Origin of the sequence: Amycolatopsis sp., assembly GCF_025464955.1 — a bacterium.
Lineage (GTDB): Bacteria > Actinomycetota > Actinomycetes > Mycobacteriales > Pseudonocardiaceae > Amycolatopsis.
In genome coordinates this window covers 1-89116 of record NZ_JAODNM010000062.1, presented here as the reverse complement: position 1 = coordinate 89116, position 89116 = coordinate 1, and the positions used below count along the sequence as shown (strand labels likewise).

The 89116-nt window shown below is 65.8% G+C and carries 79 protein-coding genes, 1 tRNA gene and 4 pseudogenes; 36 read left to right on the top strand and 48 right to left on the bottom strand.

Annotation, left to right across the window (positions count from 1 at the left end; all coding sequences use genetic code 11):
• Nucleotides 1-251: 251 nt before the first annotated feature.
• Nucleotides 252-1175, bottom strand: a complete 924-nt coding sequence (locus JWQ81_RS14020; RefSeq protein WP_297541446.1) for a LysR family transcriptional regulator — start codon at nt 1173-1175, stop codon at nt 252-254.
• Nucleotides 1176-1258: 83 nt separating this feature from the next.
• Here JWQ81_RS14020 and JWQ81_RS14015 point away from each other — a divergent pair, with 83 nt between their 5' ends.
• Genes JWQ81_RS14015 through JWQ81_RS14005 form a run of 3 tightly spaced genes read left to right on the top strand, consistent with a single transcriptional unit; the run spans nt 1259 to nt 4654 of the window.
• Entirely contained in the window at nt 1259-1978 is a 720-nt protein-coding gene (locus JWQ81_RS14015) for a succinate dehydrogenase cytochrome b subunit (RefSeq protein ID WP_297541444.1), read from the top strand.
• A 1-nt stretch (nt 1979) separates the two neighbouring features.
• Nucleotides 1980-3911 carry a fumarate reductase/succinate dehydrogenase flavoprotein subunit gene (locus JWQ81_RS14010; RefSeq protein ID WP_297541442.1) on the top strand — a complete coding sequence of 644 codons (1932 nt, stop codon included), beginning with the start codon at nt 1980-1982 and terminating at the stop codon, nt 3909-3911.
• Nucleotides 3908-4654 (top strand): succinate dehydrogenase/fumarate reductase iron-sulfur subunit, encoded by a 747-nt coding sequence (locus JWQ81_RS14005; protein ID WP_297541440.1) that lies wholly within the window; start codon nt 3908-3910, stop codon nt 4652-4654. The genes JWQ81_RS14010 and JWQ81_RS14005 overlap by 4 nt, the downstream gene beginning before the upstream one ends.
• Here the strand turns inward: JWQ81_RS14005 and JWQ81_RS14000 are convergent.
• Nucleotides 4651-7284 carry a fibronectin type III domain-containing protein gene (locus tag JWQ81_RS14000; RefSeq protein WP_297541438.1) on the bottom strand — a complete coding sequence of 878 codons (2634 nt, stop codon included), beginning with the start codon at nt 7282-7284 and terminating at the stop codon, nt 4651-4653. The genes JWQ81_RS14005 and JWQ81_RS14000 overlap by 4 nt on opposite strands.
• Nucleotides 7285-7496: 212 nt before the next feature.
• Here JWQ81_RS14000 and JWQ81_RS13995 point away from each other — a divergent pair, with 212 nt between their 5' ends.
• On the top strand, nt 7497-8258 hold the full coding sequence (locus JWQ81_RS13995) for an alpha/beta fold hydrolase (RefSeq protein WP_297541436.1): 762 nt from the start codon (nt 7497-7499) through the stop codon (nt 8256-8258).
• 30 nt (nt 8259-8288) lie between these two features.
• On the opposite strand, the gene JWQ81_RS13990 is transcribed toward JWQ81_RS13995, so the two are convergent.
• The 4 genes from JWQ81_RS13990 to JWQ81_RS13975 all read right to left on the bottom strand — a co-directional run bounded on the left by JWQ81_RS13990 (nt 8289) and on the right by JWQ81_RS13975 (nt 11656).
• Nucleotides 8289-9512, bottom strand: coding sequence for an Ig-like domain-containing protein (locus JWQ81_RS13990; RefSeq protein WP_297541434.1), 1224 nt, complete (start codon nt 9510-9512; stop codon nt 8289-8291).
• A 216-nt stretch (nt 9513-9728) separates the two neighbouring features.
• Complete coding sequence (locus JWQ81_RS13985) at nt 9729-10160, bottom strand: cupin domain-containing protein (protein ID WP_297541432.1); 432 nt, start codon at nt 10158-10160, stop codon at nt 9729-9731.
• 176 nt (nt 10161-10336) lie between these two features.
• Nucleotides 10337-11161 carry an SAM-dependent methyltransferase gene (locus tag JWQ81_RS13980; RefSeq protein ID WP_297541430.1) on the bottom strand — a complete coding sequence of 275 codons (825 nt, stop codon included), beginning with the start codon at nt 11159-11161 and terminating at the stop codon, nt 10337-10339.
• Between the two features lie 69 nt (nt 11162-11230).
• Nucleotides 11231-11656, bottom strand: a complete 426-nt coding sequence (locus tag JWQ81_RS13975; RefSeq protein ID WP_297541429.1) for a TIGR03667 family PPOX class F420-dependent oxidoreductase — start codon at nt 11654-11656, stop codon at nt 11231-11233.
• A gap of 370 nt (nt 11657-12026) precedes the next feature.
• Between JWQ81_RS13975 and JWQ81_RS13970 the strand changes: the two genes are divergently transcribed.
• Nucleotides 12027-12542 (top strand): DUF4232 domain-containing protein, encoded by a 516-nt coding sequence (locus tag JWQ81_RS13970; RefSeq protein ID WP_297541427.1) that lies wholly within the window; start codon nt 12027-12029, stop codon nt 12540-12542.
• A 106-nt stretch (nt 12543-12648) separates the two neighbouring features.
• Here JWQ81_RS13970 and JWQ81_RS13965 read toward each other — a convergent pair whose 3' ends face one another.
• Complete coding sequence (locus JWQ81_RS13965) at nt 12649-14610, bottom strand: AarF/UbiB family protein (RefSeq protein ID WP_297541453.1); 1962 nt, start codon at nt 14608-14610, stop codon at nt 12649-12651.
• Nucleotides 14611-14991: 381 nt separating this feature from the next.
• Between JWQ81_RS13965 and JWQ81_RS13960 the strand changes: the two genes are divergently transcribed.
• From JWQ81_RS13960 to JWQ81_RS13950, 3 genes are all read left to right on the top strand, one after another.
• The gene (locus JWQ81_RS13960; protein WP_297541425.1) at nt 14992-18288 is read left to right on the top strand and encodes a lectin; all 3297 of its coding nucleotides are present in this window, start codon (nt 14992-14994) and stop codon (nt 18286-18288) included.
• A 122-nt stretch (nt 18289-18410) separates the two neighbouring features.
• Nucleotides 18411-18965, top strand: a complete 555-nt coding sequence (locus JWQ81_RS13955) for a hypothetical protein (RefSeq protein WP_297541423.1) — start codon at nt 18411-18413, stop codon at nt 18963-18965.
• A gap of 153 nt (nt 18966-19118) precedes the next feature.
• Nucleotides 19119-20270, top strand: a complete 1152-nt coding sequence (locus JWQ81_RS13950) for an epoxide hydrolase family protein (protein ID WP_297541421.1) — start codon at nt 19119-19121, stop codon at nt 20268-20270.
• 10 nt (nt 20271-20280) lie between these two features.
• Here JWQ81_RS13950 and JWQ81_RS13945 read toward each other — a convergent pair whose 3' ends face one another.
• The 12 genes from JWQ81_RS13945 to JWQ81_RS13890 form a co-directional block, all read right to left on the bottom strand.
• On the bottom strand, nt 20281-20616 hold the full coding sequence (locus JWQ81_RS13945) for an ATP-dependent Clp protease proteolytic subunit (protein WP_297541419.1): 336 nt from the start codon (nt 20614-20616) through the stop codon (nt 20281-20283).
• On the bottom strand, nt 20570-21013 hold the full coding sequence (locus JWQ81_RS13940; protein WP_297541417.1) for a M67 family metallopeptidase: 444 nt from the start codon (nt 21011-21013) through the stop codon (nt 20570-20572). The genes JWQ81_RS13945 and JWQ81_RS13940 overlap by 47 nt, the downstream gene beginning before the upstream one ends.
• Before the next feature lie 139 nt (nt 21014-21152).
• The gene (locus tag JWQ81_RS13935) at nt 21153-21512 is read right to left on the bottom strand and encodes a nuclear transport factor 2 family protein (RefSeq protein ID WP_297541415.1); all 360 of its coding nucleotides are present in this window, start codon (nt 21510-21512) and stop codon (nt 21153-21155) included.
• A gap of 253 nt (nt 21513-21765) precedes the next feature.
• Nucleotides 21766-22821, bottom strand: a complete 1056-nt coding sequence (locus JWQ81_RS13930; RefSeq protein WP_297541413.1) for a class I SAM-dependent methyltransferase — start codon at nt 22819-22821, stop codon at nt 21766-21768.
• A 107-nt stretch (nt 22822-22928) separates the two neighbouring features.
• Nucleotides 22929-23915, bottom strand: a complete 987-nt coding sequence (locus JWQ81_RS13925; protein WP_297541411.1) for a hypothetical protein — start codon at nt 23913-23915, stop codon at nt 22929-22931.
• Between the two features lie 136 nt (nt 23916-24051).
• Entirely contained in the window at nt 24052-24978 is a 927-nt protein-coding gene (locus tag JWQ81_RS13920) for an SGNH/GDSL hydrolase family protein (RefSeq protein ID WP_297541408.1), read from the bottom strand.
• Complete coding sequence (locus JWQ81_RS13915; RefSeq protein WP_297541405.1) at nt 24975-25823, bottom strand: SDR family oxidoreductase; 849 nt, start codon at nt 25821-25823, stop codon at nt 24975-24977. The genes JWQ81_RS13920 and JWQ81_RS13915 overlap by 4 nt, the downstream gene beginning before the upstream one ends.
• Nucleotides 25824-25839: 16 nt before the next feature.
• On the bottom strand, nt 25840-27087 hold the full coding sequence (locus JWQ81_RS13910; RefSeq protein WP_297541403.1) for an MFS transporter: 1248 nt from the start codon (nt 27085-27087) through the stop codon (nt 25840-25842).
• Nucleotides 27088-27167: 80 nt separating this feature from the next.
• Nucleotides 27168-28067 (bottom strand): aromatic prenyltransferase, encoded by a 900-nt coding sequence (locus tag JWQ81_RS13905; protein WP_297541401.1) that lies wholly within the window; start codon nt 28065-28067, stop codon nt 27168-27170.
• Between the two features lie 201 nt (nt 28068-28268).
• Entirely contained in the window at nt 28269-28919 is a 651-nt protein-coding gene (locus JWQ81_RS13900) for a flavin reductase family protein (RefSeq protein WP_297541400.1), read from the bottom strand.
• 28 nt (nt 28920-28947) lie between these two features.
• Nucleotides 28948-29127, bottom strand: coding sequence for a hypothetical protein (locus tag JWQ81_RS13895; RefSeq protein ID WP_297541398.1), 180 nt, complete (start codon nt 29125-29127; stop codon nt 28948-28950).
• The gene (locus tag JWQ81_RS13890) at nt 29115-29945 is read right to left on the bottom strand and encodes an NAD(P)/FAD-dependent oxidoreductase (RefSeq protein ID WP_297541396.1); all 831 of its coding nucleotides are present in this window, start codon (nt 29943-29945) and stop codon (nt 29115-29117) included. The genes JWQ81_RS13895 and JWQ81_RS13890 overlap by 13 nt, the downstream gene beginning before the upstream one ends.
• Here JWQ81_RS13890 and JWQ81_RS13885 point away from each other — a divergent pair.
• The 3 genes from JWQ81_RS13885 to JWQ81_RS13875 all read left to right on the top strand — a co-directional run bounded on the left by JWQ81_RS13885 (nt 29920) and on the right by JWQ81_RS13875 (nt 31839).
• Nucleotides 29920-30270 carry a hypothetical protein gene (locus JWQ81_RS13885; protein WP_297541394.1) on the top strand — a complete coding sequence of 117 codons (351 nt, stop codon included), beginning with the start codon at nt 29920-29922 and terminating at the stop codon, nt 30268-30270. The two genes, JWQ81_RS13890 and JWQ81_RS13885, sit on opposite strands and share 26 nt — an antisense overlap.
• A 67-nt stretch (nt 30271-30337) precedes the next feature.
• Nucleotides 30338-30952: a helix-turn-helix domain-containing protein gene (locus tag JWQ81_RS13880; RefSeq protein ID WP_297541451.1), complete on the top strand. Its 615-nt coding sequence runs from the start codon at nt 30338-30340 to the stop codon at nt 30950-30952.
• On the top strand, nt 30949-31839 hold the full coding sequence (locus JWQ81_RS13875; protein WP_297541392.1) for an SRPBCC domain-containing protein: 891 nt from the start codon (nt 30949-30951) through the stop codon (nt 31837-31839). The genes JWQ81_RS13880 and JWQ81_RS13875 overlap by 4 nt, the downstream gene beginning before the upstream one ends.
• 229 nt (nt 31840-32068) lie before the next feature.
• On the opposite strand, the gene JWQ81_RS13870 is transcribed toward JWQ81_RS13875, so the two are convergent.
• From JWQ81_RS13870 to JWQ81_RS13855, 4 genes are all read right to left on the bottom strand, one after another.
• On the bottom strand, nt 32069-33451 hold the full coding sequence (locus JWQ81_RS13870; RefSeq protein ID WP_297541389.1) for an amylo-alpha-1,6-glucosidase: 1383 nt from the start codon (nt 33449-33451) through the stop codon (nt 32069-32071).
• A gap of 19 nt (nt 33452-33470) precedes the next feature.
• Nucleotides 33471-34166 (bottom strand): ATP-grasp domain-containing protein, encoded by a 696-nt coding sequence (locus JWQ81_RS13865; RefSeq protein WP_297541387.1) that lies wholly within the window; start codon nt 34164-34166, stop codon nt 33471-33473.
• Nucleotides 34167-34187: 21 nt separating this feature from the next.
• Complete coding sequence (locus tag JWQ81_RS13860; protein ID WP_297541385.1) at nt 34188-34325, bottom strand: hypothetical protein; 138 nt, start codon at nt 34323-34325, stop codon at nt 34188-34190.
• 75 nt (nt 34326-34400) lie between these two features.
• A complete protein-coding gene (locus JWQ81_RS13855) occupies nt 34401-34742 on the bottom strand; it encodes a cupin domain-containing protein (protein ID WP_297541383.1) in 342 nt (113 codons plus the stop codon).
• A gap of 184 nt (nt 34743-34926) precedes the next feature.
• Between JWQ81_RS13855 and efeU the strand changes: the two genes are divergently transcribed.
• The 5 genes from efeU to JWQ81_RS13825 all read left to right on the top strand — a co-directional run bounded on the left by efeU (nt 34927) and on the right by JWQ81_RS13825 (nt 42285).
• Nucleotides 34927-36969, top strand: a complete 2043-nt coding sequence (efeU, locus tag JWQ81_RS44925; RefSeq protein WP_366942287.1) for an iron uptake transporter permease EfeU — start codon at nt 34927-34929, stop codon at nt 36967-36969.
• Between the two features lie 33 nt (nt 36970-37002).
• Nucleotides 37003-38238 carry an iron uptake transporter deferrochelatase/peroxidase subunit gene (gene efeB / locus JWQ81_RS13840; protein ID WP_297541381.1) on the top strand — a complete coding sequence of 412 codons (1236 nt, stop codon included), beginning with the start codon at nt 37003-37005 and terminating at the stop codon, nt 38236-38238.
• An 883-nt stretch (nt 38239-39121) separates the two neighbouring features.
• Nucleotides 39122-40321, top strand: a complete 1200-nt coding sequence (locus tag JWQ81_RS13835) for a peptidase S8 (protein ID WP_297541379.1) — start codon at nt 39122-39124, stop codon at nt 40319-40321.
• A 111-nt stretch (nt 40322-40432) separates the two neighbouring features.
• Entirely contained in the window at nt 40433-41158 is a 726-nt protein-coding gene (locus JWQ81_RS13830; RefSeq protein WP_297541377.1) for a spermidine synthase, read from the top strand.
• A gap of 65 nt (nt 41159-41223) precedes the next feature.
• Nucleotides 41224-42285 (top strand): DUF4190 domain-containing protein, encoded by a 1062-nt coding sequence (locus tag JWQ81_RS13825; RefSeq protein ID WP_297541375.1) that lies wholly within the window; start codon nt 41224-41226, stop codon nt 42283-42285.
• 99 nt (nt 42286-42384) lie between these two features.
• Here JWQ81_RS13825 and JWQ81_RS13820 read toward each other — a convergent pair whose 3' ends face one another.
• Nucleotides 42385-43293, bottom strand: a complete 909-nt coding sequence (locus JWQ81_RS13820) for a hypothetical protein (protein WP_297541373.1) — start codon at nt 43291-43293, stop codon at nt 42385-42387.
• Nucleotides 43294-43556: 263 nt separating this feature from the next.
• Nucleotides 43557-43964: a PGPGW domain-containing protein gene (locus JWQ81_RS13815; protein WP_297541371.1), complete on the bottom strand. Its 408-nt coding sequence runs from the start codon at nt 43962-43964 to the stop codon at nt 43557-43559.
• Between the two features lie 460 nt (nt 43965-44424).
• Here JWQ81_RS13815 and JWQ81_RS13810 point away from each other — a divergent pair, with 460 nt between their 5' ends.
• The 3 genes from JWQ81_RS13810 (at nt 44425) to JWQ81_RS13800 (ending at nt 47446) form a co-directional block, all read left to right on the top strand.
• A complete protein-coding gene (locus JWQ81_RS13810; protein WP_297541369.1) occupies nt 44425-44826 on the top strand; it encodes a hypothetical protein in 402 nt (133 codons plus the stop codon).
• A 237-nt stretch (nt 44827-45063) separates the two neighbouring features.
• Nucleotides 45064-46497, top strand: a complete 1434-nt coding sequence (locus JWQ81_RS13805; protein WP_297541367.1) for an AMP-binding protein — start codon at nt 45064-45066, stop codon at nt 46495-46497.
• A 1-nt stretch (nt 46498) separates the two neighbouring features.
• Nucleotides 46499-47446 carry a hypothetical protein gene (locus tag JWQ81_RS13800; protein WP_297541365.1) on the top strand — a complete coding sequence of 316 codons (948 nt, stop codon included), beginning with the start codon at nt 46499-46501 and terminating at the stop codon, nt 47444-47446.
• On the opposite strand, the gene shbA is transcribed toward JWQ81_RS13800, so the two are convergent.
• The gene (gene shbA / locus JWQ81_RS13795) at nt 47443-48045 is read right to left on the bottom strand and encodes an RNA polymerase sigma factor ShbA (protein ID WP_366942289.1); all 603 of its coding nucleotides are present in this window, start codon (nt 48043-48045) and stop codon (nt 47443-47445) included. The two genes, JWQ81_RS13800 and shbA, sit on opposite strands and share 4 nt — an antisense overlap.
• A gap of 134 nt (nt 48046-48179) precedes the next feature.
• Nucleotides 48180-48680: an RNA polymerase sigma factor gene (locus JWQ81_RS13790; RefSeq protein WP_297541360.1), complete on the bottom strand. Its 501-nt coding sequence runs from the start codon at nt 48678-48680 to the stop codon at nt 48180-48182.
• 310 nt (nt 48681-48990) lie between these two features.
• On the opposite strand from JWQ81_RS13790, the gene JWQ81_RS13785 reads away from it, so the two are divergent.
• The 5 genes from JWQ81_RS13785 (at nt 48991) to JWQ81_RS13765 (ending at nt 55042) form a co-directional block, all read left to right on the top strand.
• Nucleotides 48991-49063, top strand: a tRNA-Ala gene (locus JWQ81_RS13785).
• A 1531-nt stretch (nt 49064-50594) separates the two neighbouring features.
• Nucleotides 50595-51818 (top strand): ABC-three component system protein, encoded by a 1224-nt coding sequence (locus tag JWQ81_RS13780; RefSeq protein WP_297541358.1) that lies wholly within the window; start codon nt 50595-50597, stop codon nt 51816-51818.
• A 70-nt stretch (nt 51819-51888) separates the two neighbouring features.
• Nucleotides 51889-52380, top strand: coding sequence for a three component ABC system middle component (locus JWQ81_RS13775; protein WP_297541357.1), 492 nt, complete (start codon nt 51889-51891; stop codon nt 52378-52380).
• Between the two features lie 4 nt (nt 52381-52384).
• On the top strand, nt 52385-54352 hold the full coding sequence (locus JWQ81_RS13770) for a DUF3732 domain-containing protein (protein WP_297541355.1): 1968 nt from the start codon (nt 52385-52387) through the stop codon (nt 54350-54352).
• A gap of 180 nt (nt 54353-54532) precedes the next feature.
• A complete protein-coding gene (locus JWQ81_RS13765) occupies nt 54533-55042 on the top strand; it encodes a hypothetical protein (RefSeq protein ID WP_297541353.1) in 510 nt (169 codons plus the stop codon).
• A gap of 168 nt (nt 55043-55210) precedes the next feature.
• Here the strand turns inward: JWQ81_RS13765 and JWQ81_RS13760 are convergent, their stop codons facing one another.
• The 6 genes and pseudogenes from JWQ81_RS13760 to JWQ81_RS13735 all read right to left on the bottom strand — a co-directional run bounded on the left by JWQ81_RS13760 (nt 55211) and on the right by JWQ81_RS13735 (nt 60347).
• The gene (locus tag JWQ81_RS13760; protein WP_297541351.1) at nt 55211-56800 is read right to left on the bottom strand and encodes a hypothetical protein; all 1590 of its coding nucleotides are present in this window, start codon (nt 56798-56800) and stop codon (nt 55211-55213) included.
• 466 nt (nt 56801-57266) lie between these two features.
• Complete coding sequence (locus JWQ81_RS13755) at nt 57267-57902, bottom strand: SMI1/KNR4 family protein (RefSeq protein WP_297541349.1); 636 nt, start codon at nt 57900-57902, stop codon at nt 57267-57269.
• The gene (locus JWQ81_RS13750; protein WP_297541347.1) at nt 57899-58669 is read right to left on the bottom strand and encodes a hypothetical protein; all 771 of its coding nucleotides are present in this window, start codon (nt 58667-58669) and stop codon (nt 57899-57901) included. The genes JWQ81_RS13755 and JWQ81_RS13750 overlap by 4 nt, the downstream gene beginning before the upstream one ends.
• Nucleotides 58670-58690: 21 nt before the next feature.
• A complete protein-coding gene (locus JWQ81_RS44920) occupies nt 58691-59044 on the bottom strand; it encodes a NucA/NucB deoxyribonuclease domain-containing protein (protein WP_366942288.1) in 354 nt (117 codons plus the stop codon).
• A gap of 471 nt (nt 59045-59515) precedes the next feature.
• Nucleotides 59516-60016: pseudogene (locus JWQ81_RS44915) on the bottom strand (putative T7SS-secreted protein); the annotation flags it as partial.
• Nucleotides 60006-60347: a hypothetical protein gene (locus JWQ81_RS13735; RefSeq protein ID WP_297541341.1), complete on the bottom strand. Its 342-nt coding sequence runs from the start codon at nt 60345-60347 to the stop codon at nt 60006-60008. The gene JWQ81_RS13735 and the pseudogene JWQ81_RS44915, both read right to left, overlap by 11 nt.
• A gap of 382 nt (nt 60348-60729) precedes the next feature.
• Here JWQ81_RS13735 and JWQ81_RS13730 point away from each other — a divergent pair, with 382 nt between their 5' ends.
• Nucleotides 60730-61233: a hypothetical protein gene (locus JWQ81_RS13730; protein WP_297541339.1), complete on the top strand. Its 504-nt coding sequence runs from the start codon at nt 60730-60732 to the stop codon at nt 61231-61233.
• Nucleotides 61234-61829: 596 nt separating this feature from the next.
• Entirely contained in the window at nt 61830-62852 is a 1023-nt protein-coding gene (locus tag JWQ81_RS13725) for an NADP-dependent oxidoreductase (protein WP_297541337.1), read from the top strand.
• A 145-nt stretch (nt 62853-62997) separates the two neighbouring features.
• Here JWQ81_RS13725 and JWQ81_RS13720 read toward each other — a convergent pair whose 3' ends face one another.
• Complete coding sequence (locus JWQ81_RS13720; RefSeq protein WP_297541335.1) at nt 62998-63618, bottom strand: TetR/AcrR family transcriptional regulator; 621 nt, start codon at nt 63616-63618, stop codon at nt 62998-63000.
• 150 nt (nt 63619-63768) lie between these two features.
• Here JWQ81_RS13720 and JWQ81_RS13715 point away from each other — a divergent pair, with 150 nt between their 5' ends.
• The 6 genes and pseudogenes from JWQ81_RS13715 to JWQ81_RS44910 form a co-directional block, all read left to right on the top strand.
• Nucleotides 63769-64497: a glucose 1-dehydrogenase gene (locus JWQ81_RS13715; protein ID WP_297541333.1), complete on the top strand. Its 729-nt coding sequence runs from the start codon at nt 63769-63771 to the stop codon at nt 64495-64497.
• Between the two features lie 14 nt (nt 64498-64511).
• Entirely contained in the window at nt 64512-65303 is a 792-nt protein-coding gene (locus JWQ81_RS13710) for an enoyl-CoA hydratase/isomerase family protein (protein WP_297541330.1), read from the top strand.
• 41 nt (nt 65304-65344) lie between these two features.
• Nucleotides 65345-66328, top strand: coding sequence for an LLM class flavin-dependent oxidoreductase (locus tag JWQ81_RS13705; RefSeq protein WP_297541328.1), 984 nt, complete (start codon nt 65345-65347; stop codon nt 66326-66328).
• On the top strand, nt 66325-67056 hold the full coding sequence (locus JWQ81_RS13700) for an alpha/beta hydrolase (RefSeq protein WP_297541326.1): 732 nt from the start codon (nt 66325-66327) through the stop codon (nt 67054-67056). The genes JWQ81_RS13705 and JWQ81_RS13700 overlap by 4 nt, the downstream gene beginning before the upstream one ends.
• Before the next feature lie 184 nt (nt 67057-67240).
• Nucleotides 67241-68992: a CocE/NonD family hydrolase gene (locus JWQ81_RS13695; protein WP_297541324.1), complete on the top strand. Its 1752-nt coding sequence runs from the start codon at nt 67241-67243 to the stop codon at nt 68990-68992.
• Between the two features lie 101 nt (nt 68993-69093).
• Nucleotides 69094-69260: pseudogene (locus JWQ81_RS44910) on the top strand (VOC family protein); the annotation flags it as partial.
• 225 nt (nt 69261-69485) lie between these two features.
• Here the strand turns inward: JWQ81_RS44910 and JWQ81_RS13685 are convergent.
• From JWQ81_RS13685 to JWQ81_RS13660, 6 genes and pseudogenes are all read right to left on the bottom strand, one after another.
• Nucleotides 69486-70232 carry a hypothetical protein gene (locus JWQ81_RS13685; protein ID WP_297541320.1) on the bottom strand — a complete coding sequence of 249 codons (747 nt, stop codon included), beginning with the start codon at nt 70230-70232 and terminating at the stop codon, nt 69486-69488.
• A complete protein-coding gene (locus JWQ81_RS13680) occupies nt 70229-70813 on the bottom strand; it encodes a hypothetical protein (protein ID WP_297541318.1) in 585 nt (194 codons plus the stop codon). Before JWQ81_RS13680 ends, JWQ81_RS13685 begins: the two co-directional genes overlap by 4 nt.
• A gap of 73 nt (nt 70814-70886) precedes the next feature.
• Nucleotides 70887-71237 carry a hypothetical protein gene (locus tag JWQ81_RS13675; RefSeq protein ID WP_297541316.1) on the bottom strand — a complete coding sequence of 117 codons (351 nt, stop codon included), beginning with the start codon at nt 71235-71237 and terminating at the stop codon, nt 70887-70889.
• A 199-nt stretch (nt 71238-71436) separates the two neighbouring features.
• Nucleotides 71437-71610: a methyltransferase domain-containing protein gene (locus JWQ81_RS13670; protein ID WP_297541448.1), complete on the bottom strand. Its 174-nt coding sequence runs from the start codon at nt 71608-71610 to the stop codon at nt 71437-71439.
• Between the two features lie 349 nt (nt 71611-71959).
• Nucleotides 71960-74344, bottom strand: a pseudogene (locus tag JWQ81_RS13665) (error-prone DNA polymerase); the annotation flags it as partial.
• Between the two features lie 461 nt (nt 74345-74805).
• Entirely contained in the window at nt 74806-75873 is a 1068-nt protein-coding gene (locus JWQ81_RS13660; protein WP_297541314.1) for a serine hydrolase, read from the bottom strand.
• A gap of 226 nt (nt 75874-76099) precedes the next feature.
• On the opposite strand from JWQ81_RS13660, the gene JWQ81_RS13655 reads away from it, so the two are divergent.
• Nucleotides 76100-76531: a hypothetical protein gene (locus JWQ81_RS13655; protein ID WP_297541312.1), complete on the top strand. Its 432-nt coding sequence runs from the start codon at nt 76100-76102 to the stop codon at nt 76529-76531.
• A 217-nt stretch (nt 76532-76748) separates the two neighbouring features.
• Here JWQ81_RS13655 and JWQ81_RS13650 read toward each other — a convergent pair whose 3' ends face one another.
• Nucleotides 76749-78020: a diguanylate cyclase gene (locus JWQ81_RS13650; protein WP_297541311.1), complete on the bottom strand. Its 1272-nt coding sequence runs from the start codon at nt 78018-78020 to the stop codon at nt 76749-76751.
• A 266-nt stretch (nt 78021-78286) separates the two neighbouring features.
• Nucleotides 78287-79531, bottom strand: a complete 1245-nt coding sequence (locus JWQ81_RS13645) for an MFS transporter (protein WP_297541309.1) — start codon at nt 79529-79531, stop codon at nt 78287-78289.
• Between the two features lie 481 nt (nt 79532-80012).
• Here JWQ81_RS13645 and JWQ81_RS13640 point away from each other — a divergent pair, with 481 nt between their 5' ends.
• Nucleotides 80013-80273 (top strand): hypothetical protein, encoded by a 261-nt coding sequence (locus JWQ81_RS13640; protein ID WP_297541308.1) that lies wholly within the window; start codon nt 80013-80015, stop codon nt 80271-80273.
• Here the strand turns inward: JWQ81_RS13640 and JWQ81_RS13635 are convergent.
• The 3 genes from JWQ81_RS13635 to JWQ81_RS13625 all read right to left on the bottom strand — a co-directional run bounded on the left by JWQ81_RS13635 (nt 80233) and on the right by JWQ81_RS13625 (nt 82944).
• On the bottom strand, nt 80233-80646 hold the full coding sequence (locus tag JWQ81_RS13635; protein WP_297541306.1) for a hypothetical protein: 414 nt from the start codon (nt 80644-80646) through the stop codon (nt 80233-80235). The two genes, JWQ81_RS13640 and JWQ81_RS13635, sit on opposite strands and share 41 nt — an antisense overlap.
• Before the next feature lie 598 nt (nt 80647-81244).
• Nucleotides 81245-82258: an NADPH:quinone reductase gene (locus JWQ81_RS13630; protein ID WP_297541304.1), complete on the bottom strand. Its 1014-nt coding sequence runs from the start codon at nt 82256-82258 to the stop codon at nt 81245-81247.
• Between the two features lie 14 nt (nt 82259-82272).
• Nucleotides 82273-82944, bottom strand: coding sequence for an enoyl-CoA hydratase/isomerase family protein (locus JWQ81_RS13625; RefSeq protein ID WP_297541302.1), 672 nt, complete (start codon nt 82942-82944; stop codon nt 82273-82275).
• Nucleotides 82945-83481: 537 nt separating this feature from the next.
• Here JWQ81_RS13625 and JWQ81_RS13620 point away from each other — a divergent pair.
• Complete coding sequence (locus tag JWQ81_RS13620) at nt 83482-84135, top strand: TetR family transcriptional regulator (RefSeq protein WP_297541300.1); 654 nt, start codon at nt 83482-83484, stop codon at nt 84133-84135.
• A 94-nt stretch (nt 84136-84229) separates the two neighbouring features.
• On the opposite strand, the pseudogene JWQ81_RS13615 reads toward JWQ81_RS13620, so the two are convergent.
• A pseudogene (locus tag JWQ81_RS13615) lies at nt 84230-86007 on the bottom strand (IS481 family transposase).
• 284 nt (nt 86008-86291) lie between these two features.
• Nucleotides 86292-87164 (bottom strand): helix-turn-helix transcriptional regulator, encoded by an 873-nt coding sequence (locus JWQ81_RS13610; protein ID WP_297541298.1) that lies wholly within the window; start codon nt 87162-87164, stop codon nt 86292-86294.
• Nucleotides 87165-87324: 160 nt separating this feature from the next.
• Here JWQ81_RS13610 and JWQ81_RS13605 point away from each other — a divergent pair, with 160 nt between their 5' ends.
• Complete coding sequence (locus tag JWQ81_RS13605; protein WP_297541296.1) at nt 87325-88131, top strand: alpha/beta hydrolase; 807 nt, start codon at nt 87325-87327, stop codon at nt 88129-88131.
• 126 nt (nt 88132-88257) lie between these two features.
• On the opposite strand, the gene JWQ81_RS13600 is transcribed toward JWQ81_RS13605, so the two are convergent.
• Entirely contained in the window at nt 88258-88857 is a 600-nt protein-coding gene (locus JWQ81_RS13600; protein WP_297541294.1) for a recombinase family protein, read from the bottom strand.
• Nucleotides 88858-89116 lie beyond the last annotated feature (259 nt).

The following is an 89116-nucleotide window of genomic DNA, read 5'->3' as shown; positions in this document are numbered from 1 at the left end:
ACCTGTAACAGAACAACCCGCCCCAGGGCTCGTGAGTGCCGCGACCGGATCATCCGGCCGCGACACTAACGAGCCCTGACTGCATTCCCCGGCTTTCGCAACTCGCCGTCGAGTTGCGGTAGTTGATGTCCCCAACGATCGCAACTCCCCGTCGAGTTGCGATCGCTCCACATCGCGGACATGGCGCTCGGACCGGCTCGGCATCCCCAGCCGCCCTGCCTTGCTTCAGTGGACCGGAACCGATGGGACGGTCACGGTTGAGCGATCAGGGCTTGGGTGCCTGGCGGCAGGGCGGCGTGGGCCAGGTAGCGCGTGATTGCCTGGCGTAGGGCGCGCACGGCGCGGGACGGTTCCAGGTCCAGGCGGTAGGCGAGTTGCACGGTGCGGGTCAGGCCGGGTGCGCTGAACTGCGTCCTGCGAAACCGGTCACCGACGACCGTGCTCGGCACCACGGCCAAGCCGATGCCGGCTTTGACGAACTCCAGCACAGCGTCCATCTCGCCCCCCTCGATCGCGAACGCCGGCTCGAACCCCTCGGCACGGCAGGCGGCGACGGTCGCTTCGCGGAGGTCGTACCCGCGACGGAACATCACCAGCGGGCGGCCTTCGAGCTGGCTGATCCGCATCCGCTGGCCGCGTACGGGCGGCGGCGCGTCCTTCGGGGAGATCACCACGAGTTCCTCGACGAACAGTGGCAGCATCGACAGCCGCGGGTCGTCCTGCACGCGAGAGTCGACGATCATCGCCAGATCGAGTGCCCCTTCCGACAGTTCCGACTGCAGATCCCGCGACCCGCCTTCGTGCAGCTGCAGCTCGATGCCCGGGTAGTCGCGGCAGAACGTCGCCAGCATCGTCGGCAGCAGGCCGGTGCACAGGCTCGGCGTCGCACCCAAGCGGACTCGCCCGCGCCCGAGCTCGTCGAGCTCACGGATCGCGCGGTACGCCGTGTCGGTGTCGGCCAGGATGCGCCGTGCGATCGGCAGCAGGGTCTCCCCCGCCTCGGTCAGCGACACGTTGCCACGGATGCGGTGGAACAAGCTCGCGCCGAGATCCTTCTCCAGCGCGCGCACCTGCTGGGACAGCGACGGCTGCGCGACCTGCATCTGCTCCGCGGCCTGGGTGAAGTGCCGAGTCTCGGCAACGGCGACGAAGTACGCGAGCTGTTGGAATTGCATACACTCATCATAGCCAAAACCTCTGCTTACCAGAGTTAGCATCTGTTTGCCCTCTGGCGAATCGCGGCCTAACGTCGGTTGGCGTGGTAAGTCACCTAGCCGCGGCCAAGCCCGCACAGCGCAAGCCCTCGGGGATCCGGGCGTTCTGGGATTCGACGATCGGCAAGAAGATCATCATGGCCCTGACCGGCCTGATGTTCGTCGCTTTCCTGCTCGTGCACATGGCAGGCAACCTGAAGATCTTCTTCGGCCCAGACGACTTCAACCACTATGCGAACTGGCTGCGCACGATCGGCGAACCCGTGCTGCACAGTTCGTGGTTCCTCTGGATCCAGCGCACGGCACTGATCGTCGGACTCGTGCTGCACATCACCACGGCCGTCCAGCTGTCCCGGCGCGACCGCAGAGCCCGCCCGGTGCGGTACGTACACAGCCAACGTCCACAAGCGACCTTCGCCACCCGGACCATGCGCTGGGGCGGCGCGACGCTCGCCGTGTTCATCGTCTGGCACATCCTCGACCTGACGTTGGGGGTGACCAACCAGGACTTCCGCGTCGACCAGCCTTACCACAACATCACCGCAGACTTCCAAGTCTGGTGGGTCAACGTGATCTACATCGTGGCGCTGCTCATGCTCGGGCTGCACATCAACCACGGCTTCTGGAGCGCGGCGCGGACACTCGGCATCGCCAGCCCCGCGCGGGACAAGGCACTCAAAGCCATCGGGTCGATCCTCGCCGTCGTCATCACGGCCGGGTTCATCATCGTGCCCGTCGGCGTGATGACAGGATTGGTGGGCTGACATGCTCGAATACTCCGTCGGCGCACCGATCGCCGACACCAGGGCGCCGGCGGGCGAGATCGCGAACCGCTGGGGCGACCGGAAGTTCGGTGCCAAGCTGGTGAACCCGGCGAACCGGCGCAAGCACCGCGTCATCGTGGTGGGCACCGGCCTCGCCGGTGGTGCCGCCGGCGCAACGCTCGCCGAGCAGGGCTACCACGTGATCCAGTTCTGCTTCCAGGACTCGCCTCGGCGCGCGCATTCCGTCGCCGCGCAGGGCGGGATCAACGCCGCGAAGAACTACCGCAACGACGGCGACTCGGTGTACCGGTTGTTCTACGACACGGTGAAGGGCGGTGACTTCCGCTCGCGGGAGTCCAATGTGTACCGGCTGGCGGAGATCTCCAACCAGATCATCGACCAGTGTGTCGCGCAGGGAGTGCCGTTCGCCCGCGAATACGGCGGTCTCCTGGACACCCGGTCGTTCGGCGGGGTCCAGGTGCAGCGGACGTTCTACGCGCGCGGCCAAACGGGCCAGCAGCTGCTGATCGGCGCATACCAGGCGCTGTCGCGGCAGATCGACGCCGGCAGCGTCGAAATGCACGCCCGCACGGAAATGCTCGACCTCGTCGTCATCGACGGCAAGGCCCGCGGTATCGTCGCGCGCGATCTGGTCACCGGCCAGGTCCAGACCCACCTCGCCGACGCCGTCGTACTGGCGACCGGCGGCTACGGGAACCTGTTCTACCTCTCGACCAACGCCAAGGGCTCCAACGCGAGCGCGATCTGGCGCGCCCACAAACGCGGCGCGTACCTGGCGAACCCGTGCTTCACCCAGATCCATCCGACCTGCATCCCGCGGTCGGGTGAGCACCAGTCGAAGCTGACGTTGATGAGCGAGTCGCTGCGCAACGACGGCCGTATCTGGGTGCCGAAGGAAAAGGGCGACAGCCGTCCGCCGAACCAGATCCCCGAAGACGAACGGGACTATTACCTGGAGAGGATCTATCCCAGCTTCGGCAACCTGGTCCCCCGCGACATCGCGTCGCGCGCGGCGAAGAACCAGTGCGACGCCGGCTTCGGGGTTGGGCCGGGCGGGCTCGGTGTCTACCTCGATTTCGCCGACGCCCTCGAGCGCATGGGACGTCCCGCGATCGAGGAGAAGTACGGCAACCTGTTCGACATGTACGCCCAGATCACCGCGGAAAACCCTTACGAGACACCGATGCGGATCTACCCGGCGATCCACTACACGATGGGCGGGCTCTGGGTCGACTACGACCTGCAGACCACGATTCCCGGCCTGTTCGCGATCGGCGAGGCCAACTTCTCCGACCACGGCGCCAATCGGCTCGGCGCGTCCGCGCTGATGCAGGGCTTGGCAGACGGGTACTTCGTGCTGCCCCCGGCCATCAACGACTACCTCGCGCGCGGCGGCTTCGACGAGGTCAAGCCGGACCACCCGGCCGTCACCCAGGTCGAGTCCGAAGTGGAGGAACGGCTGACACGGCTGCTGTCGATCGACGGCACCCGGACCGTCGACTCCTTCCATCGCGAGCTCGGCATGCTGATGTGGGACCATTGCGGAATGTCCCGCAACGAGGCCGGCCTACGCAAGGCACTCGAACGTATTCCGGCGCTGCGTGACGAGTTCTGGCGCTCGGTCAAGGTTCCGGGTACGGGCGAACAGTTGAACCAGGAACTCGAAAAGGCCAACCGGGTGGCGGACTTCCTGGAGTTCGGTGAACTGCTGCTGCTCGACGCGTGGGCGCGCGAAGAATCCTGCGGTGGCCATTTCCGCGAGGAGCACCAGACTCCCGACGGCGAAGCGCAACGTGATGACGAGAACTTCAGCTACGTCGCTGCCTGGGAGTACGGCGGCAAGAACCCGGTGCTGCACAAGGAAGACCTCGAGTTCACCTACGTCCATCCCACCCAGCGGAGTTACACATGAAACTCACGGTCCGCATCTGGCGCCAGCCCGGTCCCGAAGCCAAGGGCGGCATGGTCGACTACCCGGTCGACGACATCAGTCCGGACATGTCGTTCCTCGAAATGCTCGACGTGCTCAACGAGCAACTCATCCTCGCCGGCGAAGAGCCGGTCGCGTTCGACCATGACTGCCGCGAGGGCATCTGCGGCTCGTGCGGGGTCGTGATCAACGGCCGGGCACACGGCCCGCAGCAGACCACCACCTGCCAGCTGCACATGCGCACGTTCCAGGACGGCGACGTGATCGACGTCGAACCATGGCGCTCCAAAGCCTTCCCGATCATCAAGGACCTGGTCGTCGACCGCTCGGCCTTCGACCGGATCGTCGGCTCCGGCGGTTACATCACCGCCCCGACCGGCAGCGCACCCGACGCGCACGCGACGCCGGTGCCCAAGAAGGACGCCGACCTCGCGTTCGACAACGCCACCTGCATCGGTTGCGGTGCCTGCGTCGCCGCCTGCCCGAACGGTTCGGCAATGCTGTTCACCTCGGCCAAGGTGACGCACCTCAACCTGCTGCCGCAGGGGCAGCCGGAGCGGGAACAGCGCGTGCTCGACATGGTCGGCACCATGGACGACGAAGGGTTCGGCGGCTGCACCAATAGCGGTGAATGCGTCGGATCGTGCCCGAAGGGCATCCCGTTCGCCAGCATCAGCAACCTGAACCGAGAATTCCTCCACGCTTCCCGCTCCGGCCGGGACTAGGCCGCGGTGGTCACCGTGATCGTGCCGGTGGCGCCGACACCGGAGCCGGTGATGGCGGCGACGGTGAAGGTGTAGCTCGTGCCGGGTTTCAAGTCTGGGATCACGCGGGTCATGGCCTTGGCGGTGGGCTGGCTGACGACCGCGTCTCGGCCCGTTTCGGTGATCGTCCGCGGAGAGCCGGAACCGGTGGTGACGGTGACGCGGTAGCCGATGACAGGGGTGTCGCCGGTGTCCGACGGCGGTGTCCAATGCAGACTCGTGGCGGTGGACGACGGCAGGGCCTTGAGGCCGGCGGGTGCCGCGGCGAGCTTTCCGGCCTGCTTGCCGGGGGTGACGGGCGCTGCGGGCAGGGACGGCGTGCCCGTGCCGAGTGCGTTGGTGGCCGCGACGGTGACGGTGTACGCCGTGCCGTCGGCCAGTCCGTCCAGCTCGGCGTAACCCTGACGCTGGAACGTGGCGGCGCCGATGGTGACGTGGGCGGCATGCGTCCCGGCGGTGGCCGTCACGACGTATCCGGTCACCGGCGACCCGTTGTCGGCGAACGTCGGATTCCAAGTGGTGTAAAGCTTCTTGTCGGCGGCGAAGGTACCGATCCGCGATGGCGGCTCGGGTGCGGCCGACCCGCCGACCTGCTGGTCGAGCAGCGAGCGATACGCGGGTTGCAGGCCGGCGTTGGCGGTGATCGCCGCGGGTGCGGCAGAAGGCGTCGACAGCAGGTGGTTGCCGGTCGTGACCACCCCCTTGTTATTGCCGTCCTTGTCACCCTGTTCCCAGTAGTTGCCCTCGATCAGGGTCGGATCGTTGTTCCCCAGTTTGTCGCGGTAGTCCACATGGGTCGATCCGACGTTGCTGTACGCGGTCGCGTACAGCACGTTGCCCTGCACCGTTTCGTAGGTGTTCCCGTTGTCGGTGTAGATGCTCTTCCCGAGCCCCCACTGGTCGTGGATGACGTTGCCGGTCACTTTTTCGCCGTCTGCCAGCGAAGTACCGGTGATGCCCTGGGTGTAGATGCCGCCACCGTCGTCGAGCAGGTTCATGTAGTCGAAGATCAGGTTGTCGGAAACGGCATTGTCGTGGGAGATGTTCGGCGTCGCCGGCTGCTTGATCTTGTCCGGCCAGCCGCCCCAGCCGACCGAGATCGCCGAATACGCGACATGGTCGATCTGGTTGTGCGCGAGGGTGTCGTGCTGGCTGTACCCGTTGACGATCGCCACCCCGCCGTGGAACTCCCTGGGCAGGTCGTACAGGTGGTTGTTCGTCACCTGGACACCGCGGGTGACGGCGTTGCCACTGGAGGACATCGGCGCGTCCACACCGCCGACCTCGACGCCGTTTCCGGAGATGTCGGTGAAGATGTCGCCGTTCACCGTGGAATCCTGGCTGCCGCCGCCGAGGTCGAGCCCGGCCGCGCCGAGGTGGTCGAACACGCTGCCGGTGAACTCCATCCGCTGTCCATAAGAGACGGACACGTTGCCGGGTTCCTTCGTCCACGACGCGTACGGGCAGGTGCCGCCGGCCACGAACTGGCAGAGGCCCTGGGTCGCGTATCCGGTGGGACCGGTGACCGTGTACCCGGCTTGGATCTCGGAGAACCCCTCCGAAGTGGACGGTGTCAGCCAAGTGGCGTAGGCGAACTCCAAGCCACGGAACGAAACGTCGTGGATCGGCGCCTGCGCGGTGCCCTGTGCGTCGACGAGTTTCTGCAGTACTGGCACCTCGACGTCCGCGTGTGCCAGGTTCTCACCGGGCTTCGGCAGGTAGTAGACCTTGTGCGCGGAGCGGTCCAGATACCACTCTCCGGGCGTGTCGAGCAGTTCGAAGGCGTTCTCGGCGTACGCGGGCTGCCTGCCGTTGGTGAGGTCCGCCGGGCCGACCATGTTCACACTGCGGCCGGGGATGTCCGGGAACAGCACACGTTTGGTGGAGTTGTCCCAGCACGGCTGCGCCATGGTGATAGTCGTCCCGTCGATCGACGCGAGCGGGCACCGGGGTTCGGTCCATTGCCCGAGGCCGTAGCGCTGAACGTTCCACAACGCTTCCCCGGCGGTGTAGACCAGTTCGATGTCGCCAGGGTTCTGCCAGCTCGCGAGCGCGGACGAAGACGCCGTGTACCCGGCGGAGGTGGCATTCAGGGTGACCGGCAGCGCACCGCGGGCACGTTGCTCGCGGACACCGTTGACGTACAGCTGCCGCGTGTTGTCCAGACCAGCCGGCGCCGGCGCGGCGAACAGGCCCGGCCGTCCGGCGACCGGCTGCCAGCCGGTGACCTGCTCGCCCCCGTTGAGCTGCGTCGTACCGGTGCCTTGCCAGCTGACGGGGTGCCCGTTGCTGCCGGAATCGCGGGCGTCGAGCGTCAACGCCGACGGCAGCCGGAAGACACCCGACGCGAGATGCACGGTCAGGTCCGCGGTGAGCCCCTTCGCGGTGCGGGCGCGGACGAGGTCACGCGCGTGCTGCAGGCTGCGGACCGGTTGCGCCGCGGTACCCGGTGCGCTGTCGGAACCCTGGGGAGAGACGTAGACGTCTTGGTTGCCGGTCTGGGCGACGGCTGTCCCGCCTCCCGCCAGCGCGAAAGCCAGCAGCACAGCGGCGGCCAGCCCTCGGACACGATGAACAACAGAACCCGTCACAAGACACTCCCAGCGAATCGTCGTCGATACACGGTCGTTTCTGGCGGCGGACCAGCAGCGCTGAACATAGGATCTTTCAAGCCAGTTGTCGACACTTTTGGCCGACAGTCCGGCAAAATCCACCCATTCATCCGATGACAGCGCTAGTTACCGGGGATCAAACGGAGAAAACTGGGGTGGGATCACCAGTAGGAAGCCCGTACGTTCGAGTCATGACCACCTCCACAGCCGCCCAGCTCTGGGTCCGGCGATTCCATCCGGTACCGGAAGCACCCGTGCGGTTGGTGTGCTTCCCGCACGCGGGTGGGTCCGCCAGCTACTTCCACCCGGTGTCCGCGAGGCTTTCCCCGGCCGCCGAGGTACTGGCCGTGCAGTACCCGGGCCGTCAGGACCGGCACCGCGAGCCGATGATCGACGACCTCGCGGCGCTCGCCGACACCCTGGCCGACGTCTTCGACGACGGGGACGGCAGGCCGACGGCGTTCTTCGGCCACAGCATGGGCGCGACTCTCGCGTTCGAAGTCGGCCGGCGACTGGAGGCCCGCGGTACCGAACTGGGCGGCCTGTTCGTGTCCGGGCGCCGAGCACCGATCACGCGTCGCGACGAACGTGAGCACCTGAAGGACGACCGCGGTCTGCTGGACGCGATGAAGAGCCTCAACGGCACCGAAGCGGGCCTGCTCGACGACGAGGACATCGTGCGGATGGTGCTGCCCGCGGTCCGCAACGACTACAAGGCGGCCGAGACCTACCGCTACGTGCCCGGGCCCGACGTCAGCTGCCCGGTGGTCGCGCTGATCGGCGACGAAGACCCCAAGGTCACCGTCGCCGAAGCCGAGCGGTGGCGCGAGCACACCTCCGGCGCTTTCGAACTGAAGACGTTCCGCGGCGGGCATTTTTATCTGAACGTCCACCACGCCGAGGTGAACCGGCTGCTCGCCGAGTCACTCGCCGTAATCGCCACCGGGGGCTAGTCGAACAACCTCGCCCAACCCCCGTGCAGGTCAGCTGTGCAGGGCGCTTCCGGCCTGCCAGTCGGCCCAGTTGAGCTCCCAGTCGCCGTAGGTGTCGTACACCGGCAGCGCCGGACCGCCCGAGTTGACGACCTCGACGACATCGCCGAGGTTGAACTCGTTGAAGAACGCCTGCGCGTTCGCCGGGCTGAGGTTGATGCAGCCGTGCGACACGTTCGAGCTGCCCTGCGCACCGACGGTGTTCGCGTTCTGGTGGACGAACTCGCCGTCGTTGGAGATCCGCTCGGCCCAGTGCTCGATCGCGTCGTAGGCGCCGGCGGCCGGCGGGCACAGGCCGTAGCTGCAGGAGTTCATCTCGACCTGTTCTTTCTTGTCGGAGATGACGTGTGGGCCGATGTGCGTCGGTGTCGCGTCCTTGCCGAGGCTGATCGGCATGGTGCCGACGACGGCGCCGTTGTGCACGATCTGCATCTGCTCGGTGTTGCCGTCGGCCTTCGCGATCCAGGAGTCGTGGATCTTGTACGTCGCGGTGCGGTCGGTCTTGCCGTAAACGCCGCCGCCGAGGTTGACGCCGTAGAGGTTCACGTCGACCTTGACGGTGGTGTTGGCCTGCCAGTAGACCTGCGGCCGGTAGTGCACGGTCTTGTTGTCGATCCAGTGCCAGCTGCCAGCCTGCGACGGGGTCGACGTCACCTTCAGCGCCTTCTCAGCCGCTGCCTTGTCGGTGACGGCGTGGTCGAAGTTGACGCCGATGACCTGGCCGACGCCGAACGTGGTGCCCGCCGCGGGCGGCGCCGGGAGCATCGCCGGGAACACCTGCGCGGCCGGGGTCACCGTGGTCATGCTGCTCTTCTGCTCAACCTGCTTGCCACCGCCGTCGATCGCTTCGGCCACGACGTTGTACGTGGCGCCGTAACCGAGCTGCTCACCGGACGTCCAGCTCAACCCGTCCGCGGCGAGCGCGCCCTGCACCGCCTTACCCTTCGCGGCATTGGTGACCGTGACGGCGGTGAGCTTGCCGTCGGTCACCTTGACCACGATCGGCGTGTTCGGGTTGAGATCGCCGCCGCCGGGGCTGATCGTCACCTTCGCCGCCGACACCACGGCCAAGGCATTGCTACTCGGCGCACCGGGCACGCTCGCGGTGCCGGCGTCGGCCGACGAACAGGCGCTGAGCACCAGCGCGGCCACGGCAAGACCGGCGACGCCGGCCGACCGACGACGCCACTGGTTCACGCTTGATCGGACGCGCATGGAGATCCTCTTCGCTCGTGGCCGTGTACAGCCGCTTCGTGACCGGCCTCACTCCGCGCGGAAGGCGGGCGGCGGTCTTACGGTTGTTAGGACGCGGCACGGCGTCGGACGTTGCTTCGCACCACGCGACTTCCCGAGTTTTTCAGCGCGGGAAAACGACAATTAACCGGCCGAGGGTAACGGCCGGTTAATTGTCCTTAAAGGACTTCCCAAGTTCTACTGAAAGGAGCAGCCGGGGTTGGGCTCGTCCTCGGACAGCGGGCTGCCGGCCGGGTCGATGTAGAGGACGTCGAGAACCATCGGCGTGGTACCGAGGTTGCGCCCGATGTGGACGTGGTCGGCACCGCTGGGCTCGATGAACGTGGCACCGGCGTGGTAGACGCCGTCGACCTGGCAGTCGGCTTCGTCATGGGTCAGCGTGCCGCTCTTGACCAGCGCGAACAGCGTGCCGTCGTGGTGGTGCCAGCCGGTGCTCCCGCCGGGCGCGATGGTGATCTCCCGCAGGATGAAGTCCTTGCCGCCCACCGTGTGCTGGCTGAGGATCGTGGCCGTGACGCCCGACGACGGCGTGGCCTCGGCGGTTCCCGGTAGCAGGGACAGTCCGAGAACGGCCACCCCGGCGAGCGCGGCCCGGTACCCATTACGCATTTTCTTCCCCTCCGAAACCCCAGGCTGAGTCCTCGCGCTCACCATGAGGAGTGCGATTCGCGCTCATGATCAAGGCAGCGGTCAGTGCCTGTCAACGGCTCGACCCGTTCGGACGGCCGTTTCCTCCCTTTCGGACGCCCAGACGTGCCCTTGCGCTCTTGGCGTTGCGGATCCTGTTAGGGCTTCCGGCCGACGACAGCGAGGATGCTCGCGCGCTCCGGGTTGCTGCCGACGTCTTCGGGGTTCTCGGGGCGCCATTCGGGGGTGAAGACGACCCCTGGCTCCACAATCTCGAAGCCGTCCATCAGCGCGCGGAGCTCGTCACCGCTGCGCAGGAACAGCGGGCGGGTGGTGTTCTCGTAGAGCGCTACGGCTCGCGTCATCTCGTCGTCCGCGAGATCGCTGGTGTCCGATGACAAGGCGAGGTAACTGCCCGGCGCGAGGGCGTCTCGGTACTCGGCGATCAGGGCGGCGGGGTCGCGCGAGTCCGGGATGAAGTGGACGAAGCAGGCGAAGAACACCATCACCGGCTTGCTGAAGTCCAGCAGGTTCTGGGTGACCGGGTGGTCGAGGACGTCTTCGGGCTGTTCGCCGTCGGCGTTGATCATCGCCGCCAGGTCGTTGCCTTCGAGGACGATCTCGCTGTGCGCCACCGCGATGGCCTCGTTGTCCACGTAGACCACCCGCGATTCCGGCGCGAGCTCCTGGGCGACCTCGTGGACGTGCCCCTCGGTGGGCATGCCGGACCCGATGTCGAGGAACTGCCGGATGCCCTGTGAGATCCCGAACTTGACCGCGCGGCGCAGCCAGCCGCGGTTCATCATGGCCATCTCGCGGGCGCGCGGAAGCTGCTCGATCACCTTGTCGGCGAACGCGCGGTCCATCGCGTAGTTGAGCTTGCCGCCGATGAGGTAGTCGTACACCCGCGCCGGGTTGGGGATGTCCAGCTGCAGGTCCTGACCCGCTCGCTCGGGCTGCTGCTCGTTCGTTACTCCGGCCATGTTCGGCACCCGTTCTGCTCGCGACTCGCTCCTGCCGCAGATCCTAGAGTGCGGCTGAGAACCGACGGTTCAGCTGTGCAGCTTCGTCGGTGTGATGACGAGCGCGGCGGAGAAGAGTTCCGCGAACCGTTCGGGAGTGCCGAACATGGCTCCGATGCGCTCGGTGTATTTGGCCAGATACTCGAGCTGGTTGTTTGCGGACGGCTGGTCTTCGGCCAGCCTGGCGACGCCTTCGACGCGCACGATGTCCCGGCCGATGTCGGTGACGTCGAGGGTCAGGCTCACCTTCGGGTTGTCGACGAGATTGCGCAGCTTCGCCTTCCCCGGCTGGGTGTAGAGCAGGATCGTCTCGTCCTCGAGCAGCAGGAACCAGACCGGGACGCTGACCGGCTGCCCGTCCGGCCGCACGGTGGTCAACCAGGCCATCAGGTTGCGCCGCAGCCGAGCCTCGACCCGCTCGCGGTCACTCGCCGACAGGTGCGACGTGAGTTCCATGATGTGGTGCCGTCCCCTCAGTGTTTTTCCCGGTGTTTCGCCGGTGTTTTCCCCAGTGTTTTTTCCCCGGAGCCTCCCCGGCGATCTTGAGCAAAAGCTACCCGAGGGGTACGACAGTTCCGGCCGAGCCGGTACTCAACTCGACAAGTCGACTTCCACCATTGCACGTTGATCTTGACGCATGAACGGACTCAGGGTTGCTTTTCTGTCGTCAGCAACACTTTTGTGCCACCCGAACAGGTGGTGAACGTCTTACCTCATGACAGCGAGTTCCAAGATTTTCCCACACAAATGCCGTCAGGCCTGAGGGGATATCGAGGACTCGAGGGACGAGAACGGCGCGGGTGCGCCGAAGACAAGAGGAGTCGACATGAACAGGACCATCGTTCGCACCGGGATCGCGGCAGCCGCGGCACTGGGCGTTTCGCTGGCCGGCGCGAGCCTGTGGGCCGGCACGGCGTCCGCGATGCCGGCCGAGGGCTGCAACGCGGACCAGCTCGTCACCACCGTCGTCCACGGAAGCCCGGGCGCCGGGCAGCGTTACGCCGAGGTGCAGTTCACCGCCAAGGCGCACCAGTACTGCCAGCTCAAGGGCAACCTGCCGGTGACGATCACCGGTGCCCGCAACGTGCTCGTCACGCCGGACACCTTCAGCCCGGCCACCGTCGTGCACCTCAGGCCGGGTTCCTCGGCGCACGTCCTGCTGCACTGGACGGGTATCGCGGACGCGGCCCAGCAGGAGACCCCGAACAGCATCACCGTGCGGACCCCCGGTGACCGCGGCCAGCACGTCACGCTGCCGTGGAACGAGGGCTCGGTGGATGCGTCCCCTGAGTCGCACAGCATCGACGTCGGCGTGGTCCAGGCGGGCCCGGCAGACCAGTAGCACCCAGGCCGGCCCGGGTCCGAATCCCGACCGGTGCACCCGCAGTACAACGGCAGCCCCACCGACCCCCAAGACGGTGGGGCTGCCGCCTTTTCTCCGCCGCTCGCTAGCGCCGTGCGCGCTGGCCTGAGCGGCGGAAGACGACGAACAGCAAGCGCAGCCCCACCAGCGAGCTGAGCACCAGGAAGTTGTAACCGAACACCTGGTGCAGCGTCAGGTCCGGCAGTACGCGCGGACCGCTGGTGCTCGCGAGCAGCAGCACGGCCATCAGCCCGGTCGCACCGCCGACGAGCGCGAGCAGGACCTCGTGCACCAGCCCGGTCACCACGTCCCGATCGCGTTCGTCGGAGAACAGCCGCACGTTGACCGAAAGCCGGCCCTGCTCCAGCGCGTTGCCGATGCGGTCGATCCGCCTCGGCAGCCGGCGCAGCACCGGGAGCAGTGCCATCACCTCGTTGACCGCGTTGTGCCGCAACGATTCCGGCCGCAGCCCCGCGCCGACCCGTTCGGCGGCAAACGCGCGGGACTCCCCCAAGATGTCGAACCCCGGTGCCAGCAACGCCAGCGTTCCCTCCAAAGTGGACAGTGAGCGGAACACCGCGGCGATCGGTGGTGGCACGCTGAGCCGGAATTCCGCCACCACGCGCATCAGGTCGGTGAACATCTCGACGTTCGGCGACTGCCCATGGGCGAAGTGCTTCGCCACGAGCGCGCCGAGAGCTCGTTCCAGTCGCTGCTCCTCGATCTCGTCGGGCCGGTCGACGATCTCGAGCAAACCGTCACGCAGGGCCGCCGGGTCGCCGCGGTCCAGCGCAAGTACGAGGTTCTGCAGCCCGCCACGCAAACCCGCGTCGAGCCTGCCGACCGAGCCGAAGTCCAGCAATCCCAGCCGGCCGTCGGCCATGAGCAGGACGTTGCCGGGGTGCGGATCGGCGTGGAAGACCCCGCCGAGCATCACCTGCTGCAGCACGCACCGCAGCAGCGAACGTGCCAATGGAAGGCGTTCGCTCGGCGGCACCGCGTCCTTGGCCACGGACAGCGGCTTGCCGTCGAGTCGCCGCATCACCAGAACGCGGCCCGTGGACAGTTCTTTGTGGACGGTCGGCAGCGCGATCTCGTCGCTGTCATAGGCCGCGGCCACCGTCTCGATGTTGCGCGCTTCGGTGCGGAAGTCGAACTCCTCGGCTAGCGCGTCGGCGAGTCCGTCCGCCAGCTCGACCAGACCGAGCGAGCGCGCCCAGTCCGCACGTCGTTCCAGCGACACGGCCACGCGGCGCACGATGTCGAGATCGCGCTCCACCACCGTTTCGACGTCCGGCCGCTGCACCTTGACGACAACGTCCTCACCGCTCTTCAGGCGAGCGCGGTACACCTGCGCGATCGATGCGGCAGCCAGCGGCTCGGGATCAAACTCGGCGAAGACGCCCTCAGGTGCGGCTCCGAGTTCGTTACGCAGCAACAACTGGACGGCGTCGACGTCGGCGTGGGCGACCTGGTCCTGCAGCAAACTCAGCTCGTCGATGAACACCTGCGGGAGGATGTCCGCGCGCGTGGACAGCACCTGCCCCAGCTTCACGAACGTCACGCCGCCTTCCTCCAGCGCCCGGCGCAGCGAGCGCGCGAGCTTGGCATGTCGCACCGTGGGGAGCCCTGTTTCGCGGCGGCCGCTGAGGTAGCGCCCCAGCCCGTGCTTGATCGCGATGCGGCTGATCTGCGAATAGCGGCGAGCGCGGGCGACACGGGACCGCAGCGACCGGACGCGGCCGAGCAGCCCGAGCCCGGTACCGCTCGGCACGGCGACCTCCGCGACGAACACGAACACCAGCGTCGCCAGGAACCCGCAGCCGGCGACCGGGACCAGCAGACCGACGAACGCGGATGGCCGCGCGAAGACGTCGTGGGAGAACGCCTGCATGATCGCGCCGGCCACCAACCAGCCGATCATCGCGCCGGCCAGCGCACGGAACGTGCCGATCCGGACGCCGAGCACCCGGCGCGACGCGACGACGAGCGGCCACAACACCAAGGCGTAGACGGGAAGGATGAGCACTCCGAGCAGCAGGCTGATCATGCCGATCAGCACACCAGCCCGCGCCGCCCCGCGATTCCCGCTCGGGTCCGGCACCCCTCCCTCCTGAGAGTGAACGCGTACAAGGACCCCTCGGGGCCACGCACCCAGGCCGCACCGCAACCCCGAACCCTGGCCACATCCGGAAAATTTCCGGCCATCCGGCGGGTTGACGCGGCGCGGTAGCTGTACTTGTCTGAAGGGGTACCAGTAGCGACAACGTTGTCATCGCGGTCAATCGGGCAAAACGCCACAAATGGTGTCACGCCGCGCCACGAAAAGGTCCGCTGACAACGTTGTCGTCATGGTGTCGGCTCCGCTGTCAGGCCGGCTCACGCCGGTTTCCCCAGTCGCCTCGGCGACGACTTTTCGGAGGTATCGATGGCCCGATTGAGACCGCTCGTCTGTTCATTGGTCGCGGTCGCCGGGACCGTTGGCGCGTTGATGGTGCCGCTCGGCACCGCGGCCGCGGCCAGCGCCTACGTGCAGGACCCCGCCGCACTCGTCAACCCCCTGATCGGCACCTCCAACTTCGTCGACGACTTCCCCGGCGCCGATGTCCCGTTCGGGATGGTGCAGTGGAGCCCGGACACCCCGAGCCGGCCCTCGGGCGGCGGCTACGAGTACAACGACAAGTCGATCACCGGCTACAGCCTCACCCACGTGTCCGGGCCCGGTTGCCCGGCCAGCGGCGACATTCCGATCCTGCCGACGGTCGGCGCGGTCGGCACCAACCCCGGCGCCACCACCGCGCCGCTCGACCACACCGCGGAACAGGCCACCGCCGGCGACTACAAGCTGACCGCCGGCGGCGTCACCACCGACTTGACCACCACCACCCGCTCCGGCATGAGCCAGTTCACCTTCCCGTCGGGCACCGCGTCGAATCTGCTGTTCAAGTTGTCCGGCAGCGCCACCGGCACCGACGCCACGCACTTCCAGGTGATCAACAGCAAAGAGGTCGCCGGCTGGATCACCAGCGGCAACTTCTGCGGCGCGACCGACAAGTACAACGTGTACTTCGACATGCAGTTCGACCAGCCGTTCACCGCACAGGGCACGTGGCAGAACTCGAAGGTCACCGCGAACTCGAAGCAGCTGAACGACCTCGCCGTGCAAGGCTCCCCCGGTTCCGCGGGCACCGTGGGCAAGTCTTCGCCCGGTAGCCGGACCAACACCCAGACCCCGTCGTACCACGGCGCGGCCCCGCAGGGAACGACGTCGAAGAAGGCGCCGATGATCTCGCCGCCGGTGTCCGGCGCCGACGGTGCCTACGTCACCTTCGACACGACCAAGAACCAGACCGTGCAGGCCAAGGTCGGGCTGTCGTACGTGAGCACCGATAACGCGGTCGCCAACCGGACCGCGGAGAACCCGGGCTGGAACTTCGCCAAGACGAAGGCGGCCGCGCACGACTCGTGGAAGACCATGCTGAACCGCATCCAGATCGGCGGCGGCACGGCCGACCAGCAGACCGTCTTCTACACGTCGCTTTACCACTCGCTGTTGCACCCCAACGTCTTCAGCGATACCAACGGCGAGTACATGGGCTTCGACAACCAGGTCCATCACGCAGCCAAGGGCCACGTCGAATACGCCAACTATTCGGGCTGGGACATTTACCGTTCGCAGGTCCAGCTGGCCGCGATCGTCGCGCCCCAGCAGACCAGCGACTCGATCAGGTCGATGCTCAACGAGTACGACCAGACCGGCATGCTGCCGAAATGGGCCCTCAACAACGGGGAAAGCTATGTGATGGTGGGCGACCCGGCCGACCCGATCATCGCCGACGCCTACGCTTTCGGAGCTCGTGACTTCGACACCAAGCACGCGCTCGAGGTGATGCTCACCGAAGCGAACCAGACCGGGAACATCCGGCCAGGCAACAGTTACTACCAGAACCAGGGCTACCTGCCGATGGACGGCAGCTACACCTGCTGCAACTTCTACGGCCCGGTGTCCACCCAGCTGGAGTACAACACCGCCGACCACGCGCTGTCGACGTTCGCCGCGGCGCTCGGTGACAAGACCAACGCCGCCAAGCTGGCCGCGCGCGCCCAGAACTGGGTGAACGTGTTCAACCCCGGCAGCAACTTCATGGAGCCCAAGTACGCGAACGGCCAGTTCGAGCCCGGGTTCACCCCGAGCAGCAGCAACGGTTTCGTCGAGGCCAACTCCTACCAGTACACCCCGATGGTGCCGTTCGACATCCACGGTCTGGCCACCGCGGCCGGCGGCGACAAGGCGTGGGAGCAGCGGCTGGACGGGTTGATGTCCAACGTCGCCCACCCGACCGCGTCCAACGCCGACCTGTCCAACGAACCGAGCATCGAAATCCCCTGGGAATACGACTACGTCGGCGCGCCCTACAAGACGCAGGCCACCGTGCGCCAGGTCCAGCAGCAGCTGTGGACCAACGCTCCCAACGGTTTCTTCGGCAACGACGACCTCGGCGCGATGAGTGCCTGGTACGTGTTCTCGGCGCTCGGCATGTTCCCGGAGACCCCGGGTACCGCCGATCTCGCGCTGGGCAGCCCGGTGTTCCCGAACAGCCAGGTCCACCTCGCGAACAACAAGACGCTGACCATCAACGCCCCGCAGGCGGCGCCCGACGCGCCGTACGTGCAGAGCCTGTCCAACAACGGAAAGGCCTGGGAGCACGCGTACCTGCCGACCGGTGACATCACCGGCGGCGGCCGGCTGGACTACGTGCTCGGCACCACGCCGAACACCGCGTGGGCAGCCAAGCCGGCCGACGCACCGCCGTCGGACACCACCAACCTGCTGCCGGCACTGGGTTACACCGGCAATGGCGCGCAGGTGATCGTGGCTCCCGGCGCGAGCGCGTCGATCACCCTCGGCGCGCGCAGCCTGTCGACCTCGGCACAGACCGTGTCCTGGACGGCGACCGGCGCCAACGGGCTCACCGTGGGCCCGAACAACGGCACGATGTCGGTGCCGGCCGGCCGTGACGGCAGCCAGGCCATCGGTGTCACCGCGCCGACGGCGGAAGGTCGCTACCTGGCGACCTTCAAGCTCACGTCGTCGACCGGTACGGCGCTGCCGAACGTCCTGGTCGAGGTGGACGTGGCAAAGCCGGGCTCGTTGTGGCCGTATTACAACGACGCCGGGGTCATCACCGACGGCACGTCGACGTCGGCGAACTACGACGGTGACGGCTGGGCCTACTCTTCGAACGAACTCGCCAAGGCCGGCATCACGCCGGGTGCGACAGTCACTTCGAACGGCCTGAACTACCTGTGGCCCAACGTTCCCGACGGCCAGCAGGACAACATCGAAGCGGGTGGCCAGACCATCCCGCTGACCGGTACGGCCGGTGCGACGAAGTTCGGCATTCTCGGCAGTGCCACCAACGCCGACCCCGGTTCCCAGGGTTCGTTCTTGGTGCACTTCACCGACGGGACTTCGCAGACCGTCCAACTAGGACTGAGCGACTGGACGCTGGGGGCGAGTTCGTTCCCGCCGGCCTTCGGCAACACCACCACCGCGACCACCGCCTACCGCAACAGCACGTCCGGCGGCACGAGGCAGGACGTCAAGACGTACCTGTTCTCCGCCGACACCGCGCTGCAGGCCGGTAAGACGGTGTCGGGCATCACCCTGCCGACCGCGGTCGACCAGGGCCAGCTCCACGTGTTCGCCTTCGCCATCGGCTGACACTCTTCCACCACTGAAGGCCATCCTCTTTCCGCAACTGCGGCGAGGGGGTGGCCTTCAGCGCACTCCAGGTGGCAGGAACGCGAAGATCGTTGCTGTCGAACCGGCGCCGACGTCGTTTCGTGGCCGGTCAGCCCGGGTCGGATTCCACCGGCGGCGCGCCGTCCGCCTGGCGGTCACCGTCCGGTCGCACCGCCTGCTCCAAGTTCGCCACCAACCGCATCAGCAGAGCGGAGAGCTGCTGCCTCTCGCTTTCGGCGAAGCCCGCGAGGGCGTCCGCGTTGCCCTGCAACAGCGCGGCCCGGGTCTCGGGCAGCGGCGGCGACCGCGGCTACCTGCAGGAACTTCTCGCTGACGGGATCCTCGACGAGGCCGAGCTACCGGTGGTGGAAGCCCGGCCAGGTTTCGGGCGGCCGTTCCCGCACCACCCCGCGGAGGAATCCCTGGCGCGTTTCCGATACGGGATGCGAACGCTGCCGATCATGCATGCGGCAGGGGTGAAAATCGTCGCCGGAAGCGATGTCGCGATGACGATGCCTTCGCCACCGTCGGCGTTGCTGCGCGAGCTGCAACTGTTCGCCAAGGCCGGGCTGCCGGCCGCCGAGGTCGTCGCCACGGCGACCCGGCACGCCGCGGAGCGGATCGGGGTGCCTTGCTCGACCCGGCCGACCGGGTAGCCACGATCTGCCGGGGCAAGGTGCTTCCGCGGGGCTGGCGGCCGGACCACGACACCAGGTGGGGTGTCGCGTGATTCCGGTGTTTTTACCTGGCGCGGGGCCACTGACGAGCCGGCGCTACAGTCGAAGGATCACCGACGATCCGGAGGCGACGTGGCACAGGTTCGGCCCTTCCGCAGCGAAACGACCCAGGCACAGTTGGACGACCTCCACGAGCGGCTGGCCCGGACCCGGCCGGCGCCCGCGCTGTCCGGCAGTGAGTGGACACACGGCACGCCACCGGACTACCTCGCCGAGCTGCTGACGTACTGGCGGGACGAGTTCGACTGGCCGGCCGCGGAACGCAAGCTCAACGAGCTGCCGCAGTTCCAGGCCGATGTCGAGGACTGCACGCTGCATTTCGTCCACGCCAAGGGCACGGGTCCGAAGCCGTTCCCGCTGCTGTTCACGCACGGCTGGCCCGGCTCGTTCTGGGAAGTGCACAAGATCCTCGGCCCGCTGACGGATCCGGGGGCGCACGGCGGCGACCCGGCCGATGCGTTCGACGTCGTCGCGCCGAGCCTGCCCGGTTACGGGTTCTCGCCGCACCCGGCGCGGCCGGGGATCAACCCTGGCGCGATCGCCGACCTCTTCGACCAGCTGATGGTCGACACACTCGGCTACCAGCGTTACGGCGCACAAGGCGGGGACTGGGGTGCGATGGTGACCACCGCGCTGGGTCGCGAGCACGGGAAGACCGTCGCCGGTATCCACCTCAACATGGCATCGGCAATGCCCGTCCTCAACGAGGACTCGGCACCGCTGACCCCGGCTGAGCAGGAATACGTCGACGGCCGGACCTGGTGGCGCACCGAAGAAGGCGGCTACGGGCACATCCAGGGCACCAAACCGAGCACCCTGGCCGCCGGCCTGTCCGACTCCCCCGCCGGGCTGGCGGCGTGGATCGTGGAGAAGTTCCGTGCCTGGAGCGACTGCGACGGCGACGTCGAATCGGTGTTCAGCAAGGACGAACTGCTCACCAACATCACGCTGTACTGGCTGACCAACACCATCGGCACGTCGACGCGGCTGTATTACGAAGCCCAGCACGGCATGACCTCGCCGGCAGGCTACATCGACACCCCGACCGGCTTCGCCCGCTTCCCGAAGGAGATCTCGGCGCCGCCGCGCGAGTGGATGGAACGAGCCCACAACCTGACGCGGTTCACCGAGTTCGAACGCGGCGGCCACTTCGCCGCGCTCGAACAACCCGAGGCGCTCGTGCGCGAGATCCGGGAGTTCTTCCGCCCCCTACGCGAGATCTGACAGCGTTTCCTCAAGCCTGGTCGACAACCTCGTCGACCAGGCCGTAGTCGACGGCTTCGGACGCGGTGAACCATCTCTTCCCGTCCGAGTCCTTGATGACCTGAGCTACGGACTGACCGGTGGCTTCCGAAGTAACCACCGCCATTTCCCGTATCCATTTGTCGCGAAGCACGTTCTGCGGGGCGTTCCCGCTGCCACCGACTCCGGAGACTCCCGTCATGGTGATCCTGTTAGCTGTTTCGTCGTCGATTTCGTCGCCTAGAACGATTATCCGTTCCTTCAGCAGGCGCTCCTGCGCGTCATCGGTCAATAGGATGCCGGGCCGGCTTCGACTGTACTGGTCCAACAGTCACGGTTTCCTCGTCGACTCGACCGTCCATGATCCGGAATGAGCGAAATTCGACGTTCTCCGGGTCGCGTGTGGACACGATCACGTGGTGAACGTCGTCGCCGGCGGAGAGCGCGATGTCGGCTTTTGACGGATAGGCCGCACAGTCCGTGTACGAGCGATAAATGACGACAACGTCCTCGTTTCGCGCGTCTATTTCGCGATAGACTTTGAGCTGCTGCAGACTGTCGAATCGCCAATAGGCAGCGGAGCGCTCGGCGTTGTCCAGGGGAATGACCCGTTCGGGCCGATCGGAGTCGGCGGGCCCGACTACGAGCCCGCACGCCAAGACGGGATGGTCGGCGAGGGCATGCGTGATGATCGCATCCACCACGGCCTGGTCGATGGTGAGCATTGCGGCACCCTCCGGGTTTCGGTCCTCCGGGCGGGAACCGTAGCGCGGCGTGCTCGGGACCGGTCCCGAACGACGAGGGCACTAGGTGTCGGCGTCGGTCGCGCGGCGGATCCCGGCCCTGCAAGGAGTACCCGCATGGTCAGCCCCTGATCTCGGGGCGGTCGATGATCCGCAGCCAGCTGCCGTCGGGCTGCCGCCGGACAACCTGGGTCCGGCCGCCGGTGTTGTCCGCCGACTTCGTCGAGGTCAGCGCGAGATCGCCGTGATAGACGGTCGGCAGCGCTTCCTCGACCTTGAAGTCCGACAGGTGCTTGAGCATTTCCTCCAGCACCTTGAGGATCGCTTCGCGGCCGACTGTCGCCGAACCCGGTGGGTAGGCGAGCACGGCGTCTTCTTCGTACAGCGCGGCAAGTCCTTCGGCGTCACCGGCGTTGGCCCGTTGCGCGAACAGGCGGGCGAGGGCTTCGGGTTCGGTGGCGCGTTCACGGTTCTGAGTCATGAACCCAGTCTGCGAGCCGGCCGACGAGAAGTCCAAGAGCTGGTTCTGATCCAAACCAGAACTTCTGGTTATGGTTCAGCAGAGATCGACGGCCGCCACGGTCAGCTCGACACCGACTTGCGATGCTGAGCGTCCGCAAGCAGGGCACTCTTGTCCAAAAGTGCCCCGCAACTCGCCGTCGACTTGCGGTCTCTGAGAAACTGAGAGACCCCACAAAAGTGCGACGCCGGGAGCGCGCGAGTGCCCGCCCAGCTCAGGCGCCCTTTCGCGCGACCACCCGGAAAGCATTGGACATCCCTCGTTTACGGCCGATCGGCGCGGTGAGTTGGTCGATGACGATGGCGACCAGAAAGACCGGGATGCTCAGGAGCCAGCCGACCTTGCGCCGCAGGACCTGCAGGCGTGTCGGGCGGTCCTGGCGCCAGGCCAGGTCCTCGCCGCTGATCGTGACCGCGTTGACCGCGAGCGACGTGGCGCAGACCAGATCCGAGGCAGAATGCGGCTCGGCACGTTGCTCGGCGACCACGGTGAAGCCCAGTGCGGTCAGTTCCGCGCGAAGGTTCCCGATCGAGATCAGGTTCAGGTGCTGCGGCTGCAGCCACGGCAGCCACCAGCGGCCGAGCAAACGGCCCCACCGCGACTCGGGATCGGGCAGCTCGATGGCCAGGTACCCGCCTTCGGACAGCGCCACCGCGGCGGCGGCGAGCTCGCTCTTCGGGTCGGTGGTGTGCTCAAGGTAGTGGTACATGCTGATCACGTCGTACCGGCCGGAAAGTTCCTCGGCCAGCTCGACGAAGTTGCCGCGGTAGGCCCGGCGAATCCGGTTGTCCTGCTGCGCCAGTTCGACACCCTCGGTCATGTCCAGACCATCGAACTCGGTATCCGGAAGAACCTTCTTCGCGTCTCGGCAGAAATGTCCGTGCCCGGTACCTACGTCGAGCCACTGCCCTGGCGAACAGATCGAGGCGACCAGCCGAGCCCGGCCTTCATAGCCTTTGCTGTTCACCTCGAACATGTTGTTCATGTTCTTCTCGCCGAGGCCGTCGTAACAGTCCCGGTAGTAGAAGTCGAGGCCTTCCGGAGCCAGCCGCGGGTTCTGGAAGATGTGCCCACAGTCCTCACAGGCCTCCAGCACGAAGCGACCTGGCTTGTGCTGCAGCAGATCCGTCGTCCGCAGCCGCACGACGAGTTGCTTCGAATCGCACCACGGACACGTTTCGCGGCGTTCTTCGAAGAACCGGTCGGTGCCGGCGGCGAGGTCGGACAGGTAGGCGGGCCTGCGTTCAGCGACCGCGTCGATCTCCGTCATGTGCGAGGAGTGTAGTGATGACGAACCGGCGTGTCGTTAATTTGACGCAACAAATAGGGGCACTACGGAAACTGCCGACCCCGGCCCGGGGTTTCGGTTCACCCGGGTCACGGGGCCTGGATCCGCCAGAGCGCGGTCGGCGACTCGCCGGGGCCGGACGTCGACTCGAACGCGATCCAGTGCCCGTCCGGCGACCAGCTCGGCGCCCCGCTGTACGCGGCGTCGACGTGGGTCACCTGGACCGGAGTGCCGGCGCTCAGCCCTGAGGTCACGAACAGCTGGGACCGGCCGGTGACCCCGAGATCGGACGAATACACCACCCGGGTCCCCTCCGGCGACCAGCTGGCATCGGTGTTCTCGCCACCGTTGGTGAGGCTGAGCGGCGCTGTCCCGTCCGGCGCAACGGTGACCAGGTCCCAGGTGCCGGCCGCGGCGGTGGCCGAGTGGGACTGGAACACGATCCGGTCGCCGCGCGGGGACCAGTTCGGCTCGCGGTTGTCCGTCCCGGTGCCCGGCCCGTCGACCAGCCTGGTCAGGTTGCTGCCGTCCGCGCGGACCTTCCAGATGCTGCCCGACGCGGCCTGCCCGTCCTGGTCAAGGTTCTCCTGGAAGACGATCCAAACACCGTCCGGCGAGAAACTCGGCTCGGTGAAGCCGCGCGGTTTCGCGTGTTCGGTGACCCGCTTCGGCGAACTGCCCGGAACGGGTTTCATGGTCCAGACCTCGTCGAGATCGGTCCGGTCGAAGGAGAACGTCACCAGCCCTGCCGGACCGTTCCAGCTCGAGCCCGGCAGGTTGACCGCGCTCTGGTCGCCTTCGGCCAGCAGCACGGCCGGCTCGGCCCCGGAACCCGGGTCGAGCAGTTCGAGACGGGCCGCACCTTGGTTGTAGTTGTCGGGGAACAACGTGAGCAAGACAGTCTTGCCGTCCGGCGAAAACGCGGCATTCTGCGCGCTGGCGGTGAGCCCGGGCGGCCGATACAGCAGCTCGGCACCGTCGGCCCGCGTCTCGGCAGGCGCGCCGAACGCGGTGCCCGGCACGGAAACGGCCAGCAGGACGGACGCACACACCATCATCATCGACAGTCTCGACACCTTGGTCTCCCCCGGTTTCACCGGGTGCGGTCCGCGCCCGGTCGTACCGGTGATCCTGGCGTAGGGACCGTCCCGTCGACATGGGACTTATGTCCCGATCACCCGGGAGAGCTTGTTATGTCCGTTTGCCTGCCTTTCAGGGCAGGTGATGGACGGCGTCGAGGACGATCTCGCTCTGCGCGGCGGCTCCGGCGCCGTTGGGATGGAACGGGAACGCCAGCAGCAGCGGGTTGCTCACCGAAAGCGGGATGAGCCCGGCGACGTCGGCGACCGTGGGGGCCTCGCAGACGTCGTGTCCCAGCGTCGGGGTGTAGGTGTCGACGAGCTGGACGTGGGAGGCGGTCGCGACGGCTGCGAGCATGGCGTTCATCTGCAGGAACTTCGCCTGCAGATACGCCACATCGGGATCGAGGACCGGGACGATCGGCCAGCAGCCCTTCCCGTTCGCCGGCAACCCGGCCAGATAGTTGACCAGCAGGATCCGGGCGTGCGGCGACCGCTGGTGGATCTGCGCCAGCGCGGTCGCGATCTTCGGCGCGGTCGCGGTGATCGCCACGGCGACGCTGTCGACCCCGCCCTTCGGCGCGAGCTTGTCCTTGCAGTAGCCACCAAGCGGCGCGGGCGTGCCGAGGCCGAGGTTGGGCAGCAGGTTGAGGCAGCCCTCGATGTCGCCGGCGAGGCCGATGTCGTTGCCGCCCATCCCGAGCGTGACGAGGTCGGTGGTCGGGGTGAGCCGGTCGAACTGCGGCGGGTTGACGCCGCCGAGCGCCGCTGTCTGCGGCTGCGTCAGGCTCACCGTCGTCGCGCTGCCGCAGCTGGCGTCGCGAAAGTTGCTGATGCCGAGGGCGCCGGCGACCTCGTGCGGGTAGTCCGTGACGGACTGCGCGCAGTCGAGCGGCGTGAACTGCGTCGTCGGCGGGAACGTCGTGAAGACGTCTGCGGTCCAGGAGTCACCGAGCGCGACGTACTCGTGATAGACCGGTGCGGCCGCGTTCGCGGGTATCGCCGCGAGCATTCCGACCGCCACCATCGCCGCGATCGCGGCCGAACGGATTCTGTTCACGGCAGGTACCGGTCCTTCTGTGGTGGGGTGTTCGCCGAATGGACCTTGGCTATCGCGCGGTCCCAGGAAAAGTTGAGCACCGGGCCGGCCAGTCCGGCGAACACGCGCATGGCGTTGGCCGCCGGCGAAGGGCAGATCGCGAAGCGGCGGCGATCGATGCCGGTGAGGATCGCCTTCGCGACTTCCTGCGGGCTGAGCAAGCGGAAGCCGCCGTTGAGGGCCTGCAGCTCGGCGGGTTTGTACTGCTGCTCTTCGACGTACTGCGGGGTGTCGGTGTCGAGCGGGTAGACGATGGCGGCGTGGACACCGTGCGGTTTCAGCTCGGCTCGCAGCGACTCCATCAGCCCGCGGACCGCGTACTTGGCCGGGGTGTACGCCGAGTAGCCGAAGAGGCCGATCAGCGCGACGGCCGAAGAAACGGCGACGACGCTCCCCCGGCCGCGCGCGATCATGCCGGGCACGACGGCCCTCATCGCGGTCAACGTCCCGAAGTAGTCGATCTCCATCATTTCCCGGAACACTTCGTCGGACAGCTCGGTGAACCGGCCCGGGCGGGCGACTCCGGCGCAGGCGACGAGGACTTCGCACGGCCCAGCAGCGTCGGCCAGCTCCCCGATCGCCGATCTGAGCGCGTCGGCCTCGGACACGTCGACAGCCCGCGTCTGCACCGTCGCTCCCCCGTGGCGCAGGTCGTCCGCGGCGGCCTCCAGCCGGGACTCGCCACGGGCGATCAACGAGACCGTCGCCCCGCGACCGGCCAGCTGCCGAGCGGTCTCGAGCCCGATTCCGCTGGAGCCGCCGGTGACGATCGCGTGCGCGCCGCGAAGGTCGACCGATCGCCTCACCACGTCACCCCCCAGCTCATCGGACGGAACGCACGCGATAGACCATCGCGGCGCCGATCAACGTGGCCACCCCCGCGACGGCGAACAGCACGGTGTATCCACCGAGGACAGTGATGACCAGCGCCGCGGCCAGCGGGGCCAGCGACTGGGGCACATTGGTGCCGACGTTCATGATCCCGAGGTCCTTCGCGCGGCTCTCCGCGTCCGGCAGCACCTGGATGACCAGCGCCTGGTCGACCGACAGGAACGCGCCGTACCCCGCGCCGAGGAAGCCCGCGGCGATCTCCGCGGTGGTGAAACTGGGCCAGATGACCAGCAGCAGCGCGGCGATCGCCTGCAGACACGACGCGCTGGCGACGAAGATCCGGCGACGGCCGGTGCGGTCCGACGCGGCGCCGCCGAGGTAGGTCGCGAGCAGCGTGAACACGAGGTAGATGGCGGTGGCGACCAGCAGCGCGTTGTCCGGATCGGCCAGCTTGAGGCTGTCGGTGAAGAAGTACAGCAGGTACGTAGTGGACAGTGCGTTGCCGAAGTTGACCATCAACCGGCCGCCGAACGCCCAGGCGAAATCCGGGTTGGCCCGCGGGCTGACCCACATACTGTCGGTGAGGGTGCGCACGGACAGCGGCAGTTTCGGCTGGTTACCGGCAGATTCGCGGTAACGCAGCACGAACGGCGTCGCGCAGACGACCGCGACCACCGCGAGCAGCAGGTAGCCGGTGATCGTCCCGGTGATCAGCTGGGTGACCACCACGAGCCCGACCAGGATCCCGACCGCCTGGGGACCGAACATCGCCGCCGAAACCTTGCCGCGCTGGTTCTCCGGCACCTGGTCCGCCACCGCGGCCGTCAACCCCGCCGAAGACATCGAGAAGCCGAGCGAAGCCACCAGCCAGCAGACCGCGACGCCGCCCCATGAGCCCTGCAGCCCGGTCAGCGCGAGCGCCACCACGAACACGACGATGCCGGCGGCCATCCACACTCGACGTCGGCCGAACCGCGACCTGGTGTGGTCACACAGCGCCCCGCAGACCGGCAACGCGATCAACGCCACCACGCCCGCGAGCCCGTTGATCACCGCGAAGTCGCGGACCTTGTGGACGCTGTCGAGCGCGGCGAGCTGGTTAGGCAGGAGCAGCTGGACGGGCACCAGCCAGGCCAGCCAGAACCCGAACCACAACAAGGTGAAGCGACCTGTCCACGCCCTTGAGACCGGGCGCACGGGCTGCGACTCGGTGTCGGACGTGATGTCGGCCGAGCTCATCGCCGTCCCCCTCGCCGCCTCCGTTTGGTCGAGCGATCGTCGCAGGTCAACGTCGCGTTAGGAAGGACCAAATGGAGTGATCAGCCGGCGGCGTGGATTACTCTCGGCATCGGCTGCGCGGCGGAGACACCGCTGAAGCAGCTTCGTTCGGCCTCGACGTAGGTCTTGCCGCCGCCACCGAATGACCATCGCACCGCGTTCGACTCCTCGGCGTCGTAGGACGGCGCGAGGAAAAAGAACAGCGAAAGCCTGCCGTTGATCTTCGGAAAGTTGCCCGCCGGAAGCTTGACCGCGTAGAACCCCACCCGCTCCAGCTTCCCCGTCTCGACCGAAATAGTGACCGAGAACGTGTATGCCCGAACCCGAAGGTAGCGCTGCATTTCCTGAGCAAGCTTCCTTTCCGGCGGAGTCGCGTCCACTATTTGCGTGAACCGGACGCACTGCTCGTCGGTCAGCGGCCCCGGCGCGCGGAAATAGAGCGTCACCGCGTTGTTGAGGTAGTCGACGGAGACGTGCCGGCAGCTCGTCAGCGCGAGGTCGGCGAACAACGGAGCGTGCCGCCGGACCGTGCGCGGCACTCCGCGGACGCCGAGGACGTCGTCGAGTGGGATCGTACCCCCGAGATAGACACAGGTCTTGGCCAAGCCGCGGCCCGCGTCGAAGTCGCAGGACTGCTCCGGACGTCCGCCGTGGAGCGCGCTCCACGACTGGATCAGCGGCACCAGGCTCGCGTTCGCGGTGAGCAACCCGGCACCCACCGCGACGCCGACCGTGTCCTTGCGCTTACGCGCATAAAACCGGTAATTGAGCGGATCGCCGGGCCGGTCGGTGGTCCGGAGCAAAACCGGGCCATCGATGAACCTGTCCGCGTACACCTGCAGCGCCCGCCGGTTCGCCGGCTCCGAGAATGGAGCGTCGAGTACCGTGGCGACATTTCCCAAATCGGTCAGGAACCTTCTCAGTGAGAATTCCGCACCCATTGAACCCGCCTCCATTCCACTGTGGAACTCAGCGTAAGCATCCACCGGATGGTCCTTGACGGAAGAGTGACACCTGTGCTCTTTGAGACACCGATCACTACCCGAAGATGGCGAAGGTGCCGCGACCGGGAGTTCGCCGACCACGCACGGCAAGCAGGCGCTCACCCGCGATGAACTTGGTCGTGTGTCCCAGCGTCGCGGCTATTCGTCGCTTTTGTTCTTATAGTGCCCAGGCCACTTGGCATGCGGGATGCGCGCGATGGTCAGGATTTCGCCGAGCCGGGACCATTCGTCGCCGCCGAGTCGCGCCAGCGGACGGAGTTTCTCGCTCGAGGGCAGGGAGCCCCCGTACCTGTCCGGCGAAAAGACGTCCGCGTCGATGGCCGCATGCAGGACCCTGCCGATGACGACAATCGACTTACCGGAGTTGCCGAGTTCGATATCGCGCTCCAAGCGGCATTCGAGCGCGACCGGCGACTCCGCGACCCGGTAGGGCTTCACCGTGGAACTGGTTTCCCGGGTGAGCCCGACCGCGTCGAACTCGCTGATGTCGCGGGGGAAGTCCGTGCCGCTCGCGTTGATCTGCTCGAACATCGACTCGTTGGCCAGGTTGACGACGAACTCGCCGGTCTCCCGGATGTTCAGCAGCGAGTCCTTCACCCCGATCGAGGTGAACTGCACCATCGGCGGGTCCACACAGGACACGGTGAAGAACGAATGCGGGGCGAGGTTGTCGACCCCGGCCGCCGACCGCGACGACACCCAGGCGATCGGGCGGGGCACGACGACGGACGTCAGCAGCCGATAGAACGCTCCCGGGCCGACGACCTCGGGATCCAGATCAGTACGCATGTGTTCAGCTCTCGCGTCGACGACATTTTCACCCTACCGGAGTCGTCGAATCCCGTTCCTGACGACGGTATCCGCCGGTTCTGGTGCCGAACCGCAGCGCGACGACGTCGAGCGGGTAGTTCTGCGTCGACCGCCACGGCTTGCGCACGCCCTGCTTGGGCGGCTCGGCGGCGGCGCGCTTGATGTACCCGGAGCTCAGGTCGAGCAACGGCCTGCCTTCGCCCGCCGAATCCACGCCGGCCCGCGGGGCACACTCCGTGTAGCCGTGGTCCACGACTGGTTGGTGTAGCCGACGGACCACGCGAGGTTCGGGACGCCGTCGAACATCATGCCCTGGTAGGCCAACGTGCGGCCCGGGTCCACCGGCGTGCCGTCCACGACGAAGCTGATCTGCCCGAAGGACACCATCTTGAGGCCGGTCGCGGTCACGATGATGTCGGCGTCGAGTTCCTCGCCGGAGACCAGTTCGATGCCCCGAGGCGTGAACCGTTCGATCCGATCGGTGACCATCGACGCTCGCTTCGCCTTGAGTGCCTTGAACAGGTCACCGTCGGGAACCAGGCAAAGCCGCTGGTCCCAAGGGGCGTAGTCGGGCGAGAAATGCGGGTCGATCGGCACCGAATCGCCGACTTGAAGGGCAATTCCGCCCCGGAGGAGCGCGGCAGCACGCGCGGGCCGCAGCCGGAAGTACTGGTAGAACAGGTTGGCGCGCACGATGTTCCGCGTCCGGATCACCCGGTATGCGAGTTCTGACGGCAGGTACGCGCGAATCCGGTTCGCAACGTGCACGATCCGGCCCCCGAAGTCCTCCTGCCCGGGGAAGTCGACGACGTGCCCGACGTCTGCGCTGTAGTAGCCGCTGCACAGGTAGAGGAACGAACACGTGTACCGCGCGAATTCCGTGCCGTGGGTGACCTCGACCGTCCACGGCGAGTCGCTTGTGGACCAGGACGCCCGCGTGACCCAGTGGCCGAACCGGATGTGGCGGTCGATTCCGTACGTGCTGGATGCCCATCTCGCCGTCACCGCCGACTTCGACCCTGCCGACCTCGTCGACCGCGCGCTCGAAGTGCACGCCCCCCTCAACCAGGACCCGCCGGGCCTGCTCGGGTTCCTGCTGTCGACCCCGGGCGTCACACGTTCACCCGGCGTCGCCGAAGCGATCAACGACCGGATCGTGGTACTCCTCCGCCGCGGGGCACCGGACTTGTCGGATGACCGCCGGACCGTCGCGGCCGGGATGATCATGAACATCACCAACGGCCTGTACGCCCTGGGCCGACCCGCCGGCGCCGCCGTCCGAGCCGAGGTCCGCCACGCCCTACTCAGCTACATCACGACGCTGGTCTAGGCACCCGACCGAAGTCGTCGTCGACCAATTGACAAAAGTAATTTTTGCGTACAGAATAATTTTTGTGATCAGAGACCTCCTCTACCTGGAGCGCGTCGAGCAGGCCGAGACGCTGCTCAAACCGCAGCGCATCGAGGTACTGCGGCAGTTGGCCGAGCCGCGCTCGTGCACCGAGGTCGCCGCTCGGCTGGACCAGACCCAGCAGCGCGTCTACTACCACGTCAAGCGGCTCGTCGAGCACGGCCTCGTCACCCTGGTCGACGAGCGCCGGGTGCGCGGCATCAACGAGGGTGTCTACCAGGCCACCGCGCGCGCCTACTGGCTCTCCCCGCGCCTCGTCGGCCGGATCGGCCAACGCCAGCAACGTGACGAAGCCAGCCTCGGCTACCTCCTCGACCTCATGGAAGAGGTCCAGTCCGACGTCGCCGACCTCCACACCCAAGCGGCCCACCAAGCAGGCCAGCACAGCGAAGCGGACCTGCCGTCACTCGGCGTCTCCGGCGAGATCCGGGTGCGACCGGACCGGCGCCCCGAGTTCATGGCCGACCTGAAGACCGCCCTGCAGGACCTCTTCACCAAATACGGCGGCGACGAAGGCGACGCGTTCAAACTCGCCGTCGCCTGCTACCCCGACCGCCCCCACGACGAAGAAGACACCATCCGACAAGGAGAAAATCGATGAGCACGTTGAAGAAGCGCATCCGGATCGCCGCCTCACCGCTCGCGGTACACCGCGCTCTCACCGACCCGGCGGCGCTGCAGGTCTGGCTCACCGAACACGCCGAGGTGAACCTGCCCGACCGGTACCAGTTCTGGGGTCGCTTCACCCCGGACGGCGAAGGGCCGAACCAGCGCCTGCTGCACGTCGATGACAGCTCGCTGCGCTTCGACTGGCAACTCGACGGCGTCACCACGACCGTCGACATTGGACTGGCCGCCGAGTCAGGACCGGGCGGGGACAGCGGATCGACCCTGCTGACGCTCACCCAGACCGAGGTCACCGGCTGGCCCGAGCTGCTGACGGACACCAGCAACCGCAGTCTGATGCACACCTACTGGGCGCTGGCCCTGGCCAACCTGGCTGACTACGCCGAAGGGCGGGAACCCATCGCGCGGTGCGACTTCACCAGCCCGGTGCTGCGCGGCGAGATCCTGATCGACGCCGACCGGCTCGCGGTTTACGCGTCGCTGACCGAGCCGGAGCAGTTCTCCCGATGGTTCGGCGCGAAGGTCGACGCCGAGCTGTACCCGGGCGGCCGCTGGGCGATGGGCGGTTTCGAGGCGAACACCGAACCCGCGCACATCGTCGACATCCAGCCGGGCCGTTCGATGTCGGTCGACTGGGGCGACATGGTCGAGTCCTGGGAGCTGGCCGACTCGGCGGGGCACACCCGGCTGACCTATGTCCAAAGTGGATTCGACGAAACCCGGCCGCCGTACGCCGGCTGGCTGGGTGCGCTCGGCGGCCTGGCGGAACTGCGCCGCTACCACGAAAACAAGAACTGGCGCACCATGTGGGTCGAGGTGCGGCTCGAAGGCATCCCGGAAGGACTCCTGACAATCAACTAGCCGACGCCTCTCCAGGCAACACCCTGCATCAACGCATCTAGACCACCGACCACGACACACCTCGGCGAACAAGATCACCCGAGTAGTGCGACGACGCGCGTGTGGCGACCGGAGGTTCCGCCCCTGGCGGGTGTTTCCGCTGCCGAACACCACCAGAGCCCTTACGTGGAGCGGAAACACCCATCCGGCGCCAGCTTGAAACCCACCACCAAACGAGCGAGCGAAAACGTCAGGAGTCAACCAGACTGATCACAACCTCGTGCACTCCAGTCAGATCCGACGGAATGCTGGGATCGTCACGAGGTTCCCCATCCAACTCGAACCGCACAGCCTCGACACCAGATCCAGCCACAGCGAGGTTCAGCGTCATCCCGCGATAGCGCAGCCCAGTCAGTGACAGACCATCGAACCCGGGTGGCACGACTGGGGCGAAACGGATCGAGTCCGCCTCGAAGTCCATTCCGAACAGTCCGTGGTGGACCATGGACAGATAGCCGGCCGCGCTCCACAACTGACGTGGCGACCCGCCGGGCTTGCCGTCCTCGGGCAGATAGAACTCCGAAAACGTGGTGTCCTTCTTGGACAGTTCTAGCAGGCTGTCCAGCTCAGCACCGAACCGTACGATGTCTCGCTGAGACACAGCAGCCCTCGCCCAATAAGCCTGGACGAACGGCCAGACCGTGCCGTTGTGGTAGAAGTCGGAGTCACTGCGTTTGCTGTAGTCCGTCCATTCCGGATACTGCGGCCACAGCGACGGGATTCCATGCGGCGTGGTGGGCGTGTTCGCCAGGATGCTCGCCGCTTTCACAGAATCCGCGACTCCCCACAGGATCGCGAAGGACTCGCCAGTCGCCTCCATCCGATCCGAGGCCACACCGTCCTCGTCCTCGTAGTAGGCGTAGTAGCCCTTGTCCTGCCACCACAATCGCGTGTTGATCGCGTCTTTCAGCTTCCCGGCCTTGACTTCGAAAGACCCGACGTCCTGCCCCAGCAGCCGTCCCATCCGAGCGGCGAGGACATAGCCCCGATAGTGCAGCAAGTTGGTGCTGAGCGCCTTCGTTTTCCCCACCAGCGAACCCTTGTGGGCGTACTTCCCCGGATAGCCGCTGTTGGACTCCATGAACGTCGAGCAGCCGGTGAACAGCCCCGAGGAGCTGTCGAAAACCTCCCGTTCAGCTCGGGCGAGGGTATTCTTTGTGACGTCGTGGCTCCACCGCAGGAACTCCTGGTCACCGGACGCCGTATAGACCGACCAAGCCCCGACCGCGCCGACGATCGCGTCAGTCAGGTTCGGCCAGCCGCCGAAATGTCCGCACGAGTCCTGCCGCCAAACCACCCCGTACCGGCCGCGTTTGGCCATGTCCCGCAGGGTGGCCATGGCGACACCGGGATGCACCAAACCGGCCCCGGCGTCGACGGCGTACGCCGTGTCCCTGGTCCACAACTGGTTCCAGGTCAGTCCGGCGATGAACTTGCCGCGCACGACGTCACCCGCGATGTCCGCGATCGCCTTGCGGTACGCGACGTCGTAGTCGTCACGGCCCGAAGCGAACACCGGGGGCTCCCCCGCCGGCGCCGTCTTGCCGAAGAATCGGCCCATCCACCCCTGCATTCCCGCCACAGTACGGGTCTCAGCCGGCGAAGTCCTTGCGAAGCATGGCGATCATCGCCTCCGGCGTAATGGTGACCGGCCGATCGCTGACCTGGCCGTCTCCCAGTTCGACGACCCGCCAGGCACCGTCGGCCCGCAGCGCGAGGTCCACCGTCACGAATGGCAGCCCCAACGCCGCGACCAGCGGCTGGACCGCGGCCAGGTCGAGCTCGGCAGGCGGCGGGTCGCCGGGCGTGTCAGGATGCGGTCCGATCAGGCGGCAGACACCGTCGACCCACCAGGTGCGCACCTCCGACGAGGTGAAGTCCTCGAAAGCGCGAAGGACGAACCCGCCGACCATGTCGTCGTCGCGCAGCTGCCGGAACCGGTTCGCCACAGCCCAGGCAGCGTCCGCGTCGTCGAGCTCGGGGATGAACGCTGCTTCGTGCCAGTAGTGCTTCATCGACTTCGCATAGTCACGCAACACAGCGGGACCACTGCCGAGACCGCCACGCGCTTGGTCGAACGCGGCACGCTCATCACCGACGGTCCACGTCGAACGCGGGGTGACAGCCTCCAGCGGGTCATACCAACCCGGTAACTCGTGTGCTCGCTGATACTGGTCGGCATCGGTGCGCAGAGTGACCCCGCGCGCTGCCAGCGCCAAAGCGAACGCCGCGTACTGCTCACCACGCAGCATCCAGCCGCGGTAGACGGCATCTCCGCTCGCAGGCACCCCGCGTACCGCTTCAGCGGCTCAACCTGCCCTGGTCAGCGCGTCATGATCGACCAGCGCGACATCGATACCGCACTCGCGGGCAGCACGCGCCTCTTCGGCGAAATGCTCGTCGGGACGACGCGGTCGAAGGACGTCGGACGGAACGAGTAGCAGCATGCGCACATCGTGCCCTGCTGGGACCCGAGCCTCCACGTCTTTTCCCGATCTGCGGCCCGAACCGGTCCGCAGCAGCTATTCGGCCTTGTTGCGGGCCATGAAAGTTTCCGCGGTGCCCGCGTCGGGGTCGACGAACACGATGTCGTCCGGTCGGCGGCGCGGAACGTCGATCGCCAGGAACACCAGCGGCTCCTCGACTATCCGCGGAAAGCCGTGGACCTTCTTCTTCTCGAAGCACAGGAACATTCCCGGCTTGGCTTCGTACTCCTCGCCGTCGAGGTGAAAGGTGCCGCGTCCGCTGACGACGTAGAGGTGCTCGTCGCACTCGTTGTGAAAATGGAGCGGAACCTCCCGATATATCCGAAAAATCCGGGCACTGGCTGTCGCCTTGTCGACGAAGTACTTGTCGACCAACATCGTGTCCGCTGTGTCCGGTAAGAGTGAAGTTTCCTCGAATATGTCGAAAACACTGCTTGTGTTATCGCTTTCCATTTTCAACCTCCTCGTCCGCTGCTTCTTTCAGCTTAGGGCACCCCCTCACGCTGGAAACACCTCCAGGAATTAAGTTAGCCTTACTTGACTTTGCGGGGAGGGAGGCTCGATGTGGGCTTACGCGCTGCCGAACCTGTTGATCGGGTTGCGGGAAGGGCTGGAAGCGGGGCTCGTGGTGAGCATTCTGGTCGCCGCCATCCGCAAAACGGGCCTTTCCGACACCCCGGCCGGTCGCCGGATTTCCACCGCGCCGATTTGGCTGGGCGTAGTGGCCGCCGTCGTGCTGGCGCTCAGTTTCGGCGCCGTGCTCACGTTCTACCGCTCGATCCTGTCGACCACCGGGCAGGAAGCACTGGGCGGCTCCCTCAGCGTGATCGCCGTGGTCCTCGTCACCGCGATGATCTTCTGGATGCGCCGCACCGCCCGTTCGCTTTCTGGCGAGTTGCGGGCCAAGGTCGCGACCGCCCTGAAGATCAGCACCGCCGCGCTCGCCCTGACCGCGTTCCTCGCCGTCGGCCGCGAAGGCGTCGAGACGGCGTTGTTCCTGTTCACCGCCGCGCAGGCGTCCGGGCAGACCGTCGCCCCGCTGATCGGCGCCGCTGTCGGCATCGCGCTGGCCGTCGTGCTGTGCGTGCTGCTCTACCGCAGTACCGTGCGCATCCAGCTCGGCGTGTTCTTCAACCGCACCGCCGCACTGCTGATCGTGATCGCCGCCGGGGTGTTGGCCTACGGTCTCGGCGACCTGCAGGACGCCGGAATCCTGCCGGGACACACCTGGGTCGCGTTCGACCTGTCCCAGCACATCGACGCGTCGTCGTGGTGGGCGTCGATCATCACCGGCGTCACCGAGCTGTCGCCGAAGATGACCTGGCTGCAGGTGATCGCTTACGTCGTCTACCTGGCCAGCGTGCTGTTCGTCTTCCTGCAGGCGAGTTCGTCGGCACCAGCGCCCCCTCCCGCAGAGTCCGAGCCCGCTCTGGTGAAGGCCCCGCCCGCGCGACGCTGGGTCGTCACCGCGGTGGCTGCCGCGCTGGTCGTACCTCCGGTCGCGGCCGGCGCGCTGATCCTGTTCGCGCCAGGCAAAGCCACCGCGGGCTCGCAGCAGATCCAGGTCACGGCGTCGGCCTGCGCACCCGATTGGTCTGCCACCGGCGCCGGATCGCAGTCCTACACCGTGGTGAACAAGTCGGGCCACACCGTCGAGGTCAACCTCGTCCAAGCCGCCACCCAGGGCATCGCCGCCGAGATCGAGACGCTCGGCCCGGCCACCCAGGAGACCCTGTCGACCGGCCTCACCACGGGCGGCTACTTCTGGCGCTGCCTCGCCGACGGCCTGCCCGACATGACGTCGGCAACGCTCCAGATCTCCGGAGACACCGCCCAGGCTCCGCCGGCCGCGGTCAAACCGGTGACCACCGACGACCTGCAGCCGGCTGCGACCGCATACCAGGGCTACGTCAGGCCGAAGCTGGTCACGCTGCTCAGCCAGGTCGCGACGATCCGCGTGGACCTGGCGAGCGGGCAACTCCCGGCGGCACAACGGGATTGGCTGGCGGCGCAACTCACCTGGGAGCAGGTCGGCGCCGCGTACGACAGCTTCGGCGACTCGGGTGACGCCATCGACGGGCTGCCGCAGGCCCTGCCCAACGGCGTGAACGACAGCGGGTTCACCGGCCTGCACCGCCTGGAATACGGCCTCTGGCACGGTCAGTCCGCGGTCGCGCTGCTCCCCGTGGCCGACGCGCTCACCAGCGACATCACCACGTTGCAGGGCAAGTTGCCGCAGTTGACCATCGATCCCACGGACATGCCGATCCGCGCGCACGAGATCCTCGAAGACGCGCTGCGGGACCACTTGAACGGCCTGACCGACGAAGGTTCCGGCGCGGCGTACCAGGAGACCTACGCCGACGTCCAGGGCACCGAAGTCGTCCTCGGCGAGCTCGAGCCGCTGCTCACGCCTCGCGCGCCGCAGCTGCTGCCGACCATTCAGCGTCAGCTCGACACCCTGAGCCAGGCACTGCAGGCGACCCAGTGGCACAGCCCGGCGTCAACGCCGACGGCCGCGCAGGAGCGGGTGAACGCGACGCTCGGCGCGGTTCTGGAGAACCTGTCGGACGTCCCCGATCTGCTCGAAGTCCCCGCGCACTAAGGAACTCTGCGCACTAAAGAGAAGGCGCCAACCATGGACATCAACCGCCGTAATCTCCTCAGGGGCGCCGTCGCCGGGGCGGCCGGCACCGCGTTGGGTGGCGGCCTGCTGGCGGCCGGGGCGAAAGCCGACGCGAACGCGGCCACGCCGGCGAGCCCGCTCGCCCCGGAACTGGTGCCGTTCCACGGCGTCCACCAGGCCGGGATCGTCGGACCCACGCCGCAGCAGCGGTACTCGACGCATGTCGCCTTCGACGTCACCGCTGCCAAGAAGACGGACCTCGTCGCGCTGTTCCAGACCCTCACTGACCGGGCACGGTTCCTGACGGCCGGCGGCGTCGCGCCCAACCTCGGCGTGGGCGCTCCGCCTTCGGACTCCGACGTGCTTGGCCCGGCCATCCCGTCGGACGGGCTCAGCGTCACCGTGTCCGTCGGCAGCAGCCTGTTCGACGACCGCTACGGCCTGGCGTCGGCCAAGCCCGCCGGTCTCGTGCCGATGCGCAGCTTCCCGAACGACTCGCTGCAACCCGCGGTCTGCCACGGCGACCTGCTCCTGCAGATCTGCGCGAACAGCCCGGACACCGTGCACCACGCACTGCGCGACATCGCCAAGCACACCCGCGGCGGCATGCAGATCAAGTACCGGATGGACGGGTTCGTGTCGCCGCCGCGTCCGTCCGGCACTCCGCGCAACCTGATGGGCTTCAAGGACGGCATCTCCCAGCCCGCGCGGTCCGACGACGACCAGATCGTCTGGGTGCAACCGGGGGCGGCCGACCCCGCGTGGACCGTCGGCGGTTCGTACCAGGTGGTGCGGTTCATCAGGATGCTCGTCGAGTTCTGGGACAGGGTGTCGATCAACGAGCAGGAGAACATGTTCGGCCGCCGGCGCGACACCGGCGCCCCGCTCGACGGCGCGGTCGAAACCGACACCCCGAACTACGCCAAGGACCCCAAGGGCACGGTCATCCCGGTCGACTCGCACATCCGGGTGGCCAACCCGCGCACCCCGGAGACCGCGAACAGCCGCATCCTGCGTCGGCCGTACAACTACGACAACGGCGTCGACCAGAACGGCAACATGGAGGCCGGCCTGGTGTTCGTCTGCTATCAGCAGGACATCAAGCGCCAGTTCGAAGCCACCCAGACCAGGCTCATCGACGAACCACTCGTCGACTACATCCAGCCCTACGGCGGCGGCTACTTCCTCGCCCTGCCCGGCGTCCGCGACACCAACGACTACTACGCCAAGGCCCTGCTCACGGCTTGACGGCGGGCACTTTTGTGGCTCTTGTGTCGTAGGCGTGGGTCCCCGGGGTGCTGGTTGATGTGTGCTGGTGGCGTTTACAGCGGCAAGGACCGGGGCGAGTAGGGGCTTCCTGGCTGTTCTGAGGTCCGGTCGTGCGGCGTGCGGTCAAGAGCGCTGTCGGTAGCCGAGTGTGGGACTCGGCGCCGTGAACGTGGGACTCGCGGGCCGCGTCGGCGAGTCCCACGTTCAGGTCGACGAGTCCCACGTTCACCGACCGCCGACCACGCCCACACCACACGACAGGCCCATCAGATCCGCTCCACGGACACCCCGTCCGCCCCGGTCCCTGCTGCAGTAAAACGGAACCAGCAGGAGAGGCACTTTTGTACTTTTGTGCCCTGCTTGAACGCTGAACGAGGGCACTCTGGTGGAAAAGCGCCCAGGGCACGTTGCGGCACGTACGGGTGGCAGGTAACCCGTTAGGGTGATGCGCTTGTTGCTCAGAGGCATGCTCTGGCGAGCGGCGAACGAGGAAGAGTCCAACACGGCGTTTCCGGCTGACTATTTGTTGCGCCGTAAGGGTTTCATCAACAATCGGCGGTGCGGAGTCACGTGGGTGCCCCATAAGCCAATGCGCTCGCGCCTATCACAGCGCCTGCCGCGACGGAGGGCGACAAGGACAGAAAAGCGCCGTAAGGATTACGGGGTCCCCCACAGGCTCCCAACGTGCGTGCAGATTTCGGGTCCGCGCCCGCTCAGCGTGCGAGAAGTCGTCAGCGGGTGGAGGATCGATCGACGGCCAGCGTAGCACGGTCGGAAATATTCCCAACTTCCGTCGGGTTGCTTATTTTCCCACTCTTGAGTTAACTCCAACGAGTGGGTAGCAGCCAACTACGGAGGCACTGTGCGTAGTACTTTGCGGGGACTTACCGCCATCGCCGGATTCGCATCCCTGGCGTTGGCGTTCGGTGCGCTACCGGCGCAAGCGAACGCCATCGCGACGCCACTTCAGCCCCAGACGGCCCACGTCTGCGACCAGGCGGTACAGCCTGGTCAGGCGACGTGCTTCGCGTTGAAGAGAACAGATATCCAAGCCCACGCGCTTGCCCCCAACGCAGCTCCGAGCGGGCTCGGGCCGTCCGATATCCAGTCCGCCTACAAGCTCGGCGCCGGCGGCTCCGGCCAGACGGTCGGGATCGTGGACGCGAACGACGACCCGAACGCCGAAGCCGACCTCGCGGCCTACCGCAAGCAGTTCGGCTTGCCGGAGTGCTCCACGGCGAACGGCTGCTTCTCCAAGGTCAACCAGAACGGCAAGACGAGCCCGCTCCCGGCCGGTGACACCGGCTGGGCCGGCGAGATCTCACTTGACGTCGACATGGTTTCGGCGACCTGCCCCAGCTGCAAGATCCTGCTGGTGGAGGCCGACAGTGCCACGATCGACAACCTGGGCAAGTCGGTGAACACCGCCGTCTCGCTGGGTGCGAAGTACGTCTCGAACAGCTACGGCGGCTCCGAGGACGGCTCAGAGACCGCGTCGGACTCGTCGTACTACACGCACGCAGGAGTAGCTGTCACCGCGAGCACCGGTGACAGCGGCTATGGCGCCAGCTACCCGGCTACCGGCGCCGGCGTCACGGCTGTCGGCGGTACCTCGCTGACCAAGGACAGCTCCAGCCGCGGCTGGACCGAAGCAGCCTGGAGCGGCGCCGGCAGCGGCTGCTCGACCGACGTCGCCAAGCCGTCGTTCCAGAGCAGCGTGAACACCGGCTGTAACAACCGGGCCGAAGCCGACGTCTCCGCGGTGGCCGACCCGGCGACCGGAGTGGCCGTCTACCAGACCTACGGTGGCAACGGCTGGGCGGTTTACGGCGGAACGAGTGCCTCTTCGCCGATCATCGCGAGCGTTTACGCGCTGGCCGGCGCACCGGCAGCTTCGGCCAGCCCGAACTCATACCCGTACGCCCACACCGACGGCCTGTTCGACGTGACCACCGGCAGCAACGGTTCGTGCTCGGTCACGGCCCAGTGCAACGCGGGCACCGGTTGGGACGGCCCGACCGGGCTGGGTACCCCGAACGGCACAGCCGCTTTCAAGGGCTGATTTTCACCCGGCAGTAGGACAACCGCCCGGCACCGCGCACCCCGCGGTGCCGGGCGTCTACTGTGCGGGGATGAATTCCTCTTTCCGGCCCGCAATTGTGCGGTACCCGAGGTGAATGCGCGCTTCGAGGAACTCGATTTCCGCCCGACCCCGATGGGCGAACTGGTTTTGCGGCGCCGCTGGGATCTCACTTTCGACCGGGAAGTCTATGAGATCAAACTCGACGACGACTTCCTGATGTCGAGTCTGTTCACCGTCGCCGAAGAGGAAATGGGCCGTCTCGCACTGGCGGAATTGACGGGGTCCGGCCTCGACGTCGTCGTGGGCGGTCTCGGTCTGGGTTACACCGCGAAAACGGTATTGGAAAGCGCGGAGGTCAACTCATTGACCGTCATCGACGCGCTCGGTGAAGTCATCGAATGGCACCGAAGCGGCTTGATCCCCTCCGGTGCGCCGTTGCTTTCGGACCCGCGCTGTACTTTGGTCCACGGCGACTTCTTCGCCATGGTCCAGTCGGATTCCGGGCTCGACCCTACCTCCCCTGGCCGCCGTTTCCACGCGATCGTCGTTGACATCGACCACTCGCCGAGCCACTGGCTGAACCCCGGGCACGCCGCCTTCTACGAACCCGCCGGCCTCCGACACCTCGCCGCGAGCCTTCATCCCGGCGGAGTTTTCGCCCTCTGGTCGAACGACCCGCCCGACGACACCTTCACCGCGGCACTAACGGAGAGCTTCACCGACGTGCGAGCACAGGTCGTCAGCTTCGACAATCCCCTGCAGAACCGCAAGGCCACGAACACCGTCTACCTGGCGAAGGCACGCAGTGTTGCGTGATAACCCTTTCGTCGCTTATCCGTTATTCGCGTGCAAGCTGCCCGAACGTGCCCTAGGTTCCGGGAATGTCCATACCGCCCGCTGACCCGGGTACCCCTGAGCCCTACCTGAGGGCACCGGCCGTTTCCGAGTACGAAATCCGCGGCGGCGCCGGCCATGGACAACCGAAGCCCGAGGGCAACAACGGGTTCGCCGTCGCGTCCCTGATCTGCGGAATCCTCAGCTTCTCCGGCATCCTCATGATCCTCGCCGTCGTCTTCGGCTGTCTCGCACTGGCCCAGATCAGAAGGAACGGGCAGGACGGCCGGAAGCTGGCCATCGTCGGCCTGTCCGCCGCCGGCGCGTGGCTGCTGGGCATCATCATCATCGTCGCGGTGGCTGTCTCGAACGGTTCGGACGTCAGCGCCGGCCCAGGCCCAGCGGGCTTCGGGCTCAAAGCGGGCGACTGCTTCGACCACGCGACGACCAGCGACGGCTCCGAAGAGATCACGCGACCGTCCTGCACCTCGGCACACTCGGCCGAAGCGTTCGCCGTACTCACCCTGGCCGGAACGAGCTATCCCAGCGCCGCGACGCTCAAATCGCTGCCGGAGCAATGTGCGGCGCAGGCAACCGCCTATCTCGATCCGGACCGCAACTACCCCGGTCTGACCACCGGCTACCTGTATCCCCCGCGCCAGGATTGGGCCGCCGGAAACCACACGGCGATCTGCTACTTCGAAGACAGCGGCTTGACCATGCTCGCCCCGGTGCGCACGTCCGGCGTCCCCTACAGCGCCGACCAGAAGCGCTTCGCGCAGACCATGGACCAGCCCGACTTGTCACTCCGCAAGTACAACGCCGTCGAATCCCCGGCATGGACCGACAAACGCGATCTCGCCGTCGGCGAAGTCCCCTTCCTGCAGGCCCAGATCGCCGGACTGTCCGGCGCGCCTTGGGCGTCCACGGTCCAGCCCGCGATCACCACCCTGCTCGCCGACCTGCGGGCGCAGCTCCCCCACTGGCAGGACGCGGCCTCGGCAAACAGCGCGGGCCAGACCTCGCGCGCGTTCCAGAACCTCGGGGGCGACGACGAAGACGCCGAACTCGCCCAAGCCCGCACCGCCCTCGGCCTCACCGCCCACTGAGACCTGGGCACTTGTGTACTTTTGTGCGCTTGTTGTGGACGCGGGATACCGGTGTGCGCAAGGACCCCGCAAAAGCACAAAAGTGCGGTGCCGTGGGGGTCACGCGACGCCGAGTTTCGCGTCGACGAGGGCGGTGACGACGTCGGCACGGCGGTTGTTGTCCTCGCGCAGGGTGCGGTTCATCTCGACGTGCAGGAACGTCGTGCCGTCGGTCTCGGCGAGCTGGCCCTGGACGTTGGTGTTGCCTTCCAAACCGGCGCAGGACTGCTCCCACGCCCGGCATACATCCAGACCAGCGGCCTTGAACCCGTCGGCGAGCCGGTGCGCGGGCCCGCCGGCCGGGGTGGCACCGGTCGACAGCACGACGTCGTAGCCGGGCGCGGACTGATTGTCGAATCCGTGCAGCTGCACCTGCGTCAGGCCGCGGCCGGCCAGCCCGGTGGCGACGACGTGGAACACCGAGTCCGCTTCGTGGGCGACGTCGGCACGACTGCCGTCGGCCCGCCGGTGCGCGCCGGCGACGAGCAGCACAGCGCCCGGGTTCCGGCGGAACAGGTCGAGTCCGAAGAGCTCGGTCCGCAGGTCGAACGCCGGATGCGGCACCTCGACGGCGAGCGACGGCGGCGCCGAGCGGTCTACCAGGTACAGCCCCCACGCCCGGTCTGTGCCCGGCTCGTTCTGCACCAGGGTGTACGGCCGACGGGTCACCGAGTCCACCAGGTCGGCCACCGTGAACCCCAGCCGCTCGAGGTCAGCGTTGGTGGGAATGTCTTTCCCGAGTTCCGCGCCGAAACCGCGGGCGGCCACGGTGCGCTCGGCCGGGTTCGGCGGCCGGTACTCCTGGCCGGCGGACATCGCGGCGGTAAAGGTCGCGATCCGCGCGCCCAGCTCGTCCACCACGGCGGGGTCCGCCGCCGGGTCGGAATCGAGCAGTACCAGCAGGGTGGCGACCAGCCCGAGGGAGAGAAAGATCCCCAGCGCCGACACCAGCGTCCGCGTCCGACTCATCACCACTCAATACTGGCACTTCGTGCGCTTCCGGGTACATGCGCCGGGTTTGCGGTGACGGACTTCTCAAGGAATTTCGACGAGCGGCCCACCAATCACGGCACGGTACGAAACCGCGTCGAACTCGTCGTCGGCCCGGGGGCGAGCCAGCGCGCCGACCATGATGGCGCCGAGGAGGACAAGGTGTTCCGCGACCTGCTGCGGCGCGCTCGATTGCCACGCTGTCGAATCCGTGAGACGCGGCTGCGTTCGAGTGGTGACAGTTACGAGACGCCGCGGCGGGCTTGGACTCGCCGGTAGCTCCAGATGAGCAGGGCGAACAGGATCGCGCCGGACAAGATCAGGCTCGAGCCTGCGCTCCACCCGCCGAACGGCAGCCCCGGCACGGTGCCCCAGACGACTCCGGCGGCGAGCAGCGCCAGGCCGGCGAGCACGGAACCGGCGATCCGCAGCGGCGAAGCCACGCTGTCCTCGGCGGCCTTCATCGCCCTGTCGCGCACCGGGTCGACGTAGCGTTCCAAGGCCGGAAACTCCGACGCGAGCAGGAGTAGACCGGCGAGGATCAGCAGCATCCCCGGCCCCGGCAGCACCAGCAGGATGACGCCGACCACCACCAGTATCGCTCCGGCCACGGCGAACAGCGCCCTCTTTACCGGTTTGCCGATTCCCACACATACTCCTTCGATTGGCGCAGTCCACATTATTATGCCCGAAATGCCCGGCTCACGCTCGCGCAGTGTTCGAACCCTCATCGGTAACCAGTCCGGCGCACAGTGTCACGACTGATATCCACTGCGCGGAAAATAGCCGAAAGAATTGATCTCCAACGCCGGCGAGCACCCCAAAACCCCATTGATCAAATAGGCAGTTAAATGATCAGCGGCAGCCAGGGAGGCGTAGTTTCGCGGCACACTTCCCCTTACTGCCCATAGTGCATTCGGCGGCACCCCAACGGGCATTCGGCCGGTACTTCTTTTTTCGCTATTCCTTGGGTAAAGTCGCAAAGTCGGCCCGATTCCCGGGTCGACACCTTGGGGTCAGCGTTCTGATCAACATGGGGAAATGATCCACGAACTGTGACATTCCCGCCGATCGGCAGGAAGTCGAGCAAGCACGGCGGGGAGCCTGACGATGCCCATTCCTCGAATCCTCTTCTGCGTTCCACTGCTGGCGCTCGGCCTCTTCCTGCCCGCGCTCGGCCCCGATCTGGCGACCCCGGCGGCCGGCACCGTCGGCATGGCCCACGAGGTCTTCACCACCGAAACCCTGACCGTGCACCAGGGTGCCACGCTCACGCTGGTCAACAACTCCCGGTGGATGCACACCATCGGCCCCGGCCGGGACGGAAAGCTCACCGACAACGCCGCGGTCCCGCTCGCCGGCCGCCGTCTCATGCAGACGAACGACGTCGAGACGACCGGAAAATGGAATACCCCCGGCACCTACTACCTGACCTGCTCGGTACATCCGGAAATGACGGTCAAGGTCATCGTCACCGAATGCGGCTGCTGCTCGAACGGTTCGTGCCAGTAGCACCCAACGGCCGGCCGACGCCCTACGCCGGACCGGATCATCCTGCGAGTCCATGAAAGGAGGTAGCCATGTCGTCACTCATCGCCAGCATCAAGCACGCCCGTTATGTGATGGGGTCGTTGAGCGCGGTGCTCTTCTCCGCGTCCGTCGGCTCTTCGTTCTAGTTTTCCAGTGGACCGGGCGGCGTTCGCCCGCCGAGCGGCGCCCGGTTCCGATATCGGCAGGGAAGGAGTGGCCATGTTCGAGACCGGAGTGCGACAGTTCCGGATGGCGATGGGAATCGTCTGGGGACGCCGGCTCAATGCCCGCAATATCGGCCGGCTGATCGAGGACTCGCTCGCCACCCTGGCCGAATTCGGCGAACCGGGCACCGACGTGCGACAGCTCGTCGACGGGCCGTTCACCGATCCCGAGGCCCAGGCGCATTTCGCCACCCAGGGCCTGCGACGCACCGCCGGACGCCTCGCCGAGCAGTCGCCGTTCTACGCGCGCCGGTTCGAGGCCGCCGGGGTGCGGCCGGACCGCCTCGACCTCGCGGGGCTGGGCGCGATCCCGGTGACCACCAAGGCCGAGCTGGTCGGCCGCCCCGGTGAGTTCCAGTGCGCCGACGTCCGGCGCCACCTGTCCACCCGCACCACCGGCACCACCGGTCGCCCGGCCGAGATCTGGCTTTCGCGGTACGAGACGGAGCTGTGGCCCGCGCTCGGCGCGCTGTCCGCGGTACTGCGCGACGAGCTCCGGCCGGACGACATCATGCAGGTCAACGTCAGTTCGCGGGCGACAGCGGCGGTGCAACTGGACGTCGCGGGCTGCCGACTGGTCGGTGCCGGTTGCCGCGTCCTGGGCGTCGTGCCGGTGGACGAAGCGCTCGACGCGCTGGCCGAAGGCGGATCGACGCTGCTTTCGGCCAGCCCCAGCTACCTGGCCGAGCTGCTGATCGCCGCCCGACATCGCGGCCTGGGACCGGGCGACTTCCGCCTGCGCCGGATCCAGGCCGGCGGCGAGGTGCTGTCCCCCAGTCTGGCGGCGGCCGTCCGGGAGACGTTCGGGGTGGACGAGGTCAGCGACAACTTCGGCATGACCGAGGTCATCCCGGTGACCTCGAGGTCGTGCAGCCAGGGTCATCTGCACCACGACATCAACACCGGCCTCGTCGAGTACCTCGATCTGGAAACGGGAAAACCCGCCGCGCCCGGCGCGTTGGCCGTCATCGTGATCACGCCGTTCTTCCCGTACCGCGACTGCATGCCGGTCTTCCGGTACGACACCCGCGACGTGGTCCGGCGGCTGCCCGAGGGACCGCTCACCTGCGAGGTCGCGGGCGTGCCTGCCACCAGTCCGCTGCTCGGCAAAGCTGGTCAGCTGCTGCGGCTGGGGCCCGACGACGTCGTGACCCCGCGGCAGCTGGTGGAAGCCGTCGAAGCGCTGCCCACCCAGCCGTGGCCCGCCCGCTTCCGGGCGACCATCCACAATGGACGGATCCGGCTCACCTTGCCGGTGGCCGCCATTGACGGTTTCGGCGAGTCGGCCGCCCGCAACCACTTCGCCGAAGCCGGCTTGGACGTCGACCTCGCCGTGGTGAGTGACGAAGAGGCCACGACACTGCGCCAGGTGCGGAGCGATCTGCACGAGAGGACCTTCGCCGCCCGTCCCGTCCCCATCGGAGCGTGAGATGCCAGCCGAACTCGTCTTCCAGACCGTCTTCGAACTGTGCCTCACCGTGCTCGGTTCGGTGGTGACCAGCCTGTGCGCGCTGGCCTACCTCCGCCGCGTACGGCTGGAGCGGCCCGCGATCGGCGTGTTCAACGGGCGCGACATCGCCATCCTGGTCGTGTTCCTGGCGATCCTGCCGACGATCTACGTCGGGCTGCCTCGCTGGGCCACGACGGGCCTGCTGATGGTGACGTTCACCGCGTCGCTGTCCATCGGCTACCGGCCGCTGCTCGCCCCGGGCCGCCTGTGGCTCGGGATCGGCCTGCTGCTCGGCGCGAACATCTGGCTCGGCCAGAACATGCTCGGCACGGTGTTCGGCTGGCAGCTGTTCTGGGCCGAAGGCGACATCATCATGCTGCTCGGCGCGGTGTCGGTCGCCAACCTCTATGTGCAGGGCGGGATGCGGCTGCGGCACGTGGCGTGGTTCGCGCTCGCGCTGGCCGTCTACGACATGATCTTCACCGCGTTCGTGCCGCTGACGAACGCGCTGGTCGAAGACTTCCTCGGCTATCCGCTCGACCCGTCGATGGGGATGCGGATCGGGTTCTACAACGCCGCCATCGGCCTGGGCGACTTGCTGATCTACGCCCTGTTCCTGATTTCGGCGTACAAGGCGTACGGCTGGCGCGCGGCGAGGGTCGCCATGGTGCTGATCGTCCTGTTCGGTTGTGTCGTGCCGTCGCTGGCGCCGCTGCTCATCAACTTCATCGACGCGCGAGCGGACATCGTCGTGCCGGTGCAGACCTGGTTCGGGCCGGTGGCGTTCCTCGGCTACCTGTGGATGCGGCGTCGCTACGGCCGCGAACGCACGATGCGGGAGTTCCTGGCCGACAACGACGCCGTGAAACCCACACCCGCCGACGTCGTCGCCCCTGCGGTGGTGCCCGAATCCGCGTCGGTGAGCTAGCGGGCCTGCTGAACGCCCAATACGTTGCGGAGCCGGTTGAGCGCGCGATGCTGGGCGACCCGGATGGCGCCCGCCGAAGATCCCATGGCGGCAGCGGTCTCCTCGGCGGACAGGCCGACGACGACCCGCAACACGACGATCTCGCGCTGGCGATCCGGAAGGACGTGAAGCAGCTGCGCCATGCGCTCGTTCAGCTCGGACTGGAGCGCACGCTGCTCGGGTCCGATGGCGCCTTCGGCGTTCTCGGGAACGTCGGCGACCGAGTCACTGCGGCTGCGTCCGGCGACCCGATGCGCGTCGGCGACCTTGTGGTGCGCGATGCCGTAGACGAAGGCCAGGAACGACCGGCCTTGGTCGCGGTAGGTGGGCAGCGCGGTGAGGACGGCGAGGCAGACCTCCTGCGCGACGTCGTCGGCGGACGCGTACCTGCCGATCCGCGCGCGGCAGTAGCGGACGACCAGCGGCCGGACCGCGGTCAGCAGCTGCTCGACGGCCTTCGGCTCGCCATCGACGGCGGCGGCGACCGGCAGGTCGACATCCGGGTACGACGTGACCCGCACCGGCCCGGCGCCGACGGCTTGGCTCAGCTCGCGTGTCATCGCACGGGACTTGATGCGGGCGAGCGTCCCCTCGACGTCCAGGCCGGCCCGTAGCGCGTCGGTGAACGCGGTGTCGGCGTCGCGCAGCCACCGGTCGAAGTCCCGCTCCTCGTCGTTCTTGCTCAGGACCGCGATCATGTGCTCTCCTCCGGCATCTCCTGGTAGATCTGCTTGAGCCGCTCCCTGGCGTGGCGCACCGTGGACCGCACGGTGGCCTCGCGGACGTCGAGGTGCCGCGCGATCTCGGCGTTGCTGAACCCGTCGAGATGCCACGCCATCGCGGACCGCTGTCGCTCGGGCAACCGCTCCAGCAACGTCACCACCAGCGACGAGTCCTCGACCAAGGCGAGCAACTTGTCCTCCGCGAACTCGTCCGAACACGCCCAGTCACTGCGGATGGCCCGCGCGACCCCGTCCCGCCCCCGCACGACCTGCGCGGCCGCCTTCCTGGCCGCCACGCTCCGTACCCAGGCGGCCGGGAACGTGACGGACGTCCACTGCTCGTAAACGCTCAACATCGCCTCCGACGAGGCGTCCTGGGCCACTTCGAGGTCGAACCCTCGCTTGCACAGGAACCCCACCAGCAGCGGGAAGTGGTGGGCGAAAAACCCGTCGAAGTCGTCGCTGTCACCCACCTGACATCGCGCCCCTCCCCACCGCCGCACACAGTCCTCACCAGGTAAGTGGCACGAACCCCCCGCCAAGTGCAAAGCCGGGCACACTTCTTATTCACACCGGCCCGCTTGATAGCGAAACCCCAGGTCAAGCGCCCGAAACCACGCACAAGTCAACCCGTTCGCGCGACGCAACCGGCCTAACCGGCGCACCCCCACCCGGCCGAGCGGCAACCACCCCGCCGCCGGTACCCCCTCGATCGGGTGCCAACCCACGTCATGTAAAGTCTGTACCTACGAGATGCGGAGTTCACTCCGCCTCGGACGTTTCGGGGCTATGGCGCAGCTGGTAGCGCACCTCACTGGCAGTGAGGGGGTCAGGGGTTCGAATCCCCTTAGCTCCACGTTTCAACAGACTCGTTGGTTTGGGAATCTTCCCAGGTCAACGGGTCTTTTTCGTTGCACCGAACATTTGTCCACAGTGGATCGCGCTTCAGTTACCGTTCAGTAACTGGAGCAAAACTGGAGCAGGGCCGCGTCCCCGCCCGATATGGGGTCACAAAAACTGCTCCAGCTGCGCCACCCAGACGGGTGATTGGTCGAGCTTTTATGGAAGCGCCCAGCTGGGGGCTGGGCGTGTTTCTCCCGGTCGAGGCACTTGTCGGGCGTCTGGGGGCGCCGTTCGCTGCGCGGTCTGGAATCGATCAGCGGCGTAGCCCTCGCAGTGCCCGCGGGCCGGGTGAGGGGGTCATCCGCCGGCAGGAGACATGCTCGCCGGCGAACGTCTCCGGGGTATGTGACGGGTGGGTCGGTCGCCAGGGCTGCTCGGTTGATGGCAGTCGACGACGCAAGCCCGTGAAAGGGACTGGGTGTGGCGTTGGGCGGGAGGCGGTGTCCAGCCTTACCGCGACCTTCGGACTTTTAATCACCTGGTACTTTCTGCAGCTTGACCTGCGATTCGGCATCATGCAAGCCCCCTACCTGCGACTATTCCGTCGCCGGATGATTGTTCGGTGACCGTCCAGACGGGAGCCGTGCTCCTTCCGTGCTCCTGTGTTTAGGACCCCGACAAGTGCGCGGCGTGCATGCTAGCGGCGATGATCCTCAGGGCGTTCGGACGTTCCCAGCCAGGCAGGGACACGGGGAGCCCTCCACAACTTCCACTTTTTGTCCCTTGGGGTGGAGCCGATATACCACCAGCGCCTGCCGAGATCGTCACGGACGGCAACCGCGAAGGCGCCTGTCTTCGCTCCGAGCGCTACGGCACACTCCTGAAACGCCGACGGCGGGTGAGCCACTCGACTGAAGAGCTCAGCAAGCAGTGCCGTCACCTCCTCCGCTTCTTCTTGTGGGCGGCATCGGCCCAACAGGCGCAGCTCATCCAGCGCGGCTCCGAAGGATGCCACAGAGCCCCGTGCGTGATCCGCGGCTCGATATGCCGCAGGACGATGCTGAGCGTCTCCCAACAAATCGGCAGCGACGGCCAGACGAAACATGGGCGCGATCCCTCGAGCGAGGTGCCTGGCAGCGTTGGGAAGCCGGAGGTCAAGCGCCGCCAGAGCCTCCGCCATGGACAGCGCTGTTCGAACCTTCCGATGACCGTCGACTGGGTTGCTTACAGCAATGGCAGCGAGAAGTGTTGCAGTCGCACTTACGTCGTGAACGGCTCATTGGAAGCCCGTGTACACCCGAAGACGTCTCTCACGCGAGGCGCGGGCTCGGCGGGTGCTAGGTGCCACCGCCACCAGGGCCGAAAGAACCTTGGCGCAGGCCGCGGCTGGCTCCAGTGACGTTTCAACTGCAGAGAACCAGCTCGGCACCATGGGATGCATCTAAGCACCAGAGGCGAACCCCGATCAGTCGAAACTGTGGACTTCGCCTCCGAACAAGTGCACATTATCTAGACGTCGTCGGCAGGGAGGGGGCATCGTCGGGATGACCGGACACAACGCTGCCGCTGCCACATCTGGCTACATATATCAGACCGACTGGGCCCTCATGGACCTCCTCCGCAAGGGGCAGACGAGGCCTGACCAGGCCATAACGCTCGAACTCCACGACGATGTCGCCTGGGTTGATGTCGACAACACCGGAGATCCTGTCGAGCTACTCCAGGTCAAGCTTCACACAACGTCGAAAGCCGCCGGGCTGGGTGACATGGCGGTGGACATCTGGAAGACAGTTCGGATTTGGCTGGACCGATCTGATACCGGAGATCCTCAGGGCCCTGACCTGCACCTTGTTACAACCTCAGTCGCTACCGAGGGCACTGCGGCCTACGCTCTGCGACCCTCGACAAGGGATGTCGACCTTGCGGTTGACCTTCTCACCAAAGCGGCAGCAAGTTCCACGAACGAGATTACAGAGAACGCCAGGGCGGCTTTCCTGGCACTGGATCAGTCGGTACGAAGAAGCCTGCTCCATCGTGCATGGGTGCTCGATGGCCAGATGCCGCCAGAGGACCTAGACGTCGCCGTTCGAGAAGCTCTGACATACGCCTTGCCAAGTGGCGGTCCGCCGGCCCATGACAGCTTCGTCGCACAGGTCTGGCACTACTGGCGCAGCGTCGCGATCGACATGCTCGCCGGACGTCGGTCGATGACCAGCGTCACTGAGGTGCAGACGTTCGTCCGTGAGCTACGGGACAGGTACACGACCGAAAATTTGCCCACTACCGTGCGGTTGGGTTCGGTAACCGATGAACATATTGGTCTCTATGGCCAGGCTCGGTTCGTGGCACAACTCGCCCTGGTCGAATACTCCGGCCCGTCTCTTCGCAACGCGATCATCGACTACCACCGGGCCGTCACCCAGGAGACCGCCTGGCTGAGCGACAGCCTTCTTGACGTTCAGGAGCTACGAAACTTCGAAGCTGAGCTCCGATTCGAGTGGACTAGGGAATTCGAGGCCATGGTCCAGGACCTCGGACTGGATGCCCTGAGCCCGGAGGACGCGGAGGCAACGAAGGTAAGGGCGGGGAGGAAACTCCTGAACTACCTTTTGAACTCCACTGCAGTCACCGTACGAACGTACTACAACGATGGCTTCTACGGTCGGGGAAAAAGACACGAACTCGCTGGCCACGAGGACACCGACCAACGAATCGGTTGGCACCCAGACTTCATCGAGCATCTAGAGGCCATCACAACCAGCGTGTAGACCTTTGCCAGCAATATTTGCTGAACGCAGCACCCCTAGAATGGGTCGGCTGCTGGCATGATGTCTGTTTATGACCTCTTGGAGCGAGCGTTCGCGTACCCAGGCGGTCATGTTGAACCCAGCCCTGCTGGCAACGCTCACGGCCAACGCGGCACACCTGTACCGCGAAAACGGCGAACGTGCGATGCCCTGGCCCCTCGCGTTCATCATTGCTCCGCTCGTCCTACACAGGGCCACCCGTGAGTCCTTGCCTCGAACAGTCCGCGCGAACCTGAATGCATGGGTAGCCGACCATCCGGTGGAGCATGCAGGATTTGCACGACGTGCGACTTCACTGAAGGGATCGGTGCAGGAAGGGATGCGGTTCGGTTTGCGAAACGGTGTGCTGGCCGTGGATGCAGACGGAGGTCTCATCGCGTCCCTGGCCAGAGGCAAGGGCCACACCCTTGCCAAGGACAGCGATGTCCAGCAGATCGTTGCCCGAGCAGGGTTCGTTGGCCGGTGGCTCACCAAAATTGAACAACCGGCGACCGTTTTCGTGGTCCTCGGCGTGACACCCTAGACACGTGCAACTCCTAGCCCTCGTCCTGTATAACGCCGATGGTCGCACTCGGCGGCTCGACTTCACGCCAGGTGAACTCAACATCGTTACCGGTGAGTCGGGCACAGGTAAGAGTGCACTGCTCACGATCGTCGAGTACTGCCTCGGCCGCAACACAACCCTCGTCCCGGTCGGGCCCATCTCTGACACAGTCGAGTGGTACGCCGCATTGTGGAGCCTGAACGACTCAGGAGCCCGTGCCTTCGTCGCACGGCCCAAGCCCAAGGGGCAAAACTCCAGTACGACGATCGCCATGTTGGAGTTCGCCAACGACCTGGAGCCGCCGCCTCTTGCTGAGCTGAGGGGGAACACCGACACCCGTCAACTTCGACAGCAACTGGGTCGCCGAATCGGCATCGAGGAGAACGAGACCGAGTCCAGCCCCTGGTCGACCCGGCAGGGCCTTGAGGCAAACATCGGTCATGCTGCTCTGCTCTGCCTGCAGTCGCAGTCCGAGGTAGCAAGCCAGTCCGCGATGTTCCACCGAATGGGCGAAGACGGTATCGACCAAGCGTTGCGTGACACGATCCCCTACTTCCTTGGCGCAGTCGCGCCTGACGAAGCTCGAAAACGAGCTCAACTGCGCGATGCGAAACGTACCGTGGCCAGGCTTGAAGCCGAATACGAGCGCGCTCAGCAGGCCGCCCAGACCATCGACATTGAACTCGGATCCCTTTACGCCGAGGCGCGTGCCGTCGGCTTGATCGACGACCTGGACTACTCCGATCGCGCGGAACTCATCCGCACCTTGCAAGGTGCCCGCGTCGCACGGCCGGCTTACCTTGTCACGGACGACGGTCCGGACGAACAGGATCGTTGGCAGGCACTCGAGCGTCGTCGAGATGAGCTCAGCCAGAACCTGAGAGTCGTGATGGAGAACCGCGGCCTACTCATCAACGAGACCCATGCAGCTGGCGAATTCGTGTCGGCGCTTGCACGGCAGGAGTCACGTCTGACGTCGCTAAATCTACTGCCTACAACTTCCGCGACGAACGGCGTTGAGAACGACACACAAACGTGCCCGGCCTGCGGCAACCATATGGAGGACGCGGATCCCACCGCGGAGACACTCAGACGCAGCCTTGAGGACCTACGTGCCCAGGTCGGGACGGTCACCGGTGCACGCCCCGCTCAGCGACGAGCCCTTGACACACTCGACACAGAAGCAGAGACGCTCCGCACACAACTGCGCGTTGTAGAAGGCGCACTCCAGAACATCGACCGTGGCCGTCGCGTTCGAGAACAGACCCAGACCAACACTTGGGACTTCACCCGCGGCCGAATCGACGCAACCTTGTCGCGGTCATCATCTGTCGACGAGAGAGCCATGGGCGTTCTGCTGAATCGACTGGAGCAGGCACGCTCCATCGTCGAAGCACTTGAGGGTGAACTCGACGACGCGAACCGCACAGAGCAGGTCACCTCACGGCTAGCCGTAGTCGGCCGCGACATCAAGGCCTACGCAGAGCGGCTCGAACTCGAACATAGTGCAGAAGACGTACGACTCGACCTGGCGCGCCTCACCGTCGTCGCCGACACCGACACCGGACCAGCACCACTGACCCGCATCGGAAGCGCCAAGAACTGGGTCGGATACCACCTCGCGACCCACCTAGCACTTCATCGATACTTCACGAGGCAGGATCGGCCAGTGCCACGCTTCCTCATGCTGGACCAGCCAACGCAGGCGCACTACCCGTCAGAGAATGACAACGAAACCGGCTCTCCTGAGGACGACGCTGACCGGATCGCGGTGCGCGCGATGTTCGAGCTCTTGCGCGACGTCGTCGCCGAGCTCGCCCCACAATTCCAGGTGATCGTCTGTGACCACGCTGACCTCCCCGAACCCTGGTTTGCGCAGGCCGTACGCCAGCGCTGGCGACACGGGGAAAAGCTCATTCCGGCGCAGTGGCTGGACGGGGCGAAGCCCTAGCACGCGCGCACGTTTGCGCGTGGGAACTTGTTGCCTGCACTCCTACGAAGACGGCTCAGCCTCTGCTCTGAAGGTCTAGGAGTTGCCCATGCGAGCTCATCCCGGGTGGTCACCTGCTGCGCGAATCTCATTTTTTCGACAAAGAGCCGCATCGCTGGAAGCTAACCCCTGGCAGAGGAGGTGGCAGCCATTCAGCACCGTCTGAAGGCGGCCACAGACGGCACGTTCCGTCAGGATGGGACTCGTGTCGATTCGGAAGAATTGAAGGCACTCATGATCGATGTCCGCCTGTTTGAGGGACGCAACGATCAGCAGATCTCGCTGGAGACGATCGACACCGTCATCATTCAGGAGCTGAAGAGGCAAGGGCTCGACGCCCTCGCGGACATCTGGGTCGAGCTACGGAAAGCTCAGAAGGAAGAGCGAAACCGGTGGTACAAGCCAAAGGGGGTCAGGCAGGAGAACGAACTCTTCCCCTGCGACCTCGTCGAGCTCGAGTTCTATGGCAACACCTACCACCTGAATCCCGACATGGTCCTTCCCTACCAACAGCTGAACGAGGGCGGGACTGGGTTGCTGATCCATCAAGCAGTTCTCCGCCACCTCCTACAAGTTGCTAAGGAAATACGCGGCATCCTGATCTACCTTGACTGGTTCGAAGCAGCTGGCGCTCAGTGGAGTACTGGCTGATCGCACCCGAAGGCTGAACTGATCATCGAGTTGCGGTCCCTGCCGTTCAAAGTCCGCTTGCCATCCTGAGTCTGGCAGCACGCGGGCACCGACAGCCTGCATTGAGAGCGCGGCGATTCCGCGATTCCATCTGTCAAGAAACGGGTCACCCGCGTGAACTTCGTTCGATCAACCGCTTTTACGAATAAGGCTGGTATAACCCGCAAGGGCAAGCGTAGCCAAGCCCCAAATCGTAAATTGATCAAGCCAGATTGCGATAGTGAATATCTGCCCCCAGCGCGTAGTGGTATCCAGATCGCAGCTGGCCCGCAGACCAGTTGGCGCCAACGGCAACCCGCGATCGAGGCCGAGGCCGATGAGTTCGACACTGGAGCAGGCAGCGCCCACGGAGCCGCTTGCCGTACCAGTGCGTTCGGCTGCGTAGTGACCTGGACGGACACTGAACTGCCCCGCCGCGTAACCCAACGCACCCGATGTAGCCAGCGCAAATAACAGCGCGACTGCGATTCGACGCGCGCGATATCCATAGCCGGCAAGAGCTCCCCACATCCAGTGGAACAAAAGGGTCACCCGCCCGCCGACAGCCTCGGGCGCGTGGACACGGAGGTCATGTTGCTGGCAGATAAGAATCTGACGCGCATGGCTGTCGTGACCAGCCGCCCTTTCAACTGCGGCAAGCTGCTGATACGGCCATGGCCTGTAAGGCGAGGCGAGATAGTTCGGCTTATGAAAGCGAATCAAGTGCAGCCATTGCTTCCATTCCACTCGACGAAGCGAACTAAACGTGAAGCCATCAAGGTCAATTTTTCCGGAGTTTGGACACGATTTCATACCATACGCCTCAGGGCAGATGAGTTCAGCGGGAAAGAAGACCGCTCTTTCCACTCGAGTACTGTCAAAATCGAAGTTACTCCCACCCCCATCACCATGAAGAACTTTTGCTCGCAGAAAAGTTAATTGACCACCGATGCGCGCACCATTTAGGCGAATTGTTCCCCGATCTCCGACTCCAGAGGCATGCAATCCACTTAAAGAGACGCCGCCATCAATCTTCAGTCGATCGGCAAATATGGACGGACCCATATCATTGTCTATTTTCGCATCCTTGCCGCTGAGATAGCCGCCAATCCGCGCACTAATCAACCGAATGCTTCCTTGTTCACAACTTCCTGCGGCCTGCAACCCGCCGAGCTCTACATTTCCGTCAACCTGCAGACGCCCCGCATGAAGAATAGGTCCTGCATCATTAGTTATGTCCGCATTTCTGAGATCCAGATCCCCCGCGATGTGCGCACCGACCAGGCAGATGGCTCCTCCCTCGGTTGATATCCGCATCCTTAGCTTGTTGAAAATTAAGCTGCCGGAAATCGTTGCATTAGATGCATCGACGCGATTTATAGAACTTTGCGTCAGCGTAAACTGCGGCAGGCTTGCAGCCTTCGCGGTGATCGGGTCAATAATTACACACTCAGCAAAACTTAGTCCGGCAATGGCATGCACGAAGTCCAAGTCCAAGATGCCGACGATGTGAGCTCCGCGCAACTTGACACCTCGCGGGTCCAGTTCACCGCGGCGACCTAGGGCCAGTTCCCGGATCAGTTCGGCGCGAATTTGATGCTCGGCAAGTTCACTGCAGGCGAGGTCGCCGACACCTAGATCACTGCACTTCAATTCTTCTCCGCGACGCGCGGCCTCGACAAGCTCTTCCTCTCGATCACTCAAATCAGCAAGCGCACGAAGGTGTCCGGAATCAGTCATACTGAAGTAGTCGTCGTCGGCGAATGAAACGCTACAGTTTCAGACCTAGAATTCCCGCACAGACGGCGGGCGCGGATCGAAATGAACGAGCAGGAAGTCGTCGACCGTTCAGGATCGCGATCTGGCAAGCAAGTGCGAATCAAGTGCGCCGGACGCCCCTCAGCGGATTCACGACCGGATTGGCCCGTCCAGGTGGTGTGGCCGGAGGATCTCCATCTTGAGGAACGTCTAACTGTATGGTGCAGTCCCGCAATGCCACAGTGCCCCTCTCGCCGAACGCGCTCACAACAGCTTGGTTCGGGCCCGGACGCCGATCACCGAACAATCTGGATCAGCGGACACGGACAACGGGCGCAGGAAGAGCCGGAAGTACGAGGTCGAAGCGATAGCGACATCCTCAGCACGGCCGGTCGCACTATCGGTGAGAGCTCGACGCGCAGATCGGCGTGTCAACTACATACGCATTCTAGTTGGCCGGGTACGAACGCAGGTGTAGTTCTGCACCTTCTGGGAGAAGGCCGACCGTCTGCGCGATCGGCCCCCGGATCCACATGGCTGTGGCCGAGTCCTTGGCCGTCAAGTTGGCCTCGTCGTACGTACCGCCTAGGACGAAGAACTGCCACGGAATGAGCCGTTGGTGGTGCTCCAGTGGGCCGTGAGTGTCCTGCCAGGCTGTTGCGAAGGCTCGACAGCCATTGGTGTCGGGGTCATCGAGGAGCCACGCCGCCCAGTCTTCGACGGAGTCGCCGAGATCAGTGCGGATGCCGGTCTCGGGATCGAAGGTGACCACCCTGCGCTGGTCGGCGATCGCGAACTGCACCCCGAAGAAGTCCTGGCCAAAGCAGAACAACCCCTCGGCCAGCGTCGCGTAGGTCTGCTTCCACGTATCGGCCCGGTTCCAGTGCTCGAGCTCAGGGCCGACGCCAGGGTCGCCGGCGCGGAAAACCTGCACCCCCGCGTTGCAGACGTAGAACCCGTTGCGCAGCGACAAGAGCCCACCGAGTTCGGCCAGCGGCCCGCGGGCAGTGTCGAACTCGACCGGCCGCGCCTGCCCGGTCGGACCGCGCGACACCTCGAGGAGGCGCTCCAACGCCGGGGTCACGTCCCCACCCCTGGGATCTTGTCGATGTCCATCTGCTCGAACACTGCCGCCCGCACCTCCGCGGTCACGGCTGGGCGCAGTCCGGGTTGCAGGACGATGCCCGTGGGCACGATGTCCCACGCTTGATACGGGATCCAGTCCGGTAGCACCGCCACGAGCAGCGCCGACGCCCTGGTCACATCGCCGGCCTCGACCAGATGTTGCGCCAGCCAGGTCGCGATGAACCACCGAGTCGGTGCACCACCAGCGTCCAGTAGCCGCAGCGCCACCTCGTACTGCCCGGCGCTGTGCGCAGCCTTCCACAAGCGGCTCTGTTCGGGGTCGCTGAGGATGCTGGGGTCGCGGTCGGCCAGGGCCTGGTCGCGCTCGCGCAGCGGCTTGGCCGGTTTCGCCGGGGCCCCGCCACGGACCAGGCTATGAGGCTCGGAACCTGGCAGTTTCGCCGCGCTCCAGGACAGACTTTTCCCTAGGACCGTCTCGGCCGGCACGATCGCCAGTGCCCGCGCCAGTGCCGCGCCCGGATCATCACCTGCCGCAGCGGCACCCAGCAGGATCGCTTCGTCAAACGGGACGTCCTGGGAGAACAGCAGCCCCGGTGCTGCGGCGAGATCGCGCAATGTCGTCTCGGCCAGCTCGCCGGCCTCGCCGAACCGGTCAAGCCACCACAGCAGCTCGATCGCGGCCGCAGCAGCGGGCCACACCTCATCGGCGCCGCGGTCCCGGCGCGCGGCCGCAACGAGAAGCCGGTCGAGGACGGGGTCAGTCACGGGGTGTCTCCGTTCTGTCGGTCATCCGGCGACAATATGGACTTTGTCGCCGTCCTGCAGGCCACGCAACTGGTGGCCCATCGACGAGCCCGCACCGCGGTTGTCCGAGGCGTCGATGTACTTCACGCTCGCCCCGGCCCCACCCTCGGCGAACATCGCCGGCGGGTACTCGTCGCGGTCGAGGTCGTCACCAGAGCGGGTCGCGATCCCGTTGAGCGATTCTCGCCGGTTATCGTCCGCCCCGGCCCGATCGATCGTGACTTCCTCCGGCTTCGGGGCCTTCTGCTGGGAATCATCACCGCGCCAGATCAGACCGCTCTGAGCTTCCTGGACGTGCTCCGCGGACTCGGGGTACTTGTTCTCGTCGATCAGCACGTAGTGCGGACCGGTGTCCTTGGCCTCGTCGCCGCTGACGAAGTCCGCGACGTCGTCGTACCGTTTCTCGGCGAAGTTGCCGAGGTCGTGCGCCCGGTCGTCAAGCCAGTGCGCCGACGTCTGACCAGACTGGTCGACGGCGTGACCTGCGTCGTCCAGAGACGACTTCACGGTCCTGCCGGCGTCGTCGAGCCCCACCGCGGACAACACCGTGCCCGCGGTGTCGCCGACGGTGCTGACGATGTCGCCAGCCAGGTTCGTCCCGGCCTTGATGATGCCGCCAGCGGCATCATCAAGGTGCCCGTCGACAAAGTTGGCGGCCTTGCCGACATCACGCCATGCGTCCCCGGCACGGTCCCCCACCCAGCCCGCCGCCGTCGTCAGACCGTCGCCGATCTTGTCGAGGAAGCTGGGTTCCTGCGGCGCGTTCTGCTGGGCCTGGTCCACCACGCCGACGGCTTCGTTGCCTGCCTGGGTGAGCTGGGCGCGGGCGCGCGCCAGCATGTCCTTCGCCTGCGAACGCAGCGGCGCACCGGTGTCGGAGAACGGCGCCGCGGCCGGCGGCAGCTCCCCAGCAGCGGCGGCTTTCTGCGCGGCTTCGCGCCCGGCCTGGTCGTGCTGCGCCTGCGCGGCCTTGGTGGCCTGCTCGCCCTACTCCCACAGCTCGACCGCGTGGGCGGCCTCGCCTTGAGCCCAGTCCAGAGATCCGGCGTAGGTGTTGATGGCTGCGGCAGCGGCGTGGAACGCGTCACCGCACTGCGTCCAGCGCACCGGCTCACCGTCGAAGAACGCGTGGAACTTGTCCGCCGCGTCCCCTGTCCAGCCACCGGTCTCGAGGGTCTTGAGCCCGTCGCCGATCTGGACGAGGGTGTCGCCGTAGGTCGTCAGGTGCGCCGTCGACGCGCGGATCTGGGCAGCGTCGCCGGGGATGAGGTCCGTCGGGTCGGTGGTCTCCCCCAGTTCAGCCACCATCGTCACCGAGCCCGGGGTCGGGGCCTGTGCCGTGAATGATCGCCTGCAGCATGTCGTGGTGCTTCTGCTCGGCCTCGATGTAGCGGCCGGCGGCGTCGATCAACCGGTGCGAGAGCTCAGTGCCGTCCTTGGTGAGGTTGGTGACGCCGATCTGCCAGCGCGTCGTGAACGACTCGTAGGAGTCCTCCAGCCCGCCGTGTCCGACGAACTTGCGGTCGCAGTCGATGTTCTCGACCTGGAGTTCGTCCAACGCCGAGAGCAGGTCCGACAGACCCAGACCTGCTTCTTTCAGGGCGTCGACGTCCACTGTGAAGCCCTGCCCGTCCGCCATCGCACCTCCCCCCGCGCTAGGTAGTCACTCAGCCACTCTAAGGAAGAGTGATCGGGGGCGTGGGCGGTGCCCGGTGCACCACCCGTTTGGCCCAAACGCGAGGAAAACCGCTCCGCGTCGGCGCAGAACCGAGTTATGCGGGGCCTCACGATTCACCCAGGTCGCGGAATACGTGACGCAGAGGACGGCCGGAGGGCCGACCGACCGCGTCCTTGGGGAACTGCTCGCGACACTTCGACGAACGTTGCACGAGGACAGCCTTCCCCAGACCACTGCCCGGTTAGGCGACAGAGCTCGGGACACGGATAGTTACCAAACCCGGTAACGCTGGGTCGCCGCGATGAGACATACACCGTTGAACCGCACATCGAGGAGGAGTTCCGTGATCGTTCGTCGTTGTGCCCCGGTCGCCATCCTGATCACCCTCGCGATGCTCACCGCGTGCGGCGGCGGATCAGCAGCATCCGCGCCGGCCGCCAACTCAGCGAAGGCTCCCACAGCCGACGAGGTCACCACGACGCTCATCGGGAAGATCCCCACGGTGAAACTTGTCAAGGCGTACACCGCAGCTGACGACCCGAACCATCTGCTTGGCCGCCCGAACGGGTACACCTCGAAGACCGCGTTCGCCGACAACAGAGTTCCCGCCGACCAGGTCGAAGGCTCTGCCGCAGACGACACCACACGCGGCGGATCAGTCGAGGTATACGCAGACGCTGCCGGGGCGAAAACACGGATGGACTACATCCAGGCCATCGGCAAGGCATCGCCCCTATTTTCCGAGTACGACTACGTCAACGGGGGCGTCCTCGTCCGCGTCTCGCATCTCCTCACGCCTGATCAAGCAACGAACTACGAGGCAGCCACGAAGTCACTCGCCAGCTGATCGCCTGCGCGGCGCCGCGACAGCGCTCCGAGCACGCGGGCAGATGGTGGCCTGGTCGTTGATGAGCATCTAGACGATTGATTCCGTGAAGTTCGTGTGACGTAGTGGAAGTAGCCGCCTGTCGGGCTGACCGGAATGCACTGGTCAGGCTGCCGCGTGTCGGTTCGGCTCTACTGAAGCTGAGGACGAGGTCCGAGGTTCCGCTGGCAAGGTTCGATCGGCGTGGTGTGCGGCCGGTGTGGCGGCTGTAACTCATGTGGCTGGTGTGGTGGTCGGTCGTGTCGTGAAGGCCACCTTCACCGCGTAGGACGCGGACGCGGGGGGGGCCGCCGAGATGGTGTCTTCACGGACAGTTACCCGACCGCACACGCCACACCAACCCCAACAACCACACCAGTCACGCGCCCACGCCACCAAGCCAGTCGAGCCGAGCTACCACACGCCAACTTCACGGAATCAACCATCCAGCTGGAGGAACGTGCGACAGTGCCCGTATGTCACTGTCGCTCGACATTGACATACGATGTCAGGCGGGCAAGGATAATGTCGATCAACATTGTGAGATTCTACAGACTCAGGACATGAGGGGTGTGCACATGAGCGGGATCACTGCTCGTCGGGTGGTGCTGGCCGGGAGGCCCTCCGGCTGGCCGACGCTGGACAACTTCCGGCTGGAGCGGTTCACGCCCCCGCCCGTCCCGGCGGGTGGCCTGCTGCTGCGGGCGCGCTATCTCTCACTGGATCCCTACATGCGCATGCGAATGGACGAGCACAGCCACTACGCCGGCTCGGTCGGTCTCGGTGAGACCATGCACGGCCAGGCGGTGGCCGAGGTTCTGCAGTCCGAACATCCGGACTACGCCGAGGGCGACACCGTGCTCGCTCCGACTGGCTGGGCCAGTCACGCCGTCTCCGACGGCACCGGGCTACGCAAACTGGACCCGACGCTGGCGCCCACGACCACCGGACTCGGCGTCCTCGGCATGCCTGGGTTCACCGCATACAGCGGACTGATGGTGATCGGCAAGCCGAAGCCCGGTGAAACCGTGGTCGTGACCTCCGCGAGCGGACCAGTCGGTTCGGTGGTCGGCCAGCTGGCCAAGATCACCGGGTGCAGGACGGTGGGCATCGCCGGTGGCGCGGACAAATGCCGGTACCTACGCGAGGAACTCGGCTTTGACGCCGCGGTGGACCATCACGCGCCGGACTTCGCCGAACAACTGGCCGCCGCCTGCCCGGCAGGTGTGGATGTGCACTTCGAGAATGTCGGTGGCGCGGTGTGGCAGGCGGTGCTGCCGTTGTTCAACAGGTTTGCCAGAGTGCCTTTGTGCGGCCTGATCACGCAGTACAACGGGGGCAGTCAGGCGGCGGATGGTGAACTGGCGGAGACCATGCAGGTGGTACTGACCAAGAACATGACGCTCCGCGGGTTCTTCAACACCGAGTTCGTCGAGGAGCACTTCTCGGAGTTTCTGCGCGTTGTATCCGACGGCATCGCGGACGGGCGGATCAAGTACCGGGAAGATGTCACCGAGGGACTGGAACACGCCCCCGAGGCTTTCCTTCGTATGTTGCGCGGCCAGAACCTCGGCAAGGTCCTGGTCAAAGTCGGCGAGTGAAACGACGGTGGACCACTGGACGATCGCAACTCGCCGCCGACTTGCGATGGTCAGGCCACCGTACGCAAACCGCCGACACGGCTGTCCGTGAAGGCCACCTTCACCGCGTAGGACGCGGATGCGGGGGGCCGCCGAGATGGTGTCTTCACGACACGTCGTCGATCGGGGCGGTGTCGATGCGGTTGTGCAGGTCGGCGCGGGTGCTGTCGAGGATCTCGTCGGCGAGGTCCGGGTCGGCGTCGACGACAGCACGGGACAGGAGCAGCCCGCCGATCATCTCGCTGAACAGTGCGATGGCCCGCGCTCGCCGCTCACCCTCGCTGAGTCCGCTGGCGTCGACAGTCTGGGTAAGACGGTCGAGATTTGCCGCGAGGCCCTGGGCATAGTGGTCGCAGGCGACCGGGTCCAGCCGGCGGGCGTCGCCGGCGAAGCTTGCGTTCGGGCAGCCGTGCTCGATGTCGGCACGGTGCTCGGGTGAGAGGTACCAGTCGACGCGTTCGGCGAGCGGATCGCTGCCACGGGCTTGGGCTGCCGTGATGGCGCGCTCGAGGTTGCCGGCCCCGTCCGCCATAGCCTTGGCCAGCACGGTATCCACGAGGGCGTCCTTGGAAGCGAAGTGGTTGTAGAAGCCGCCACGGGTCAACCCGGCCGCGCCCATCAACTCATTGAGGCCGACCGCGTCGACGCCGCGCTCACGGAACAGACCGTCCGCCGCGGCGACGATCGCTTCCCTGTTCGCTGCTGTCTGCTGCTTCGTGATGCCCATCAGCCCTCCAGAACCCTGTCTCTCGACACGAGGGTAGCGGGCGAAGCCGAAGATCTCAATGTCGACCAACCTTGACATGGAAGAGACCGCCGGAGTACAACAATGTCAAGCGACATTGTGATGCGGGCCTCTCGATCGGGAGTAATGACCATGGGCAAGTTGCAGGGGAAAGTAGCGGTCATCACCGGCGGCACGGCGGGGATCGGGCTCGCTGTGGCGAAGCTCTTCGTCGCAGAAGGTGCCTATGTGTTCATCACGGGGCGCCGGGAGAAGGAACTCTACGACGCCGTGAAGGAGATTGGTGACAACGTCATCGGCGTTCAGGGCGATGTCGCCGACTTGGCCGACCTCGACCGCCTCTACCGGACCGTCGAGGCGAATGGGCGGATCGACATCGTCTTCGCCAATGCGGGACTGGGTGAGTTCGTTCCGCTCGAAGACGTCACGGAGGAGCATTTCGACAAGATCTTCAACATCAATGTGAAGGGGACGCTCTTCACGGTGCAGAAGGCGCTACCGCTGCTGAACGACGGCGGGTCCATCATCCTCACCGGCTCCGTCGCCAGCGCCAAGGGGACCCCGGCATTCGCCGTCTATGGCGCGAGCAAGGCGGCCATCCGGAACTTCGTCCGGGGATGGACCGTAGAACTGAAAGACCGTCATATCCGGTCCAATGTCCTGAGCCCAGGGCCGATCGCGACGCCCCTGACGGCGGCGCAGCCGCGCGACACCATCGCGGAGTTCGCGTCCTCTATTCCGATGGGCCGGCTGGGAGAGCCCGGCGAAGTGGCCAAGGCGGCGCTTTTTCTGGCCTCCGATGACTCAAGTTTCATCACGGGCATCGAACTGTTCGTTGATGGCGGCAGGGCACAAATCTGAGACGGAAAGGCAGCATGATGGACAATATCGGACTCGAAATTCGGTCGGGAGTAGCGACGATCACGCTACGAAGGCCTCCCGACAACCGGTTCGACAAGCCTATGGTCGACGAATTCGACAACGCACTCGACGAGGTCGTCAGCCGTAAGGCCCGCGCGCTGGTACTGGCCGGTGACGGGCCGGACTTCTGCCACGGCGGAGACATCGTTCCTTGGGAAAATCTCGAGCCGGGCGAGTGGGCGGCCCAGTTGGAAAGATTCGCCTACGTGTTCAACCGACTCGAGCATCTTCCTATCCCGGTTATCGCCGCCGTCCAGGGGCTGTGCAATGGCGGCGCGTTCGAACTCGTCCTCCGCGCCGACATCATCTTCGCGGCGAAGTCCGCACGATTCAGCCATTCCGAACAGACGCTTGGCCTCGTCACGGCGCTGGGTGGGGTTTACCGCTCGGCTGACCGAGTGGGGCCACTGCTCGCCTACGAGTGGGCACTGACCTCCGAAGAGATTCCCGCCGAAGTATTGCATCGACACGGCGGCGTGAATCGAGTGGTCGAAGATGCCGACCTGCTCACCGAAGCCACCCGCTTCGCGGAGAAGCTCGCCAAAGGACCCACGCTGGCCCACGGAGCGCACAAAGTACTGGTGCGAACCTGGGAGATCGGCGGCGTCGCGGCGGCAGACAATGTCGTGGCCGACGTGTATCTGCCGCTCTTGAAGTCTGACGACTGGAAAAAAGGGCTCACGAATGGAATCGCGGCATACCGCGCGGGCAAGCCGCGGCCGGCGATCGACTTCGAAGGGCACTGAATCGCTGTGAGCCATATTTCGATACGTAGAGGGAGTGACCGATGGATATCTCCTGTCAGTTCGCGACGTCGCTAGAGTCGCCGAAGCACATCGCGGTGGCGGAGTCGCTGGGTTATCGCCGCGCGTGGCTCTTCGACACCCCCGCGCAAAGCCCCGACGTCTGGGCGATGCTCGCACTCGCCGCTCGGGAGACCACGCGTATCGGTCTCGGCCCCGGCGTTCTTGTCCCCAGCCTGCGCCACCCGATGGTCAACGCGTCGGGCGCGGCGATGTTGGCAGCGCTGGCCCCAAACCGGGTCGCGGTCGCGTTCGGAACGGGATTCAGCGGAACACGTGCCCTGGGCGCACGTGCGGCCACTTGGTCGTACCTGACGCAGTACGTCCAGGCCTTCCGCGGGCTGCTGCGCGGCGAGACCGTTGAGTGGGAGGGCAGTCCGATGAGGATGCTGCACCCCGCCGGCTACGCACCCGCCCGGCCGGTCGAGATTCCGGTGCTGATCTCAGCGCTCGGCCCGAAGGGACTGGCCGTCACCCATGAGCTCGCCGACGGCCTCTTCACCGTGAACAACGAGACCGGCCACGCGTTCGAGTTCTCCTGGGCCGCCCTCGGCATCCACGGCACTGTGCTCAAGGACCAGGAACCGCTGGACTCGGAGCGCGTGCGTGCCGCGGCGGGTGCCGGGCACGCGCTGGCTTACCACGCGGCGCACGAGTTCGGCGGCGACGTCACCCAGCTTCCCGGCGGTGACCAGTGGCTGAAGGTGATCACTGCCCAGCCCGAGCGTGAACGTCACCTTGCCATTCATGACCAGCACCTGGTCGGGCTCAACGAGGCGGACGAAGCCGCGTGGGCCGCCGGCGGTTGGAACGCGGTTCCCGCGACCACGGTGACAGGATCCCCGGCACACATCGCCGAACAGCTTGCCCGCTACGCCGATCAGGGCATCACCGAGATCATCTATCAACCCGCCGGCCCTGACATCGCCGGCGAACTCGAACGCTTCCTCGACGCCGCCCAATTATGAGCCAGTCATCGTCGACCGGTGACGTTAAACAGCCGACGATCGTCTTTGTCCACGGCTTCCTCGACGACGGAGACACGTGGAACGACGTGGCCGCTGGACTTCCCTGGGGGAGCGCGCGGGTGGAGCTTGGCGACGTGCCGTCCCCCACGCTGGATGCCTTCGCCGAGCATGTCACCGACTTTGTGGACAACAAGGTGGTCGGCGACGTCGTTCTGGTTGGCCAAAGCATGGGCAGCCAGGTGGCAGAACTGGTGACCGTGCGCCGCCCGGACCGCGTCGCGGGTCTCGTTCTCGTGGCGCCGGTGCCGCTTGGCGGCGTGAGCCTGCCCGCCGAGATGGCGGACGCGCTCCGCAACTGCGGGGGACAACTGGAGCTGCAACGTGGTATTCGGACGCAGCTCTCGGCCGACCTGCCCGAGGACAAAATGCTGCGGCTGCTTTATTCGGGCATGCAGCTCACGTCCGACCAGGTGGCCGCGACCTTCGACGCCTGGAGCAGCGGGCACCCGGAGGGTACCGGGCCGACCCGAGTTGGTGCTCCTGTCCAGATCATCGTGGCCGACAGCGATCCGGTCGTTCGCGGTCAGCTTCTCGACGAGCTGATCTTGCCTCGTTTTGCCGGCGCTCCTGTCGCGACGATTACGTCCAGCGGGCATTGGCCACATGTTGAGCAGCCGGCGCAAGTCACGGACGTTATCTTCCGGTTCGTCGCCTCGGCCGTTCGATAGTGTTGTGTGATCCTGTTTCCTTACGAATTGCTGGGGATTCAGGTGGATACATCGGGGCGGCGGAGGACAACCAGGTACCTCTGTTGTACCTGGTTGTCCGACAACGCCGCGAGGCGCCGCCTGAGCCCCAGCAAGCGTAAGACGAACAGGATCACACAACACTAGACCCGCAAAGGAGAATGTCGTGAGCCTGAGCGACCAACGTGGTCCCTTTACCGTTTCGCGTGAGCGTGATGTAAGTATGGTTACGCGCGATGGTAAGCGGCTTCTCTCTGACATCTATCGGCCCGAGGGAGTCGAATCCGCTCCCGTGCTCGTGCGGCGTACTCCGTATGGCAGCCGGAACAACGATCTCGCCGACAAGTTCACTGAAGCTGACTTCTACGCGTCGCACGGTTACCTCACGGTCGTGCAGAATACCCGGGGCCGGTTCGGCTCAGAAGGTGTCTGGTACCCGTTCGTGTACGAGGCGAATGACGGGTACGACGCGATTGAGTGGGCTGCTCAGCTTCCTGGATCGAATGGTCGAGTGGGGACGTTCGGACAGTCTTATGGGGCGTTGGTGCAGTATCTGGCGGCGTCCCAGCGGCCAGAACGCCTCATTACCTGCATTCCCGTGTCGGCTCCGCTTGCCGCGTTCGAGAACTATTGGTACCAACGTGGCGCCCTCGAGTTGAGCTGGACGTTGAGCTACTTCCTGAACATGGCGCTCGGCGCCTTGAGCGGAAGCGGGGATGCCGGTCGGGTGGCTCGGCTCGAGGCACTCAAAGCCGACCCTTCAGTGCGATTCTCGCCGCTCAAGGATGAGGCGCTTCGTCGCGTGCCGCTGGCTGACTGGATCGACACCTTCGGCGACACCGCGCCGTTTCTTTCCGACGTGCTACATCACTCAGCCGACGGAGCGTACTGGTGGGCGGTCGACATGCGCCGCCAGTTCCGCAATGTCGACGTTCCCATGCTCCATCTCGGTTCGTGGTACGACATCGCGAACTGGGATACACCGCAGTACTTCAACGGATTGCGCGAGCAGGCGATGTCCGGACGCGCGCGCGAAAACCAGGCAATGATCATGGGTCCGTGGGCGCATCTGCTGCCGTACAGTCAGCCGACCTCCAGGGGGACGGGTGACATCGACTTCGGTCCGGAGGCGGCGACGTCCTTGATAGCCGTGCAACTCGCGTGGTTCGATCACTATCTCAAGGATGACGGACAAGATCTTCCACGGGCACCCGTCCGTATCTTCGTGATGGGCGAGAATCGTTGGCGTGACGAGAAGCAATGGCCGCTGGAGCGGACCAGCTTCACCGCGTTCTATCTGCACAGCGCTGGATCGGCCAACACCGCGGACGGGGATGGGACGCTGACCACGGAGGCTCCAGGCCCGGAGGATCCCGACCGCTACCGGTATGATCCGGACAATCCTGTTCCGACCGCCGGTGGACGGTATGTGGGCGGCGGCGTCGACAACCAGGCCAAGAATCAGGCTCGGCAGGACGTCTTGGTCTATACCGCTATGCCACAGGATTCGCCGGTCGAAATCACCGGTCCCGTCGATGCCTGTCTGCACGTCTCCACCGACGGTACCGACACGGATTTCGTCGCTGTCCTCTGCGATGTCCACCCGGACGGTTTTGTGCAGAACCTGGCGGAAGGGATCGTGCGCGGGCGATTCCGCGACTCGTTCGATGACCCGCAGCCGATGCGGCCGAACATGGTCTACGAACTGCGTGTGCCGCTGGGCAACGTCAGCCACGTAGTCGCCGTCGGGCATCGGCTTCGCCTGCACGTCACCTCGAGCAACTTTCCCCGCTGGGACCGCAATACCAACACGGGCGACCCGATCGACAAGGCGACACGTATCAGAGTCGCCGAACAGACCCTGTTGCACGACAACCAACGGCCGTCACGTCTCATCCTGCCCGTCGTCCCAACGTGAGCCGGCCCCGGTATCGGACTCGTGCGCGCTCAGGCCGCTTCTAACCGGCCGCAACGCGCACAACCTCCCTAAACCGCCACAAGCGCCACTATGGTGGGCCGATGGCATCGATCAAGCAGTTCCAGGTCACCTTCGACTGCGCGGAACCTGAGCGTGTCGCTCGTTTCTGGTGCGAAGTGCTGGGGTACGTCGTACCGCCGCCACCGGAGGGTTTGCCTCTTGGACCGATTTCGATCGCTCGCTGCCGCCTGAGGGGCAGGGTTCGGCGAATCCACGATCGACTGGCCGAGCATGAACGAGCTCTCACCGAACACGACACCGCCAAGACCCAACGCATCCGCGACGAGACTACGGAGAACCCCACGTGAACGTGCACGACTCTCGGCAGAATCGGCTCGAGGCTGAACGGACTCAGCTGCGCGAAGCAAGCCAGCGCCTGCTTGCCGGTTGCAATATCAGGTTTAGCAAAGATAACGACATGGGTACTCTGTGCTCATATGACGAAGTCTCCGACGAAGTGTGCCATCATTCCGGTCCTATTCGCATATACGCCTGTAAGGCCGTTGTCATTCAGTGCAGAGATCACGCCGAGCGCAGCGGCGCCACTCGTTCCAAGATCCAGGAAAACCGGGCCCCCACTGTCGCCGAACTGAACAATCGACGTCGCTGAAGTCACACGCGTCTGATTGCACACGGTCACATCGGTAGGAATTCCGGTCACAGGGTTTGGACCCTCGACAACTGAGCACTGATCCGGTATGGATACATGCCCCGAGCACTGGGTGCCAGTGAATGATCCATCGAAGCAAACCGAGACACCTGCCATCGCAACCGTCGTGGCAGCGGTTACGGGCGTAGCCTCCATCCCGCCATTGGCGCTATTCCATACGTCGGGAGCATAGTTGCCTCCATCCAGCAACATGGAGTCGGATCCACCTTCGCTGTATGCGTTCACGAAGGTGAAGCCCATGGGGCCGGTCTCCCAGAGTGTGTTGTTGGGCTGATCGTAGTAGCCCTGCGTCCAGTTGATGTTCGGCTGACTGCAATGTCCCGCAGATGCCATGGCGTCAGCCCCGGTGCTCCACATCCCCCCAGCTGTACACTCCTCGAGTTCCTCCTCCCCGGCCACATTGAATTCTCGCCACATGCGGTCGCCACCGATGTAGGGCTCGGAGTCGACTAAAGGTGGACCTGCTGCTGCTGGCGCGAAACTCTGCTTAGCAGAGGCGCCGATCTTCATCTTGTCCCTGCTGCGACTTTTACAATTTTGGGTGAGCTAGTAAGTTTGGTGACTTTCTCGGCACCCTTGTCCCGTGAACGAGCAACGATCTCGACCTTATCTCCGAAAAGTGTCGAGGCTTCTTTTGCAATAGCAGGCGTCACCCGAGTGAGACCCACCTGCACCTTGTCTACCTTTGGATCGATGCCCCAGGTTGCCAACAGCGCGTTGACATCAGACGCCCACGGCTGCACGGTTGAAATCTGATCCATAACTCGCTTAAGGTCATCGTGACTGTACTTCACATTGTCAACCTCGACACTGACGGCTCCTTGCGCGCCTAGCGCTTCGCCGTTATTTATGCGTGAGGGATGAACACCCCGCATCCCTTTCAGGGATTCCGGGTGCGCCACAGTCACGTGCAGCGTGTTTCTGACTTGGTCGTAGAATGGATCCCCGTACGCCTGGGGCGATGCGTTAATCTCGGCCCGAAGTTCATCGAAGGATTTTGATGCATCCGCAGTTGCTGCCGACGCGGTCGAGATTATTACTGTCGGAACACTTGCCGCGAATAACAAGACCGCGAGCGCGGGATAAGACATAGATCTTCGGTATCTCAATTCAACTCCTCGTTGCATTACATGTGATGCCTGCGGGGACCTGAGCGAATCAGAGTTATGTTGCCGGATTCAGGACTGCGCGGCCGGCTAGCGGGCTAACGAGGTTGACCATATACTCCCCGTACCGCGCGCTCGCAACTCGGTCGGAGTCGCTTGTCGCGCAAAACCCGAGGATCGCCACGGTGACACTGTCGCCATCTTCCGTCACCTGTGCACCTGCAACGCTGCTGACCCGTTGCCTCGAAAGATCGACGATGAACGCCAGGCTCAGATCGTCATCGGTGCGACCGACGAAGTTCCACCGCAAAGCCGTGAGTCCTTTGGCGCGTGCCACCGGCATTAAGCGCCGTATGTCACGAACCGATGAAGCCGGGACCACTCTGATCTTTTGCTGATGCGAGCTCATGTTTCCCCCTGGACTGCGAGTAATCACCGCAGCGCCGACCATGCTAGCTCTAGCCTGATCAACAGTCTCTCCGGCAAAGGAGTGATTCGATGCGCGTCGACTGTGAAAATTTTCCACAATCTTGCGAACCGTCCGCTTGGTGATATTTCGGTCGAAGTACGCAAATCGGAATTAAATATAGAGAAGTTTCAACTAGATCCTATTGGGAAGCTGACGGCTGAGTGCCAAGCTGGGGATCGACGTCCGGCACCAGGTCGAACGCCATATGCGATACGCACGCGTCGAAGGCGTCGTCAGGAAACGACAGCTCTTGCGCCCGTCCCTCCAGCAGCTTCGTCCCGACGACGGAGGGCTGTTGCCGAACAAGCGTCAGGTCGGTGGCCGAGAGGTCGATCCCAGTGACCTCGTGTCCAGTCCTCGGCGAGCAGCTTGAGCAGGAAGCCGTCGCTGCCGCTGAGGTTGAGTACCCGCTGGTAGCCCTCGACCCGGTCCCGCGCTATTTCGTAGCTCGACCGCCCGTCCAGCGCCCGGTCGTAACTTGGCCCACCCCTGCCAGAGTCACGCCAGCCTCCGGCCAGGACTGCATCCAAAGCACCTGTCAGTGATGCGATGACAGTTCTGCGAAACTGGCGTTGCTCTGACGGTCCGGTTGCACGCTTTTAAGATCGAGTTACGCTACCGGCGACTCCACAGTCCGACAGGTGTCGGTTGGGTGAGAGAACCGGGAAGCCGTACCCCGAAAACGCCCTGATCTGCTCGAAGATCCTCTCCGCGAGCTCACCGGTGATCCCGTTGCCCGCGGCACCGGCGAAGAACCGCTCCCGCAGGCGCTCCATCTTCGCGCTCGAGCGCTTCGACCCCATCGCGCGCCGCAGCCGGTCCGCCTCACCCGCGCTGAACGACGCGACCGACACCGCGAGCTGCAACACCTGCTCCTGGAACAAGGGAACGCCGTACGTCCGCTTCAGCGGCTCGACGAGCAGGGGGTGCTCCGACGTCCACGTCTCATCACCGCGCCGGCGCCGGAGGTAGGGGTGCACCGAGCCGCCCTGGATCGGGCCGGGCCGGATCAGCGCGACCTCGACGACGAGGTCGTAGAACTCCCGCGGCCGCAGCCGCGGCAGGGTCCCGAGCTGCGCGCGGCTCTCCACCTGGAACACCCCGATCGCGTCCGCGGCGCACAGCATGTCGTAGACGGCCGGGTCGGCGAGGTCGAGCTGACCGAGCTCGATCGTCTCGCCGTGGTGGGCGGCGACGAGGTCGATCATGTAGTGCAGCGCCGAGAGCATCCCCAGCCCCAGCAGGTCGATCTTCACCAGACCGGCCTCGGCGACATCGTCTTTATCCCATTGCAGGATCGACCGGCCGGCCATCCGCGCCCGCTCCACCGGCACCACCTCTGACACCGGCGTCCGGGACAGGACCATCCCGCCGGAGTGGATCCCGAGATGCCGGGGTGAGTCCTCGAGCCGGCGGGCGAGGCTCAGGACGACGCCGGGGATCCCGTGGTCGGGCTGGCCGGCGGTCGCGGCGACCCCGCCCCACCGGTCCACCATCTTCGCGAACGCGTCGCGTTCGCCGGGGGCGTGCCCGAGGGCGAGCGCGGCGTCGCGGATCGCTGAGGGCGCCCGGTAGGTGATCACGTTCGCGACCTGCGCGGCGTTGAGCCGCCCGTGGGTCTCGTAGACGTACTGGATCGCCTCTTCCCTCCTGTCGGACTCGATATCCACGTCTATATCCGGGTACCCGTCTCGTTCAGGGGAGAGGAAACGCTCGAAGAGCAGGTTCCAGCGGACCGCGTCGACGGCGGTGATGCCGAGGGCGAAGCAGACCGCGGAGTTCGCCGCGGACCCGCGGCCCTGGCACAGGATGTTCGCCTCCCGGCAGAACCGCACGATGTCCCACACGATCAGGAAATAGCCGGGGAAGCCGAGCCCCTCGATGACGTCGAGCTCGTGGGCGAGCTGGGCGTAGGCCTTCGGCGCGGCCTCGGCGCTGCCGTAGCGCCGCGCGGCACCCGCCCAGGTCAGCTCCCGCAGGTAGGACGCCTCGGTGTGCCCGGGCGGGCACGGGAACGGCGGCAGCTCGGGGGCGACCAGGGCGAGGTCGAACGCACACTCCACCCCGAGCAGCGCGGCGCGCTGCACCGCGCCGGGGTAGGCCGCGAACAGCTCGGCCATCTCCTGCCCGTCGCGCAGGAACGCCAGCCCCACCGGCGGCAGCCAAGCCTCCATCTCCTCGAGGGAGCGCCGCGCCCGGATCGCGGCCAGCGCCGCGGCGAACCGCCCGTCGCCCGACCGGGCGTAGTGGGAGTTGCCGCTGGCCACCGTCGCCACGCCGAGCTCGGCGGCGATCCCGGCGAGGACGTCGTTGCGGGTCGAGTCCAGCGGCAGACCGCGGTCGATGAGCTCGACCGCGACGTTGTCGCGCCCGAACCGGTCCACCAGCCGGGCGGCCTCGCGGGCCGCGGCGGCCGCGTTCTCCTCGACGAGGGCGCGGCGGACGGCGCCTTTGCGGCAGCCGGTGAGGACCTGGACGTGCCCGCGCAGGTCGTCGACGACCTGGTCGATGTCGTAGCGCGGGGCGCCTTTCTCCCCGGCGAGCTGGCCGAGGCTGATGGTGCGGCACAGCCGGCAGTAGCCCTCCAGGCCGCGGGCGATGACCAGCAGGTGCTCCCCGGCGGGGTCGGTGACGCCGTTCTGGGGTTCGGTGGCGCCGAGGGTGAGCTCGGTGCCGTAGCCGGTGCGGACGCCGAGCTCGCGGGCGGCGCCGGCGAAGCGCTGCGCCCCGTACATGCCGTCGTGGTCAGTCAGGACGATCGCGTCGAGCCCGAGGCGTGCGGCTTCCTCGACGAGGTCCTCGGGAAAGCTGGCGCCGTCGAGGAAGCTGAAGTTGGAGTGGCAGTGCAGCTCGGCGTAGGGGACCCGGACTTCGGCGCCGGCGTCGTCGGGGCCGCGGCGGTCGACCAGGTCAGGTGGGGGTCCGGCGTAACCTTCGCGCTTGCGTGACCACGCCGGTGAGTCGTTGCCGTCACCGGTGAGCGGCGCGCGCCCGGACGCGATCCTCTCGACCTCCCGCCAGGGGACGGGCGGGTTGTTGAAGGCCATGGCTGTCTCCCACTCATCTCGGCATGAACCGGGTCGCTGCGGGGAAGGCAGCACGTCACACGCAATTATCGAACGTATGGTCGAGTCGCATCATCCGTCTGTTGCACGACGATTGTCAAACGGTGAACCTGCAAAGTTGCGTTAGATGCAACGTGGCGCGCGAATGCGCTGCTCAGGCGTCCATGGTGGCCGACCGCGATCAGCGGGTCATGATGCTAGCGCCTGACTGGAGAAACGTCTCGACTGCCAAGATGCTTCATTGTTGTGTTAGATGCAACAGTTGGGGAGGATGACGGTTTGGCCGGTGCCGCTCGGCTGGTGCTGGCGGACGGTGTCGCGTTGCTCGACCCGGAGGCCACGATCTTCGCGGCGATGCCGGTCGCCCAGCGTCGACCCTCGTCGAAGTGAACGGCAGAGGTCGTGCCCAGCAACGTGACGCCATCGCCGGGCGCAGCGGGGATTCAGGAACCAGCCAGCCTAGCGAGCGCTTCGGCGATGCCTTGTGATTGCGCGGATTCCGTATTGCTGAGGACAGTGATCGACAGCTGTTGCCGCGGCTTGACCAGGTTGTACGAGCGGTAACCGTTGATGCCGCCGCTGTGGCCGTACGTGACATCGGCAGAACGGTTGATAACACGCACGCCGTAGGCGTACCAATCCGACTCATCAGGCGAACCGGCGTCCTGCGGGACGCGTGGCGTCAATAATTCCGCGAGGGTATCAAGGGCCACGATCTGCGGGGTGCCGGTGAGCAGGAACCGGTTCCACTTGAGCATGTCGGTGGTGGTGGAGAACATCGCGCCGGCCGCGTAAGGAATCGACGTGTCGAGGAGATCGGCGAGAGTTTCCCAATCCTTGTAACCCACGGCGTGGGCCGGAGTGATTGGGTTGTTGACGTCGTATCCGCTGTCCGACATGCCGAGTGGCTCAAGGATCTGCTGTTGGAGGAACTCGGCGTAGCTCGTGCCGGTCGTCCGTTCGATGAGGTACCCGGCAAGGACGTACCCGGAGTTGCTGTACTGCCATGTGGTCCCGGGCTTGAAGTCCAGCGGCCGGTCGCGGAAATACCCCACCAGCTTCTCGGGTGACAGGTTAACCGCCGCCGTAGCGGCGAAGTCGCCGAAATCGGTGTAGTCGGGGATGCCGGACGTGTGGGTGAGTAACTGCTCGATGGTGATCGGCTTCCAGGCGGCCGGGCAGGAGGGCAGGTGTCGACAGACCGGGTCATTGACGGTCAGCTTGCCCAACTCCTGTGCCTTCAGCACCGCCAAGACAGTGAACTGCTTGGTCAACGAGCCGATGCGGAACCGTGTCTGTGGCGTGTTCGGGCTACCGGCTTTCACGTCTGCCAAGTCGTAGCCCTTGGACAACAGGACCTCGTTGCCACGAGCAACGGTGACCGAGCCACGGAAGTCCTCTGTTTGGACGAGCTTCGACAGGTAGTCATCCATCGCCTTCACCGATGCGGCATTGACACCCGCGGCCGAGGCGGTTGTTACCGGCTTCGCCGCCTCCCGTCCAGAGACCACGTCAGGACCTTCCTCTATCGGTACCAACGTCCTCAGGGCGCGGGATGAACCTGCGACAAGACACGTCGCCTCGGTAGTGCCCCGCACCGACGGCCCTCGCGAATGGAGCACCCGCACGGAGCGTAAGCCTCGTCGGCACGCGCCCCTCGGTTCAAGATCGATCAGGACTCGATTCGGCGGCAATCCGCCTGCCTCACTCTCCAGGCCGACACCGTGGCCAGCTGGGTTGTTCGCCGTCCACTTGGGCGGGCAGACCCAGGCTTACCTCGAACCGGACCTGCTCCAGCGCGCCGACCTGACCAACCAGATCGCACCCCTGCTCCTCGCCGCCGTGACCCGGGCCGACGGCGAGGCCTCTCCTGCCAGCGACGACCCGGTTGTCCGCGCCTGGAACGACGGCACCGGCGGCCGGGGAGCCTCCCTCAGCGCGATGCGTCGACTAGTCGACGCGGCCCTCGTCGCCGAGTGGGGTGGCATCCCTGCGGGCGACGCTGTCGATACGGCCGACGGTCCGGCGGTGGTGGCCGCCCCGCAGTGGGTGTTCGACCACCGCATCCGTACGGTCAACGGTCCGCCGCAGTCGCACTTCGTCTCCCGAGCGGGGAGATTCGGTGTGCTGGAGTCGGCCTCCGAACCCGTGCCGGCACCTCGAGCCTGAAACCCCCGCCGGGCCCGGCGCGCACTAACGAGGTCGAACGAGACTTCCTGGGGCTGAACACGGCCGCGCCGCTGCGTTGCGCGGTCAGCGACAACCGGTGAAATACACCGTTCCAGGTTTGACGACAGCAGGCCCGCGAACTGGCGAATATCGCTGGGCGGGAAGCGACTTCGAGCCCTCACCGATCAGCTGCCTACGTCGTCGGAGTCGGCCGTTTTCAGGCGTCGGTCACGCTGACCACTCTGTTTCGACCGGCCGCCTTCGCCTGATACATCGCTGAGTCGGCAGCATCGAGAATCCGGTCGAGCGCCGTTCCCGCATGGGGGTAAGTCGCGACGCCGATCGATGCGGACAGCCCGGTGATGACGTCCGGTTGACCCGAGACATCGACCGAGACTTCGAGACGGGTGATCGCGGCTCGGACTCGCTCAGCGACGGCGCGCGCCCCTCTCTCGGGAACGTCGGGTAGCAGGACCAGGAACTCCTCCCCGCCGAACCGCCCGACCGAGTCGTAGTCGCGTACCTCGCCGCGGATCGCTCCCGCGACTGCCCGCAGCACCGCGTCGCCGGCCAAGTGGCCGTAGGTGTCGTTGATCCGCTTGAACAGGTCGAGGTCGACCATCAGGACGCCGAAGCTGGCCTTCGGCCGACGCTGGGCGCGGGCGAGTTCGCGGGTGGCCAGCTTGTGCCAGCCGGTGGTGTTGAACAGCCCCGTCTTCTCGTCGGTGACCACCGCGTCCTCGAGCTGCTTGACCAGCACGACCCGGTGCAGCAGAAGCAGCGGCGGCAGGACCACCACCACCAGGGCGGGCAGAGTGCCCAGCGCCAGGGCAGTCAGCACGCCCAGGCAGAGGGTGGAGACCTCCAGAACGTTGTCGCCCCAGCCGCCGAAGAGCGCCGCGAAGGATCGGGTGGTGATCTTCAGGCCCGGCAGGACCGTCACCGCCCCGACCAGGAAGTAGACGGCGGCAGCGAGCACGATCACACCGACACCGGGCCACACGTCCCCCAGCGCCGCGTACAGGGTGGGGATACCCGTGCGGGCCATCACGAACTGCGTGGCGTGGCAGGTGACGATCACGAGTGAAGCGTTGAACACGACGCGGAACGGGGGCACTTTCTTGATGCGGTACAAACTGCGGGTGGCCAGGTGCAGGTACAAAATCACGATCAGCGCCGTGACGAGGGCGGGAGGAAGGAGAAGGACTCCAGCGAACGTCCAGACCGAGGTCAGGTTGATGTGCGGGGTGTCCGACACCAGACGACGGACCCGCTCGACCTGTCGGCCGAGTTCAGCCTGTAGAACGCCCAATCCGGCGAGCGCGAGGAAGACGACGATGTCGCGGGTCCGGGTCGGTACGGTGATCGCGGCCGTGACCGTCCCAGCTACGGCGACGGATTCGATGAGCAGGCAGTACACGATAAACCGGCGGCGCTGCTCGGCGAGGTTCCACCGTCGGGGTGAGAGCGCATCACGAATACGCCCCATGCCTCGATCGGCTGTGTCAACCCCATCCATACTCATGGGTGGTACACCCCCTGGCGACTCCCACGCGACGTACTCACTCAATCACAGCCAGCGTCCGGTATCGACGGTTAGTACACGACTGGACGAACGAAGGGAGATATGGCCATGCGCAACCGCGAGAGCTGATCCGGGTGGGTCCCACGGCCACCTGAACGACCCGCCCACTGCCGGCTGAGACACGACGAAGGAGACGCCGTCATGCGCAACCGTGAAAGCTGACACTGACATCAGGCCTCACCCACACGGGAATTCTCCGACCGGCTTGCCCGGCTCCACCCCACCGCGATAGGCACGGCCACGAGCGCACCGACGAGGCCGGCCAGCGCCACGGTGTGAGCCGGACCGATCCGGTCCGCGATGATGCCCGCCACCAGAGCACCCAATCCCTGGACCGTGGTCAACCCGCTGGAGAGCAGCCCCGACCCCTGCGCACGCTGCGCGTCGGGCAGCCGGCGCACGAACGACGCGGTGCCCTGGATGTTGTACGCCGTCGCGAACAACCCGGACAGGCCGAAGAGAACCATCGAGACGATCAGCCCCGGTTTGAGGACGCAGAACACGAGTGGCACCCCGGCCAGGATGCCGAGCACCCCAATGACGCGGATCTGCAAGTGTTCGGGGACCCAGCTGAACACGATCCCGCCGATGACGCTGCCTACCGGGTCGGCGGCCATGATCAGGCCGACGGCGATAGCTCCCGCGGCCAGACTGTTGGCGTAGGGGGCGGCCAGGGCCTCGGGTACGACGTAGAACCCGGCCAGCCAGCACAATGCGATCAGGACCCGCAAGCCCGGATCGCGCCAGACCACCTTCGCGCCGACGACCGTGGATGCCAGGAACGAGGGTTTCGCCGCGGTGTTCGCTGACGCGGTGAGTGCGGCTGGTCGCCGCCGGACACCGGTGCGCAGCAGCACCGCGGAGACCAGGAACGTCGCGGCGTCCACACCGAGTCCCAATGGTGGGCTAAGTGCGGCCACCAGCGCGCCGCCGCCGGCGAACCCGGCGAGCTGCGCGGTCTGGATGGTGATGTTGCGGATCGCCATCCCGACGGAGTACTTCTCCCCCTCCAGCACGTCGGGGAGCATCGCCTGTTGCGAAGCCTTGAACGGCCCGTTGAGCAGTGTCGCGGCCGCGACCAGGACGCACAGCAACCACAGCGGCGTCCCCGGCAGGGCCATCGCGCCGATCAGGACCATGCGGGCGAGGTCGGCCGCGATCATCACGTCACGTCGCGGGTAGCGGTCGCCCAGCCCCGCCAGCAGGATTCCGCCGACGAGGGCGGGCACGAACGTCAGGGCGTAGGTCAAGCCGGTCAGCGCCGCGGAGTCGGTCCGCTGGAAGACCAGGATTGACAACGCGACACGGGCAAGCTGGTCCCCGGCCTGCGAGAACGCCTCCGCGGCCCACATCGCCCGGAACTCGCGCACAGCGAGAACCGACGAGAACGTCACACGACTCGACGAACGCGCCATGTCATACCTCCCCGGCCTCCCCAACCCAGGCTGCCCACCGTAACGACCCGAATGCGGGCTGTCATCACTTCTTGAGGTCTCGGTCAGGTCACAGTCGGGGAACGACATCGGTGCGCAATACCGACGTTCGCGATCCCAGCTCAACCAGCGTCATTGCTGGTAGTGATCGTCCCTGCGCAATCGAGAGCCTCTCGGCCGAGGTCACAGCGAGCTGCTGGGATCGGACAGTCCACCTTGCCGTGCGAACGTCTGCCTTCAGTGCAGGATAGAGACGTGAAGCTCGACTGGTCAGGCTCAGAGATCTCCGTCGCCGCGTGCAGGATCACGATCGCCTATCTCGATCGCGACCGAGCTGCATTGGAACACCAACTTTCCGAGGCCCCTCCTGACCTGCACTTCCAGCTGGCGCGGCTGATCGGGCTCCTGGGTCGACGGCATTCACGACGTGGTCGCGCCGAGCGGATTCGGCTGGGGTGGCGACATGACGCTGCTACACAAGCTCGTCGGGGGCGCCCTCGAGCCGATGGTGACCAGCGACGTGATGACTTTCGCGCTCGCACGTCTCGACGAGATCGACCAGTCACGTTTCGTCGAGCGGATCCCCACGTTCGCCGACGCCAGTATCGAGCTCCACCTTGCTGCTGCTTACGCGGTCGCGCTGACGAGCAAGGTCACGGAACCAGGCGAATTCCGCGAGACGCTCATCCAGCAAATCGCCGAGGACGGCGATCCATTGCAGTAAGCCATGGCACGGCTGCGCTCAGCGTCCACACGCGCCGGCGCAGTCCGTGCTGCAGTGCGCCGACGAGCTGGTCACGTTCGGCGTCGGCGGCCGCGAGTTCGGCGACCAACCGCTGATCGTTAGCAACGCGGTCGATCTCACCGGCATATCGGCTCTGGATGTCCTGGTGGGTCTGCTCGGAGGTGCGGTAGGTGGTCATGTGCGGGCGCAGCCAAGCAATCACCTCGTCATCGGCCGCGACCTCGACACCGAGTTGCAGCGCAACAACGTAGCGGATGAGGGCCTGGCCGTCGACGTAGTGCAGCACAGTTCCGTGGTAGAAGCCCTCGCCGACCCAAGCCAGCACCGCGTCCCGGGCGCCGACCGCGGCCATCCACCGCGACGGGCCGCCAGCGCGCAGGCCGCTGAGTATGTCGTCGACGATCCCGAGCTGGCCGGCGTCGGTGTCCCGGTCCTCGTCAGCACTCGTCGTCTCGTTCTACACCCGCACGCGGTCAGCCGCACTGCTGCCGCTTCGCAGCCAGAGCCAGAAGACTCGCCGAGGTCAATGCGCCGGACGAGCGCGCGTACTCGCCCAGCGGGCCGCGGGCTCCAGAAAGTGCCCATCGCACGATCCAGGAGTGCTTGCTACCTCCTATGGCGTCGGGATCGGCCGGCCCGTAGGTCGAACGCCTCGGCACACCGTCGCGAAGATCCGCAATGAGTGACAATCCCGCTACTGTCGTCGCAGTCAGAAGGCAGACGGACGGGGAGGTGGGCATGCAGGACGAACTCGAGCTCGCGGCGGGTGAGCAGCTGGAACATCGCCGAATACATCCGGCCGGGCAAAGCAGTCGAGCGGGCTCCGCTAGTCGAGCAGGTCCTGCGCGAAGAACGGCCAGCTGTGGCGCTGCTGCAGGAGATCTACGCGGCCGACAAGGCCGAGCTGATCACCTGCGTGCGCTCACTCGCGGACAGGTGCGGTTGCCCGGTCACGTCTCCGCTATGTCCAAAAGAACTTTGCCGACCGCTCCTTGTTCGACCGCGTCCTGCGCCACCGCAGCTTCCGCGAGGGGGAAGTGATGGATCGGGAGCCCAAAGTCCTCGCCGATGCGGAAGCCACCAGTGGCGATGGCCGCCGTCACGTCACTCGCCGCCCGCGCCAGTGCCCCGGCGTGCAGGGAGTACAAGACAAGGTACTGATATCGGAGGTTCTTGAAATAGGTTTCCAAAATGGGCACCGAGTATTCGTCGCCCCCCTGCATGGCATAGATCGACACGGTTCCACCGGTTTTCACAACAGCAAGGTCCAGTGCGTTATTCTGGGCTGGAGCGACCTCCACCACCAAATCCACGCCGTCGGGCGCGGCCGCGCGTACCGCGCTCTCGGCGTCGCCTTGCCGATAGTTGATCACATGGTGGGCACCAGCGGCCTTTGCCAACGATTCCTTCCTTATGGAACTCACCGTTGTGACGACGGTTGCGCCCGACCAGCGCGCTAACTGGACTGCGGCGTTGCCAACTGCGCCCGCACCGCCCTGTACCAGGACCGTCAGTCCGGTCATCGCGCCTGGCCCTAGACGCGAGGGGCCGCGATCGTGCACTGTCAGAGCACGATGCGCAGTCAGGGCTGGAACCCCGATGGAGGCACCAATGTCGAAACTCACTCCATCGGGTAAAGGAACGACGCGGCTGATGGGTTGCACTACATACTCAGCTGCTGTACCGAAAGGCTTTCCATGCTGAGCGAGAATCAGCCAGACGCGATCGCCAACCGCAAAATTGGCTACATGCGGCCCCACCGCGTCGATGACGCCAGCACCGTCTTGACCCGGCGTCACTTCATCGAACGGCAGCGGTCGGATTCGGAATCGCCAATCGGTGGGATTGACTCCGGAACGCATCAGGCGGACCCGAACTTCGCCCGGGCCGGGCTCGGGAATCTCGCGCTCGGCCAGAGACAGAACGTCGGAGGCGCCGGGGCGAGTGTAGACAATGGATCGCAAGTCGAGGCTCCTGACTAGAGACTAAGGTTGGGTTTGCCGTTACTGCCTCGATAGTGAAGGAAGTTGACCCATTCATATGCAGAGGCGGCGTCGAGGGTCAGGTTGAGCTGTTCGGCCACTCGTCTCTTCACAACACGCTTGGTCAGAGCAAGCGCATAGGCGGACTTCGCCAGAAGTTGACGAACCAGGTCGTCAACGACCTGATCCAGTTCAGCCGACGGCACTGCGTAATTGATCGCACCCATTTTGGCCAGTTCGGCGGCCGTATAGGGCTTCGCAAGAAACAGATATTCCATCGCTTTGGCCGGGAACATATGCAAGGGCACCAGCGCACCTCCGCCGCCACCCGGAACCGTGTCAAACCCAAAGATCTTCTGCAGGTCCATATGCACATCAGCCACTATCGCATTTTCCCTGGCGACAATCAGATCGCAGCCGAACATGATGCTTTGGCCGAACCCGATACAGTCTCCATTTACTCGAGCGATCACCGGCTTCTCCATTTCGGCCAGCGTTTGCTGAGTCAGCCGCACACCCTGAAAGCCTTTCCACATCCAATCCGGAAAGTCGATCGGCTCGGGATCGATCCGGTTGCCCTCTGCGTAGGGCGGAGCTGGCAGAATCCACGGCTTGCCGTCGTCGATGCCAGTGATGACTACAACTCTGACCGCATCATCCTCCCGCAATCGTGCGAGCGCCGGCCGAGGTCGAAGTGGAGTTCAGCTTGAGAGCCCTGCGCGCCGAGAACCGCTACTCGTTCTGTGGTCAACAACCTCACAGTCGCCACAGCCCTACTGATCTCCACTTCGACCGATTCGAACAACTCGTAACCAACGGACGCCCCCATGCGGCACCTCCTCACCTTCAGATTTCTTGAGTATCGAATGTCAGTGTTCACGCAGATTCAAGTCAGGCGGCAACAGCATCAGGAGTCGAGCATCGACCTGAGCAACTAATCGGACTTCCGCGTCGTCCAACTTCCCCCCGAGCGCACCAAAGCATGAGCGCAACGCGCTGTCTCGCTGCCGCCCGAGGCAGCGCTCGGTGAGGAGGACCGCCACGTCGCGTACCCGGCGGGCACGCTCCGCGTCCTCACGGTCGGACCCGCGGGCACCTCCGCATCAATCAGTCATCTATGTGGAAGAAACTGTTCCATCTTGCGCTCACCGTACCGCGGCCCGGGAGAAGATGGAAGCATTACTTCCGGATGCTACGCTCGAGGCATGGATGTGAAGCCGCTACGACGAGATGCGATGGAAAGTCGTGCTCGGATCATCAGCGCTGCGCGAGTGGTTTTCGCCGAGCATGGTTGCGAGGTGCCGCTGTCTGAGGTCGCTGCTGCCGCCGGGGTCGGCGTGGCAACGCTTTCGCGCCACTTCGACCGCGCGCAGCTCGTCCAAGCCGTCATCGAACAGCGCCTGCAGGAGCACGTGAACACCGCTGACGACGCGCTCGCGTTGGCTTCCGAAGAGGCGATCCTCTCCTACGTGCGGGGCCTATGCGCTCGCGGGCTCGTCGATCGCAGCCTGATCCGAACGTTCACACTTCCCCTGCCGGACTCGCAGATTGCGGGTCGCTTGCGTCGCCAGCTCCGACAGCGGCAACTGAAGCTCATTAGGGCTGGGCAGGATGCGGGCGCGCTGAGGGCGGGTGTGGTTCCCGAAGATCTTCTTCTCGTTCTCCTGGCTGTGCAGTGCAGCATGGAGAGCACGACTGGAGGTGCCGCGTGGCAACGTACGCTGGCAATCCTTCTTGCCGGGCTATCCGATGCCGCCACAGATCGCGAGTTGCCGAGACCCCCTCGGCTGGACGACCTCATTCAACCTGCCAACGGTCCACGACCGGGGCGACGGCCCAGCTCGCTCTCGAAATCTTGACACCAAGCCGTGCTGACTGACGCCCTGACGTGTGAGGTCTCAGGAGATGGTTGACGGTTTGTCGTCAGCACATGCTTGACGGGGACCTGGTGATCTAGCGGCGTTTTGACCAGGCCTTGGTCCGGGTGATCGGCTGGTTCGTCTTCCGGGGGTGGATGGCGAGTTCCTGTTCGCCGTCGAGGATCCGGAAGTGGGTGTCTTCGGCGATGATGGTGACGATCTTTCCGGCGTGGCTGGTGCCGACGCGGAGGCGTTGGCGGGCGACCATGACCACGCCGTCGCGTGGAACGCGCCGTTCGGCTCGCGGCGCTCGTCCCGACGGTCTGGCGGGATCGGGCCGTCGGCCTGACGAGCGCCGGTGAGGGCCAGTCGTTTGTCGAGGCTAATGACGTAGGGCCAGGACTTGACCAGGGCGCCGCCAGCGATGGCGTGCATGAGGTGCCCGTCTAGTCGCAGCGTGATGCGTTGCCCGACGAGCTCGGGGTCGACGGCGAACGTCTTGGTGTTGAAGGTGACGTAGCCGTCGCGGGTCACGACCCGGTCCACCTCGACGGCCGTGGCCTCGGGCAGGCGGGACCGTCCACGGCCCGCGCGGGGCAGGGCGGGCGCGGCCGGTGCCGGCCCGGCTGGTCGTGCTCCCCGCAGGAGCAGTTGACGCAGGTGTTCGTCGTGCAGGCGGGAGGTGACGCTCTTGAGGTGATGGCCGTCGAGGACCACGTGGATGCTGCGGTCGTCAGCCCAGACAGTCACCGTGCGGCCGGAGTAGGCCTGGCCGAGCCAGAGTTCTTGTGCACCACCGAGTTTGAAGTGTCCACTGGGAGGGACGCTCACCTCCCATTCGACCGCGGCTGGCGATCCGGTCGGCGGTGGCACGGTGTCCTCGACGATCGGCGTGTGCTCTGCGGCGGCCTCCAGTTCGAGGACAGACGCCGGTGGCACGGTAAGTGGTTTCGGGGCGCTCGGCCGGAACAGGCTGGCCGGGGTGGCCATGTCCAGCGCTTGGTGCGGGCGGGCGTGGTTGTAGCTGTGCACCCAGGCGTCAATGGCGTCCTGGGCCGCGTCGAGGGTGTCGAACGTCGTCACCTCGTCGAGCAGTTCCTCACGCAGCGTCTTGTGAAACCGCTCGATCTTGCCCGTGGTCGTGGGTGAGCGCCGTTTGGTCAAGCGCTGGCTGATGCCGTTCTCCCGGCATACCCGTTCGAACAGCACCTCCGCCGGGAACGGGCGCGTGAACCGGCCAGTGAACTGTTTTCCGTTGTCTGTCAACACTTCCGAGGGGACGCCGTAGCGGCGCATCGCGTCGGTGAACGCCTCGACCACGGCTCGTCCGGTAGGAATCACCACGACCTTGGCGATGACGATGAACCGGGCGTGGTCGTCGATGCCGGTGACCATCTTGCACTCGCGGCCGTCGGCCAGGAACACCCCTCCGACCAGGTCCATCTGCCACAGCTGCATCGGTGCTTCTCGTTGCCACCGCTTGTACTTCCGTTTGTGCTGCTGCTCCTGGACATTGATCAGTCCGTTGCGAGCGAGCACCCGGTGCACGGTCGCGCGGGAGGGTACCTTCTCGACGTCGCTGCGACCGAGTTCGTGGCGAACCCGGCGAGCTCCCCATCGGGGTTGCTGCCGCCGCAGCTCACAGATCAGCGCTTCCACCTCGGCATCGACGCGGGTCGGTGTCGTCTTCGGACGCCGCGACATCTCCTGCAAGCCCGCGACGCCATCCTCGTTGTAGCGGGTCTGCCAGCTATAGACCGATTGCCGTGACACGCCGTACCGGACGGCGACCTCGCTCACCGGCGACCCGTCGCGTACTTCCAGCACTGCCCGATACCGCTGCTCGGCCTTCCATGTGCCGGTCTCGCCCACGAGCCCTCCACCATGATCGGAAGGCGCAACAAGATCAACAACTCGGCGCTATGTCAAACGCGGTGTCAAGCATGTACTGACGACAAACCGTCAAGGAAGTCCTGAGACCACACAACGACAAATGGGGACCGTCTCGCTGCGATGGTGCAGGTAGCAGAGGTCGATCACGTCGACACCGAGCCGTCGCAGACTCGCCTCGCTTGCTTGCCGCACGTACGACGGGTCCGCCCGTACGTCGAAGCCGCCGGCGATCTCATCTCGCCATACCAACCCGAACTTGCTGGCTAGCTGTGGGGTGCCCGCTTCTGCTGCTGTCTTGCTGGAGCGTCGGTGAGGTATTCGGTGGGAGTGCATCCGGTCAGCGTGCGGAAGTCGCGGTTGAGGTGCGGCTGATCCGCGTAACCGCACCTCTGCGCGACGTCCGACCATGATGGCGGCATCGGCTGCGACAGCAGCGACGCGGCGTGGTGGAGCCGGGCGATGCGCGCCACGGTTTTCGGGGTGAGCCCGATCTGCTCCCGGAACCGGACGTTGAGGTGCTGGCGGGTCCAGCCGATCTGCTCGGCGAGCGTGCTGATGCGCAGGCGCCTTGGCGAGGCCATCACCAACTGCCACGCTCCTTGCACCGGCCTCGCCAAGGTGGGGCCGTGCAGGAGCCGGGCCGCCAAGTAGTTGTCCAGCACCCGGAAGCGGCCGGGCCAATCGGAGGTCTCGGCGATCTGTTCGCTCAGCAGGTGAGCGTCGGCGCCGAGCAGATCGCCGAGGCCGATGTTGGTATTGGCCAGTTCTCGCAACGGCAGGCCGAACAACGCATACGCCCCCAACGGCGTCATCGCGAGAATGATCCCGCGAGACGCACCGCCCTGTTCCAGCGTCAACGGCCTGTCCCGCAGTCCCGTCACCGGCGACGCCGGTAGATCCTGTCCCTGCTGGGGATCGGGGGCGGCCAGTCGGCGAATCGGCACTTCGAGGTCGATGGTCACCGTGACCACCCCCAGCGGCGCCACCCGCCAGGACATCAGCTCCATCCGCGGGTAGTCATGCGCGGTGTAGGTCAGCACGTGCGCGGCCAGGCTCGGGTGCGGCAGGCCGAAGACGCGTTGCGCCGGTGCCCGCGCGACTTCCCGGCGCGACACCACGAGCGTCCAACCGGGCATGCCCCACCTCCGACTTCGATCTTACTTTCGTCCAAGACGTCGGCGCAGCCGATCTGTAGCGTTCATTCCTCCGAGAGCAAGGTTTTCGCTGATGGCACGTAGTGGTGGATTCAAGAGCCCAGCGCGCAGGGACCGGTATTCCCTGGCGTACGACAGGGCGATGACCGAGTGTCCGGCGCCGGACGCCGTGCTCGATGTCGACACCCGGCACGGCACGACGCGGGTCTACCGATTCGGTCAGGGCGACGCGCCGCCGATCGTGCTGCTGCCCGCGCTCATGGCCACCTCCGCCTGTTACGCGTCACTCGTGCCGGCGTTCGCCGCGCACGGCCCGGTGTACACCATCGACACCCTCGGCGAGGCCGGTCGCAGCGTGCACACCGCCCCTTTCGCGGACATCCCGGACCGCGCGCGGTGCCTTGACGACGTCCTCGAGCGCCTGGAACTCACCGGCGTCCACCTCGTCGGCGGGTCCACCGGCGGGTGGCACGCGTTCAACCAGGCGATTCACGCACCAGGCAGGGTCGCTTCGATCAGTGTGCTGGACCCCACCACGGTGACGGCCGCGTTCTCCCGGTCCGTGCTCTGGTACGGCGCCTTGACCGCGATCCTCAACCGGGACTGGGTGTGGCGACGGTTCCTGTGCTGGTCCGCCGGCGAAGACATCATGGACCGCCCCGACGCCCGGCTGGTCCTCGCCGGGATACGCACGTACCGAGCGCGCGTTCCCTTTCAGGTCTGTCCCTGTGACGACGACATCCGATCCGTGCGGGTGCCCGTGTTGGCACTGTTCGGTGCGCGCAGTGTTGTCCACGATCCGATCGCCGCAGCGGACCGTCTTCGCACCCTCCTGCCTCGAGCCGACGTGGAAACGCTGCCGGACGCCGGTCACTACCTGTTTCTCCGGCCGGAAGACCGCGACCGGATCATCGATCGGGTACTCACGTTCGTTCACCGTGTGTCGTGAACCGCGGCCGGCGGCTCCGACTTCCGTCAAAGCCTCATTTGTCGCTCGCACTCTTCGACGCGGACGTCGTGGGCTTTGATGAGACTGACCAGATCTGCCGCTGTGCCTTCCTGCAGTGCCACGGCATCATGCCTCCTCGGCCGGCGCTGTAACGGGCGCGGGGACGCGGACGAGGGTGCGGTACACCGTGGGGCGGGAGATGTTAAACATCTCGGCGATCTCGACAACGGTGTAATCGCCGGAGTCGTGCATGCGGCGGACTTCGCGGGCCTGGCCGGGTTTGAGCTTGGGCTGTTTGCCCCGCAGTTTGCCTTTGGCCTTGGCGATGACCATGCCTTCGCGGGTGCGCTGGCGGATGAGGTTGGCCTCGAACTCCGCGACCACGGCGAGGATCTGCAGGAACATCCGGCTGAACGGGTCGTTCCAGTCGTAGACCGACGCGCCGAGCGCGAAGCGGACCCCGCTCTCCGAGAGCTGCCCCAGGATGGCCAGCGCGTCGGGGACCGACCGGGCGAGCCGGTCGAGCTTGGTGACGGTGAAGGTGTCGCCGGCGCGGACGGCGGCCAGGGCTTGGTCGAGTCCGGGGCGGGCGCGGTTGGTGCCGGTGAGTCCCTCGTCGAGGTAGATCCGCTCGGCGGGTACCCCGAGTCCGCCGAGTTGTTCGCGTTGCGCGGTGAGGTCCTGTTTGTCGGTGCTGCACCGGGCATAGCCCACGTTGACGCCCACCCGAGCACTCCTGTCACATTTAAGGTACCTATCCGTTACAGATAAATCGTACACCCTAAATGAGACGCGGCGGCCTGGGGTGACGTCGCGTTCTGTGAATGTCCGAAGTCGGGTGCACGGTGTCCGTTGAGGGATCCCCTGCTGAGGCAGTGCGACGCCGCCCAGGCCGCCGACGCTGTCTGAAGCTCAGCACCGCGAACCGGAGGTCGGATCGCAGTTCAACCGACCGCGGAAGTCACAGACCCATATCCGAGGCCCC

Excerpts from the sequence above, each read along its gene's own strand:
- JWQ81_RS14020 (WP_297541446.1), bottom strand. The coding sequence starts at position 1,175 with ATGCAATTCCAACAGCTCGCGTACTTCGTCGCCGTTGCCGAGACTCGG.
- JWQ81_RS14010 (WP_297541442.1), top strand. The coding sequence starts at position 1,980 with ATGCTCGAATACTCCGTCGGCGCACCGATCGCCGACACCAGGGCGCCG.
- JWQ81_RS14005 (WP_297541440.1), top strand. The coding sequence starts at position 3,908 with ATGAAACTCACGGTCCGCATCTGGCGCCAGCCCGGTCCCGAAGCCAAG.
- JWQ81_RS13995 (WP_297541436.1), top strand. The coding sequence starts at position 7,497 with ATGACCACCTCCACAGCCGCCCAGCTCTGGGTCCGGCGATTCCATCCG.
- JWQ81_RS13990 (WP_297541434.1), bottom strand. The coding sequence starts at position 9,512 with ATGCGCGTCCGATCAAGCGTGAACCAGTGGCGTCGTCGGTCGGCCGGC.
- JWQ81_RS13985 (WP_297541432.1), bottom strand. The coding sequence starts at position 10,160 with ATGCGTAATGGGTACCGGGCCGCGCTCGCCGGGGTGGCCGTTCTCGGA.
- JWQ81_RS13980 (WP_297541430.1), bottom strand. The coding sequence starts at position 11,161 with ATGGCCGGAGTAACGAACGAGCAGCAGCCCGAGCGAGCGGGTCAGGAC.
- JWQ81_RS13975 (WP_297541429.1), bottom strand. The coding sequence starts at position 11,656 with ATGGAACTCACGTCGCACCTGTCGGCGAGTGACCGCGAGCGGGTCGAG.
- JWQ81_RS13970 (WP_297541427.1), top strand. The coding sequence starts at position 12,027 with ATGAACAGGACCATCGTTCGCACCGGGATCGCGGCAGCCGCGGCACTG.
- JWQ81_RS13960 (WP_297541425.1), top strand. The coding sequence starts at position 14,992 with ATGGCCCGATTGAGACCGCTCGTCTGTTCATTGGTCGCGGTCGCCGGG.
- JWQ81_RS13940 (WP_297541417.1), bottom strand. The coding sequence starts at position 21,013 with ATGCTCACCATCGACCAGGCCGTGGTGGATGCGATCATCACGCATGCC.
- JWQ81_RS13935 (WP_297541415.1), bottom strand. The coding sequence starts at position 21,512 with ATGACTCAGAACCGTGAACGCGCCACCGAACCCGAAGCCCTCGCCCGC.
- JWQ81_RS13930 (WP_297541413.1), bottom strand. The coding sequence starts at position 22,821 with ATGACGGAGATCGACGCGGTCGCTGAACGCAGGCCCGCCTACCTGTCC.
- JWQ81_RS13910 (WP_297541403.1), bottom strand. The coding sequence starts at position 27,087 with ATGAGCTCGGCCGACATCACGTCCGACACCGAGTCGCAGCCCGTGCGC.
- JWQ81_RS13905 (WP_297541401.1), bottom strand. The coding sequence starts at position 28,067 with ATGGGTGCGGAATTCTCACTGAGAAGGTTCCTGACCGATTTGGGAAAT.
- JWQ81_RS13900 (WP_297541400.1), bottom strand. The coding sequence starts at position 28,919 with ATGCGTACTGATCTGGATCCCGAGGTCGTCGGCCCGGGAGCGTTCTAT.
- JWQ81_RS13875 (WP_297541392.1), top strand. The coding sequence starts at position 30,949 with ATGAGCACGTTGAAGAAGCGCATCCGGATCGCCGCCTCACCGCTCGCG.
- JWQ81_RS13870 (WP_297541389.1), bottom strand. The coding sequence starts at position 33,451 with ATGCAGGGGTGGATGGGCCGATTCTTCGGCAAGACGGCGCCGGCGGGG.
- JWQ81_RS13860 (WP_297541385.1), bottom strand. The coding sequence starts at position 34,325 with ATGCTGCTACTCGTTCCGTCCGACGTCCTTCGACCGCGTCGTCCCGAC.
- JWQ81_RS13855 (WP_297541383.1), bottom strand. The coding sequence starts at position 34,742 with ATGTTGGTCGACAAGTACTTCGTCGACAAGGCGACAGCCAGTGCCCGG.
- efeU (WP_366942287.1), top strand. The coding sequence starts at position 34,927 with ATGTGGGCTTACGCGCTGCCGAACCTGTTGATCGGGTTGCGGGAAGGG.
- efeB (WP_297541381.1), top strand. The coding sequence starts at position 37,003 with ATGGACATCAACCGCCGTAATCTCCTCAGGGGCGCCGTCGCCGGGGCG.
- JWQ81_RS13825 (WP_297541375.1), top strand. The coding sequence starts at position 41,224 with ATGTCCATACCGCCCGCTGACCCGGGTACCCCTGAGCCCTACCTGAGG.
- JWQ81_RS13820 (WP_297541373.1), bottom strand. The coding sequence starts at position 43,293 with ATGAGTCGGACGCGGACGCTGGTGTCGGCGCTGGGGATCTTTCTCTCC.
- JWQ81_RS13810 (WP_297541369.1), top strand. The coding sequence starts at position 44,425 with ATGCCCATTCCTCGAATCCTCTTCTGCGTTCCACTGCTGGCGCTCGGC.
- JWQ81_RS13805 (WP_297541367.1), top strand. The coding sequence starts at position 45,064 with ATGTTCGAGACCGGAGTGCGACAGTTCCGGATGGCGATGGGAATCGTC.
- JWQ81_RS13800 (WP_297541365.1), top strand. The coding sequence starts at position 46,499 with ATGCCAGCCGAACTCGTCTTCCAGACCGTCTTCGAACTGTGCCTCACC.
- shbA (WP_366942289.1), bottom strand. The coding sequence starts at position 48,045 with ATGACACGCGAGCTGAGCCAAGCCGTCGGCGCCGGGCCGGTGCGGGTC.
- JWQ81_RS13780 (WP_297541358.1), top strand. The coding sequence starts at position 50,595 with ATGACCGGACACAACGCTGCCGCTGCCACATCTGGCTACATATATCAG.
- JWQ81_RS13775 (WP_297541357.1), top strand. The coding sequence starts at position 51,889 with ATGACCTCTTGGAGCGAGCGTTCGCGTACCCAGGCGGTCATGTTGAAC.
- JWQ81_RS13760 (WP_297541351.1), bottom strand. The coding sequence starts at position 56,800 with ATGACTGATTCCGGACACCTTCGTGCGCTTGCTGATTTGAGTGATCGA.
- JWQ81_RS13735 (WP_297541341.1), bottom strand. The coding sequence starts at position 60,347 with ATGGCGGACGGGCAGGGCTTCACAGTGGACGTCGACGCCCTGAAAGAA.
- JWQ81_RS13725 (WP_297541337.1), top strand. The coding sequence starts at position 61,830 with ATGAGCGGGATCACTGCTCGTCGGGTGGTGCTGGCCGGGAGGCCCTCC.
- JWQ81_RS13720 (WP_297541335.1), bottom strand. The coding sequence starts at position 63,618 with ATGGGCATCACGAAGCAGCAGACAGCAGCGAACAGGGAAGCGATCGTC.
- JWQ81_RS13715 (WP_297541333.1), top strand. The coding sequence starts at position 63,769 with ATGGGCAAGTTGCAGGGGAAAGTAGCGGTCATCACCGGCGGCACGGCG.
- JWQ81_RS13710 (WP_297541330.1), top strand. The coding sequence starts at position 64,512 with ATGATGGACAATATCGGACTCGAAATTCGGTCGGGAGTAGCGACGATC.
- JWQ81_RS13705 (WP_297541328.1), top strand. The coding sequence starts at position 65,345 with ATGGATATCTCCTGTCAGTTCGCGACGTCGCTAGAGTCGCCGAAGCAC.
- JWQ81_RS13700 (WP_297541326.1), top strand. The coding sequence starts at position 66,325 with ATGAGCCAGTCATCGTCGACCGGTGACGTTAAACAGCCGACGATCGTC.
- JWQ81_RS13685 (WP_297541320.1), bottom strand. The coding sequence starts at position 70,232 with ATGAAGATCGGCGCCTCTGCTAAGCAGAGTTTCGCGCCAGCAGCAGCA.
- JWQ81_RS13680 (WP_297541318.1), bottom strand. The coding sequence starts at position 70,813 with ATGTCTTATCCCGCGCTCGCGGTCTTGTTATTCGCGGCAAGTGTTCCG.
- JWQ81_RS13675 (WP_297541316.1), bottom strand. The coding sequence starts at position 71,237 with ATGAGCTCGCATCAGCAAAAGATCAGAGTGGTCCCGGCTTCATCGGTT.
- JWQ81_RS13650 (WP_297541311.1), bottom strand. The coding sequence starts at position 78,020 with ATGGGGCGTATTCGTGATGCGCTCTCACCCCGACGGTGGAACCTCGCC.
- JWQ81_RS13645 (WP_297541309.1), bottom strand. The coding sequence starts at position 79,531 with ATGGCGCGTTCGTCGAGTCGTGTGACGTTCTCGTCGGTTCTCGCTGTG.
- JWQ81_RS13640 (WP_297541308.1), top strand. The coding sequence starts at position 80,013 with ATGACGCTGCTACACAAGCTCGTCGGGGGCGCCCTCGAGCCGATGGTG.
- JWQ81_RS13635 (WP_297541306.1), bottom strand. The coding sequence starts at position 80,646 with ATGGCCGCGGTCGGCGCCCGGGACGCGGTGCTGGCTTGGGTCGGCGAG.
- JWQ81_RS13620 (WP_297541300.1), top strand. The coding sequence starts at position 83,482 with ATGGATGTGAAGCCGCTACGACGAGATGCGATGGAAAGTCGTGCTCGG.
- JWQ81_RS13610 (WP_297541298.1), bottom strand. The coding sequence starts at position 87,164 with ATGCCCGGTTGGACGCTCGTGGTGTCGCGCCGGGAAGTCGCGCGGGCA.
- JWQ81_RS13605 (WP_297541296.1), top strand. The coding sequence starts at position 87,325 with ATGACCGAGTGTCCGGCGCCGGACGCCGTGCTCGATGTCGACACCCGG.